Origin of the sequence: Shewanella sp. SM101, from assembly GCF_025654465.1 — a bacterium.
Classification (GTDB): Bacteria; Pseudomonadota; Gammaproteobacteria; order Enterobacterales; family Shewanellaceae; genus Shewanella; species Shewanella oncorhynchi.
Map to the genome: position 1 here is coordinate 1 of NZ_JAKKRH010000020.1, position 92,322 is coordinate 92,322.

General features: G+C 45.0%; 76 protein-coding genes. 42 read left to right on the forward strand and 34 right to left on the reverse strand.

The window, feature by feature from the left end:
• Positions 1-819 precede the first annotated feature (819 nt).
• Positions 820-3,417, reverse strand: a complete 2,598-nt coding sequence (gene acnB / locus L5M38_RS12455; RefSeq protein ID WP_263169648.1) for a bifunctional aconitate hydratase 2/2-methylisocitrate dehydratase — start codon at positions 3,415-3,417, stop codon at positions 820-822.
• Between the two features lie 434 nt (positions 3,418-3,851).
• Here acnB and hxpB point away from each other — a divergent pair, with 434 nt between their 5' ends.
• On the forward strand, positions 3,852-4,511 hold the full coding sequence (hxpB, locus tag L5M38_RS12460; RefSeq protein ID WP_263169644.1) for a hexitol phosphatase HxpB: 660 nt from the start codon (positions 3,852-3,854) through the stop codon (positions 4,509-4,511).
• Positions 4,512-4,606: 95 nt separating this feature from the next.
• On the forward strand, positions 4,607-4,948 hold the full coding sequence (locus L5M38_RS12465; protein WP_028759308.1) for a DUF2845 domain-containing protein: 342 nt from the start codon (positions 4,607-4,609) through the stop codon (positions 4,946-4,948).
• Positions 4,949-5,028: 80 nt separating this feature from the next.
• On the opposite strand, the gene L5M38_RS12470 is transcribed toward L5M38_RS12465, so the two are convergent.
• From L5M38_RS12470 to ampD, 9 genes are all read right to left on the reverse strand, one after another.
• Positions 5,029-7,071: a M13 family metallopeptidase gene (locus L5M38_RS12470; protein WP_263179298.1), complete on the reverse strand. Its 2,043-nt coding sequence runs from the start codon at positions 7,069-7,071 to the stop codon at positions 5,029-5,031.
• 228 nt (positions 7,072-7,299) lie between these two features.
• Complete coding sequence (locus L5M38_RS12475) at positions 7,300-9,516, reverse strand: patatin-like phospholipase family protein (RefSeq protein ID WP_263179299.1); 2,217 nt, start codon at positions 9,514-9,516, stop codon at positions 7,300-7,302.
• 281 nt (positions 9,517-9,797) lie between these two features.
• Positions 9,798-14,291 carry an EAL domain-containing protein gene (locus L5M38_RS12480; protein WP_263179300.1) on the reverse strand — a complete coding sequence of 1,498 codons (4,494 nt, stop codon included), beginning with the start codon at positions 14,289-14,291 and terminating at the stop codon, positions 9,798-9,800.
• 394 nt (positions 14,292-14,685) lie between these two features.
• The gene (lpdA, locus tag L5M38_RS12485; protein WP_105250398.1) at positions 14,686-16,113 is read right to left on the reverse strand and encodes a dihydrolipoyl dehydrogenase; all 1,428 of its coding nucleotides are present in this window, start codon (positions 16,111-16,113) and stop codon (positions 14,686-14,688) included.
• 147 nt (positions 16,114-16,260) lie between these two features.
• Entirely contained in the window at positions 16,261-18,249 is a 1,989-nt protein-coding gene (gene aceF, locus L5M38_RS12490; RefSeq protein ID WP_263179302.1) for a dihydrolipoyllysine-residue acetyltransferase, read from the reverse strand.
• 12 nt (positions 18,250-18,261) lie between these two features.
• The gene (aceE, locus tag L5M38_RS12495; RefSeq protein WP_105250400.1) at positions 18,262-20,928 is read right to left on the reverse strand and encodes a pyruvate dehydrogenase (acetyl-transferring), homodimeric type; all 2,667 of its coding nucleotides are present in this window, start codon (positions 20,926-20,928) and stop codon (positions 18,262-18,264) included.
• 81 nt (positions 20,929-21,009) lie between these two features.
• Entirely contained in the window at positions 21,010-21,762 is a 753-nt protein-coding gene (gene pdhR / locus L5M38_RS12500) for a pyruvate dehydrogenase complex transcriptional repressor PdhR (protein WP_105250401.1), read from the reverse strand.
• A gap of 310 nt (positions 21,763-22,072) precedes the next feature.
• Positions 22,073-22,924 carry a beta-lactamase regulator AmpE gene (gene ampE / locus L5M38_RS12505; protein ID WP_263179303.1) on the reverse strand — a complete coding sequence of 284 codons (852 nt, stop codon included), beginning with the start codon at positions 22,922-22,924 and terminating at the stop codon, positions 22,073-22,075.
• Between the two features lie 81 nt (positions 22,925-23,005).
• Positions 23,006-23,569 (reverse strand): 1,6-anhydro-N-acetylmuramyl-L-alanine amidase AmpD, encoded by a 564-nt coding sequence (gene ampD, locus L5M38_RS12510; protein ID WP_263179305.1) that lies wholly within the window; start codon positions 23,567-23,569, stop codon positions 23,006-23,008.
• A gap of 271 nt (positions 23,570-23,840) precedes the next feature.
• Between ampD and nadC the strand changes: the two genes are divergently transcribed.
• Positions 23,841-24,728 (forward strand): carboxylating nicotinate-nucleotide diphosphorylase, encoded by an 888-nt coding sequence (gene nadC, locus L5M38_RS12515; RefSeq protein ID WP_263179306.1) that lies wholly within the window; start codon positions 23,841-23,843, stop codon positions 24,726-24,728.
• A gap of 678 nt (positions 24,729-25,406) precedes the next feature.
• Positions 25,407-25,841 (forward strand): prepilin-type N-terminal cleavage/methylation domain-containing protein, encoded by a 435-nt coding sequence (locus tag L5M38_RS12520; protein WP_317630245.1) that lies wholly within the window; start codon positions 25,407-25,409, stop codon positions 25,839-25,841.
• A 47-nt stretch (positions 25,842-25,888) separates the two neighbouring features.
• Here L5M38_RS12520 and L5M38_RS12525 read toward each other — a convergent pair whose 3' ends face one another.
• A complete protein-coding gene (locus L5M38_RS12525; protein ID WP_263179307.1) occupies positions 25,889-27,268 on the reverse strand; it encodes an O-antigen ligase family protein in 1,380 nt (459 codons plus the stop codon).
• Positions 27,269-27,646: 378 nt separating this feature from the next.
• On the opposite strand from L5M38_RS12525, the gene pilB reads away from it, so the two are divergent.
• The 8 genes from pilB (at position 27,647) to L5M38_RS12565 (ending at position 34,650) form a co-directional block, all read left to right on the forward strand.
• The gene (gene pilB, locus L5M38_RS12530; RefSeq protein WP_263179309.1) at positions 27,647-29,359 is read left to right on the forward strand and encodes a type IV-A pilus assembly ATPase PilB; all 1,713 of its coding nucleotides are present in this window, start codon (positions 27,647-27,649) and stop codon (positions 29,357-29,359) included.
• Positions 29,360-29,507: 148 nt separating this feature from the next.
• Positions 29,508-30,779, forward strand: a complete 1,272-nt coding sequence (locus tag L5M38_RS12535; RefSeq protein ID WP_263179310.1) for a type II secretion system F family protein — start codon at positions 29,508-29,510, stop codon at positions 30,777-30,779.
• A 39-nt stretch (positions 30,780-30,818) separates the two neighbouring features.
• Entirely contained in the window at positions 30,819-31,745 is a 927-nt protein-coding gene (locus tag L5M38_RS12540) for a prepilin peptidase (protein WP_263179312.1), read from the forward strand.
• 39 nt (positions 31,746-31,784) lie between these two features.
• On the forward strand, positions 31,785-32,402 hold the full coding sequence (gene coaE, locus L5M38_RS12545) for a dephospho-CoA kinase (RefSeq protein WP_263179314.1): 618 nt from the start codon (positions 31,785-31,787) through the stop codon (positions 32,400-32,402).
• The gene (gene zapD, locus L5M38_RS12550; RefSeq protein WP_212601342.1) at positions 32,395-33,129 is read left to right on the forward strand and encodes a cell division protein ZapD; all 735 of its coding nucleotides are present in this window, start codon (positions 32,395-32,397) and stop codon (positions 33,127-33,129) included. The genes coaE and zapD overlap by 8 nt, the downstream gene beginning before the upstream one ends.
• 73 nt (positions 33,130-33,202) lie before the next feature.
• Complete coding sequence (gene yacG / locus L5M38_RS12555; RefSeq protein ID WP_006083355.1) at positions 33,203-33,412, forward strand: DNA gyrase inhibitor YacG; 210 nt, start codon at positions 33,203-33,205, stop codon at positions 33,410-33,412.
• A gap of 78 nt (positions 33,413-33,490) precedes the next feature.
• The gene (gene mutT, locus L5M38_RS12560; protein ID WP_263179315.1) at positions 33,491-33,883 is read left to right on the forward strand and encodes an 8-oxo-dGTP diphosphatase MutT; all 393 of its coding nucleotides are present in this window, start codon (positions 33,491-33,493) and stop codon (positions 33,881-33,883) included.
• A 230-nt stretch (positions 33,884-34,113) separates the two neighbouring features.
• Positions 34,114-34,650, forward strand: coding sequence for a thioredoxin family protein (locus L5M38_RS12565; protein WP_263179316.1), 537 nt, complete (start codon positions 34,114-34,116; stop codon positions 34,648-34,650).
• A gap of 66 nt (positions 34,651-34,716) precedes the next feature.
• On the opposite strand, the gene L5M38_RS12570 is transcribed toward L5M38_RS12565, so the two are convergent.
• Positions 34,717-35,643 carry an exopolyphosphatase gene (locus L5M38_RS12570; RefSeq protein ID WP_113940795.1) on the reverse strand — a complete coding sequence of 309 codons (927 nt, stop codon included), beginning with the start codon at positions 35,641-35,643 and terminating at the stop codon, positions 34,717-34,719.
• Positions 35,644-36,960 (reverse strand): ATP-dependent RNA helicase RhlB, encoded by a 1,317-nt coding sequence (gene rhlB, locus L5M38_RS12575; RefSeq protein WP_063884693.1) that lies wholly within the window; start codon positions 36,958-36,960, stop codon positions 35,644-35,646.
• A gap of 153 nt (positions 36,961-37,113) precedes the next feature.
• On the opposite strand from rhlB, the gene trxA reads away from it, so the two are divergent.
• Both trxA and rho read left to right on the forward strand, forming a co-directional pair.
• On the forward strand, positions 37,114-37,440 hold the full coding sequence (trxA, locus tag L5M38_RS12580) for a thioredoxin TrxA (protein WP_105250415.1): 327 nt from the start codon (positions 37,114-37,116) through the stop codon (positions 37,438-37,440).
• A gap of 209 nt (positions 37,441-37,649) precedes the next feature.
• Positions 37,650-38,915 carry a transcription termination factor Rho gene (rho, locus tag L5M38_RS12585; protein ID WP_011787892.1) on the forward strand — a complete coding sequence of 422 codons (1,266 nt, stop codon included), beginning with the start codon at positions 37,650-37,652 and terminating at the stop codon, positions 38,913-38,915.
• A gap of 100 nt (positions 38,916-39,015) precedes the next feature.
• On the opposite strand, the gene L5M38_RS12590 is transcribed toward rho, so the two are convergent.
• The 4 genes from L5M38_RS12590 to L5M38_RS12605 all read right to left on the reverse strand — a co-directional run bounded on the left by L5M38_RS12590 (position 39,016) and on the right by L5M38_RS12605 (position 45,082).
• On the reverse strand, positions 39,016-42,474 hold the full coding sequence (locus L5M38_RS12590; RefSeq protein ID WP_263179317.1) for a zinc-dependent metalloprotease: 3,459 nt from the start codon (positions 42,472-42,474) through the stop codon (positions 39,016-39,018).
• Between the two features lie 22 nt (positions 42,475-42,496).
• Positions 42,497-43,366, reverse strand: coding sequence for a hypothetical protein (locus L5M38_RS12595; protein ID WP_263169620.1), 870 nt, complete (start codon positions 43,364-43,366; stop codon positions 42,497-42,499).
• Between the two features lie 64 nt (positions 43,367-43,430).
• Positions 43,431-43,850 (reverse strand): hypothetical protein, encoded by a 420-nt coding sequence (locus L5M38_RS12600; protein ID WP_263169619.1) that lies wholly within the window; start codon positions 43,848-43,850, stop codon positions 43,431-43,433.
• A gap of 302 nt (positions 43,851-44,152) precedes the next feature.
• Positions 44,153-45,082 (reverse strand): LysR family transcriptional regulator, encoded by a 930-nt coding sequence (locus tag L5M38_RS12605; protein WP_263179318.1) that lies wholly within the window; start codon positions 45,080-45,082, stop codon positions 44,153-44,155.
• A 134-nt stretch (positions 45,083-45,216) separates the two neighbouring features.
• Between L5M38_RS12605 and L5M38_RS12610 the strand changes: the two genes are divergently transcribed.
• Positions 45,217-46,239, forward strand: coding sequence for a zinc-binding alcohol dehydrogenase family protein (locus L5M38_RS12610; protein WP_263179320.1), 1,023 nt, complete (start codon positions 45,217-45,219; stop codon positions 46,237-46,239).
• Positions 46,236-46,520 (forward strand): putative quinol monooxygenase, encoded by a 285-nt coding sequence (locus L5M38_RS12615; RefSeq protein WP_168825853.1) that lies wholly within the window; start codon positions 46,236-46,238, stop codon positions 46,518-46,520. The genes L5M38_RS12610 and L5M38_RS12615 overlap by 4 nt, the downstream gene beginning before the upstream one ends.
• Positions 46,521-46,570: 50 nt before the next feature.
• On the opposite strand, the gene L5M38_RS12620 is transcribed toward L5M38_RS12615, so the two are convergent.
• The 4 genes from L5M38_RS12620 to L5M38_RS12635 form a co-directional block, all read right to left on the reverse strand.
• Complete coding sequence (locus tag L5M38_RS12620) at positions 46,571-47,302, reverse strand: fumarate reductase iron-sulfur subunit (protein ID WP_263179321.1); 732 nt, start codon at positions 47,300-47,302, stop codon at positions 46,571-46,573.
• Positions 47,302-49,308, reverse strand: coding sequence for a fumarate reductase flavoprotein subunit (locus L5M38_RS12625; protein WP_198573106.1), 2,007 nt, complete (start codon positions 49,306-49,308; stop codon positions 47,302-47,304). The genes L5M38_RS12620 and L5M38_RS12625 overlap by 1 nt, the downstream gene beginning before the upstream one ends.
• A 93-nt stretch (positions 49,309-49,401) precedes the next feature.
• Positions 49,402-50,073: a fumarate reductase cytochrome b subunit gene (locus L5M38_RS12630; RefSeq protein ID WP_131523404.1), complete on the reverse strand. Its 672-nt coding sequence runs from the start codon at positions 50,071-50,073 to the stop codon at positions 49,402-49,404.
• 171 nt (positions 50,074-50,244) lie between these two features.
• Positions 50,245-50,967 (reverse strand): fumarate reductase cytochrome b subunit, encoded by a 723-nt coding sequence (locus L5M38_RS12635; RefSeq protein WP_219255448.1) that lies wholly within the window; start codon positions 50,965-50,967, stop codon positions 50,245-50,247.
• A gap of 454 nt (positions 50,968-51,421) precedes the next feature.
• On the opposite strand from L5M38_RS12635, the gene prmA reads away from it, so the two are divergent.
• The 11 genes from prmA (at position 51,422) to L5M38_RS12685 (ending at position 62,014) form a co-directional block, all read left to right on the forward strand.
• Positions 51,422-52,303 carry a 50S ribosomal protein L11 methyltransferase gene (prmA, locus tag L5M38_RS12640; RefSeq protein WP_105250427.1) on the forward strand — a complete coding sequence of 294 codons (882 nt, stop codon included), beginning with the start codon at positions 51,422-51,424 and terminating at the stop codon, positions 52,301-52,303.
• A gap of 174 nt (positions 52,304-52,477) precedes the next feature.
• Complete coding sequence (gene dusB / locus L5M38_RS12645; protein WP_105250428.1) at positions 52,478-53,446, forward strand: tRNA dihydrouridine synthase DusB; 969 nt, start codon at positions 52,478-52,480, stop codon at positions 53,444-53,446.
• A 16-nt stretch (positions 53,447-53,462) separates the two neighbouring features.
• Positions 53,463-53,768 carry a DNA-binding transcriptional regulator Fis gene (gene fis, locus L5M38_RS12650; RefSeq protein ID WP_006083371.1) on the forward strand — a complete coding sequence of 102 codons (306 nt, stop codon included), beginning with the start codon at positions 53,463-53,465 and terminating at the stop codon, positions 53,766-53,768.
• Between the two features lie 116 nt (positions 53,769-53,884).
• Positions 53,885-54,802, forward strand: coding sequence for a DUF6387 family protein (locus tag L5M38_RS12655; RefSeq protein WP_263179325.1), 918 nt, complete (start codon positions 53,885-53,887; stop codon positions 54,800-54,802).
• Positions 54,803-54,915: 113 nt separating this feature from the next.
• Complete coding sequence (locus tag L5M38_RS12660; RefSeq protein WP_107946370.1) at positions 54,916-55,161, forward strand: AlpA family transcriptional regulator; 246 nt, start codon at positions 54,916-54,918, stop codon at positions 55,159-55,161.
• 40 nt (positions 55,162-55,201) lie between these two features.
• Entirely contained in the window at positions 55,202-55,372 is a 171-nt protein-coding gene (locus L5M38_RS24600; RefSeq protein WP_411357815.1) for a helix-turn-helix transcriptional regulator, read from the forward strand.
• Positions 55,373-55,455: 83 nt separating this feature from the next.
• Complete coding sequence (locus L5M38_RS12665) at positions 55,456-56,151, forward strand: inovirus Gp2 family protein (protein WP_263179328.1); 696 nt, start codon at positions 55,456-55,458, stop codon at positions 56,149-56,151.
• Positions 56,152-56,581: 430 nt separating this feature from the next.
• Positions 56,582-58,339: a type I restriction-modification system subunit M gene (locus L5M38_RS12670; protein ID WP_263179329.1), complete on the forward strand. Its 1,758-nt coding sequence runs from the start codon at positions 56,582-56,584 to the stop codon at positions 58,337-58,339.
• A complete protein-coding gene (locus tag L5M38_RS12675) occupies positions 58,332-59,627 on the forward strand; it encodes a restriction endonuclease subunit S (RefSeq protein WP_263179330.1) in 1,296 nt (431 codons plus the stop codon). The genes L5M38_RS12670 and L5M38_RS12675 overlap by 8 nt, the downstream gene beginning before the upstream one ends.
• Positions 59,628-59,713: 86 nt before the next feature.
• Entirely contained in the window at positions 59,714-60,706 is a 993-nt protein-coding gene (rhuM, locus tag L5M38_RS12680) for a virulence protein RhuM/Fic/DOC family protein (RefSeq protein ID WP_107946365.1), read from the forward strand.
• A gap of 114 nt (positions 60,707-60,820) precedes the next feature.
• Positions 60,821-62,014 (forward strand): hypothetical protein, encoded by a 1,194-nt coding sequence (locus tag L5M38_RS12685; protein WP_107946364.1) that lies wholly within the window; start codon positions 60,821-60,823, stop codon positions 62,012-62,014.
• 116 nt (positions 62,015-62,130) lie between these two features.
• Here the strand turns inward: L5M38_RS12685 and L5M38_RS12690 are convergent, their stop codons facing one another.
• Both L5M38_RS12690 and L5M38_RS12695 read right to left on the reverse strand, forming a co-directional pair.
• A complete protein-coding gene (locus L5M38_RS12690) occupies positions 62,131-62,253 on the reverse strand; it encodes a hypothetical protein (RefSeq protein ID WP_256613011.1) in 123 nt (40 codons plus the stop codon).
• A gap of 2 nt (positions 62,254-62,255) precedes the next feature.
• Entirely contained in the window at positions 62,256-62,414 is a 159-nt protein-coding gene (locus L5M38_RS12695) for a hypothetical protein (RefSeq protein WP_107946363.1), read from the reverse strand.
• 259 nt (positions 62,415-62,673) lie between these two features.
• Between L5M38_RS12695 and L5M38_RS12700 the strand changes: the two genes are divergently transcribed.
• From L5M38_RS12700 to L5M38_RS12720, 5 genes are all read left to right on the forward strand, one after another.
• Positions 62,674-65,775: a type I restriction endonuclease subunit R gene (locus tag L5M38_RS12700; RefSeq protein ID WP_263179333.1), complete on the forward strand. Its 3,102-nt coding sequence runs from the start codon at positions 62,674-62,676 to the stop codon at positions 65,773-65,775.
• Between the two features lie 8 nt (positions 65,776-65,783).
• On the forward strand, positions 65,784-66,491 hold the full coding sequence (locus L5M38_RS12705) for a M48 family metallopeptidase (RefSeq protein WP_263179336.1): 708 nt from the start codon (positions 65,784-65,786) through the stop codon (positions 66,489-66,491).
• A gap of 131 nt (positions 66,492-66,622) precedes the next feature.
• Positions 66,623-66,880, forward strand: coding sequence for a helix-turn-helix domain-containing protein (locus L5M38_RS12710; protein ID WP_263179337.1), 258 nt, complete (start codon positions 66,623-66,625; stop codon positions 66,878-66,880).
• Complete coding sequence (locus tag L5M38_RS12715; protein WP_263179339.1) at positions 66,880-68,112, forward strand: type II toxin-antitoxin system HipA family toxin; 1,233 nt, start codon at positions 66,880-66,882, stop codon at positions 68,110-68,112. Before L5M38_RS12710 ends, L5M38_RS12715 begins: the two co-directional genes overlap by 1 nt.
• Before the next feature lie 183 nt (positions 68,113-68,295).
• On the forward strand, positions 68,296-68,643 hold the full coding sequence (locus L5M38_RS12720; RefSeq protein WP_107946358.1) for a hypothetical protein: 348 nt from the start codon (positions 68,296-68,298) through the stop codon (positions 68,641-68,643).
• Positions 68,644-69,147: 504 nt separating this feature from the next.
• Here L5M38_RS12720 and L5M38_RS12725 read toward each other — a convergent pair.
• From L5M38_RS12725 to L5M38_RS12735, 3 genes are all read right to left on the reverse strand, one after another.
• Positions 69,148-69,402 carry a hypothetical protein gene (locus L5M38_RS12725; protein WP_263179341.1) on the reverse strand — a complete coding sequence of 85 codons (255 nt, stop codon included), beginning with the start codon at positions 69,400-69,402 and terminating at the stop codon, positions 69,148-69,150.
• Between the two features lie 66 nt (positions 69,403-69,468).
• Positions 69,469-69,693, reverse strand: a complete 225-nt coding sequence (locus L5M38_RS12730; protein ID WP_107946355.1) for a type II toxin-antitoxin system Phd/YefM family antitoxin — start codon at positions 69,691-69,693, stop codon at positions 69,469-69,471.
• A 38-nt stretch (positions 69,694-69,731) separates the two neighbouring features.
• A complete protein-coding gene (locus tag L5M38_RS12735) occupies positions 69,732-70,952 on the reverse strand; it encodes a tyrosine-type recombinase/integrase (RefSeq protein ID WP_263179342.1) in 1,221 nt (406 codons plus the stop codon).
• 517 nt (positions 70,953-71,469) lie between these two features.
• Here L5M38_RS12735 and L5M38_RS12740 point away from each other — a divergent pair.
• The 3 genes from L5M38_RS12740 to L5M38_RS12750 all read left to right on the forward strand — a co-directional run bounded on the left by L5M38_RS12740 (position 71,470) and on the right by L5M38_RS12750 (position 76,080).
• Positions 71,470-74,460, forward strand: a complete 2,991-nt coding sequence (locus L5M38_RS12740; protein ID WP_263169612.1) for a UvrD-helicase domain-containing protein — start codon at positions 71,470-71,472, stop codon at positions 74,458-74,460.
• 228 nt (positions 74,461-74,688) lie between these two features.
• Positions 74,689-75,444, forward strand: coding sequence for an iron-sulfur cluster repair di-iron protein (gene ric / locus L5M38_RS12745; RefSeq protein WP_131523376.1), 756 nt, complete (start codon positions 74,689-74,691; stop codon positions 75,442-75,444).
• 132 nt (positions 75,445-75,576) lie between these two features.
• Positions 75,577-76,080 (forward strand): helix-turn-helix domain-containing protein, encoded by a 504-nt coding sequence (locus L5M38_RS12750; RefSeq protein ID WP_263179343.1) that lies wholly within the window; start codon positions 75,577-75,579, stop codon positions 76,078-76,080.
• Positions 76,081-76,109: 29 nt separating this feature from the next.
• Here L5M38_RS12750 and L5M38_RS12755 read toward each other — a convergent pair whose 3' ends face one another.
• The 7 genes from L5M38_RS12755 to lptM form a co-directional block, all read right to left on the reverse strand.
• Positions 76,110-76,688, reverse strand: a complete 579-nt coding sequence (locus L5M38_RS12755; protein WP_113940843.1) for a HupE/UreJ family protein — start codon at positions 76,686-76,688, stop codon at positions 76,110-76,112.
• 113 nt (positions 76,689-76,801) lie between these two features.
• On the reverse strand, positions 76,802-77,533 hold the full coding sequence (locus L5M38_RS12760; protein ID WP_263179344.1) for an HAD-IA family hydrolase: 732 nt from the start codon (positions 77,531-77,533) through the stop codon (positions 76,802-76,804).
• Positions 77,533-78,453 (reverse strand): tyrosine recombinase XerC, encoded by a 921-nt coding sequence (xerC, locus tag L5M38_RS12765; protein WP_263179345.1) that lies wholly within the window; start codon positions 78,451-78,453, stop codon positions 77,533-77,535. The genes L5M38_RS12760 and xerC overlap by 1 nt, the downstream gene beginning before the upstream one ends.
• Positions 78,454-78,510: 57 nt before the next feature.
• Positions 78,511-79,140 carry a DUF484 family protein gene (locus tag L5M38_RS12770; RefSeq protein ID WP_263179347.1) on the reverse strand — a complete coding sequence of 210 codons (630 nt, stop codon included), beginning with the start codon at positions 79,138-79,140 and terminating at the stop codon, positions 78,511-78,513.
• Positions 79,137-79,964 carry a diaminopimelate epimerase gene (dapF, locus tag L5M38_RS12775; protein ID WP_105250436.1) on the reverse strand — a complete coding sequence of 276 codons (828 nt, stop codon included), beginning with the start codon at positions 79,962-79,964 and terminating at the stop codon, positions 79,137-79,139. Before dapF ends, L5M38_RS12770 begins: the two co-directional genes overlap by 4 nt.
• A gap of 76 nt (positions 79,965-80,040) precedes the next feature.
• Entirely contained in the window at positions 80,041-81,285 is a 1,245-nt protein-coding gene (lysA, locus tag L5M38_RS12780; protein WP_263179348.1) for a diaminopimelate decarboxylase, read from the reverse strand.
• 57 nt (positions 81,286-81,342) lie between these two features.
• Positions 81,343-81,534: an LPS translocon maturation chaperone LptM gene (lptM, locus tag L5M38_RS12785; RefSeq protein ID WP_168825920.1), complete on the reverse strand. Its 192-nt coding sequence runs from the start codon at positions 81,532-81,534 to the stop codon at positions 81,343-81,345.
• Positions 81,535-81,613: 79 nt separating this feature from the next.
• Here lptM and cyaY point away from each other — a divergent pair, with 79 nt between their 5' ends.
• The gene (gene cyaY, locus L5M38_RS12790; RefSeq protein WP_105250439.1) at positions 81,614-81,943 is read left to right on the forward strand and encodes an iron donor protein CyaY; all 330 of its coding nucleotides are present in this window, start codon (positions 81,614-81,616) and stop codon (positions 81,941-81,943) included.
• Positions 81,944-82,010: 67 nt separating this feature from the next.
• Here the strand turns inward: cyaY and L5M38_RS12795 are convergent, their stop codons facing one another.
• On the reverse strand, positions 82,011-84,422 hold the full coding sequence (locus L5M38_RS12795; RefSeq protein ID WP_263179349.1) for a class I adenylate cyclase: 2,412 nt from the start codon (positions 84,420-84,422) through the stop codon (positions 82,011-82,013).
• A 202-nt stretch (positions 84,423-84,624) separates the two neighbouring features.
• On the opposite strand from L5M38_RS12795, the gene hemC reads away from it, so the two are divergent.
• The 6 genes from hemC to L5M38_RS12825 all read left to right on the forward strand — a co-directional run.
• Positions 84,625-85,557, forward strand: coding sequence for a hydroxymethylbilane synthase (gene hemC, locus L5M38_RS12800; protein WP_131523367.1), 933 nt, complete (start codon positions 84,625-84,627; stop codon positions 85,555-85,557).
• A 4-nt stretch (positions 85,558-85,561) separates the two neighbouring features.
• Positions 85,562-86,302 carry a uroporphyrinogen-III synthase gene (locus L5M38_RS12805; RefSeq protein ID WP_263179350.1) on the forward strand — a complete coding sequence of 247 codons (741 nt, stop codon included), beginning with the start codon at positions 85,562-85,564 and terminating at the stop codon, positions 86,300-86,302.
• A gap of 60 nt (positions 86,303-86,362) precedes the next feature.
• Entirely contained in the window at positions 86,363-87,544 is a 1,182-nt protein-coding gene (locus tag L5M38_RS12810; RefSeq protein WP_263179351.1) for a uroporphyrinogen-III C-methyltransferase, read from the forward strand.
• Positions 87,541-88,707, forward strand: coding sequence for a heme biosynthesis HemY N-terminal domain-containing protein (locus L5M38_RS12815; protein ID WP_263179353.1), 1,167 nt, complete (start codon positions 87,541-87,543; stop codon positions 88,705-88,707). The genes L5M38_RS12810 and L5M38_RS12815 overlap by 4 nt, the downstream gene beginning before the upstream one ends.
• 433 nt (positions 88,708-89,140) lie before the next feature.
• Positions 89,141-92,002: a retention module-containing protein gene (locus tag L5M38_RS12820; protein ID WP_263179354.1), complete on the forward strand. Its 2,862-nt coding sequence runs from the start codon at positions 89,141-89,143 to the stop codon at positions 92,000-92,002.
• Between the two features lie 20 nt (positions 92,003-92,022).
• Positions 92,023-92,322, forward strand: a 300-nt coding sequence (locus L5M38_RS12825; protein WP_411569308.1) for an Ig-like domain-containing protein, incomplete at its 3' end; no start/stop codon positions are given.

Here is a 92,322-nt window from a genome sequence, read left to right on the forward strand (position 1 = left end):
AATGAATTCTGATTTTTTGTTTCTAACTAAAGAAACAAACTGTACATATTACTATGAACACTCATTGTTACATTGATTTAAATTTTTGACTGCCAACCCGAAGGCTAAGCAGTTTCGATTAACTCAACACCTGTGAGTGTCCACACAGATTTCTTGTTTTATCTTGTTAAAGAGCAACTCAATATTCATAAGAGAACTTGAGTACCAGACTGAGCGTCGAACGCTTCCAGTTGGCTAGGGCTGCGTATTTTACGCATTTCCCGTTTCGCGTCAAGGAGTTTTTGCAAACTTTCTTAACACTCATCAATCACTAAACTCATCGATGAACTGTCACACCAGCCTGCTTAACGCTGTCTGCCGTGTCAGTGGATGCGCATTATAGGGAGATTAAGAAAGTCCGCAACCCCTATTTTAAGGAAATTTGCAGTTAATTCTAATTATCTAATCTAGCCACACCATACCCACCACTTACCCCCAAAGTTATCCACAATTCAGTCAAGACTACGCCTTTGTTTCGCATTATGTATAGCCAAAAGCCATCAGATGATTTGTTAGTAGTTATAAAAATAGAAGACTTTCGTCTTTTAAAATGAAGATTAAACGAGGCTAAGCGTGTGATTGACCTACGGATCGGCTTAAATGGATTTGTTTTAATAGCGACAACGCGTGACCATTAGTAAGTAGCGAGTTTGTGATGTAAGAACTAAAGCATGACTATGATAGGGTTCATTGGTGCATATAGATGTAGAAATAAAACAAACCCACAAAAAAGCCAGCTTACGCTGGCTTTTTACATCAAGTTACCTTAACGGCAATCGATTACACAGCTGTCTGGAAGATCACTTCCGATGCTTTTTTTGTGTAAGACTCGATTTGATCAAAGTTCAAGTAACGGTATGTGTCAGCCGCAGTTGCGTCTAACTCTTTAGCGTATTCTTGATATTCTTCAGGTGACGGCAGACGACCTAACAGCGCAGCAACCGCAGCCAGTTCAGCAGAGGCTAAGTAAACGTTAGCACCTGTACCTAAACGGTTAGGGAAGTTACGGGTAGAAGTCGATACCACAGTTGAACCTTCAGCTACACGTGCTTGGTTACCCATACACAGTGAACAACCTGGGATCTCGATGCGCGCGCCTACACGACCAAAAATCGCGTAGTAGCCTTCTTCAGTCAGCTGATCTCTATCCATCTTAGTCGGTGGTGCAATCCACAGACGTGTTGGCAGGGTTTTAGCAAACTTGTCTAGCATCTTACCGGTTGCGCGGAAGTGACCGATGTTGGTCATACAAGAACCTACGAACACTTCATCAATCTTAGTTTGCGCAACAGATGACAGTAAAACGGCATCATCAGGATCGTTTGGCGCACACAGGATTGGCTCTTTGATGTCATTTAAGTCGATTTCGATTACTGCAGCGTACTCAGCATCTTTATCAGCACTCATCAGCTCAGGATTGGCTAACCACTCTTGCATGCCTTTGATGCGACGTTCAATCGTACGACGATCGCCATAACCTTCAGCGATCATCCACTTGAGCATGATGATGTTTGAGTTCAGGTATTCAATGATAGGTTCTTTGTCTAACTTGATGGTACAACCGGCAGCAGAGCGCTCAGCTGAAGCATCAGACAATTCGAAAGCTTGTTCAACTTTCAAGGTTTCAAGACCTTCGATTTCCAGTACGCGACCAGAGAAGATGTTTACTTTACCTTTCTTCTCAACGGTCAGCATGCCCAGTTCAATGGCTTTTAATGGGATAGCATGAACCAGATCACGCAGTGTGATACCCGGTTGCATTTTGCCCTTGAAGCGCACTAATACGGATTCAGGCATATCGAGTGGCATAACGCCAGTCGCAGCAGCAAACGCTACTAAGCCAGAACCCGCTGGGAATGAAATACCTATTGGGAAACGCGTATGTGAGTCACCACCCGTACCAACGGTATCTGGTAGCAGCATACGGTTTAACCACGAGTGGATAACACCGTCACCTGGACGCAGTGATACACCGCCGCGGTTCATGATGAAATCTGGCAGAGTATGATGTGTGTTCACATCCACTGGCTTTGGATAAGCCGCAGTGTGGCAGAATGACTGCATAGTCAAATCAGCACTAAAACCTAAACAAGCTAAATCTTTCAGCTCATCACGGGTCATAGGACCTGTCGTGTCTTGTGAACCGACAGACGTCATCTTAGGTTCGCAGTATTGACCAGGACGCACACCCGCTACGCCACAAGCTTTACCGACCATCTTCTGCGCAAGCGTATAACCTTTACCGGTATCAGCGACATCTTGAGAACGTACAAAGACGTCAGATAACCCTAAGCCTAATACGTCACGGGCTTTGTCAGTTAAACCACGACCGATGATCAATGGAATACGACCACCAGCACGAACTTCGTCTAACAAGACTTCCGTTTTTAAGCTAAATTCTGAAATTACTTCGTCGCTATCGTGACGCTTAACCACACCGGCGTATGGGTAGATGTCAATCACATCGCCCATTTCCATCTTGTTCACATCAAGCTCGATTGGCAGTGCGCCCGCATCTTCCATAGTGTTGAAGAAAATCGGTGCAATTTTACCGCCAAGGCAGAAACCGCCAGCGCGCTTGTTAGGTACGAATGGAATATCATCGCCCATAAACCACAGTACTGAGTTAGTCGCAGATTTACGTGATGAACCCGTACCCACAACGTCACCCACATATACTAATGGATGACCTTGTGCTTTTAATGCTTCAATTTTTTTCACTGGGCCAACGGCACCAGCAACATCAGGCTCGATACCATCACGGGCGTTTTTCAGCATAGCTAACGCGTGCAATGGGATATCAGGACGTGACCATGCATCTGGTGCAGGTGACAAGTCATCGGTGTTGGTTTCACCAGAAACTTTAAATACTGTCAGAGTGACTTTGTCGGCCAGTTTTGGACGGCTTAAATACCAATCTGCATTCGCCCACGCTTCAACCACTTGCTTAGCAAACTCATTGCCCGCTTCCATCTTCTCAACCACATCGTGGAAAGAATCAAACATCAGCAGAGTGTGAGATAAAGCTTTAACGGCTAAAGGTGCTAACGCTGGATTATCCAGCTGCGCGATCAGAGGTTCGATGTTGTAGCCGCCTTGCATTGTGCCTAACAACTCAGTAGCACGCTCAGCAGACAGAATCGGTGATTTTTCAGCGCCTTTGGCAACCGCATCTAAAAAAGCAGCCTTAACGTAAGCGGCTTCATCAACACCTGGGGGAATTCGATTTTCAAGCAGGTCGAGAACGAAAGCCTCTTCACCTGCGGGTGGGTTTTGAACTAACTTAACCAGTTCAGCCACTTGATGTGCATCTAATGGCTTAGGGACTACGCCCTCTGCAGCACGTTCTGCGACGTGTTTACGATATGCTTCTAGCACGGCAACATTCCTCTTTGTTTGGCGCTCTAACAACGAAACTGCACGTCTTCTTAATTGAAGCTGACAGTCCGACATGATCGACCCGTATTTCCGGCCTGCAGTATACTACAGCTTTGCAAAAGTATGAATCTGGTCACACTCGGCAAAAAGCGAAATAAGGACTAAATCCGGCGGCGAATGCCAACTTACGGGAAGATTAAAACAAGTGAAATTAGACAATAGTTTGAAAACAGACAAAAAACCATACACTACAAATAGTTAACAATGTTTCATTAATTTTAAATCGAACAAGCAATTTTCCGCGCCCCAAAGCAAATAGGTATAAATTTTTCTCATCTTGCTGCATTTTGGCTTTTAAGATGCAGTGCGAGAACTTACACTCAGGCTTAATTTACTGCATATCTCAGTTATTTCCTTAGTCCATCGGAGTACCAATGACATCCCTTAGCATTCAAGCCGTTATTTTTGATATGGATGGCGTTTTAATCGATTCAGAACCTCTATGGCAGCGAGTCGAGTATGAAGTGTTATCCGCACTCGGCGTGCCAGTGACGATAGAAACGATTCAACAAACCACGGGCTTACGCATCGATCAATGCGTCGATTATTGGTACCACAAGGCTCCTTGGCCACACTATGATAATGCCAAGGTCAGCCAAACGATTGTTGATAAAGTTGCAAATGAAATTCTGGTTAGCGGCGAAGCTATGCAGGGCGTCCACGAAGCGATTGATCACTGCCAAGCGCTTGGCCTTAAAATCGGCTTAGCGACTTCATCCCCAAATACCATTATCCAAGCAGTATTAACGAAGTTAGATCTCAGTGAAAAGTTTATGGCGATAGAATCGGCTGAACACCTAATCTATGGCAAACCCCACCCAGAAGTTTATTTGAATTGCGCTAAGGCGTTAGATGTTGATCCCCGTTGTTGTCTTGCCATCGAAGATTCCTTTAACGGCTTAATTGCCGCCAGAGCAGCCAACATGCAAACGGTCGCGATCCCTGCGCCAGAACAAAAAGGCGATGCTAAGTGGATTATCGCCCATCATCAGGCCGAGAGTTTGTTGGCATTAACAACAATTTTGGCAAAATAACGTCACAACACACCGAGTTTCTGCAGGGCGGATAAGCTTAGTCTTTGCCCTACGGATAAATAGCACAATGGTGTATGCATCAGAAGGAATTCAATGTGAAATACCTGTCCTTAATACTGCCCATGGGCTTAATACTCATGTCCACCTGTTTACCCGCTAGCGCAGGTGAGACCATGCACTGCAAACAACAAGTGATCAATACGGGCGATACTTTAACGACTGTGCAGGATAAATGCGGCTCGCCCAGTGATATTCGAGAATACAGTCTGCCAGCGACTTATCTCAACGCTAACGGAGACAGGGTGATCGATCCCAGCAAGTTGCCAACTGAGTATCAAGAATGGACCTATGACTTTGGACCAACACGCTTAATGCGTCGCCTGTATGCCACTGATAATAAAGTCACAAAAATTGAATCCTTAGGTTATGGACATTAATCGGCAGCATCATTGATTATTGTCATCAATAAAAAAGCCAGACATTGTCTGGCTTTTCTTATTTCAATCTACTGAATGTATTACCAAATTTTCACACGTTCATCTGGTGTTAAATACATTTTATCGCCTTCTTTCATCTCGAAGGCCTTATAAAAGGCTTCCACGTTACGTGGTGTACCCATGGCACGATAATGGCTCGGTGAATGCGGATCTGTCAGCAAACGACGGCTCAGCTCTTCATCACGATAATTACGGCGCCATACTTGCGACCAACCCACAAAGAAGCGTTGCTCGCCCGTTAAACCATCGAGCACAGGTGCAGGTTTGCCGTTAAGGCTCATCAAATACGAACGTGCCGCTACAGCTAAACCACCTAAGTCGCCGATGTTTTCCCCTAAGGTCAAATCACCATTAACAAACTTGCCGGGCATTGCCTCATAACCTGAGTATTGGGCAGACAACTGCTTACCGCGCTTTTGGAACTCTTCTCTGTCTTTATCTGACCACCAATCACGCAGGTTGCCATCACCATCGTATTTAGCGCCTTGGTCATCAAAACCATGGCTAATTTCATGGCCGATCACGGCACCGATACCACCGTAGTTAACGGCATCATCGGCATCCATATTAAAGAATGGCGGTTGCAGAATCGCAGCAGGGAACACAATTTCGTTTTTAACTGGACTGTAATAAGCATTCACCGTTTGTGGTGTCATGCCCCATTCGGTACGATCAATTGGCTTGCCTAGCTTGTTGATCATGTCTTGATATTCAAACTGAGCGTAACGCATGTAGTTACCGACTAACTCGTCAGCCTTAATATCTAAACCTGAGTAATCTTTCCATTTATCTGGATAGCCAATTTTGTAGGTAAATTTAGCCAGTTTTTCTTGAGCGGCAATTTTGGTTTCTGGCGTCATCCACTCAAGTTCATTAATGCTGACTTCAAAACCTTTGATCAAGTTTTTGATCATGGTTTCCATGCGTGCTTTAGCTTCTGGCTTGAAGTATTGCTTAACGTACTCTTCACCCACTAACTCACCAATCACTTGGTCGGCGCCATCAACTGCTTTTTTCCAGCGTGGCTGCTGCTCTTCGATACCCATTAAGGTTTTGCTCTTAAAGGCAAAGTTCAAATCAACAAAGTTTTTACTCAGTAACTCGGCGTAGCTATCCACTAAGTGGAAAGCAAGATAATCCTGCCAAGCCGATACTGGGAATGTCTCGAAACTGGCGCCGAGTTTTTCAAAATAAGAGGGCTGACGCACGATCACTTCAGTCACTTTATCGCCTAAGCCCGCACTCGCAGCAAAGGCATTAAAATCGAATTGACCGGTTAACTTTTGCAGTTCAGCACGATCTAACTTGTTGTATGCCTTGTTGGCATCACGGGATTCGACTCGGCTCCACTGACTTTTAGCGATCATCATTTCGATATCAGCGACGTTTTTAGCCGCACGTTTAGCGTCCTTGTAACCTGCTTCGGTAAGTATGTCTGTCACATACTTGGCCATGGCTTGACGATTAGCGGCAAACTTAGGGTCATCTTTTAGGTAATAATCTCGATCCGGTAGCGTAAGGCCCGACTGGCTTAAATACACCGCATACTGGGTTGAGTTTTTGGCGTCATTATTGACGTAAAAACCAAAGGGAATACCAGAACCCGTCGTCAGTAATTTGCCCATAACAGCGGGTAAGTCAGCGTGCGTTTTTGCGGCTGCGATATCAGCCAGCAAAGGGTTTAGTGGTGTAACACCTAAGGTTTCAAGTAAATCGGTATTCATGAAGCTGGCATTGAAATCACCGATTTTCTGCTCATTAGAGCCTGCAGCAGGATTCTTTTTAGCGGCCGCTTCGTCGATAATTTTCTTCAATGCATCTTGGCTTTGGTCGTACAACACAGAAAACGCGCCATAGTTAGATTTGTCAGCAGGAATAGGCGTATTTGCCAACCATTTTCCGTTAACGCTGTAATAGAAATCATCTTGATGGCGAACTGAGGCATCAAAGTTTTGCAATTCAATGCCAGACACCGCGACAGCTTCAGTTTTAGGCTCAGTACTACAAGCCGCTAAACCTAAACTCAAGGCGATACTCAGTGCCAGTGTGCTTATCTTCTTCATTGTTTTCCCCAGCTTCCGTTGAGAGTTATTATTTTTCCCGCAAAACCTTAGCATCTTGACACGCCTCACAGTAGTAAGATTTTGTAAAAGGATATGACACTTTAGCGACACTCTTAGCTATTTCGGCAAGCTAACTTCCATAAGGATGACGCTTATAGTTTTTCCATCGACCAAAAAGTAAGGGCACAACCTCAGTCATGCCCTTAAGTTCTATACACCAATCTCAAACTAGAAGTTTTTACCCACAAATAAATAGAAAGACTTATCGCCAAGATCTGTGATCCCAAAACCAAGTGCCGCGGGTCCCATGGAAGTATCTGTACCGATATAAAGACTCGATGCATAAATCAGATCGGTCAGGGTGACATCAGTGCGCTCGTCCCAGACATTTCCCGCCTCTAAGCTCCAACCTAGGTATAGAGGATAATCAGTCATACCTAGCGCATCACGCCCGAGATCATATTGATAAATAAAGGCCCCAAACACTTTATGTGCGCCCATAATTGAATCTTTATGGTAACCAGACAGGTTTAAGAATCCTCCCAGCTCAGATAAATGCAGCGTATTGACCCCATCATTATTGTTAGTAGCAATTGATGCCTTACCAACAAAAGCGTGGTTACCTACACTCAAGGCACCTTTCCAGTCGGCCTCTATTTGCACACTAAATTGGTTTTGATTATCGTCGATACTGTCATTGAAATCTTCATTGCGCACGTAAACGTTTAAAGTTACGCGATTACCTGATGTTGGAAAGCTAATGCTATCTAAGCTATCGTAACCGAACCTAAAGTAAGCACCATAGGAACTAAAATCTAAGTCCTGCGTTAACCAAACATCATTGACTATCGACCCCTTCTCTGCGACTAAGCCTAACTCAATCATCCCTTGTAAGGTGTAGTTATAACCTATGCCTAATTCAATCGTATGGGTTTTCTTGTCGAAGGTTAAGATACGACTGTTATTATCGTATAAGTCCCAATCACGGGTATCGTATTGATAGCGGGCACGGCTAAAGAACTGTTGGTCCCTGTCTAAAGGCTGATAAAACTCAGTTGCAAACAACTTTTCAATGCCGAGTTTGACCTCATTGCGCCACTCTCCACCATTAAAGGTCAAATCGGTCATGGTATAAGCCATGTCAAAACTGATGGCAGATTCTGAATTAAAGTCATCCTCCCAATTAAAGCCCAGTTGGAAATAATTCGGCCCCCAAGACTTAGCCTTAGTGGTGACTGTGAGTATGCGGCCATCCTCACCTTCTACAAATTCAGCATCGACACGCTCAAATTTATTGAGAGAGTAAATACGCTTTAACGCCTCATTAAGCTCGTCTTTAGATACAGCTTGCCCAGGTTTAATATCCAAGGTTTCCGTCAAGAGATTCAAACTCACCTTAGATTGGTTATCAAATACGATTTCATTAATGGGATGACGTACATCCGCCATTAATAATTTACCTTTGGCTTTTTTAGCCTCGACGTAGGCGGCATATTCCTCGGGGCTCACGCTCATACTGCTCAACTTATAAAGCTGACCATTAGCGGCTTCTTTTCCAAGGGTTAATGCCAGCGGCATAATAGTGAAATCAGTGGTGCTGAGGGCGTCAATCGCGGGTCGGATCAATACATCTTTATCTGTCAGTAATTGTTTTTGTTTTTCAGTGCTGGCATTGGTCAAAAAATTAGAGAGCTGATCAAGCACTGCGATAGTACTGTCTAATTTATCTTTTTTAACCAGAGGCGAGCCAATATCGACGGCGATAATAATATCGGCTCCCATGGCCTTAACCACATCGACGGGCATGTTATTAGCAATACCACCATCTACCAATAACTTGCCTTCAATTTGTGCGGGCTGAAGTGCACCAGGTACAGTTGCAGACGCTTGCATAGCTTTAACCATACTGCCGTGACTAATCACCACAGGTAAGCTAGTTTCTAAGTCGGTTGCAACCGCTCGGTAGGGAATGGCTAAATCATCAAAATGACCAAATTGCTGTACCAGATCTGTCGACTGACGTAAAAGTTGCGACATAGTCTGTCCACGTAGCAGACCACTTGGCGCCCTCACTTGGCCTTCGTTATAGCCAATGTTTAACGGAATATTGTAACGGTCGCGTAACTGTTTATCCCTGTAACTCAAAATATTGCGCGGTATGGTGTCCGAGTAGCCACTGTCCCAGTTGACCCCCATCATGATAGCTTCCACTTCACTCGCACTGTAACCCAGTGAATACATGCCAGCGACATAGGCACCTATGCTGGTGCCCGCGATATAATCGACTGGGATGTTATGTTCTTCTAATATTTTGAGCACGCCCACGTGAGCAGCGCCTTTAGCACCACCACCACTGAGTACGACACCAATTTTAAGGCGCTCTGCAGCCAAAGACGGGGTAACACATAAACACAAAATAATAGAAGCGAGTAGTTGACGCATCATGTGAGGCTACTTTTTATGGGATAAAAATCCGAGTTATATTAACAAACTTATCGATTTAACCGTCAGTCATATTTTATCTGGACCGACTAGTGATAAGTTTGTGTACTCTTTATACAAACAGATGAAGTTTAATTGAATAAACCGCTAAACAAAATATCCATCATCACTGAAGACGATAACGTTTACATCTCAAGCTCACTGGCTTATATCGTGCAGACGATTGCCCATCAGCGGTACAAATATTAAGTATTCGCGAGCCAATAATAGACTATGTTTCTAGCTTAATGATCAATAGAGACGATTTTGTTATCTGTCTCTAAATAGCGCTCAAAATCATCAACGCACATAGGTTTAGCAAAATAATACCCTTGAATAATATAACAGCCACGGCTAAATACTTGCTCTAACTGCTCAACCGTCTCAATCCCTTCAGCAACCACATTTAATTTAAGGTTACGGGCTAATTCAATAATACTGCTCACAATCGCCTGATCTGCGGTATTAGTGGCGATATCAATCAAAAATGAGCGATCAATTTTTAGAGTATTGACCTCAAAATTACGCAAATAAGCCAGTGAAGAATACCCAGTACCAAAGTCATCGATGGCAACCTCGATCCCCAAAGATTTCAATCGAGTCAGATGGTCTTTAGCGACATGCAACTCCTTCATCAATACGCCTTCGGTGATTTCTAATCCTAAAGATGCTGTTGGCATTTGGGTTTCTTGTAAAATTCTTTGGATATCTTCAATAAAATCTGGCTGCCTAAAATGCACCGCCGAAATATTAACCGACAACTTAAAGCCCGAGCCATAGCGCTTAGTCCAATTGGCCCCCTGCACACAGGCTTGTCTTAATACCCAGCGGTCAATATCAACAATTAAACCGCAAGCCTCAGCAACTTTAATGAAAATATCGGGGCGAATAAAGCCGTCTTGCGGATGTTTCCAGCGAATTAATGCCTCCATTCCTATGAGCTTATCATTACGCAAAATATCAATTTGCGGCTGGTAATAAAGCTCGAACTCTTGCCGCTCTATAGCTTTGCGTAAATCGGCTTCAAGCCGTAAATGATAGAGGGCTTGAGCATTACGCTCCGAGGAATAATATTGAAAATTGCCTCGCCCTTCTTCTTTGGCATGGTACATAGCAAGATCGGCATTCTTGATAAAAGCCTCAGGCTGCACCGCATCGTCGGGCCAAATACTGATGCCTATACTGGTAGAAATATAAAATTCCCGACCATACAACTTAAAAGGCGCGACAATTTGCTCCAACAGGCGCTCGGCGACATGGTTAATATCGTCAATGCTGTTTGCATTGCGGAGTAAAATCACAAATTCATCGCCACCAAAACGACAGAGTAAATGCTCGCTGGAAATACAAGATTGCAGTCGACTTGATGCTTCGACCAGCAGTGCATCGCCCATGCTATGACCATAGGAATCATTAACATGCTTAAATCTATCGAGATCTAAAAACAGTAACGCCAGTTTCTCACCTGTTTGCTGCGCAGCTTGAATCGACTGTAATAGACGGCTAGAAAATAAGGAGCGATTTGGCAAACCAGTAAGCACATCGTAATTAGCCAAACGGCGTAAATCGGCTTCAGTACGTTTACGCTCCGTGATATCAGAAAATACCACCACATAGTGGGTTACTTTCCCGTTAATGCTTTGCATCACCGACACGTTTAGCCATACAGGACAGAGTTGCTGATTGGAACGGATTAACTCCCGCTCTCCGGTCCAAGACTGACTATCACGGAGAAGTTGCTTAATCTCCGATGCTAACCCGTCATTCATCTGTACGAATTGTGCAAATGGTTGCCCAACTAAGTCGTCAGAATCTATACCAATAATTTGTTGCGCAGCGTAATTCGCAACGCGAATACCGCCTTCGACATCTAAAATCAACACACCTTCAGAGGTATTGCCAAACGCTTTCGCCAATAAATTAATTTCATCCTCTAGCTGGCGTTGCACAGTAATATCGCTATAAATACCCGCGACCCGTTCAATTTCATTTGAGTGCTTATTGCGAGCAACTGGCCGCCCTCTAACCCTCAGCCATCCCCAATTACCGTCCTTACGCTGATAGCGATATTCGGCCTCGAATCGGTCAATCTCACCCGCCATCATGTTGTCCCACTGAGCGAGAGCTTTCTCCCTATCCTGCGGATGCACAGGCAAATCCTCTAAGCTCACCACAATCTCATTGGCATGCGTACCAAGCACCGAACCGCGATTATCAAGGTGAAATGCCTGAGTATTTTTATGCCACTCCCAGAGATCTGAGTCACTGCCACGCAAAGACTGCCTTAACCTGTCTTCACTCTCCGTTAATGCCAAATTCATCTGCTTAAATGTATTGATCTGTCGTTGCCGATACCAAGCAAGACTTAAAGCAATAATAGAAAATAACAGCAGCAAAATACCTTTAAAACCTTGGGATAACCACCAATGTTGCTCAACATGAAAAGGATAAGAGAACGGCTTATCTGACCATATCCCGTTAACTTGACTCAAAATATCTAGCACATAGCCACCCGCAGCTAATCCTGCGAGGTTGATCTGAGATTCCCCCTGCAACAAGACGTAATGGCTATCTTCATCCTGATAACGTAATCGGTATTTAAATTGAATTGGCGAATCATCGAGATAATCTAAGTTAGTGATTTGAAAACTCACCATATTCGCATCGGGTTTGATGGTCATCAGGTTACGCGGCAACAAGGATACTTCTGTCGTGTTGTTATAGTACACAGAGACAGATTCAAGCATCACATGGTCATCGGTTATACGATTGACCAGCCTATTGACATCGAGTCGCATCACACCTTCAGGTGTTCCTAAGTAAAAGCCTGTTTTTGGCGAATAAAAATAAGCGCCCTCGTTCATTTCATCGGAAATCAAACCATCGAGTTGATTAAACATGGCGATATTGCCCGTTTGAATATCCTGACGAATCAAAGAATCAGCACAACCCACAAGATTTGACTTCGGGGTCTTTTGAATAAAAAACACTGAACTACAATTTAATTGCCATTCGGAAGTCAGTGAAACTAACGATTCCGTCTGCTGCTGATATTCAAACAAACCTTTTTCATAGGAACCAAACCAGATAATTCCCGGGGACATTTCTTCAATATGGCTAATCGTTGGTTGTGCCGCAAAAGCATTAAATAAGTGCCGTTGATCATGAAACTCGTTTTGACTGTCTATGTAACCAAAGACTTTTTTACCGCCAACCCAAAGACGACCGTCAGAGGTACGATAAATTGTGCGGATCACTGGCCGCTTGGGGCCATCAAATTCGTTCGATGACTTATCAATATCAAATGGCTGGGGCTCATAGAGTCCCATTTCCCAAAAATAGAGTCCCGTGGTAGTCGCAATCCAGACACGTCCTTTCAGTTTGGGATCCCGATAAGTTTTATATATGAGCTTATTTTTAAAGTCATCCTGACCGTGAGTCCATTTAGAAAAACTGCTGCCTTGCAAGGTCTCTTTATCAATAACAAAAAGACCACTGGTTGTTGAGATCAGTAAATAATGGTCCTCAAACTCACTAATATCATAAATACTTTCGTGGGGATTAAACCCCTCAATCGGAATGTTAACCGCTTTTTTACTGCCCTTAGCAACAAAATCTAAACTAGAAGAACCGAGCCAAACCCCTTCATCACTGGCATGTACAGACCAAGTCATGGCATCGCTCAGCTGATAGGGTTTATCTGCCGCATAAGTATCAAGAATGAAATCAGGCGGTGACGCTAACAATGCCAATCCATCACCAGAGCCTCCAACCCACATCAAACCTGCATCATCAAACAACATGGCTTTCAGTGTTTCCATGTTGGCCTCAGCCTTCAACTCTTGCTGATAATTCTCAATCAACCGCGTCTGAGGCGACCATTTTAACAAGCCAATACGACTGGCAAACCACAAATCCCCTTTAGCATCTTCAATGATCGCTGTGCTCCAATCGGGTAATTCTGGCACAGGTGTAATTTGATGAGCGATTTGATCTAATTGATAAACGCCACGCCCTGTCGCAATCCAGATCCTATGTTGAGTATCCTCCAACATATCGAGAATACTGCCCATAGATTCGGTCCAAGGGTATTGGAACAGCCGTTCGCCCTTGTTATCGAGGAGCTCTAGTTGCAACTGCCCCGCAACCAACATGTGTCCATTGGGCATAAGCAATAACTTGCGCCAAGGAAGGTCGCGATTAACAGCTAATTGAGTGATAAGGCGAAGTTCTGACTTTGAAGGGGAAAACTCATAGATCTGACCATTATCAATTAATAATCGCCATGTTTTGCTATTCTTGCGGGCTGCCGATATCAGCGCACCACCTGGAAACTGCGGGAATAGATAGGGAGAACCAAATGCGGTAAATTGATTTTGCACTATATCGTAAAGGTAAATCGCGGCATTGGTGCTGACCAATAACTTGTCTCGGTCGATGTTCACCACTGTCGTTAAAAAGTCATCCGCAAGCCGTGATTCCGTGCCAATTTTATCAATACGCCGCACCTTAGAATTACTGACCCGATACAAGCCCTGCTCAGTCGCGGCCCATACAAAACCGTAGTCATCTAAGGCTAAACCTCGGATGCTGGTGACAGCTAAACCGTCTCTATCGGTAAAAACACGCTGCACAAAGCCGCCCGCCCAAGCCGAATGGACGCTAATCAGTGAAAGGATGAAACATGTCAGAATTGTTCTAATTATTTTTGTTTGCATGTGACAACTTACTTCATACATATACCCAAACCACCTCAAAATGCAGAATTCAGCGGGAATTTAACGCACTTTAGGCAAGACGGCTATTTGCAGGCCTAGTGGGCTAAGTCAAAAATAGCCAACACCGCATAAAGTGCGTTACCCCGTGGTTAACATCAGCCACCGGGACGGAGCACCCAGGGCACTCCACTTCCGTGTTGCATCAATTCAAAAGGTGGCCACATTTTTTCACTGATGCGCCTTGAATTGAAGCACCCTGGGCGCTCTGAAACTCGTATTTTGAGGTCGCTTGGGTATAACTGTACTGTAACAGCTCAATCCCTTCAATTCATCCGCTTGTTTACATAAAAGTTACAAAAAAAATACAGGCAATAAAAAAGCGCTCAAGTGAGCGCTTTTTTAATCGACAGCTAAATTACTTTTTCTTTGCCTTTGGGTTTGGCAAATCAGTAATAGAACCTTCGTACATTTCAGCCGCTAAGCCTACTGATTCGTGCAGTGTTGGGTGAGCGTGAATGGTTAATGCTAAATCTTCAGCATCACAACCCATTTCAATCGCTAGACCGATTTCGCCTAACAGCTCGCCGCCGTTAACACCCACAATAGCACCACCGATCACGCGGTGAGTGTCTTTGTCGAAAATCAGCTTAGTCATACCTTCAGAACAATCTGACGCAATCGCACGACCACTTGCAGCCCATGGGAAAGTTGCGGTTTCGTAAGCAATACCTTGCTCTTTCGCTTCTTTCTCAGTCAAACCAACCCAAGCGACTTCAGGGTCAGTGTAAGCAATTGATGGGATGACTTTTGGATCGAAGTAGTGCTTCATGCCAGCGATAACTTCAGCCGCTACATGGCCTTCGTGCACGCCTTTGTGAGCCAACATTGGTTGACCAACGATGTCGCCGATAGCATAAATGTGCGGTACGTTAGTACGCAGTTGCTTATCAACCTTGATAAAGCCACGCTCATCAACGTTAACACCTGCTTTTTCAGCATCTAACGACTTGCCATTAGGTGCACGGCCAATAGCCACTAATACGGCATCGTAACGAACAGCTTCAGTTGGCGCGCTCTTACCTTCCATAGAAACATAAATACCGTCTTCACGGGCTTCGACCGCTGTGACTTTAGTTTCAAGGATCAGGTTGAACTTCTTCTTGATTTGCTTAGTAAATACGCGAACCACATCTTTATCAGCCGCAGGGATCACTTGGTCGAACATCTCAACCACGTCGATTTGGCTACCTAAAGAAGCGTACACAGTACCCATTTCTAGACCGATAATACCGCCACCCATCACTAACAACTTGCCTGGAACTTCTTTCAGTTCTAATGCGTCAGTCGAATCCCAAATACGTGGATCTTCATGCGGAATAAATGGCAGTTTGATTGGACGAGAACCCGCAGCAATGATCGCTTGCTCGAAAGTCACTTTAGTCACAGTGCCATCTTCAGCAGTCACTTCTAGCGTGTTAGGGCCAGTGAATTTACCAAAACCGTTAACCACGTTAACTTTACGCATTTTGGACATGCCGCCCAATCCGCCAGTTAATTGGCCAATGACTTTTTCTTTAAAGCCACGTAACTTATCTAAATCGATAGTTGGCTCGCCGAAGACCACACCGTGAGCGGCAACCGCTTTGGCTTCTTCGATAACTTTAGCAACGTGCAGTAAGGCTTTAGATGGGATACAACCCACGTTAAGACACACGCCACCTAAAGTGCTAAAACGTTCAACTATGATGGTTTCCAGACCTAAGTCAGCAGCACGGAAAGCCGCAGAATAACCTGCAGGACCTGCACCTAATACCACTACCTGAGTTTTGATTTCGTTACTCATGTTTTCCTCTAATTCTCATTCAATCCGTTGGAGGAGCTATCCTGCCAACCGAAAATGCGCCAGCGCGTAAGGTGGGCGCATTTTAACCTGTGTTTGATACTGATCACAATAAACAAAAGGCTGCTCAAGATGAGCAGCCTTATATGCTTACAGAACCAAAGTACGAATATCGGACAGAATTCCTGACAGCGTCACACTAAAACGTGCAGCCATGGCACCATCGATCACGCGGTGATCGTATGACAGTGACAGCGGCAACATCAATTTAGGCTCGAACTCTTTACCATTCCACTTAGGCTTAATTTCAGATTTAGACACACCTAAAATCGCCACGTCAGGGTAGTTCACGATAGGCGTAAACGCCGTACCGCCAATACCACCTAAACTTGAAATGGTGAAACAGCTACCTTGCATATCAGCAGATTTCAGCTTGCCATCACGGGCACGGATAGAGATATCAGCCAGTTCACGAGATAACTCGATAATGCCTTTCTTATCCACGTCACGCACGACTGGCACAACCAAACCGTTTGGCGTATCAACCGCCACACCGATGTGGAAATACTTCTTCTGGATCAGTGATTCGCCATCAGAGCTTAAGCTCGAGTTGAACACAGGGAACTGTTGCAACGTTTTAGCCACAGCTTTCAGCATAAACACTAAAGGCGTGATCTTGTAATCGGCTTTTTTCTTCGCCGCTACATCGTTTTGCTGCTTGCGGAACTCTTCCATTTCAGTGATATCAGCTTCATCGAACTGAGTCACGTGAGGGATAGTCACCCAGTTGCGGTGTAAGTTAGGGCCAGAAATCTTCTGGATACGGCTTAATGGAATCTCTTCCACTTCACCAAACTTACTGAAATCAACTTTAGGTGCTGCAATCACTTGCAGACCGCCGCCATTACCTGAACCAACAGAAGTTGCCGCAGTCGCTTTCGGACGCGACAGTTCGTATTTAACATACGCCTGTACGTCTTCTTTCATAATGCGACCTTTACGGCCAGAACCTGTCACTTGGGTCAAGTCGACACCAAACTCACGGGCTAAACGACGTACAGCAGGAGACGCATGTACCGCACCAGTAGACACAGGTGTACCTGCGCTTGGGTGATGGGGTACTGGTGGACGGCTTGCAGGTGCAGCAACGGGCGCCGCGCTCACTGGAGCAGGAGCCGCCGCTTGTGCAGCAGGTGCTGGAGCACTTGCTGTTGCAACAGAAGTCGTCTCAATCGTCGCAATGACGCTACCTTGAGAAACCTTGTCACCCACTTTAACCGTCAAAGACAGCAGTTTACCGGCGAATGGCGCAGGCACTTCCATGGTGGCTTTGTCAGTTTCAAGCGTAATCAAACCTTGGTCGGCAGTGATTTCATCACCGACAGACACGAGCACTTCGATCACATCGACATTGCTGGCATCGCCAATATCCGGCACTTGAATTTCTTTTACCGCAACCACACTTGCCGCTGGTGCAGTAGCCACTGGCGCTACCGTAGCGGCAGGAGCAGCTTGGGCAGCAACAGTTGGCGCGGCTGCAGGTGCAGCGCCGCCCACTTCAAGCATGATGACTAAAGAGCCTTGCGACACTTTATCGCCAACCGCAACTTTAACGTCTTTAACCACACCCGCGAAAGGTGATGGCACGTCCATCGTCGCTTTGTCTGTTTCTAGGGTAATTAAACCGCTATCAACTTCAATCTTGTCACCGACAGCAACCAGGACTTCGATAACCGATACATCAGTGTCGCCACCGATATCAGGAACAGTCACTTCAACCACTTTGGTTGCGCCCGTCGCAGGAGCAGCAGCCACAGGGGCAGGAGCCGCTTGAACTGGTGCAGATGCTGGTGCCGCCTGAGCGGGTGCAGCAACTGGAGCCGGAGCAGCAGCTGCCGCGCCCGCCGCTTGCATCATAGCAATCAAAGTACCTTCAGATACTTTATCGCCCACAGCCACTTTCAATTCGGCTAAAACACCGGCGAAAGGCGCTGGAATATCCATAGTCGCCTTGTCGCTTTCGACGGTAAGAATCGATTCTTCTGCCGCTAGGGTATCACCCACAGCCACACAAATTTCGATCACTTGCACTTCATCGCCGCCGATATCAGGAACAAAAACTTCTTTTAATTCAGCCATTTTTATTGCCTCTTACGCGTACTGTGGATTGATCTTGTCAGCGTCGATACCATATTCTTTAATGGCTTTTGCTAACACATCGACAGGCAGCTCTTTGCGATCAACCAGTGATTTCAGTGCCGCAATAACGATGAACTTAGCGTCCACTTCAAAGTGGTGACGCAGATTCTCGCGACTGTCTGAACGACCGAAACCGTCAGTACCTAACACTTTGTAATCGGTAGGAATATAAGCACGTAACTGTTCGCCGTAAATCTTCATATAGTCAGTCGCGACGATTGCAGGTGCATCACTTGAAATCACTTGGCTGATATAGGCTTGTTTTGGCGTTTCGGTTGGGTGCAGCATGTTCCAACGTTCAGCGGCTTGACCATCGCGAGTCAATTCGTTGAAGCTAGTGACGCTAAATACGTCGGCAGTAATACCGAAGTCTTTCGCCAGTGCTTGCGCCGCTTTACGGGTTTGTTCAAGGATAGTGCCACAGCTCATTAACTGAACTTTGCCTTTACCTGAGCCCGCAACCGTTTCTAACTTATAGATACCTTTGACTATGCCCACTTCCGCGCCTTCTGGCATGGCTGGTTGCTCATAGTTTTCGTTCATTGTGGTCAAGTAGTAGAAGATATCTTCTTGATTTTCGCCGTACATACGACGGATACCATCTTGTACCACAACGGCGATTTCGTAGCCGTATGTTGGATCGTAAGTAATACAGTTAGGGATAGTGTTCGCCAATACGTGGCTGTGACCGTCTTGATGCTGTAAACCTTCGCCGTTAAGCGTTGTACGACCTGAAGTGCCACCGACTAAGAAACCACGAGCACGCATATCACCCGCAGCCCAAGCCATGTCACCAATACGTTGGAAACCGAACATTGAGTAGTAGATGTAGAACGGGATCATAGGTGTATCATTGACTGAGTAGCTCGTCGCTGCTGATACCCATGAAGACATAGCGCCGAGTTCGTTAATCCCTTCTTGCAATACTTGGCCGGTTTTATCTTCACGGTAGTAAGCAACTTGGTCAGAATCCTGCGGAATATATTTTTGACCTTCGTGAGCATAAATACCCACTTGACGGAACAAACCTTCCATACCGAAAGTACGAGCTTCGTCAGGAATAATTGGCACAATATTTTTGCCAATTTTCTTGTCTTTCAGCAGAGCTGTCAGAACACGAACGAATGCCATAGTCGATGAAATTTCACGGCCGTTAGAGCCCTGTAAAATCGAATCGAAAATCTTCAGTGACGGCACTTCCATCTCTTCGGTGAACTTTTGACGACGTTGTGGCACGCTGCCATGCAGCGCTTCACGACGGCTCATCATGTACTTCACTTCTTCAGAATCTGGACCTGGGTGATAGAAAGGCAGATCTTCTAACTGGTCATCTGGGATCGGAATATTGAAACGATCGCGGAAGTAACGGATAGACTCGATACCCATTTTCTTCACGTTGTGAGCGATGTTTTTACCTTCACCCGCATCACCTAAGCCGTAACCTTTTACAGTCTTAGCTAAAATCACCGTTGGGCGACCTTTGGTTTTTTGCGCGTGATCTAAGGCTGCGTATACTTTCACCGGATCATGACCGCCACGGTTTAAGCGCCAAATGTCATCATCTGACATGTTAGCCACCATTTCGGCCGTTTCAGGATACTTACCAAAGAAGTGTTCGCGAGTATAAGCGCCACCTTTGGCTTTACAGTTTTGGTATTCACCGTCAACGGTTTCTTCCATTAACTGCAGTAACTTACCGCTCGTATCACGGGCTAATAATGGATCCCAGTAACGACCCCAAATCACTTTAACGACTTCCCAGCCTGCGCCGCGGAATTCGCCTTCAAGTTCTTGGATGATCTTACCGTTACCACGTACAGGGCCATCAAGACGCTGTAAGTTACAGTTAACGATGAAGACTAAGTTATCTAATTCTTCACGGGCCGCTAAACCAATCGCACCTAAAGCTTCTGGCTCATCACACTCACCATCACCTAAGAAACAGTAAACGGTTTGTGCTGAACAATCTTTCAGACCACGGTCAGTCAGATATTTCAGGAAACGCGCCTGATAAATCGCTTGGATAGGACCTAAGCCCATAGAAACCGTTGGAAATTGCCAGTAATCCGGCATCAGTTTTGGATGTGGGTATGAAGACAGACCCTTGCCATCCACTTCTTGACGGAAGTTAGCCAGTTGGTCTTCGCTTAAGCGACCTTCTAAGAATGAACGCGCATAAATGCCAGGGGCGATATGGCCTTGGAAATACACTAAATCGCCACCGTCTTTTTCATTTGGTGCGCGGAAGAAGTGGTTAAAACATACGTCATAAATAGTCGCGCTTGAGGCGAAGCTTGAAATATGGCCGCCTAATTCTAAATCTTTCTTAGAACCACGAAGCACCATAGCTAAAGCGTTCCAACGGATGATGGCGCGAATGCGACGTTCCATCTCTTGGTTGCCAGGCATGTGCGGCTCTTGACCCGCAGGGATAGTGTTCAGGTAAGCCGTTGTGGCGTTATAAGGCAAGTGAGTGCCATTACGACGCGCTTTATCGATCAGCTTTTCTAGTAAAAAATGCGCGCGCTCTGGGCCTTCCTGTTCCAACACGGCTTGCAGGGCATCAACCCATTCCTGAGTCTCTAACGGATCTACGTCTTGTAGCATATCTTCAGACATGACACTGTCCTTCTCTATATACATGATAATGAATGGTGTTTGCGGCATATTCCGATTTAGCTGGCAGCTAAATCACAGAACTTAAGCGCCACTCTTTAAACGGCGCAAGCTTCGCTGCAACCGGCTATCTTCTTCCCGCACAGATAACATCACCTCTTCGATGTAACTTAAGTGTTCATTCGAGGCTTCTCTGGCGGCGTCGGGATCACGACGAACGATGGCAGCGAGCAAGGCCCGTCTGTGATCGTTAGCCATAGTAGAAGCTTCTTCGCGGCGGCTTAAAAGCTCCAGGTTTTGCGCCACATTTTGATGCAGCACAGGGGTTAAACTAAGAACGAGGTGTAACATAGCCACGTTATGTGACGCTTCCGCCACAGCACGATAAAAACGCACAATCGCAGCAGCTTTTTGTTCGATATCGGTGGCGGCTTCCACCTCGAGGATCATACGCTTGATATTTTGCATATCGGCGTCGGTACCACGCAGGGCCGCAAAATAGGCCATCATGCCTTCGGTGGCATGGCGGAACTCCAGTAAGTCGTACTGACTCTCTGGATCTGAATTCATCAGTTCAACAATAGGATCGGCAAGGGTCTGCCAGAGTTGTTCTTTGACATAAGTACCACCGCCTTGGCGGCGCATTAACAGTCCTTTTGCCTCAAGCTTTTGAATAGCTTCACGCAAAGAAGGTCGAGACACTTCAAACTGGATCGCCAGTTCGCGTTCAGGCGGTAACTTCTGACCGGGCTGTAAACTCCCCTCTAAGATCATTTGCTCTAATTGCGCCATGATCACGTCAGAAATTTTTGGCTGATTAATTTTACTATAGGCCATCAGGCGCTCAGCTCCGTTGTAAATTGGTCTTACCAATTTTTTTGAGTGAGCGCACTTTATCAAATCAGCGTTTTGATGTCCAGATTGAAGATCACTCCTTAAAAGCGATCTCGATCAAAAGCACTCACGAAGAGAGAGCATAGCGGAAAAAAATGTTTATGGGGTCAGACCATTTGACAAAAGCACGGACTTCGCCCCACTAGGCGCTGCCAAAAGCGCAGCGGATAGATTCTAGGTTCTAGACTAGAAGGAGCACAACGACGCCCTAGCAGCAAAGCGTTCTCGATTCTCGCTGCGAAGCATCCTTCTTTTAACTCACCAATCCGAAAATGGTCAGTAATGAAAGTATTGCAACAATAAGTGTAAAGTTACGTTTACTGAGCACTAATAATGCTAAGGTTGATTGTACACATATAGGTGCACTTGCGACCTCAGGTAAAGGTTGTGCCGCTAATGCCGTTTCAGCAACCACAGTACGAGCGCTCGCATTTAAGGTCAACCCATTACGGCGCCACGCCGCTAAACCTTCACTAAATTGACCACTTAAGGCATAACCAAAGGCGAAAATCCGGCTCGGTAACCAATCCAGTAGCGTAACCACTTCATTGACTAAGGGTAGCTCTAGGGATTTACGGGCATTCTCTTCGGCATAAAAACGTACCGTGCAATACAGTACCGCACCGACTGGACCTAAAAAAATGAAAAACAACGCCACTGCACCATAATAACGATAGTTAATCCAAGCAACACTTTGGCCCACTTTGGCACCAAGGTCTTTCTCGGATACAGCATCCAAACACTCGCTACAATCGAGTTCGGCGGCATAATGGTAACAAGCTTGGACGTCTGAGCGACAAGCGGCTTGCATATATTTTTTGAAAATATCACGCTGTTTCTGATGGTTAAAACAAACCACGGCCACAACAATCCATAGGGCTAAACTTAATAAGCCCCAAAACATTCCCGCCACTAACCAAGATAAAACATATACCAACAAGGCTGGTAGCACTAACGCCAACGCCATCATCACGCTTGTCAGTGACGCTTTATCACCAAAAAATGTTGTCTGATAGGATTGCAGTAAACGATCAAATTGCCATGATGAAGGAAGAAATTTAAGTCGCTCCACTAAAATGGCGACCAAGAGTGAAAATAATGCCATGGGCTGTACCTCTATAATTTGTCCATAAATAGTCTAGGTTTATATGGAATACGTCTAAAATCCAAAAAGTTAAGTGATTAACTAAGAGCGCAACGCCTGAGTATATTCCTTTAACTTGCCTAAATATCCTTCCCAATCAAAACTTTGCCCGGGGTCCGTTTTCCGCATTGGCGCAATATCACAATGACCCACAATCCGTTCAATACTCAGCAATGGATATTCTACCAGTAGGGCTTGTGTTAACTCGATAAGTGACTGATATTGCTCAGGAGTGTAAGACTCAGTATCAGTGCCTTCCAGTTCAATACCAATGGAAAAATCATTACAATTATCTCTCTCACCATAACGAGACACCCCAGCATGCCAAGCCCTGTCATTACAGCTTACATATTGGACACGCTCGCCATTGCGGCGGATCAAAAAGTGCGCCGACACTTGCAAGCCCAGCAACGGTGCAAAGCTGGAATCGGCATTAGTATCTAAACACCCCTGAAATAATTGATCAATGTAAGGTAATCCAAAGCAGCCTGCGGGCAGACTAATATTGTGGATCACTAACAAACTCACTTCATTCAAGGGACGTTGATTAAAATGTGACGACTCACAACGCCTCGCACTATCACACCAACCCGAATCAAACCGCATTATGAGCTTATCCTCTATGCCACATATACTGGCTTACTCTAACAGTATTCCTCCAAGCAAAGAAGAAACCCTGCGCACGGAACTTACTGACTTCCTCATCTTTTTAACATTGAGATTATAAAGCAAACCATTCACTCCCAACATAAATAAGCCAGAGGCTAAGTCCTGCAGCACAATCCTCCACGCTGTTCCGTGAGACCTAAGGCCGTGGTAATCTTAACCTAAGATGCAAGTAGGTCGTCAGTAATTAAAGAACGCAAGGACCCCGCTCATGTTAGAAAACGATATTCGCCAATCAGTAAAATCCGCCCTTTGTGAAGACTTAGGCGGCATCGAAATCAACGAACACACTAAAGCCATAGCCTATGGCGATATCACAGCAATGTTGATCCCCGCTGATAAGTACGCTGAAGCCACTTTAATCACCCGTGAAGAAGGCGTTTTTTGCGGTAAAGCATGGGCAGAGCAGGTTTTTAATCAACTCGGTGGGGAAGTCGCACTGCATTGGCATGTGGATGATGGCGATTTAGTATTACCCAACCAGTTACTGTGTGAACTCTCGGGACCAGCGCGCGCTATTCTCACTGGCGAACGCACGGCAATGAATTTCATCCAAACCCTGTCTGGCGTTGCGACCTTAACTAAGCATTATGTCGATAAACTAGTAGGTACGCACACTCGTCTATTAGATACTCGCAAAACCATTCCAGGTCTGCGCACTGCCCAGAAATATGCCGTCACCTGCGGCGGCGGCAAAAACCACCGCATTGGCTTATATGATGCATTTTTGATTAAAGAAAACCACATTATGGCCTGTGGTGGCATTCGCCAAGCCGTAGATACCGCCCGCAGCTTGTACCCGAACAAACCCGTTGAAGTCGAAGTGGAGTCACTCGAAGAACTCGCCTTAGCACTCGACTCAGGCACAGATATCATCATGTTAGATAACTTTGATATCACTATGATGGTCGAAGCCGTAGAGATGAATAATCAATATCGAGCTAAAGACAAAGCAAAAGGCGCTAAGCTTGAAGTCTCCGGCAATGTCACCTTAGACACTCTAGCCGAATTCGCCAAAACTGGTGTCGACTATATCTCAGTTGGTGCACTCACTAAGCATGTTCGCGCCCTAGACTTATCGCTTAGATTGAAAGCTTAAAACCGACTTAAAGTAAACCGTAACATTTGTTAAATCACAAAACGCTTTGCATGTACCAGACTCAAAAAGCAAAGCGTTTTGCCCTTATGATACAAATATCAGCAATGGCTAAACTCCTTCAAAAATCAATCGAAAATCCGTCATCACCTTGACTCTAGCGCTAATACCAGTCAATCAAACTGACATTGTCAAAATTTTGTTATAACACAATGTGTTTAATCTCCTATTTCTTAGACAAATGAATCATTTTATTAGTACTTTATGAGTAAAAGTTGTTTCATTTTATGCAACTTTGTACTAACTTTTACAAAGGCGAGATGGCCGTTTGGTCAACCTCACCTAAGGTCAGCACTGGAATGTCTGTCAAAATACTCTAATTTGCGTTTCAGGAGCACATTTTGAGGGACATTAGCCTAAGGTGCGGTTACCGAAAGGATTTATTCAAACAGACATTCACTCAGTAAGTGGCGTTGAATAAATCAGCATGAGTCATTACACATGGGTCATTCAAGATCATCGGTGTACTGTTAATGTTACATAGATCATATAAATGATTTTATTGACATAAATGAGTAATAAAGTTTGATGAGATAAAACAATTTATAGGGTAAAACAGCGGTTAGGTTAAACGCTCTATTCAACCACAGTAAGTCACTAAATAGTTAGCTGGAGAGAAAAATGAAGGCCATGCATTTAAACAAAAGATTAAACAAAGCATTAAATAAAAAAGCTCAGGGTTTTACTCTGATCGAACTAATGATCGTAGTTGCCATTATCGGTATTTTGGCTGCGATCGCATTACCAGCGTATAAGGACTACGTAGTAACAGCTGAAGGCGGCGCTGCAATGAAAGGTTTAAGTGCTTTCTCCCAGAAAGTCCAAGCATGCGTTCAAACAGGTATTGCTTGCGATACTATTGATGCAGAAATTACTAAAAATACAAAACTAACGGTTGATGATGCTACAAAGTTAGCTCAAAACGGTGATCCTGTACTTACATGGGCCGATAACAATTGTACAATGACAGCTACCTATGATGCTGATGGTGGGGTGGAGTTTGCTGTAACTGCTGGCGGTGAAAGATGTGAAAAAGGCGCTGGTATCGGCAGCTAATTACACCAATTATTATAAAGCCCCATCTTGGGGCTTTTATATTTGTATCAATTAATTATCCCGGTTAACCATAGTCTTGGATACATTTGCTGATTAAGCGCGGCATCACCAAGGCTAGTGATTAACAGTGCACCACAGATTATCACTATTGCCACCAAAGCAACTTTCAATGGCAGTGTTATTACTCGCAGCTGATATTGGCGGCAATTAAGAGCCAATAACGCCATCAATAATGCTTGGGATAATGGCATCACAATTACCCCATCGAACATGGCATAAACCCATACTGCGCAAAGAGCAAATACCAGCACAATATCGGTTGCGTCTATGCCTGAGTCTGTATCGAAACTTTTGCCGAGGCTTTTGTTAATGCCGCTTTGTGGTTTTGCAGCCAAATGCTCATTCGACTTTGCCCTTAATAATTTAAGCCGCTTTAATATTACCCGTAATTTCATCAGCGACCAACTCGCCAGCAAGATAAACGCAAATACACCAAACTCATATAAAAACTGCAGTAGAGCATTATGGGGATGGGCATTAGGCAAAGGTCTTGCTTCTGCCCATGCAAAACTCATTGGCCCGTGACCTAACCAAACATGTTCGGGGATCGTTTGTAAAATATAAATCCACATGTCAATGCGACCTGAGCTATTGGTCCTTAGCTGCCAAATTTGGCTATCAAAAAGAAACAGTGGCATAATAATGATCAACACTAACCACAAAAGCGTGCCTAAAGTCACAGCCTTCATAATTGGGCGAATAAACGCTTTACGCAGGTCAGCAGATAAAAAGCTATACACAACAAACGCTGCCACCACCATTGCGAGTAATGCCCCGCGAGCCTCTGATTGCAACAAGATTAACCACAACACACTAAAAGCCAACATGGCTGCCCGTTTATATTTTTTAAGTGGTTCAATATAAAAAGATAAGCACAATAGTGGCATCAGCATAACTTGCAACTGATTGAAAAATCTGACATTCATAAAACCAGCAACTAAAGAATGCACATCGGGCCGATTAGCATCGAAGGCATGAAAAAGCAGTAGCAAAAAAAACTTAACTGAAATACAAACCGAAAAAAATAATGCAAACCAAAGAAAATATTGCAGCACAACAGTTTTGCCTATATCTGCAATCAGTACACCGACGATATAAAACAAGCAGAACAACAATAAAAAGTTGGCTAATTCAAGCAATGGCCAAAATGTGTGTTTACTATTTAATGCAGAAATAAAACCCAAAATAAATATTACACAGACAACCCAACATGTGTAAGGAGAAAGTATAGCGATCGGTACAGATTTTCTGCATGAAAGCAACACCATAGCGACCATCACAAATACGATAACTAAAATCCGTTTCAGATCATAAGAGTTACCCAGTCCAGCGAAACCACTGAAATAGCCCGAAAGAAGAGAGCCCATAAAAAAGACGGCAAAAAATAAAAAAAGAATTATTCGAGAAACGACATGAGAGAGTATCAACTTGAACATCCTTATTGACGACTTAGACCATAGCAATGATTATTAAAAATAATATTATTGATTTTAAAAAGTAATTATATGTTTGATAAGGACTTTACTCATATAGAACAATAAAAGTCGATTTTAAAATGCACCCAATAAGAACACTAATAAAGATCCGATAGTAGAAATTAACGGTATCTGCTCGCGACAGCATATACATTAAACTGCATCTCTATGATGAACATCATTTTTCTTCGATTATGGAGCCTTTATTATATATGACAAATGCTTTTTTTGGCGCTATTATGAGCTACTTTATCAAGATAGGAGTGTGTTATGCCATCTACAGGCCTTCACTTAGGGCTGTCGACCCTTTTTATCCGCAAAGGTCTGCTAAATGAAGAGCAGATGGCTAACGCTATCACTAAATCTCGACAAAACAAACACGCCCTTGTAAGCACCTTAGTTCAAAGTAAGCTAATCTCTGCCCGTGCAATAGCCGAGCTTTGCTATCAAGAGTACGGAACGCCACTACTCGATCTCAATGAGTTTGATCTTGCTTCAATCCCTGAAGATTTTCTCAATAAGAAACTCATTGAAAAACACCGTTGTTTACCCTTGTTTAAACGCGGTAATCGCCTCTATATAGGCACATCCGACCCAACTAATATTGCCGCCCTCGAAGATTTCCAGTTTAGTGCAGGCCTGCACGCCGAAGCGATTCTAGTTGAGGAAGATAAGCTCGCTACAGCGCTAGAGAAAATTCTCGAAGAAGATATCAGCGGTCTCGATTTAGGCGGCATGGACGAAGCAGCGCTGGCAGCGATAGAAATTACTGATACAGACAGACGTAGCGAAGAGTCTACTGGTGAGAGTAGTGACGATGCACCCATCGTTATTTATATCAATAAAATTTTAACCGATGCGATTCGCAAAGGTGCGTCAGATTTGCACTTTGAACCCTATGAAAAACGCTACCGTATTCGCTTTCGTATAGATGGTATTCTCCACGAAGTGTCTGAGCCGCCGATTAGTCTGGCTGGTCGTCTTTCTGCACGCTTAAAAGTGATGTCGAAACTCGATATCGCCGAACGGCGCGTGCCACAAGACGGCCGAATCAAGATGAAACTTTCCCGTACTAAGTCTATCGACTTTCGGGTAAGTACCCTACCGACACTCTGGGGTGAAAAGATTGTAATGCGGATTTTAGACTCATCCTCCGCACAATTAGGCATTGAAAAGCTCGGCTACGAGCCAGACCAAGAAAAGCTCTACCTTGAGATGCTAGCAAAACCCCAAGGGATGATTTTAGTGACGGGTCCAACGGGCTCAGGTAAGACCGTCTCCCTTTACACAGGGTTAAATATTCTCAATACCGAAGAGCGTAATATTTCTACCGCTGAAGATCCGGTTGAAATTAACCTTGAAGGTGTGAACCAAGTTCACATTAATTTAAAGGCAGGCCTCACCTTCGCATCCGCTTTACGTTCATTTCTACGCCAAGACCCTGATGTGGTGATGGTAGGTGAAATCCGTGATCTGGAAACAGCCGAAATTGCCATTAAAGCGGCGCAAACAGGACACTTAGTCTTATCGACCTTGCACACAAACTCGGCTGCCGAAACCTTAACCCGTTTAATCAACATGGGTGTACCTGGCTATAACATAGCTAGCTCTGTGAATTTGATTATTGCACAGCGCTTAGCGCGTCGCCTCTGCCCAGAATGTAAACAAGCTGAAGTGATACCCGAGCATGAATTACTGCGCCTAGGTTTTGACCAAACACAAATTACTCAAGGCTTTACCACCTTTAAACCTGTTGGCTGCGAACATTGCTCTGCAGGCTACAAAGGTCGAGTAGGTATTTACGAAGTGATGAAGATGTCTGACGAAATAGCCCGCACTATCATGGAAGGGGGAAACTCTTTACAAATCGCCTCCCAAGCTAAAGCCCAAGGAATGCGAGATTTACGGCAATCAGGCTTATTGAAAGTGATCCACGGTGTTACTAGCATTGCAGAAGTCAATCGCGTAACCAGTTTTGGTTAAATCCAATCTTTATGTCTAAAGTTACGTCTAAAATTCAGGCAATACCGCATTATTACTCGTATATTTGAATCTTAGAGTCCAAACTATTTAGCAAGCACAGCGTTCAGTTAACTAGAAATCTAGAACGATTTATTTACAGGAATCATTTATGGCTACGGCAACGACAACAAGAAAGCCTCGCACCAAGAAAGCCGAGCAAAAGAGCCAACCAAAAATCTATACCTTCGAATGGAAAGGTGTAAATCGCGACGGCAAAAAAACAGCAGGTGAACTCAGGGGAGCAACCGCCGCTGAAATCCGTAGCCAATTGAAATCCCAAGGCGTAAATCCAAAGAACGTACGTAAACAGTCTTCTGCGCTATTTAAACTAGGTGATCCGAAAATCACCCCTATGGATATTGCTATGATGACTCGCCAAGTTGCGACTATGCTAGCGGCGGGCGTACCTTTAGTGACAACTATTGAGCTACTTGGCCGCGGTCACGAAAAAGCTAAAATGCGAGAACTATTAGGAAATATCCTTAGCGAAATTCAATCGGGTATTCCTTTATCCGATGCTATGCGCCCCCATAGGCGCTACTTCGACGAACTTTATGTAGACCTAGTCGCAGCCGGTGAGCATTCTGGTTCACTCGATTTGGTTTTCGATCGCGTAGCTACTTACAGAGAAAAATCAGAAGCACTGAAATCCAAAATAAAGAAGGCCATGTTCTATCCTGCTGCCGTTGTCATGGTAGCCATTTTAGTCACGGCTTTGTTACTCTTATTTGTCGTCCCGCAATTCGAAGATATATTTAAAGGCTTTGGTGCTGAACTGCCCGCCTTTACTCAATTAGTGCTGCATATTTCACGCGGCTTACAATCCTCTTGGTATATCTTTTTAGCCGCCATTGTTGGGGGCGTATTTTTGTTCGTACGGGCGCACCGAAACTCACAAATGGTGCGAGATAGAGTAGACGAAGCTGTGCTTAAAATCCCAGCCATTGGGCCCATTTTACATAAAGGGGCCATGGCTCGATTCGCTCGTACTTTAGCAACCACTTTCGCTGCGGGCGTGCCGTTGATTGATGGTCTAGAATCCGCCGCAGGCGCATCGGGTAATGCAGTCTATCGAAAAGCGATTTTAAAAATTCGTCAAGAAGTGATGGCGGGGATGCAGATGAATGTGGCTATGCAGACCACTGGACTTTTCCCCGACATGTTAGTGCAAATGGTGATGATAGGCGAAGAATCAGGTTCACTAGATAACATGCTCAATAAAGTCTCTACTATCTACGAAATGCAAGTAGACGATGCCGTAGATGGCTTATCAAGCCTGATAGAACCGATTATGATGGTGGTAATCGGTACTGTCGTCGGCGGATTAATTGTTGCTATGTACTTGCCAATCTTCCAGATGGGTAAAGTTGTTAGCGGCTAGTTTAATTTCTCATCCTCAAAATATATATAAGAACATCAAATGTCAGAATTCATCTCCCTTTTAGGCCAGTCTCTAGATCAGAGTCCTTGGCTGTTTATTGCGTTAAGCTTTATTTTTGCCGCCACCATAGGCAGTTTTTTAAACGTAGTGATCCACAGATTTCCTGTAATGATGAAACGGGAATGGCAGCAAGAATGTAATCAGTATTTGCAGGAATACCACGCTGAGATAGTCGCAAAAATCGGTATTGATAAACTCAATACACCGATAGATAGCTTCCCCGAAAAATATAATCTCGTGGTGCCGGGCTCTGCTTGCCCTAAGTGCAGAACGGCGATTAAACCTTGGCATAATTTACCTGTATTGGGCTGGTTAATGCTCAAGGGAAAATGCGCTGCTTGTCACGCCCCCATTTCCGCCCGCTACCCAATAATTGAATTCATCACAGGGCTACTTGTTGCGACTTTAGCGTGGCACTTTGGTCCAAGCTGGCAATTTGTCTTTGCGAGCATACTGACATTTGTACTCGTCGCCCTTACTGGTATCGATCTTGATGAAATGCTGCTCCCCGACCAAATGACGTTACCGTTACTTTGGCTCGGCTTGATCATCAATCTAAATCATACCTTTGCGAGTCCAACCGATGCCATTATCGGTGCGGCAGCTGGCTATTTAAGCTTGTGGTCCATTTTTTGGCTATTTAAGATCCTCACTGGCAAGGAAGGCATGGGCTATGGCGACTTTAAACTGCTCGCCGTTTTCGGTGCTTGGCTCGGCTGGCAAATGCTGCCGCTGGTCATTTTACTTTCGTCCTTAGTCGGAGCAGTTGTCGGCATCACTATGATTGTCAGTAAACGCCTCAAGCAAGGTAATCCCATCCCATTTGGGCCTTATATTGCTGCCGCAGGCTGGATAGCCTTGCTATTTGGACAACAGATTGTTGATTGGTACCTATCAACACTGTAAAAGCTGGCAAACTAGGCACTGAGTTATCCGGAGTATGTTATGTCAAAGTTTATCGTTGGCCTTACTGGCGGCATAGGTAGCGGTAAAACGACTGTTGCCAATTTATTCGCCGCAGAACGCATTACCTTAGTCGACGCCGATATCGTTGCCCGCGACGTTGTCGCTCAGGGTTCAAAAGGACTTGAGGCCATCGTTAGCCATTTTGGCATTGAGATGTTAACGCCTGAGGGTGAACTCGATCGCGCCAAACTGCGGCAACGGATATTTAGCCACCCTGAAGAACGTGAATGGTTAAACCAGCTATTGCACCCCATGATCCGCCAAGAAATGCTAGCACAGGTAGAAAAAGCAACCTCAGTCTATGTAATTATGGTCGTGCCCTTGCTATTTGAGAACGGGTTAGATAGGTTAGTCAATCGGACTTTAGTGGTGGATATTTCGCCTGAGTTGCAAATCAGCCGCACCATAAAAAGGGACAATGTTGATGCATCTCAAGTAAATAACATCATTAACAGCCAATTGAGCCGCAGCGAAAAACTCGCCCGAGCCGACGACATTATTGATAATCAGGGAGAGATATCAACCTTAAAACGAGAGGTGCTAGCATTGCACCAACGCTATTTACAACTATCTGGTACTCATAACGCCCATGACTGAATTAGTTTACGAACAGCCCCTAAACGAGAAAATTCGCAGCTACTTGCGGCTCGAATACCTCGATAAACAGCTGCAAAGTAACCTAAGCAATGACCACCAACATAGATGTTTTTATCCGCTGTTTTCCCTCTGTGAATTGTCCGAACGCTGCGATTATCGCAATGAAGTATTAAAAGATATTGAGCGGCACTTGCTGCAACTGAACAAATGGCAAGAATTAGATCACGTCGACCACCAGCAAATCAATATCTATATCAACGCCCTCACCCAAGCCCGCGAACCGTTACAAAAGCCTGAACGCTTCGGCAGCCAATTAAAACAAGACAAATTTATTTCCGCACTTCGACAACGCTTCGGCATGCCAGGTGCTTGCTGTAACTTCGACCTACCGCAACTGCATTATTGGCTATCTAAACCTTGGGAAGAAAAACAGCACGATTATCGCTCTTGGATAGCGCATTTCGAACCTTTACTTACCCCGATCACGTTACTACTTCAACTTACTCGTAGCACGTCCCATTACGACAATGCCGTTGCCCACGCAGGCTTTTATCAAGGTGACAGTGCCCAAGCACTTGCTTTGGTAAGGGTTAAAGTCGATGCATCCCACGGGTGTTATCCTACGATTAGCGGCCATAAAAACCGTTTCGCTATCCATTTTGTGCAGTTTGAACAACAACGCCACTCCGACCGTTCAATTGATTTCTTACTGGCTACCTGTGCATGAAGCCTTTACACTAATGGCCTGAAAGACATTAGTATTGGCGGCCGCTTTATCGCCGTTAACCAAGAGAACAATTATGCCATTGACCGTTAACTGCCCTATTTGCAAAGCCCCTGTCGAGTGGGTGCCACAATCTGCATTTAAACCTTTTTGCAGCGAGCGCTGTAAGTTGATCGATCTCGGCGATTGGGCGTCAGAAAAACACGTCATCCCAGTCAAAGCCGAATTTGATCCAGAAGCATTTGATGAATTTGATCTCGATGAAGGCGATTTTTTTAAAGAGTAATTTTGGGTTTACACACGAATAACTCAGCTCAAGCCTTTAATGCCCTTACTTTTACCCACTCATTAATCGATAAATATTATGACTAAACGCATCCATGTTGCCGTCGGCATTATTACTAACTCGGCCGGTGAAATTCTGTTGGCAAAACGCCCAGATCATTTACATCAAGGTGGGAAATGGGAATTTCCTGGTGGTAAAGTTGAGACAGGCGAAACTGTCACTCAGGCATTGATCCGTGAACTCAAAGAGGAAGTCGCGCTCAATGTCACTGATAGTCAGCCATTTATGGCGTTGAGTTTCGACTATCCCGATAAACAAGTGCTACTCGATATCCATTCAGTCACAGAATTTAACGGCACAGCTCAAGGCCTTGAAGGTCAGCTTATCGCTTGGGTCACTAAAACCGATTTAATTAATTATGACTTCCCCGAGGCTAACAAGCCTATTTTAGAAAAAATTCTCGCTCAGTAATCGAGCCATGTAACTTATTATTTCAATACGCTCTATCCCCGAATCGCGGTTCGGGGATGTGCTTTTTCAATGTCTTAACTCCAAAAACTATGCAATCCTGTGATCGTTAAGCTTATAGATATTAGCAATGCGTGATCTAGCTTGCAGCAAATCAATGATCCGCTTTAATCGCATCGAGAATAATGTTTGAATCAAGCTTCATTCTTTCTCTTCGATTTTAAGGGCACATCATGCACAATAACGTTAAGGCATTCCTAGCCACTACTGCCTTATTTTTTAGTTGTCAGGCACTAGCCAATGGTGGCTGTGGATTTGAAGAACAACAACAGAGCTTAATTGCGACCTGCAGCGAGGAGAAACAAGAAGTGATTTTAACTGGCATAGTCGAAGCACAACATTTAGTCACAGAACTCAATGAGTTTGCTGAAGGGTATAAAACCTATCAAGTCGATACCACTGCAATCACCCCGCTTAAAAGCATCACTGAACCTACAGAAATTGTAGTGATCATTGGTACTTGGTGCCCAGATTGTCACCGGGAAACGCCGCGCTTTATCCGTATTATGGAAGAAGTCACTAATCCCAATATTAAAGTGACCTATATTGGTGTCGACCGAACGAAAAAAGATCCCGAAGGCTTAGCCGCAAAATACGACTTTACCCGCATTCCAACCTTTATTGTACTGCAGCAAGGTAAAGAAGTTGGCCGCATCGTAGAACGCCCAACGGTTTCCTTAGAAAAAGATCTCGCCGATTTATTGAAATAATCGACACAGTACAAAAACTAAAGGCCGCATCGCGGCCTTTAGTTTTTATCATGTTTTAATAAAATATTAGCTGACTTCGTCAATAATCCGCTGAGCTAACATCACTAAAACACCTTCACGTAATGCGCCGCCAGATAAGGCTAAATGCTCGATCCCCAGCAACTCAAACAAAGCCAATAGAATAGCGACACCCGCAGCAAAAGTCGGTGCTCGCTCACTGCAAAGCCCAACAATCCCCATTAAGCTAATATCTTCTTGGGCGAGGATCTCAGCCTTCAACTGAGTAAGCACATCGAGTGTGATAGTTTCAGATAACCCTCGGTGAAGTAGCACTTCTACCACAGACTGTACAGCGCCGGAGGCACCAACGACACAATGCCAACCAAGATCACGTAGGGTTTGTCTATGCTCTGCTAATGCGATTAGCACTTGCTGCTTAGCATCATCAAAATCTAACTGCTGCAGCGGCAAACTGCTGAAAAATTGGCGATTATAAGTCACACTACCAAAGGGTAAACTGGTTTTGAACAGCACTTGATGCCCATCGCCAATGATAAACTCTGTACTCGCCCCACCGATATCAATAACCAAGCGACGGCCTTGACCACAAGTGGTCGCCACCATACCTTGATAGATGAGCTCTGCTTCACGCATACCAGAGATAATTTCGATCGGATGACCTAAGAGTGGCAATGCACGCTGATTAAACTCATCAGCATTGCTAATACTGCGAAGAGTTGCAGTTGCAATCACAGCAACATGGTTTGCTTCAATCTTATGTTGCACCAACATCTGGGCAAACATACTCAAACAGTCGAGGCCGCGCTGCATGACATCGGGGCTTAATTTGCCATCGTTGCCTATGCCTTCGGCGAGCCTCACCTTGCGTTTATATTTCGCAATAATATGCGGCTGACCACCACGCGTTTTGGCGATCAGCATATTAAAACTATTTGAGCCTAATGTTATAGCGGCATAAGCGGGTGTTGGCATTTACGAATGTCTACGTGTCCTATCATGACGAGGAGGGCGAGCACCACTGCGTTGAGCACCTGGGCGGCTTGCCCCTGAACGATCACGCAAGTTTCGAGTGCCGCTAGGGTGTTTACGGTGAATCTTCGCTGGCGTAGGAATATCGGCCAGTAAAGCTTCACTGTCGTAGTTACTTACTGGAATCGAATGGTTGATGTAGCTTTCGATTGCAGGCAAGTTCAATGCGTACTCTTCACAGGCAAAGCTTATCGACATGCCTTTGTTACCCGCACGACCAGTACGACCGATTCGGTGAACATAGTCTTCGCAATCATCAGGTAAATCATAGTTATACACGTGTGAAACGTCAGAAATATGTAAACCACGAGCCGCTACATCGGTAGCAACCAATATATCTAGTTGACCACTGGTAAATTGCTCAAGGATACGAATACGCTTTTTCTGTGGCACATCACCCGTTAATAAACCCACACGATGTCCGTCACCTTCAAGCCAAGACCAAAGCGTTTCACAACTATGCTTAGTGTTGGAGAAAACGATGGCTTTTTCTGGCCAATCTTCTTCAATCAAGGTCAACAGCAAACGCATCTTCTCTTCTTGGGAAGGATAGAAGATTTCTTCTTTGATGTTTTTGGAGGTTTTTTCTTCGGGGGCGATTTCAACTTTAACGGGCTCATTCATATGATCATAAGCCAGCTCTTGTACTTTCATGGACAAGGTTGCCGAAAATAACATATTAAGACGTTGATTTGCCTCAGGCATACGTCTAAATAAGAAGCGAATATCTTTAATAAAACCAAGATCAAACATACGATCGGCTTCATCAAGTACCACAGCCTGAATTGAATTCAAGCCAATAATACCTTGACGAACGTAGTCGATAATTCGACCCGTTGTACCAATCAAGATATCAACACCTTGATCTAATACTTTACGCTGCACATCGTAACTTTCACCGCCATAAACAATACCCACCTTTAAGTGTGTGTGCTTGGCGAGTAAAATCGCATCTTTGGCAATCTGAATCGCCAGTTCGCGAGTCGGGGCCATAATGATGGCGCGGGGCTGATTAATCAGTCGACCTTCAGGTATGGGAGTCGATAATAAATGATTAAACGTGGCGACCAAAAAGGCCATTGTCTTACCAGTGCCCGTTTGTGCTTGGCCTGCGATATCTTTTGATTGGAGTAATACAGGCAGTGATAACGCCTGGATCGGCGTACAAAATTCGAAGCCGTTCTCGGCAAGGGCCTGTTTAACCTCAGGATGTAGAGGTAGGTCGGCAAACCTTTGGGTAGATAGATGTGTTTCGCTCATAGCGCAAGCTTACCTGTTGAGGTTGCAATAAGATACTCGATCGTTTGAAATAGCCACATTGTAAAAAAGGTAACTTGAAAAGCTATTTTTCAGCCCCAATATACATGGTAAGCCATTAACAAACCAGCAATGGCACCCAAACTGGAGAACATCATGAGCGATAAAATTATATACCTGAGTGACGACAGCTTCGAAAACGACGTATTAAAGTCTGATTTGCCAGTATTGGTAGACTTCTGGGCCGAGTGGTGTGGTCCTTGTAAAATGATCGCTCCAATTTTAGACGATGTGTCTGAAGAATATGCAGGTCGCTTGACTATCGCTAAATTAAACGTTGACCAAAACAATGTTTCTCCAGCGAAATATGGCGTTCGTGGCATCCCAACTTTACTGCTATTCAAGAACGGCGAATTAGCCGCGACTAAAGTTGGCGCACTCTCAAAAACGCAATTGAAAGAGTTTATCGACGCTCAAATCTAATTTGACGTCGTAATGAGTGACCTCCGGCACAAGCTATAAATTAATTGTGCCGGAATTTCCCTAAATTTCTGGACGCCCCGCTTTGTTAGTGCTACTTTAATAACCAGATTCTTTCTAATAACCTCTTCTCGCTCGTCAATCACTATCCTGAATTACATCCTTACTGATTGATCGCGGTAAGCTTTGTCGCGTAACACAAGACCCCCAAAATGAACTTAACTGAATTAAAAGACACGCCGATTTCTGACCTAGTCTCGCTAGCTGAAAATATGAAGCTCGAAAATATGGCCCGCGCTCGCAAGCAGGACATTATTTTCTCAATCCTTAAAGCCCACGCAAAAAGTGGAGAAGACATTTTCGGTGGTGGGGTATTAGAAATACTCCAAGACGGTTTCGGCTTCTTACGCAGCTCAGACGGTTCTTATTTAGCTGGTCCAGATGACATCTATGTCTCACCAAGCCAAATTCGCCGCTTCAACATGCGAACGGGTGATACCATTTTTGGTAAAATTCGCCCACCAAAAGAAGGCGAGCGTTATTTTGCCCTATTGAAAGTCAACGAAGTTAACTTCGATAAACCAGAAAACTCCCGTAATAAAATCCTCTTTGAAAACTTAACCCCACTCCACGCAGAAGAACGTATGCGTATGGAGCGCGGCAACGGCTCAACTGAAGATATTACCGCACGTATTCTGGATTTATGCTCACCGATTGGTAAAGGTCAACGTGGTTTGATCGTTGCACCACCAAAAGCCGGTAAAACGCTATTACTTCAAGGCATTGCTCAAAGCATCAGCTACAACAACCCAGAAGTGGTGTTGATGGTATTACTGATCGACGAACGCCCAGAAGAAGTAACTGAGATGCAGCGCCTCGTTAAAGGCGAAGTTATCGCATCAACCTTCGATGAGCCAGCCAGCCGCCACGTTCAAGTTGCCGAAATGGTGATTGAAAAAGCAAAACGTTTGGTTGAGCACAAGAAAGACGTCGTTATCTTACTCGATTCGATTACCCGTTTAGCCCGTGCCTATAACACTGTTATCCCGTCATCGGGCAAAGTATTAACTGGTGGTGTGGATGCGAACGCCCTGCACCGTCCAAAACGCTTCTTCGGTGCAGCACGTAACATCGAACACGGCGGCAGCTTGACCATTATCGCCACTGCTTTGGTTGATACCGGTTCTAAGATGGACGAAGTGATCTACGAAGAATTTAAAGGTACAGGTAACCAAGAGCTGCATCTGTCACGTAAAGCGGCAGAAAAGCGTGTGTTCCCAGCCATTGACTTCAACCGCAGCGGTACGCGTCGTGAAGAAAAACTCACGACCCAAGAAGAACTGCAAAAAATGTGGATCCTACGTAAGATCTTAAATCCTATGGATGAAGTCAGCGCAATGGAATTCTTAATCGATAAATTGGCGATGACCAAGACTAACGAAGAGTTCTTTACCGCTATGAAACGCACTAAGTCTTAAGCCATACAAGATTGCATGAATAATAAGGCCGCTCACTGAGCGGCCTTTTGTTTATGTATAAAAAAAAGCCGCGAGTGCGGCTAATCTTGATTCAAGTGACTTAATCAAGCACAGGTAAGTAACTGAGCACTAACTGATCTCGACTTAGCTGGCTATCAATGATCTCCCCTACTGTGCCATTGTTTAACTTGATGGCAAGCGTGGCCTCCCCGGCTTGCGCCTTAAAGGTTTCCATCTCTTTAATTCGGTTAATCAGCGCGAGTGCTAAGGTGTTTTCTGCGGTTGCCGCGTACACTCGGCCATTTAACGTCACTTCCGCTTGAGTCGCCAATGCCGGGCCAGCTAAACGAATACCAACATATTCACGCCATACCCTAGCTTTTTGCTCGCCTTGATAATCACTGTCAACGGATGCAAGCACCACTTGGCGTAATATCATCTGCAGTAAATTACTCTTACCTTTTGGCTGCCCGTTAACAGTATCGAATTGGAAGTAACGTGATACCGAACGGTCGTAATTAGGTAATGGCTCAATACTTTGTTGCGAAAAATCAGTGTAATAAGGCAAATAGCTATCGAGCTTATCACTCGCGCCACAGCTTTCGGCAAAGAGTGGCGTATTACCACGAGTCAGCCCAGGACCTTCACCCATGGTCATCTTACACAGCATATCTTGGAACACTGGACCCACATTAGGTAAATCAACCAATGCTTTATAACCAAGACTCGATGTACTACGTGGGGTGGTACGTGATACTAAGGCTCTCACGGCTAACAATTTATCTGGCCACACCCCCAACACGTCGCGCTCATTCACATAGGGATGGTTAGGTGAGGACGCAGGCGTTTTAATACCGTTAAGTAAGCGACCCGAAAAGCTGACATCCGCCGTTAATAAATCCTGAAATTTAGGATTAATTTGCGATTTAATGATCAGCTCTTTCAAGGCTTCAGGAGAATCAGAGAACTGACTTATCACCTCACCTGGCTCAAACTTCGCCTTCATATCGCCGCTTTTAAAACGATATTGTTCAAGCACTTTGCCAAAATTGTACTGCTGTCTTAAGGCCACGCTGCCATCGGCTTGCTTGTATGTCACATCGAGGGTCGCATCATTTTCTCCCACCAGCTTAAGGAAGAAATCTGCCGACTGATTCATCGCCCGCTGATTCGCGCAATACCAAGCCTCGCTACCTGCCGCCGCCAATCGTTCGCATTCACCAGCGAAAAAGTTTTCAGATAGACCAAATAATTGCTCTAAAAAGCTCACATCTTCAATGAATTGACGTATTTCATCAAACTGAGCTTTACGATTAATGGCGTAACTTAGGCTATGATCTTCAAATAAAGATTGACGATTATGGCGTAAGTTCATGGTCTCGTAGCTATCAAAATACTTCTCGATATAGAACTGATTAATATCATCTAAGTTTTTACCTGCATCACCACGATTACAGTTGCTGTTAAGGGACACATGTTCATCAGTGCAGTAAGAATACTGACGTAGGCTATTGTTTTGCTCAATGTTATAGAGCACACCAAATCGAGTATCTCCATTAACAACCCCTTTGGCGAGTTCGTCACGGCGTTTGACATCTTCCGCTTTGAGCGACACAAATTCGTTGGCCTTCGTTTCTACTTCACGGGCATAACCAAAACGTAACGCGGCTAAGTCATAGGGTTCAAACGTGGTCGCAAACCGATTCACGTTGTAATCCATTTGGCTGGAAAACTCGGCATTAACGGTAATTTCTGGGTAACCCGCATCGCTAAAGGCGACTTTTAACTCCGTCAGTTGCGCTTGGTTAAAGGTATTGTCGTGGTCGCGACTCCCAGCAAAGTTATGCCTTAAGCCAAAGGTATGTCCTAACTCATGGGTTAAGGTGCCAGCAAATGCTTGCGCGGCTAGGGCTGTCGTTAAGGAGTCTTGTAAACTTATGGGCAGATCTTCAAATGCCGCTAACTTACCGCCCACTTTGCCATCAACCCACATTTCAGCTTTTTTCCAGTCAATTTCATGACCTTTGATGCCGCGAGGTAATTCACGATCACTACCACCCGTAGCAAACACGGTATCCACATGCATCATTGAGTTTTCAGACCAAAACGCTTGTGTTTTTTCATCAAAATCCGCTAAAGCATCGAAACTATTATCCTTGGGCGTTAATAACATCGATTTGGGTGCAGCGATAAGTTGCTGAGTGGGTTGCTCAAATGCAGCCGCCTCAACTGGCGCGGTGTCTAGGCTGACATCAGGCTTGTCCAAACGAGCAACATATGGCTCGCCCGTTAACGACGTCACTGAATTCGCGTCCAATTTGCCTCTGTTATAATCTAAACGCACTTGGCGATAGTAACGTACTGCGCCTTGTTTTAGATTCGAGCTGTATTGATTGACTCGCGCACTCACAATTTCGCCTGTAAGCGGGTTTGCCGCGGATGGGCCATAACCCGCCAAACCATTATCCAGCGGTTCATCAAATAAAGTGATGTTGCTATAGCGCAGGTCGCCATGGCGTTTATCGTGGGCTTGCTCAAGTTTTATCTGTGGAAAACCCGTTTTATACAACTTGTTTTGAATGTTAATTGCCGTAACAGACTCAATGGCAGCATCCAAAAAGGGTTTATTTTTCGCATCGTAGAAATTATTACTCAGGTAATAAGTAAGTTCTGATTTGGCCGGATTAAAGCGATTCAAGTAGGTACGCACATACCCGTCAACGCCCTCTGAGTCAGTCGCATCACGATAGGTATGGGAGGAGGTAAAGAAGCCAAATGCACCCTTTTCATTTTCGGCATAGGGAATCGCTTGATAGTCTTTACTGGCTAACTGATCCACCGCCACAATAGAAATAAACTCAGTGGTCGTAAAGGATAGGTTGTCGAGGTTGCCACCGTAAAATTGGTTAAAGCAACTTGGTGAAGCTTGATAGGTATGCTCAATTTCAAAGTTAACCACGCCCTTAGCTAAATCCATCTCATAGCCTTTTTGGCCTTGAGTATTTACTAGTCGTGGGGCTTCTGTTTCAGTAACACATTCACCAAAGGTGAAAATGTCATTAATGCTCAACTCGGCAATTTTGGCTTTGGCAAAATCGGGGACAAAGTAGCGCTTATCCTGCCATGTTAAATTAGCATCTGTATTCACTTGCTCAACGTTAACGCACTCACGCCATTTATCTTCGGTACATTTAAAGTCGATATATTCGCCAGGAATGGTTAACACTGGCGCTTGGTTATACTCATTAGGATAACGACTGTCATGGCCTAGTCCGATATTATCTCGGTCAATTTGACGTACTTGGATACCATTCTCAGTTTTATGCAAGGTCACCAACTTAGGATCACCTTGGGTAAAACCTCGCACCTCGGCAGCATAACGCGGAGCCTTACCCACGCTGCGAATGTAGAGATATTGCCGCTCAGTTGCTTTATCGATGTCGGCAGTGGTGACTTGCTTTTCATCTTTCGGGAGTTCTTTATAAGGCTCATCGCCGGCACCACACCCCACAAGGGTCAGTGCGCTGGTGATCGCCAGACATAGCATGGACTTCTTCATAGATTCCTCTTAACTACTGTTTTTATAGATATTTAGTAATTGACAAATAAAAGGTTGAACTCTTTTTGTCATAAATCTCAAATCCCTGAGATGTCCCCACTTCTGGGTTATAGAAACGACCACTATTGTTGTGACCTACAGCCAACACCCAATCAGGCTTAAACGACCAACCGAGTTCTTGGGCAAAGGTAAATTGATCATCGAGTCGACGACCGTAATAGTTTTTGGAAATCCGATAACGACCACTCATATCCAAATACCAATTGGCCGTTATTTGCCAATAAGCATCGAGTAATCCATCGAGTTGCTGTTCAACTAACACGCGCTCACCAGCGGTTTTGTATTGGTAAGCGTTGTAGCGATAGCGCGGTGAAAAATAAAAACTTAGGTTATCTAGCGGGCTCCAAAATAAGTACGCGGCAATGCGCGGCGCATATTGCAACCTATCTAGTTTTGATTCACGTTCTGCGGGTAAATACACACCTAAACTGCCTTTCAATGAGACGGTATCGGTTAAGGCATACAGTGGCGTGCGGTACTCCAGCAAAGGATCATAAAAACTGGACTCTTTGCCATGTAGTGTTTGCTTTTCACCCCCAAGGGTAAACAGCACATTGCCCCAATTTGCCTTGTAATCGATACGGCTATCGATGTTGTAGGCTTGATAGGCGTAATAACTTTCCGAGTCATAAATGTTTCGCGTAAAACCCACATTAACGTAGCCAGACCATTTTGCTGCTTGTGCATCCGTTGCTAGCTCAAATTCATTGACGGCCAATGCTTGACCGACAAAGGAGATACTGGCCAGCATCACCTGCACGCAGAAAAACACAGACCATTTATTTCGTCGACGAGAAATCGACGAATAATATTGATTATTCGTTGGTTGCATAATAAAACCTTGATTTATATTTTTAATGAAAAATCTTGATAGTGAGCATGCGCTCTATTTAACGCTAGGATGTACTTGCTTGAATTGATTTCATCCAATTAAGTAAAACTGAATAATAGTTTTCTATATTAATAATATAACTACGTATAAATATGGTTAAGACGAAATAAATAAAACCCAAAAAAACGAAAAAAGACGCTCCCCAAAATATGCTTTCAAAATCCGTTTGGGCAAACCCAGTCCAAAGGGGAGCGCTATATTCACCAACTATTACTATTGACTGATGGCTAACAGGTTCACAGTAAAACACCCCAACTGAAGCCATTGATAAATAATTATTTTCAATAACACAAGAATCAGACAACGCGACAATATTCACAGGTAATCTCACCCATAATATTCCAAATATCAGCCACTCACCCACAGCGAAAAGAAAACGCTTTGGTATTTTTAGATATTTTTTTATGGCTAATTTCGTTAACATTGCTCGTCAATACGTCATGCTATCAATAATCTCCACTGCGACATCACAGCTAAAGATACAAAAAGATACATCTGTTGCATCATACGCACGAACAAAAAATATTTACAACTCACACAAGAGCTAACTCATATTAAATTAAAATAAATATGAGTTAGATCAGAAAAACCATGCAAAATTAAACATAAAAAAACACAATGAGCAACAACTAAGCCCACCGAGAAAAACAATTTAGAAAACTTTATTTATAAATAAATAACAACATGCAGTGCGCTTATTTACATATACCACCAAAATGCAATTGCTTAAGGGTGTTGTGGGAGAATATGACGAGCCGCCAACTGCATTTGCAGCTCTTTACAGCGCTGGCGTAACATTTCACGAAGCAGTAACACCACGGGAGTGACATGTTCACGTCCTGGGCACACTAAGTATAAATCGACGGGTTCCCCCTTATAATCAGGCAACAAACGTACTAATCGCCCTGAGATTAAGTCATCGGCCAGATCTAGACTCGACTTAAAGACCAACCCTTTGCCAGCCACAGCCCAACGGCGGGCAATCTCGGCATCATTAGCACTACGATTGCCCGTGACACGCACTTTGAATTCTTGACCATCACGCCTAAATAGCCATTGATCGTGGGTGCGATCATCTAACTTATAAAACAAGCAATTATGCTCAACTAATTGTTCTAACGAATCAAGCACACCAAACTTGGCGAGATATTCAGGTGAGGCGCACAAGACACGATCAACACTGCAGATAGGAAAAGCCACTTGGTTAGAATCCTGCGGTTTTCCATAGCGCACAGCAACATCAATTTTATCGTGGTAAAAACTGCTGATATTGTCTCCAAGGTGCAAGCGCACTTGCAGTTGAGGAAAATCGAGCAAAAACTCGTCGAGCCAAGGCACAAACAGATTACGGCCAAAGTCTGAAGAAACCGAAAGGCTTAAGGTGCCAGATATTTTACCTTTATCACTGGCGATAGCTTGTTCGCCAAGCGCTAAATCGCTTAGCGCACGTCGGCAATGAATAAGATAACGTTCACCTTGCACAGTCAAACGTAAGCTGCGTGTCGTGCGGATAAATAAACTAGTATCGAGCTGTTTCTCAAGCCGTTTTATTGCAGCGCTGGCAGAAGCAGCCGAGATATCCATCTCGGCTGCTGCGGCAGATATATTGCCGCAATCAGCGACTCGCACGAACAAAGCTAAATCATTAATTAGCATGATTATCAAAAATCCTTTGAAAAAATTACAAACTTTATCCTGTTTATCTCTTAGCTAATATTCCACACAATGGCTACACGATACAAGTACACTCAAACAAGTAGACTCCAGCAAGTACACCCAGAGGAATAAACATGAAAGCCATTGGTTACCAGACAGCAGGTGCAATCACAGCGCCCAATGCATTAGAAAACATCACGCTAGCCGAGCCAACTGCGACAGGTTTTGACCTTTTAGTGGAAATCAAAGCCATTTCTGTCAATCCGGTTGATACAAAAATCCGTGCATCTAGCTCTGCACCTGCAGGCGAATACAAAATTATCGGCTGGGATGCGGTCGGTGTCGTCAAAGCCGTTGGTGAGAAAGTCAGTCTTTTCAACGTTGGCGATGAAGTGTGGTATGCGGGCGATATCAGTCGCAGCGGAAGTTACGCAGAATATCAATTGGTTGATGAGCGAATTGTCGGCCATAAACCTAAAAGCTTAACCTATACCCAAGCCGCGGCATTACCTTTAACGGGGATTACAGCATGGGAGATTTTATTCGACCGTTTAGCTTTACCCCAAGATGGTTCGGCAACTGACGCCCGTATTTTAATTATCGGTGCGGCCGGCGGTGTGGGTTCAATCATCACTCAGCTTGCAGTAAAACTCACAGGTGCAGAAGTGATAGGCACTGCATCTCGTCCTGAATCCGCCTCTTGGGTGCATGAGCTTGGTGCCGATGCTGTTATCGACCACACCAAGCCACTTTCACAGGAACTTGCCAATATTGGCATTACTGATGTGACCCATGTGATTAGCTTAACCCAAACCGATCAGCATTTTGATGAAATAGTACAAGTGCTTAAGCCACAAGGAAAACTAGCATTAATCGACGATCCTAAGGGGCCATTAGATGTGATGAAACTTAAGCGTAAAAGCTTATCCTTACACTGGGAACTGATGTTTACCCGCAGCCTATATCAGACCGAGGATATGATTGCGCAACACCACTTACTCAACCGCTTAAGCGCCCTTATCGATACAGGCGAGTTACAGAGTACGATCGGTGAGCACTACGGCACCATTAATGCCCAAAACTTAATCAAAGCTCACGCTCAGATAGAGTCTGGCAAAGCGATCGGTAAAATTGTTTTAGAAGGTTTTAACCAATGAAAATAACAGTATTTGCCCAAATCATAGCGAATCAAGGCCAAAGCGATACGCTATTTAAGATACTCAAGCAACTCGTGACAGACACTCATACCGAGGCTGGCTGCATCGAATACAAACTGCATCACTCATTAGATGATGAAAATATCTTCTGGATGTACGAAATTTGGCAATCCCAAGCCGCACTGGATGAACATATGGCGAGTACGCACTTTCAAGCATTCGTCGCTCAAACCGCAGACATAATCAATCGAGCTGACATTCACAAAAGCTACGCCTGCTAATCAACAAAAAAGCGCCAAACACGTTGGCGCTTTTCATCATTTATCACTTATCAAATCAAAGTCATGGCCATCTTGCGGCGTAAATACGCGATTTGCTGCATGTGTGGCAAATCCTTAGGACAGTTGTCTTGGCAGCCGAGTAAAGTCATGCAGCCAAACACGCCATCCTGATTGCCAATCACATGGTAAAAATCCTCGGCAGTACGAGCGTCACGGCTGTCCATCTCAAAACGAGCTATTTTCATCATGCCCACAGCGCCGACAAAAGTTTCACGCATTTGTTTAGTCGCACAGGCAGAAACACACACGCCACATTCAACGCAGCGCTCTAGCTCATATAAACGCGCAGCTTCATCTGGGTCCATAGGATCTTCAAGCCGATGCACGCTTATATCATTGGCCTTAGGGTGTAACCACAGCTTTAAGCGTTCGGCCAGTTCCCGCATAAACTTACCAGTGTTAACCGAGAGATCACCAATCAACTCAAAACCTGGCAGCGGCATTAAGGTGATTTCGCCCTTAGGATATTTGGCCGTTAAGGTGCGGCAAGCTAGCGTCGGGAAACCGTTGATCACCATAGCGCAGCTACCACAGATACCAGCACGACAAACAAAGTCGAACTGCAATGAAGTGTCTTGTTCTTCCCTGAGTTTATTAAGGGCGATAAATACCGTCATCCCCGGCGTTTCGGTGAGATGATAACGCACCATTTTCGGCTTATCGTTTGGGTCCTGCGGATCATAACGAAAGATATTAAAGGTTAACTGGCGACCTTGGCTCATTATGATTTTTCTCCTAACGCATTGGCAGATGGACTTTTTAAAGTATCACTTAAACGTTCATTATTGGGTTGTAAACTCTCGGGTAATTCAAAGGGCATAAGAGCCCGCTGCCTTTGATAACGGTCAGCATCATCACCTAGCTCAGCTAAAATCTCGGCAATTTGCTGTTCACGCTTTTCGGTATCAGGATGCACTATGGCGTTGTTGATGCCATAACCACGATAACCCGGCGGGAGTTCCATCTTCATCACATCGAGTGCTTCGTAGTTAAGCACAGGTTCGAGTGCATCGGGATCCGGCCAGCTGGCCAAGGTGCGATTCAGCCAGTCTCGATCATTTCGCTGCGGATAATCCTCGCGAGCATGGGCACCACGACTCTCTGTTCGCGCGGCGGCGCCGCAGGCTACGGTTAGCGCCACTTTTAGCATACGCTTGACCCGTAGGGCTTCAACTAACTCAGGATTGGCGTGACGCTTTTTACACTTAAGTCCGAGTTTACGCGAACGCTCGAGCAACACTTTTAGCTCGGCAACCGCTTTTTCAAGCTCGGGGCCATTACGGAAAATCCCCACATAATCCATCATGATGCGCTGCATTTCGCGCTTGAGTTCAAAGGCGCTCTCGTGACCATCACCCTCGACCAGCACATCGATTTCACTCTGCACCTGCTGCATAAACCGTTCAGCAAGCTGAGTGTCGATCTCAAGGCTATTGTTCTCACAAAAATCGGCGACATATTTACCAATAATCATGCCGCCAACCACGGTTTCGGCCAACGAATTACCGCCTAAACGGTTAAAGCCGTGCATGTCCCAACAAGCCGCCTCACCTACGCTAAATAAGCCTTTAAGCTGCGGACTTTCACCTGTGGCATTAGTCCGAATACCGCCCATAGAATAATGCTGAGTTGGGCGTACAGGGATCCAATCCTTAGCGGGGTCGATACCGAGGAAGTTCTCACAAATTTCCTGCACTTCCCTTAGGTTAGTTTCAATGTGCTTGCGACCCAGAAGGGTAATATCCAGCCACAAATGCGGCCCATAGGGGCTATCGACGCCCTTACCTTTCCGTATGTGTTCTGTCATGCGGCGCGATACCACATCCCGCGATGCCAACTCTTTTTTATCGGGCTCATAGTCTGGCATAAAGCGATAACCGTCTTTATCGCGCAATAAGCCACCATCACCACGGCAGCCTTCCGTGGTTAAAATGCCCACGGGCACGATAGCAGTCGGATGGAATTGTACCGCTTCCATATTGCCAAGCCTTGCCACGCCCGTTTCCAACGCGAGTGCTTGACCAATGCCTTCGCAGATGATCGCATTGGTCGACACTTCATAAATGCGGCCATATCCGCCAGTGGCAATGGTGGTGGACTTCGCCACATAGGCCCTGAGTTCTCCGGTTATCAAACAGCGGGCGATCACCCCATGGCAACGTTTACCATCGTGAATAAGTGCCAACGCTTCGATACGTTCGTGGACGGGAATATCCATGGAAATCGCTTTGTTATCCATAGCGTATAACAGCGAATGACCTGTACCGTCGGCGGTATAACAAGTGCGCCATTTTTTAGTCCCGCCAAAATCACGGGCGTTGATAAGACCATGGGCTTCTTGGGCCTCATGTAGCGTGACTTTTTGCGCATTGACTATCACTTCTCTCGGGCCAGCAGTCACCCGAGACCAAGGCACGCCCCAATTGGCCAGCTCACGTACTGCCTTAGGTGCACAATGGGCAAACATCCGTGCAACATCTTGATCGCAGCCCCAGTCGGAACCTTTTACCGTATCTTGAAAATGCACATCCTCATCATCGCCCATTCCCTTAACGGCATTGCCTAAACTCGCCTGCATACCCCCTTGAGCGGCAGCAGAGTGGGAACGTTTTGCAGGAATGAGTGACAAAACTAAAGTGTCAAGCCCACGCTCTTTCGAAGCGATAGCGACCCTTAAGCCCGCGAGCCCAGCTCCTACCACCAATGAATCGGTATAAATCAGTTTCACGCCTGCTCCTTAATGGGGTCTATTGTTTTGTGCTGTTTTTTTATGTTCGACATTCTATTCACTGATTAGCTTAATCATTGATTAAAAGCGGAATTAACTCGCATAGGGTAAAAATGCCAGGAGTGAGGCGACGCCAACAGTGACAAATAGCACGCTCACTATGGTCTTGATCTTACGTAATCGATTACGGTTGTTGAGATCCCGCGCCGCGCCCCATTTCAAAGCCACACGGTAAATGCCAATTGCTGCATGTAACTCCACAGTGAACAGTAAAGGCAGATACACCATCCAGACACCTTGATTCCAAATACGATCGGCGCTTCCCTGAGGGCCAATGGTTTCGGGAGCCGAGCCAATAAGCCACAAATGCACAGGCAACAGCAGTAAAATCACTACACCAGTAATGGCTTGCCAGCGCCACAAGCGAGTATCGCTGTGGTTGATCACTTGCATTTGTTGGCGTAGAGCCCTTTGCTGACGCAGACTCATGGGTAATTTTTGCAATGCCACTAACACGTGCACTAACGCCAAAATGGCAATACCAATGGCAATACAAGTCACTACCCAAGGATAACCGTGTCCATCAGCGGACAGAAAACTCAGCTCCATGGTGCGTGCCACCCAACTCATGGCATCCGCACCCAATAAAATCGATGACACTAACACTAAGTGGGTCCACAAAAAGACTGCGAGTATTACCCCTGACAAACTCTGGCTTAAATCCAGCCAAGCACTCCATTTTTTAATATTTAATTTGATCGCCATCCTATCGCCTCACGCCGTTGACCTTATCGAGCCAATCTCATTAAGTCTTATCGCAAACTAATATCGCTCACACATCCACACGAAAACGTGAGCCAGATCAATTGAGTGCTGAATAATTAACCTAATGCTTAATAATAGCAGTGAAACAAAATCCTGCTGCTGGCTTAAAGCCTACTCAGGTACGAAGGGCTGCACAGGAATACCGAGCTCGCTACCGATAAATAGATATGAAACAAGGCTCGCAGTACCAAGGCATAGCAAGTAAATAATCAGCACCTTAGCGATTTTTCGCAGGCCTGAGCGCTGAGTGGTTAAGCCCCACTTTACCGCTACGCGATAGAGACCAATCATGGCGTGTACCACTACAGCGGGAAGTAACAACGCATACAGCAACCAAGCGTTGTCGTGATAAACCCGCTCAGCCGATAAATGCGGGCCAATTTCGGGATTCAAAATCATAGTGAAGAGGTGAACAGGAACGAGGAAAAATAAGATAAAGCCGGTGATCAGTTGCCAAAACCACGCATGGGTATCCTTATGCTTGATATTCCCCATGTGCGAACGCAGGGCTCGCCATTGCCCTAGCTGCGCCGGAAAACGCCGTAGCGCCACCGCGGCATGTACTATCACCACCAATAGCATAAACACTGAAAACACTTTAGTGACTATAGGAAAACCATGTCCTGTGCTGCTAAACATTCCACCTTCAAGCAACTGAACGACCCGATAAAAAGCCTCTTTACCCAGCAAAATACTCGATTCAAAATGCATGTGTAATAGTAAAAAGCTGCCAAGCATAATCCCTGTCGCACTCTGCAGCCTATCAGCCTTAGCCGACCAAGGATGACCTAGCGGTGTACTCACCCTATTGTGAACTCGAGTTATGCTTGTCATCTTGAATTAACCTATGTCGTTTATCGTTGGCACCTCTTGGCAAACTACACCATAGCAGCAACTCAAATCAGGCTTCAGTGTCACAGATTTAAAGCGTGAGCCAACTCACCTGACGGAGTTCAACTCTTAGAAGATGATCACAAAAAACGTATCAAAACCAAACAAAGGTAAAACCAATTAACCAATACTTTTCATAGTGTTATACCAAATAATAAAACTGACAATTCGTTTTTTAACACCAATCCATACCCGACAGCTAACGCCTTGTCTGTATAGACAAAAGCGCAATACCAGAATAGCCAGTCGTCGAACCTAAACCCTAGTGATAACCAAACGACCTTACCTAAAGCGCTTTAAATTCCCGCTACATCCTGCATTTTGGGATAGTTTGGGTATACAATACCGCGATATTTTGAACCCTTAGTTTATGAACACTCAGTCACAGGATGCCCCCATGCCTTGGATCCAACTCCGTATAAACACCAATAGCGATGACGCTGAAACCATCAGCGACTTGCTCATGGAAGAAGGTTCAGTCTCTATCACCTTCGAAGACGGTAAAGATACCCCTATTTTTGAACCTAAATTAGGCGAAACCCCACTGTGGCGCGATACCGTGGTAGTGGCCTTATTCGATGCAGAAACCGATCTGACACCGACCATCGCCATGCTGAAAACCTTGCCTTTCCTCGGTGAGAACTTCAGCCATAAAGTCGAACAAATTGAAGATAAAGACTGGGTACGCGAATGGATGGATAACTTCCACCCCATCCAATTTGGCACACGCTTATGGATCTGCCCAAGCTGGCGCGAAATCCCTGATCCAACCGCAGTCAATGTGATCTTAGATCCGGGTCTTGCCTTCGGTACTGGCACTCATCCCACGACAGCACTGTGTTTAGAGTGGCTAGACAGCTTAGATTTAAGCGATGAAGAAGTGATCGATTTTGGCTGTGGTTCAGGTATCTTAGCCGTAGCCGCACTGAAACTGGGCGCGAAAAAAGTCACAGGTATCGATATCGACTATCAAGCCATCGACGCCTCGCGTGCCAACGCCGAGCGCAATGATGTCGCTGACAAGCTAGCCTTGTACTTGCCAGAAGACCAACCCGCCGATCTCAAAGCCGACGTACTGGTCGCTAACATTCTTGCAGGCCCTCTGCGAGAATTAGCGCCTTTGATCGCAGAACGCGTAAAAACCGGTGGCAAACTTGCCCTTTCCGGTCTCCTCAAAGAACAAGCCCAAGAAATCTCTGACTTTTATAGCCAATGGTTCGATATGGACGCAGCGGCTCACAAAGAAGATTGGAGCCGCTTGACAGGTAAGCGTAAATAGCGCTAAAGGGTGGCGCAACATGCGCCACCGCTGGCTTCCAACAATTTAGTCTCTGACTTCTCGTCAATTAAAAGTCAAGAAAAAAAATTACCTCTAGGTCATTTATTGACCTTTTCACGGCCAACAAAAAGGGCTACTATAGCGCCCCTTTGAAGAGCTAAGGTGAAACATAAAATGCAGATTGGACCCTATCAACTGAACAATCAGCTGATCGTGGCACCAATGGCAGGTGTCACCGATCAAGCCTTCCGCAATCTTTGTCTTCGTTATGGTGCAGCCTTAGCGGTTTCCGAGATGCTTTCATCCAATCCCGAGGTTTGGGATACAGATAAAAGCCGCCAGCGCATGACGCATTCTGGCGAGGAAGGCATCCGCTCAGTGCAAATTGCAGGGGCTGATCCTGATTTAATGGCGCAAGCTGCCTTGTTCAATGTCGAACAAGGTGCTCACATCATTGATATCAATATGGGTTGCCCGGCGAAAAAAGTGAATAAAAAGCTGGCAGGCTCGGCGCTAATGCAAAATCCACCGCTGGTAAAAGAGATTTTACAAGCCGTGGTCGCCGCAGTGAATGTGCCTGTCACGTTAAAGATTCGCACCGGCTGGGAGCCAGAGCACAAGAATGGTGTTCAAATCGCCCAGATTGCAGAGGATTGTGGCATCGCCTCGCTCGCCGTTCACGGCCGCACGAGACAATGTATGTACAGAGGCAACGCCGAGTACGACACGATCAAAGCAATCAAACAGAATGTCTCGATTCCTGTCGTCGCCAATGGGGACATCGACAGTCCGGAGAAAGCCCGCTTTGTGCTGGAATACACCGGTGCCGATGCCTTGATGATAGGACGGGGTGCTCAAGGACGGCCTTGGATTTTCAGAGAAATCCAGCACTACTTGGAAACGGGTAATAAGCTAGCGCCCATTGAGGTTGCCGAACAGCGTCAAGTGATGCTGGAACACCTCACCAAACTGTATGACTTATATGGTGAATACAAGGGTATCCGCTTCGCCAGAAAACATATGGGATGGTACCTAGACCAAGAAGCTCAGCGCCAATTTAGGGCTGACTTTAATCGGCTGGAAACCGCTGCAGAACAGTATTCCCTCGTGGAATGTTATTTTGATGAATTAGTACAGAATTAATAAAGAGCAGAATAGAATGTTTGATCAGACAACTAACACAGAAGTTCACCAGCTTACCGTTGGCAAAATCGAAACCGCAAACGGCACTATCAAGCCCCAGTTATTACGTGACGCCGTCAAGCGTGCCGTAACTAACTTCTTCGCACAGTTGGACGGTCAGGAAGCACAAGAAGTTTATGAAATGGTGCTAAGCGAAGTTGAAGCGCCTCTGCTTGACATCATCATGCAACACACTCGTGGCAACCAAACCCGCGCAGCAAACATGCTAGGTATCAACCGTGGTACTCTGCGTAAAAAATTGAAAAAATACGGCATGAATTAATCCGCAAGGATTAAGTGATTGTTAGGAAAGGGGTTAACCTGTAAGGGTTAGCCCCTTTTCACATTATATGTACCCCCATATGTACCCCGAGAGAATTCCTAGTCGAGCTTTTATCAATGAAAACGCCTATACCTGTCTCAATACGAATTAAAACATCAGACCATCCCAAATGGCCTAAATGGTTTTCAATTAAGAACTATGATTGCCTCGCAGATCTCACAGCTAAGCAATTTCTTAATGAGCTAGAGTTCAGGTTAACCCTGTATAACTCACCGACTTTACCTAATGGTAGAAAGCTGACTAACAGTAAACGGTGGCAAATGATCGAGAAGGGCTATGTCATCATCAATTCGAATCCGATTACGCCGTCAGAGTTTCCAACAGTCATAACATTGAACCATATTGATCTTCTGACGATTACGGAAACGATTAAACTTCGCAGTGGTGAGGATTACTTAAACTTAGAGCCGCAAGTAATGATGCCCCTATTGGGACAAGCACAAGAATTAGCGGTAATAGGGGTAGACTTAAACCAATCCAATGAAACGATATTAGCGGATTTGGGATACTTACTTATTCAACTTCGTGAAAATCTGAAAAACCAAGCCCTAAGAGCTGAGGCTAATCACCAAGCTATTGAGAAAGGCCTTCGAATCCGCGAACTCGAACATCCGGCTGCTCAACAGATAGAAGAGACAAGTCTTACACCTAAAAAACGCCCCCAAAATGCTAATCACACAGATGTGAAAACCTTCAAAAAGCTATTTACCTATAAGTTAATTCCTTATCTGGATCTTATGCTGTACTGCCATAATCATATCCCTCTTCATCAAGAAAACTGGCAAGAGCTATCTTTCTGCCCAACGGCACTTAAGGCATTACTATTTGGAAAAGAACTTGAGAGTGAGCCATTCAAAAAGACCTACGCACCGTTTTATCACAAAATTATCAGTAACGAATCTCATCTAACGCAACTGCTTGCCAATATCAGGAAAAATACTTGGGCGTTAGGCACTAAGATACGGGATATTTAAGAGATTAAATTAGGGGTAAAATCAAATTTTATTTTTCATTTTTACCCCGAAATCACAATTGCAAACAGGCAAGATGATCCTAGGTCAAACAGAGACAATCTTTAGGAGCATTCATGTCTATTTTTAGTATCAATCAATCAGCTATTCAAGACCGTATCGTGCGTGAATCTGAGCGTAAACTCATCACCTCAATCAGCCGTTCGCAAGCTTTTCAATTAGAAAGACTTAACCGTTTCCCTAAACGAATCAAATTGGGAAACCGCTCCGTCGGTTGGCGTCTATCAGAGCTTATGCAATGGGTTCACTCAGGAGGTGGGCTATCCGAGCAATTAGCTCAGGGAGCAGGATATGAAGGCTAATGCAAGAGCCCAATACGCTCAATTGCTCCAGCAACGACCGATGGAGCGAATAATCAGAATCACAGAAATGAGCCAATTACTCGGCATCGATAGAACAACCCTATACCGACGAGTAAAAAGAAAGGCCTTCATTCAACCCATAAAAAGCCACTGTCGAACCATCGGCTGGTCAGAATCGAGTTACATTAACTGGCTAAACAGCACTAAGTAACATCTATCAAAGGCGGCATTTGCCGCCTTATTTTGGCCTGTAAACGCAACAAATTGCGACAAAGTTCAATCGAGTGCGATTAAATGCTGACAAATGCAAACTCAAAACCACGTTTAACCAGCAAAATAAAGCAATCTGAACAGCAGCAATTCGATGGCAATACTGGTCTTACCCCAGATTCCTACTCTAATTACAAGCAGGTTATTTATAATATTTCCGCTCGTCGCTTTACCTTAGGAAGCTTTCTATACCAGAACACCTTGTTTCAAGTTTTGAGCTTTGAGCACGGCATCAACTCCAGCATTATGAATACAATGATCGATCAACTGCTAACAGCGCTAGATCATTATTCTAAAATCCTACTCGTCAGATTCGATCTACATGTCTATACCGAAACACCCAATAACAGCTTAATCAGCAAATACCGAAAAACCTTACTGAGATACCTCGACAAGCACTACCAATCTAAGGTCTGGTTTTTTTGGGTACGGGAGCAAACATCAGAAGATAAAAATACCCATTATCACTGCTTTATTCTGCTCAATGGACATAAAGCGAAATCTGGCTGGGGTGCATTTCAACAAGTGCAAAAAGCCTGCTATATGCATCCAGATACTTCAGCATGGCTGCCTGAATCGGCAAGCTACAAAGTTGAACGTAAAGGACTTAAAGGTTTAGATTCTGCAATTCTGCGGATCAGTTATCTTGCCAAGAACCACAGTAAAGAACTCACCCCAAATAAAGTAAAACGCTTTCAAACGAGTTCAAGCCGAGCATAGAAAAGCCAACAAGTTTAAAACAATTTGGCTTGGACTGAAGTGGATCTCAACCTGAAGCGTGGATCAGCCATGAGTGGATCACAATAACATCAGCTTAAAACAAGGTACTCATTAAAATCCATATAAAACAAAATCATACCCTAGCGAAAGGAGAGCAAGATTCAATGAAAAACAGCTTGAGATCCAAAACAGAGATACGGTTGACATTTTATTAACAACTTATGTTATCAATTTGTACAACCACTTTCGAGGAGTAAAAACTGTAGCAATCAAGCGCCAACGGTACTACTTTGCCGAACAGCGCATATTTCCCCATCATAGCGTTGTACCCTCCCCCCCTTATCAGTACACTTTGGCGCATCAATGCACAGGGGACTTTTATCAGCATCACTTAACCCACAGTGCTAACCAAATTCATTAGAGAAAATCAGTGTCAAATCAAATCACTCTTCAACAGTTAGAATCGTTCCTCTGGGAAACGGCGGATATTCTCCGCGGCAATATGGATGCGTCAGAGTTCAAAGACTACATCTTCGGCATGATGTTCCTTAAGCGTCTATCGGATTCATTTGATGAAGCCCGTGAAAAGGTGATCGAATACTATCTTGCCAAAGGTAAAACCCAAGCACAGGCCGAAGCCTTAGCCAGTGATGAAGATGAATACGACAGTACCTTCTATATTCCTGAAGTTGCCCGCTGGTCAGCGCTTAAAGACTTAAAGCACAACATAGGTGAGGCGCTCAATACCGCCGCTGAAGCCATTGAAGAGCACAACTCAAACCTTGAGGGCGTGTTAGTCACTATCGACTTCAACATTAAAAACAAGCTCTCCGATAATAAGCTGCGCGACCTGCTCAGCCACTTCAGCAAATACCGCCTGCGTAATAGCGATTTCGAACGCCCAGACTTACTTGGCACAGCTTACGAATATTTAATTAAAATGTTTGCCGACAGCGCAGGTAAAAAAGGCGGTGAATTCTATACCCCAAGCGAAGTGGTGCAATTGCTGGTGGCACTGCTCAAACCCCATGCGGGTATGCGAATTTACGACCCTACCGCAGGCTCGGGCGGTATGCTGATCCAAATGCGTAACTACCTTGCGACCCATAATGAAAACGCCGCCAACCTATCGTTATACGGCCAAGAGATGAACCTCAATACATGGGCAATCTGTAAGATGAACATGTTTTTGCATGGGGTACAAAGTGCCGACATTCGCAAGGGCGATACCCTACGCGAACCTAAGCATACTATTGATGGCAGCCTTATGACGTTTGATCGCGTGATTGCCAATCCGCCGTTTTCGTTATCAAAATGGGGCAAAGAAGACTGCGATAACGATAAATTTGGCCGCTTCCCCTATGGCACACCACCAAAAGACTCAGGCGACCTCGCCTTTGTGCAGCACATGATCGCCAGCACTAACGATGATGGCATGGTCGGCGTAGTCATGCCCCATGGCGTGTTATTCCGCGGCTCAAGCGAAAAAGACATTCGTAAAGGCATACTCGAAGACGACTTATTAGAAGCAGTAATCGGCCTGCCCTCTGGCCTATTCTATGGCACAGGTATTCCCGCCAGTTTGCTGATTATCAACAAACAAAAGCCGAGCGAGCGCCAAGGCAAGGTACTGTTTATTAATGCTGAACTCGAATATCAAGAAGGCAAAAACCAAAACAGTTTACGTCCGCAAGATATCAATAAAATCGTCGCAACCTTCGACAACTACAGCGAAATCAAACGCTACTCAGCCATAGTCAAACTAAAAGATATCCGCGATAACGACTACAACCTCAATATTCGCCGCTATGCCGATACCTCGCCACCCGCAGAGATCTTCGATGTGCGCGCTATTCTCCACGGCGGTATTCCACTGCGTGAAGTGCAAGACGATTATATTCAAGAAGAAATCCTTAAAGGCTTTGATGTGAGCTGCGTATTTGAGCCTAAATTCGAAGCAGAGCCGTCAGCGGACCAACAGTACTATCAATTCAGAGCAGAAATCGAAACCAAAGAGCAGATCCGTGAACATGTTAGCCATGCTGATACAGCGGTTTGCGCCAGCATCATCGCGCAACTTGAACGCTGGTGGGATAAATACCATATCTCACTCCACCAGCTAGATGCTGAGGTGGCAGAAGCAGAGCAAGTGATGCAAGGTTATCTGAAGGAGCTGGGTTATGAGTAATTTGGTGCCAGAAGGATGGTCAAAATACCTATTGCAAGATGTTTGTTATTTTCAAGAGGGGCCGGGATTAAGACGCTGGCAATATACAATTAAAGGTTATCCATTCATTAATATACGTTGTATTAAACAAGGGGCCTTGGATCTTAGTAATGTCCAATACATATCTGAAACTGAAGCTTTGGAGAAGTATCAACACTTCTTTTTAAATGAGGGAGACTTAGTTTTATCAAGTTCTGGCACATTAGGCCGAATGGCGAAGGTAAAAAAAAGTGATTTACCTATTATGCTAAATACAAGTGTGATTAGGTTTAAATCAACTAATGAAAAACAGCTTTACCCAACATATTTACCTCATTTACTCCAAAGTAGTGAATTTGTAGATCAGATAACAGAAGAAAGCCAAGGTAGTGCACAAGTAAATTTTGGCCCGACTCATCTAAAATTAGTGTCTTGCTGTTTCCCCCCACTCCCAGAGCAGCAAAAGATTGCTGCGATTTTGACTTCTGTGGATGATGTAATTGAAAAAACACAGGCACAAATCGACAAGCTCAAAGATTTAAAAAGCGGCATGATGCAGGAGCTACTTACCAAGGGTGTTGGTATCAAGCAAGGTGATAAATATGAGCCCCACATCGAATTTAAAGACTCCCCCGTTGGCAGAATCCCAAAGAGCTGGGAAGTACAACCAATCGCAGATCTTTGCTCCCATGTTGTAGACTGTGTGAACAAAACAGCTCCTGTAGTCGATTTTAAAACACCGTATAAGATGATCCGTACAACTAACGTCCGTCACGGGCGAGTTGATACAGAAAATGTTCGCTGTGTATCGAAAGAAACATATGAAAATTGGACTCGTCGTATTAAACCTGAAAATGGTGATTTAATTTTTACCCGAGAAGCACCTGTTGGTGAATGCGGCATTCTTGAAGACTCTAGAGGTATTTTTCTGGGGCAACGCACCATGATGTATCGAGCAAATGAAAAAAAGACCTCGTCTGGATTCTTAATGTACTCTTTGATGAGTGAATATGGGAGAAAGCAGCTTGAGAATTTTAGTGGGGGAAGTACTGTTCCACATATGCGCGTACCTGATTGCGGAAAAATACTAATAAAGACGCCGCCACTTAATGAACAAAATAAAATTCTAGGATCATTAAATAGTGTCGACTTTTCAATTTTACAGAAAGAAAAAAAACTCGCTAAATTACTAAATCTCAAAAAAGCCCTTATGCAGGATCTATTGACGGGTAAAGTACGAGTTAAGGTCGATAACGATTTAATTAGCTAATCCCTAGGGACGGCAAAGCATTGACCGCTACAGCAAAGATACGCAGCATAAGCGCTGTACAGCCCCTTGAGTTAAGAGGATAAACAGTGGATCACCAACTATCACAACATGATATTTTTATCAGTCAAGATGGTCAGCTACAGCTTACTGTGGCTGTCGATACCGAGACAGTTTGGTTAACCCAAGCGGAAATTTGTGTATTGTTCGACCGTGAGCGTTCGGTGATCACTAAGCATATCAACAACGTCTTTAAAGAGGGTGAACTCGAGCGGGATTCAGTATGTGCAATATTTGCACGTACTGCTGATGATGGTAAAACCTACCAAACTCAATACTTTAACCTTGATGTGATTATTTCTGTTGGCTATCGGGTAAAGTCCAAACGCGGCGTGCAGTTCCGCCAGTGGGCAACCAATACCTTAAAGCAGCATTTACTCCAAGGTTACACCCTAAACCAGCAACGCCTTGTACAACGTGGTATTGAGTTTAATCAAGCATTAGCGCTCCTTTCAAAGACCTTAACCAACCAAGCCTTGATCAATCCAGACGGCCAAGCGGTTGTGAACGTGATTGCCGATTACGCCCGCTCTTGGTCGCTGCTACAAGGGTATGATGAGCAAAGCCTGACGGAAATCAACCATAAACAGCAACACATGCAACCTTTGGCGCTTGATGAGGTATTAACTGCGATTGCAGCCTTAAAAACGAATCTGATAGCAAAAGGTGAAGCGACAGACTTGTTTGCTCAACTACGGGGCAATGGCTTAGCGTCCAGCATTGCGACCATTGAACAAGGGTTTGGTGACGAATGGTTTTACCCGAATGTGGCTAGCCGCGCCGCCCATCTATTGTATTTCATCATCAAAAATCATCCCTTTGCCGATGGTAATAAGCGCACAGGTTCATTTCTCTTTTTGTGGTACTTACAGCAAAATCAGCATCTGTTAGCTAAACCCGTGAGCGACCAAATTAATGACACGACCTTAGTGGCTTTAGCTTTGCTGGTGGCCGAAAGTTTGCCAGACCAAAAAGAACTGATGATCCGCTTGATTGAACACTTTATTTTATTGAAAGAGTAAGCCTATCTAGTTCATATTTATCCCTATCACAGGTGACGGTATCATCAAGTAACCTTGCTCATTCACCTTGGGCATAAACCGCTCGTATAACCCGTAATAAGCTAAAGGAAGAGTATGTTTAAGCCAAACAAGGATGGTAAGTATGTGCTTAAATCCATAAAGTTTGAGAGTGTGTTTCTACCTGCGCCAAGTACCGTTACAGAGTTACTTCAGCTACCCAATAACTTTATAAAAGTAATCCCATTCATTGAAAAACAAAGCGGCATACTTTTAAACATTGGCAGAAGCTCACGTTCAAATTTGGCTACTGAAGGCATAGCAAAACCCAGCATTAACAAGCTCACTTCTTGGGTTCAAAAATTACCGATACCATATCAAAAACTTCAATCATTCTCGTTGCTTTTAAAAACAATCAAAGCCAGTAAAGTAAGCTCAAATGCTTGTGTTTGGTGGCCTTTGGTGAATGGTTTTAAACAATCAACCTATGATACAGAACTGAATACCTTGCTTGATTTTCTACAGTTACGGGCAGATGCCGATTACCGTATGATGAAAGCAATAAAGCAACAGATTAAACAAGGGAAAATAGACAAGGACGATAGCAATGCCATTTGGCAAGCCCAGCAAACTACATGGCAACACCAAAGCTTAGTTTCGGTTGAAACACTCAATATTTATAGCGAATTCGCAGCCTCACCCGACAACCCCAAGTATCAACAAGATGAAAATGCGACATTACTCATAGGAGCAGTTTATAACCTGATATTTGACTTTTATCTTAGTGCAATTGCCCACTTTGAAATAGGCATTGCTCTATATGAAAACAGGCACTATGAAAATATTAAACCTGATGATTACAAAGGAATTTTTTCAACAACTTTAGATATTTACTCGCATAACAGCTATGCCTATACCTGTTTCAGTGCCATGCTGGAGGCAATAAAACAGCGGTTAGCTGATCATGGCACGGTTTTAGGCTGGCGCGAAATCGCCACCTTTATTTATATAGAAGATTCGGGAGAAAGTGATGAACTGCTCAACGACCGACAATACAATCGGCTCAAAGATTGGCGAAAAGGCATCAACATGCCATCAAATGAAAAGATGAGACTTTTTATTGAAGCTTTAGTAAAAAAGCTAGGCGACTATAACCCTGAGCCAATCATTGACTATTTTCGTATTGCTAGAGCTGTAGATGATTTTTTAGCATTACAACCAGATAAACGAGTTATTCCGATAATAAAGAGTGTGCTTGCTCACTACCCGACATACTTTAAACACTATCATTCAGCACTTATCAAAAAATAAAAGGCCATTTCATCACCATGGCCTTTTACCTATTACCGCTGGAGACACCATCTTTTGGTTGAACGCTGTAACGCCGTTAACTTTAGTGGTGATTTAGCGCCAACAACTTGTTCCTTTCATTCATCATCAAGTTGTTCTTGCCAATCGTCTGGACGCTCATCTTCACCGCGACTCTGCCAGTAAGCGTCATTGTTGGGATTAAGCTGGTTGCTATGATTATCGTCATCATGTTGAGACATAATTACTTACCTCCCTGTTTACCATTACCAGAATTCTTTGCCGCCGCACTCTGCGCTTTTGCAGCAAAACTGCCCTTAGCTACAGTACCCCCGTTTTGATTTGCAGTTGAGCTTTGAATACGCGCGGCTGCTTGCGGGGTCATTGGTGTTTTATTGCTCATCTTATTTCTCCAATTTAGGGTTACGTTAGCAGGAGCCCCTACCAACGAGAGAGATTGTGCCTGAGCTTTTTGGGCTTGCAGTGGGGGGGAAATCGTCCAAATTGGTATATTTTTGAATTAGCCCCGTATTCCATTGATATTGTTAGCTGCTATTCGTGCCATGCCTCTGTAATATAAGAGCCTGTTAGATTGCATAAAAATCAATCGTATAAAAATCAGATACAAAAGATGTCGTTAATCATCTGGTAAAGGGATGGATATGGATCAGGATGAGCTACATAAGGTCGAGTTACCCGCTATTGCCCAATTATCGCTATTAGGTTGGCAGTACGTGGCGGGAGCTAAACTCACGCCTGAATACCATGAAAGACCCTATCTACGGGATGTCGTGCTAGTGGGACGGCTCGAAGCCGCCATTAAAAGAATTAACCCTTGGATTAACGATGAAAACCTGCGCAAGGTTTGCCGTGATATCACCCATCCAAACTTTGTCGGCTTGATGGAATACAATCAGGCCATCTATCAAACCTTAGTGAATTACCTTTCAGTTGAGCAAGACGTTGGTAAAGGGCGTAAAGGCCAAACCGTTAAATTGATTGATTTTGATAACCTTGAGGCCAATGAGTTTATCTGTACTTCACAGTTTAAAGTGGAAGGCGTAAACCAAAATATCATCCCTGATATTGTTTGCTTTATTAACGGCTTGCCACTCGCGGTCATCGAATGCAAATCACCCTACATTTCAGCGCCGATGAGCGAAGGAATTAACCAATTACGCAGATATGCAAACCTGCGCAATAGCGTCGATGATGAAGGCGCACAGCGGCTTTTTTGGTACAACCAACTGATGGTATCGACCTGCCGCGATCAAGCCAAAGTGGGCACAATTAGTTCCAATGCATCCCACTATGCCGATTGGAAAGATGCCTATCCCTTTACCGATGATACGTTAAGCAAACAGAGCTTACATCAGTCCTTTAGCTGTAGCAGCCTCGAAGATATGCAGGTTAACGATAACCCTGCACTTTATACCGCCACCAGCTCGCACTATGAAGCAATCACAGCTGTGACCGCACAGCAAAGGCTGATTGCAGGCATGTTTAGCCCTGCTAGCTTCCTCGATATCCTGCAAAACTTCATTTTATTTGAGCCAGTTGAAGGCAAGCTTATCAAGAAGGTTGCACGTTACCAGCAATATAGAGCGGTAAATAAAGTCATTGAGCGCCTTAAAACAGGTCAAGACCGCAAAGATAAGTCGGGCGTGGTATGGCATACCCAAGGCAGTGGCAAATCGCTGACCATGGTCATGCTTGCCGTTAAAATGCGCCGTGATCCGGTACTTAAGCAATACAAACTCGTATTTATTACTGACCGTACTCAGTTAGATGAACAGTTATCTAGCACCTTCCGCGCTGCCCAAGGTGAAACCATTTATAACGCTGGCTCAGTGACAGAATTAAAAGCACTACTGAAAAAAGACAGTTCTGATCTTGTGACTGCTATGGTGCAAAAATTCTTAGAGCTCGAGAAGGAACTGAGTACCGACAATGAAAACGGTGGTTTTGCTAACTTAAACCCGAATGACAAAATCATCGTACTTGCCGATGAAGCCCATAGAACTCAGTTTGGTGGCCTTGCCATGACCATCAACGCTGCCCTACCTAACGCTCCTAAAATTGGGTTTACAGGTACACCACTACTGAAAACCCAGAAAATGGATAAAGCTTTTGGGGGCTATATTGATGAATACAAGATCAATCAAGCGGTGGATGATGGCGCAACCGTTCGTATTTTGTATGAAGGCCGCCAAGTAAAGACCGAAGTCGCTGGAGAGTCATTAGACAAACTGTTTGAGGCTTATTTTGGCAGCTATAGCAAAGAAGAGCAGCGAGAGATAAAACAGAAATATGGGGTTGAGCGCGCCGTTCGCGAAGCGCCTGCCCGCATTCGCTGGGTTTGCATAGACTTACTTGAACACTACCGCAAGCACATAAAACCCGACGGTTTTAAAGCCATGATAGTGGTGGGTAGTCGCCATGCGGCCACTGTGTTTAAAAAGACCTTAGATGAGTTAAACGCTCCACCTAGTGAAGTGATTATCTCGGGTGATCACAACGATGAAGCCTATATTGCTGTTCATACCGACAAGACAAAGCAAAAGAAGATTATCCAAGATTTTACTAAGCCGTTATCGGAAAACCCAGTCGCATTCTTAATCGTGAAAGACATGCTACTGACGGGGTTTGACGCGCCGATAGCACAAGTGATGTATATCGATCGTAAGCTGCAAGACCATACGCTGATGCAGGCGATCGCTCGAGTAAACCGCACCTATGAAAAAAAAGAATGCGGCTTTGTAGTCGACTACTTTGGTCTATCGAACTATCTTATCGAAGCCATGGAAATGTTCAGCAGTGATGATGTCGACGGCACTTATCAAAGCCTCAAAGATGAAATCCCCAAGCTAAAAGCAACCCACACACTCGCCATTTCATTTTTTAGACATATCAAGAATAAAGACGTTGATAGCTATGTGCTTGCACTAAAAGATGAAGCCATTCGAGCACAGTTTGATATGGCATTTAAGCGATTTGCAAAGCAAATGAACATCATTCTGCCCGATGTAGCCGCAGCGCCATTTTTAGCGGATATGAAACTGCTAGGTAAAGTCCATAATGCTGCACGAAACCAGTACCGAGATGCAGGTTTGGATATGAAGGACATTGGCGCTAAAGTGCGTAAGCTGGTGGACGAGCATATTTTAAGTACAGGCGTTGATCCCAAAATACCGCCTATTGACCTACTGGCAGCAAATTTTAAAGAAAGTATTCGACCAGAAAAATCGACTGAATCTAAAGCTTCAGAAATTGAAAGCGCGATTAAGCACCATATTACCGTCAAGCTTGAGGAAGACCCAGAGTATTACAAATCCCTCAGCCTAAGACTCAGAGACATTATCGAGAAGACCGCAGGGCAATGGGAACAGCAATTAGAACTGTTATTGTCTATGGTCGACACGATTGAGATTGACCGTCGTAGAGCCGCAAAAGATGCAGGGCTTTCCGAAACTGAGTATGCCTTCTACAACATACTTACCGCTGAAGTGACCAAAACAAGCGACATTGAAGTCATAGACGAGCACCAGTTAATTGAAATAAAGACGATCACTCAAAACCTTGTTGCCATGTTTGATGAAGCGACTCAAATAGTCGACTTTTTCAACAAGGGAGATGAGATAAAACGGTTGAAAAAAGAGATAAAACGCGCCGTTATTGATGCATCATTTAGCAACGTAGAATTGATCTCCAACCTGCAAGATAGATTTATGGAATTAGCAAAACACAAGTTTAACAAGCAATGACCGCCAGCATGAAAACAGCCGAATTGATTCAAGCTAAAGGATATCAAGCACGCGTTATCCGAACCGCGAGAGCCAAAACTGCCTCCATTAAAGTTGAAGAAGGCATGGTTAGCGTGGTCGTGCCCAAGGCATTACCAATAGAACGAATCGAGCGAATATTACGAGAAAAACACCAATGGATTATTGATAAGATTGCCCTACACAAGGTACTAACTACCTCATCAGAAAAGCAGTTTGTCTCTGGTGAGGCAATGTCATACCTTGGACGAAATTATCGTTTAAAAGTACATGCAGGCAGTTTTGAGCCAGTAAAGCTGGTGCAAGGACGGTTAGTCGTTACTGTTCCCGAAGGTTCCGCCCGTTCAAACTTAGTGAGAGAAGCACTCATAGGCTGGTATAAACGCAGTGCATTGCTCAAGCTCAAGGAAAAGGTGCGCCGTTATGCAAAAGTAATGGGAGTCGCGCCTAAATCAGTCAATATCAAAACCTTTAAAAGCCGTTGGGGTAGCTGCAATCCTAAAGGTGATTTAGATTTTAACTGGATTATTGTTATGGCTCCTAACCGCATCGTCGACTACGTGGTTGTCCATGAATTGTGCCATCTAAAGCAACTAGACCACTCCCCACTATTTTGGAAAGAAGTAGAGCGGATAATGCCTGATTACGTAGAATGCAAAGAGTGGCTGAGGGAGAACTCCCAGTTGTTGGTTGTATGAGCGGAATGCCTAACACAGTTATTCTTCTGGGCTCATCACGTTATTCTATACGACCAATGTTAGCCATATAGCTAACCTTTGCTTTTTACACTATGATGTTAGCCATATAGCTAACTTTTGCTGGTGGATATATGTCAAATAGACAAGAGATTGGTGACGCAGTAAGTGAGAGTAGAAAGTCGCTAGGTTATACACAGCAGCGTTTAGCTGAACTCACTGGTATCAATAAAACGACTATTTCTGAGATTGAAAATGGCCACTTCACTGGCTCGTTCGATATATTTGAACGCTTGCTTGATGCCGTTGGTTTGCAGTTTGACGTGATACCAAAGCAACACAAACTGCCAGATTGGGATGAAATTGATAGTTTGTTTTCGGAGGATAAATAATGACCTCTGAATCGAGCTTACCCAATAAAATCAACAACATCACAGTTTGTTCCGACAATACAGAGCTAGGTGTTTTAACCCATGGCTCAGTGCATCATTATCAGCCTACGCAAGATAAGCGTTACGTATCACTTACCATGACCCAAAAAAGTATGGATGGTTATGCTTCTGGCGCATTGCATCCAATATTTGCGCAAAACCTACCTGAAGGCTTTAACCGCCGTTTCATCGCAGAGAAACTAGCGCGATATGCAAAAGTAAACGACATGTATTTACTTGCACTGCAAGGCGAACATAGCGTTGGCATGCTTTCTTATCAAAGTGAGCTAGCCTTGCCTGAGACTGAGTCCGTTTCGCTTAGTGATATCTTGTCATACAACAGCGCAGAACCACTGTTTCCTCAATTATTAGAAAAGTATTACCTCAGAAACTCACTCGCAGGTGTACAGCCGAAGGTTAGCATCCCGAGTGCTGGCACGATTAAAACCAGTCGAACCATTGAGCAAAAAGATTTAATTGTTAAATCATTCGACGCCGAGTTTCCGCTGCTGACTGTTAATGAATTTGTTTGTATGGAAGCTGCGCGCCATTGCGGACTTGAGCCACCTAGAACCTACCTATCAGAAAGTTTAGAGACATTTGTGATAGAGCGCTTTGATAGGGCTGATGATGGCACAAAACTAGGTTATGAGGATTTCACCACCTTACTGAAGAAGTCCAATGACCCAGACGCTAAATACAGTAGTAGCTATGAAACTCTGCTTAAGGCGACACACTTGTATACCAACAGCCAAGCGGAAGTTGAGAAAATATATCAGTACATTGTATTTAACTGCTTAATTGGTAATGGTGATGCGCATTTGAAGAACTTTGCGCTGCAATACACCTCTGACATGTCCCATATTTTTGTATCGCCACCGTTTGATGTCACCCACACTCTTATTTATGACGCTATCGATAACAAAATGGCGCTCAAACTGTCGAATAGTAAGGCTTTTCCTGATGAGTCACATTTGCTGAAATTGGCTGAAGGTGAACGGTTTAGGATCAGAAAGGCAAAAGAAATTATTGAGTCCATCTGCGATGGCATTATGGACTACCTAAAATACTCTAATGAAGTTCAGCTCTTTGGAGGATTACGTGAGTCAATTGAACGCTCAGTATCGAGTGTTCTCACACCAACTTACTCAACTAAAAATTACCGCCATGATAGGAAAAAGAAGTTTGAATAAAACCGTTAATTCAAACCTCAGCTGATACCTACACTATAAAAACAAGGAGCTAGATAGCCGAAAGTCTGCATCAGAATAATCTATTGTCGATCCTATCGATCCACAATCAGTGGCAGCGCCACCAGACAATAAACAACATATCAATGCCGGACAAAAGCATACAACTAACTTAAGGATCTGAAAATGCTATTTATCGTAAATGGTATGGTGGATTTCTTTGATATAAGAACCACCGATTTTGAATCAATATATGAAGCTGTTACTTATGAGATTTCCCCAGTAAGCATGAAGGCGGCAGTAAAATCACTTCTGGTCGGTAAACATGACGGCCTTGGTGGCGCAATAATGGATGACAGCGGCTCTCCATTTGCTATATATCAAGCGCTTATAGCTAGTGGCTACGAAGTTGTTACGTTTGATGATGAGTTTCTGGAGCAACTGCAAGTTCATAACGAATCAATGGACATTATTGATGATGAGCCTGAAGGCGTTGAAGATGGTCGACACCCACTTGACATTACGATGTATTAAAACTGAATCATTCAAGAAATATTTGCCAGAAAAAGTAAAGCGACCCAACACTCATTTGAGCCGCTTTCGTTCTGTTATTTTAAACGTTTACATAGATTTCAATTTTTGCCGAAGTTCCTGAAAACTAGCCCCCCAGTAATCACGTTGATTACCACACATAGGACAAGAACAAATACATGGCGTTTTTAAACATATACCTAAAAACTGTGCAGAGCCTTTAGGGCTACCACCCCAATAGGTAACCCGAGATTTTTTGAGTCGCGCTTTGTGATGGCGACGAATTGCACGTTTTGAAATTTTCACTTTTATACTCCCGAACAGGACTTACTATTCGGGTGGCCACTCCTTCGAATGACCACCACAGCCTGAGCCGAGATTTATCTGAAAATGCCATACTTTACGTCCGTAAATATAATTTTATGTAAGAGGGCTTCCTGCGTATCAATCTGCTACAACATATTGTTATTTATATAGATATAGCAATTCCCGCAACCACAGTACACATCACTTGTACTTTTCTGGAATTATAACTAAAAGAGGGTCTTCTACATCGTCATCATCAAAAAAACTTGTCTCTGAATTAGCATCTTCATAATCAGCACCTCGTTTCAATATAAAATCATCGCCCACTAATTCCGTATTTAGAAAAAAAGATGTCCAATCTTTACTAGTCGCCTGTGCAAGCTCATATGCATGTTCTGTATGCTCGGCAAAACCTTTCAAAGGATCGTCGCTTCCTTTCAACAGTTTTCTATTCACAACCAAACTCCAAATATGATTGACCACTCAAAATAACAGGCGCTAAAAACAAAGGCTTTAATTATTTCACTCATAAAACAGTTTATAAATTTCACTATTATTATAAAAACTATCGCTTATAACTATCTGTCCCTTTAGCAATCCTAGCGGCCGTGGTTGCATCGTTTTCTCATATTGAACCAATTTAGCAACTGGCTCACCAGCCTGAGTGATAATGACTTCTTCACCGTTAGCAGCAAGACCCACCAGCTTAGATAAGCTTGCTTTTGCCTTATTAATGCTTACTTGCATAGGTTACATCCACAGCCCGAACAAAATGTGTTCAAATTTTATGCTATTCGCTTCAATATAGAAACGTTATCCGGCTTATCCGTCAGAAGATCTAAACGCTCTACCCACATATCTAATGCCGCTTTCTTTTCTGGAAGGTATTGGCTGCGGTTGTAAATTGCCATAACTCCACCAAGTGCGTGACCTAAAAGCTGTTCAACCACATATGGCGCAACACCCAAGTCATTCAGTTTAGTCGCAAAACTTCGACGTAAATCATGCAATGTCCAAGATTCTTGATGCTTTAACCAACTACATATTTTCCGACCGGAACCACTTACGGTTTCAGCACTTTTTAGCTCACCTAAAAGATAGCCAGTTTGACCATGACGCCTATATAAAAACTCGATCAAGGGCTTAATTCGCTCGGGTATTGGGCGAGTAATGAGAGTATTAGTCTTACTGTGGCTTTTAGGCACAGTCCAAATTCCTCGATCTAAATCCCACTCGTCAAACTGAGATAATCGTAACTCTTGAGTACGCGCACCGAAAACTATCAATAATTTACATAATTGACGCATGTAGAAAGAAACCTTACGCCCCTCAAGCAAAGTAAGCAGATCAGTCAACTCAATATCTGACAGCACTCTATCCTTTTTATTTTGCTTTTTGCCTACGTCCGTACCGATAAGATCGTCAAGTGCATGAGTGATTGCATAACGCCGCACACGACAAAACCTCAGAGCCTGCTTAGCACTTTGTAATACGTAACCCGCAGCAACAGGTGCAGGTCTTTGTTTGAGACTAGGTACGCCTCGTCTTATACGGTCAAAGCACTCTATCCAATGACGAGTTTCTGTCTCCACAAGCGAATAATTCCCTATATAGGGATAAATATGTTTTGCAAACTGCGCTCTATTCTTATCAACATTGACTCTATTTTCTTCAGCATATTCTTTAAGCCAATACTCTAGGGCTTGCTCAACAGTGACGGGTAGTAATGACTCTTGCCTTGTCATACTTCGCTTTAGCTTTGGATCATGCCCTTGGGCTAACCATGTACGACACTCTTCCATTGCATCTCTGGCTTGCCTGAGAGATAAGTCTGGATAGTCGCCTAAATCTATTCGTTTATTTTGTCCATTAATCTTATAGCGAAACTGAAATCTTAATTTACCAAGTACTGAAACACGAACTCCCAATCCTTTACCGTCTGTTAGGGTAAAAGCTTCAGTCTGTGGCTTCCCGTTATATGAACGTAAAGTGGTCTCATAAATCATAAGTTTTGAGCTCTTTTATGGTGAGATTTGGGCTCTATTCCATGACCCCCATATGTACCCCCATTTAACCATAGCAACCAAAACAAGCCAATACCTACAAGAACAAGAAAACTCACTAACCATTGATAAACAAAGGAATAAATCTACAAATCAATAAGTATAAAAACAACCAAAAACACCGCTTTCGATTGTACGGCATGAATTAATCCGCAAGGATTAAGCTGTTGTATTGAAAAAGAAAAGGCCTGAAGAGATTCAGGCTTTTTTGCTTTCTGATACACGCCTTTCTAATACATAGTTACACACAGTCAAAATCATGCTTGGTTTATCATTCATCTCACTTCAAACTAAGACCTAGTTAACGAATACCTAAGTTTTGCTCCATCTAGCGACCAAAATCAATAAATAATCCATACAGCCCATAGCACAACCTTGACACGAGCCATCGGTTTTTAAGTTATAATGCATTTAAAAATCAGTCTGTTAACTCTAAAACTTTTTAGCCGTAGGTTTTACATTGTCATTGAATCACTCTGAGCAAGATATCAAACACAGTTGGTTTGGCCGTTTCTTTATTGGCAAAGCTGATGCGGTAAAACTCACCACGAGTGGTATTAGCATTAATCGCACTAAAGGCGGCTTTTTTGCTCACCCTCGCAGCACTAACAAAGTAGAAGCTGACGAATGTTTTACCTGGCAACAGCTCGATTCCCCACCATTTTTTACCTTAAGTCCACTAGGTTATTTACTCGGTTTCACGGTATTAGGCAAAGCCTATCAACTGCCGTTTCTCAGCTATTTTGCACAGCATCAATTTAGCAATCAAATCGCACAGTATTGGGCAAATGCCAATGGGCCGCGCGTTGCTGAGTTAATGGCGAAAGTGGATAAGACACTGACACACACTTATTTACGTGAATCACGTTTAGAAATGATACAAGCCAGAGTCGCGCGCGAATACCAGCACTGGTTCCCTTGGTGTGAAAACCTGCCATTGTCTGCACATTTACACACAGTGTTAGCAAGGCTTAAGCAAATCCACCGCTGGACTCGCGCCGATATAAAGCAGTTGCGTGAAGATTACATTCAGTCGCAGCTCATTAAATTTGCTGACTATTTTGAGCATGTAGAATCTAATCCCTTAACCGAAAAACAGTGCCGAGCTTGTATTATCGATGATAACAATAACCTGTTATTGGCAGGCGCGGGCACGGGAAAGACCAGTGTGATGGTTGGTCGAGCAGGATATTTGCTTAAGAGTGGTCAAGCAAAAGCCGATGAAATATTGCTATTAGCCTATGGCCGTAAAGCGGCTGACGAGATGGATGAGCGGATTAAAAACAGGCTCGGTACGGATGATATCAAGGCGAGCACCTTCCACAGTTTAGGCTCAAAAATTATCGCCGACGTTGAGCGAGCGAAACCGAGTTTGTCCCCTTTAGCGGAGGATGACAAAGCCAAAGCGCTGTGGGTGCACAATACCCTTGAGACTTTGATTGGAGATGAGGCTTACCGTAAACAACTTTTCGAATATTTCAGCCGTTTCTATTATGTTGAAAAAAGCCCATTCGAGTTCGATATGGAAGGCGAGTATTTTCAATACTTGAATGATAACGATATTCGCAGTCTTAAGGGTGAGCGAGTCAAAAGCTTTGGTGAGCTCTACATTGCCAACTGGCTATTTAGCAATGGCATCGAATATGTCTATGAAGCTAAGTATGAGCATGATGTGCGCAGTATTGATTTTCGTCAGTATCAACCCGATTTCTATCTGCCTGAATATCAAATTTATCTTGAATACTATGGTATTGATGAACACCAGCATACCGCTCCTTATATCGATAACCAGAAGTACTTGGAATCGATGGCATGGAAACGCCAGCTACATCAACAGCATGGCACTAAATGTGTTGAGCTATTTTATTACCAACATAAAAAAGGGTTGTTAATCAGTAAGCTTGAGCAAGCTTTACAGGTCTTTAAAGTACAATATGCGCCCTTACCCGATGAAGCCATACTAGCAACCCTACATGAACTTGGCCGCGTGACCGAATTGGCAAAAATGTTTAGTCAGCTGATAGGGCTGTATAAAGCGGCTTGCCTTGATGAACATGGGCTTGAGGCTGTATTTGCTCGCGCCGCCGATGCTCGGCAGACCCGCAAGGCATTCGAACTGCTTGAGCCCATACTCACGCGCTATGAGCAGCATTTAGCGATAAATGGCGACATTGATTTTGAGGACATGATTGGCAAAGCGTTGACGTATCTACAACGCGGGCAATTCATTAGCCCGTGGCGTTTTATTATGGTGGATGAGTTCCAAGATATTTCAGAACCGCGTGCCCGCTTAGTCCGCGCCTTGAGAGATTCCTGTGCACCCCATTCTAAAGCGTTGGCGTCTTTATTTTGTGTCGGGGATGACTGGCAGGCAATTTATCGTTTTAGCGGTGCAGATGTGAGTTTAACCACGCAATTTAGCCAATATTTTGGCCCAACAGCCCAAAGCTACTTGGATCTGACTTTTAGGTTTAACAGTAGTATTGGGCAAGTCGCCACTCAGTTTGTCACCCAGAATCCCACGCAATTGAGCAAGGATATTCGCTCCCTCATGCAGGTAGCCTACCCTACAGTCTCAATATTACGCCGCGGAGAAAACGAGCAATCAAGCCTAAATGAACCAAGCCCAAATGCACTGGAACAAGCATTAACGGCCATTAGTGCAAGGATAAGCGCTAGAAGTGACAAACTTAACAGCGTAGCAAGCGTCTATTTACTGGCACGTTTTTGGTTTCAGCTACCCGATAAAACCCAAGTAAACCAACTCGAGGCTAAGTACCCTAACTTGAAAATTGAGTGCCAATCTTTTCATGCTTCGAAAGGGAAAGAAGCCGATTATGTGGTGATCATGGGGATGAAGACGGGAATGCATGGCTTCCCTTCAATGAAAGTCACTCCTCCGATACTAGATGCATTTTTACCAAAAACGGAAGCGTTTGAATTTGCAGAAGAACGTCGACTGTTTTATGTCGCGTTAACGCGGGCAAAACACCGCGCCTATGTGATTGCCGATATGACAGACGTGAGCCCATTCGTCACCGAACTGCTTACAAAAGGCTACGCAATTGAACAAGATGAGTTCAGCACCTCTTTAGTACAAAGGTTATTTGAAGACATAAAATGCGTGCGTTGTAGCACGGGAACGCTTAAGCCTAGAACGGGAAAATTTAAATCGTTTTATTCCTGCTCACATTTTCCCCTTTGCGATCACAAAGAAGAATGTTGTGAGCTCTGTGCTAGCCCAATGACCCGCACACGCTTTGCTGGCTTTAAGGTATGTTTGAATGAGAACTGTGGTCATATAGCACCACTTTGTAGCCTCTGTGGTGGCGATATGCTGTTAAAGGATGGTCGATTCGGCCCCTTTTGGGCTTGTCGCAATTACCGCGGGCAAAACCTACCCAGCTGCATGAATATTCTAAACAAGGCCAAGTTGTCGCTTCCGAATTAAGTGATAAAAAATGAAACGCTTTGGCGTGATCGTCACTCAGTATCTCAACGTTTCGAGAGCCAATTTGCCAGCTACAAATAAGTTGGGTGACCTACTCCTTAAGAGATATTTCGCTCAACTAACTGTGACATCATCGGCAAATTCTGACTATTTTAGTCGGGTTTAGTTGCCACGATTAAAAGCTGCAAATAATATGAATGTAAATTTATTGCTGCTCTGGAGCTACTCATGTCTGCCACTTCTGTCTCAAAAGATGCACAACTCCCACCCCATGGGTTTAATTCTCAACACAATCATTGGCTAGAACGAAAAATAGGTGAACTAGTGGCAGAAGACTTTCGCCGCGCACATGTGTTTAGTCAATTTGGTATCGATTTTTGTTGTGGCGGGGGTAAATCACTGGCGGTCGCCTGTGAGCGTGCAGATGTAGATCCTGCAAAAGTGGTTGCTGCGCTGAATGCCGCAACACTTACCGGTAGCAAAGAAGATGAATTAAATCAATTACCCTTAGATCAACTTATCGAATATATAGAATCAACGCACCATCAATACGTGCGCGAAAAAGCCCCTTTATTAGTCGAATATTCCGAAAAGATGATTCGCGCTCACGGTGAGCACTATGCCGAAATCGTTCCCTTTGCGGGTTGGGTACGAGCCTTAGTTGAAGACTTAATGCCACATTTAATGAAGGAAGAAAAAATACTGTTTCCGGCGATCCGCGCCATGAGTCATGGAGAGCAGGTTGAGGCTTGCTTTGGCCATATTGGCAACCCCATCAATGCGATGCAACATGAGCATGAAGAAGTCGGTTTGATTTTGCAAAAATTACACGAGCTCACTAACGACTTCACACCACCTGAATATGCGTGCACTACATGGCGTGTTTGTTATGCCACTCTGGCGGAATTTGAGGCGGACTTACATCAGCATATTCACTTAGAAAACAATATTCTTTTTCCTAAGGCATTGGGTCTGACTCAATAATTGATTAAATGTTTATCCCGTAGCGGCTCCAAATTACAGATTTTCCGCTTAACTTTGAGGCCAGACCTAAGTCTGGCCTTTCAATTGTTGACGTGCTACAACAAGTCATGTGTCGCTGACGGATAAGCTGCCATGACATTTCAATCATTTGCACTCGATGATATTGCCAATTTGCACGAATCGGCCCAAGTAGAATTTAAACTCGCAGGTGGCCGCGATGGCCAAGGTCAATTACCCGAAGACATTTGGGCTACTTATAGCTCTTTTGCCAACACTTTGGGTGGCGAGATCATCCTAGGGGTACGCGAAGAACGTGGCCATTTCAGCATTGAAGGCATTCCCAATCCGCTTCCTGTTTTACAAGAATTTTGGGAAATCCTCGATGACCCGAGTCGCACTAGTCACAATCTTTTAGCGATCTCGGATGTACAAATTATTGAAATTATGAACAAAAAACTCATTCGTATCCGCGTACCGCTGGCGCCTGAGCAGCTAAAACCTATCTACGTAGGCAGTGATCCTTACACTGGGAGTTATTTTAGGGTGGGAGATGCCGACATGCATGCGAGCCGTCGGCAAGTCAATCTACTGCTACGCCGCGCCCATCTTTGCATGAAGCAATTCAAGGCGCGTTAATCCAGTAAATCTAACGTCCTGTTATTACGTTAAAAACCTGCTAATAGATAGCCGCCCATGGCCGCAATCGCCACGCCAGTAACGCGCATTAAATTGCGTTGCCCTGTCATCCGCTGCATTCCAAGGCCTATCATTACGCCGCCTAAATGGATGACTGCTGTACCAAATAAAAATCCTAGGGCATACAGGACTGGGCTGGCCAATTCCGGCATTTCTGCGCCGTGGGCATGCCCGTGGAAAATCGCGAATACACCCACAAAGGCCATGGCGAATAACAGCGGAATTTGACGATCAAAAGCGATGGCAAGGCCGAGCAACAATACAGAAAGGGCGATACCAATTTCAACGAAGGGAACGGCAATCGCATATAAACCTAAAATCCCGCCCACTAACATAAAGGTGACAAATGCTAAGGGGACAGTCCAAATCGCGCGGCCACCGAGCTGGGTGCTCAACATGCCCACACTCAACATAGCCAGCAAGTGATCGAAGCCCAATACGGGATGATTAAAACCCGACATGAAACCGCCACCTGAATGGATCTCATGAGCCGATACCGGCGCGATCCAACATAAAGAGAGCAGTAATAACAACCCGATACGCGCCATAAAATAGCCTTAGTCAGTGACTTTAGTGATATAAAACTTAACTTTAGTGCAAATTTGGCCGGCAAACCTTGATCTCAATCACCCAAAGATACAGATTAAAAATGTACGCTAAGCTAGTTTGCGTCGATAGCCAATACTTTTGTCAAAGCGTCGAGGGAGGCTATTTCTAAATGGGGCAACAAGGCGGCTATCGGTAAGGAATCGACTCGACCAAAACTGGGATTTAGCCATACAGACTGGCACCCCGCCAGCCGCGCACCACGAACGTCGGCATTCATGCTATCACCAACATGCAGTAAGTGTTGCGGTGCAATCTTTAACCGCGAGCAAGCTAATTCGAACATGTCTTTAGCGGGTTTCATATGCACGCCATTACCTGGATGCAACACAAACTCGAAAGTTTCCCCTAAACCAATCCGCTCTGCGTCCACATTGCCATTGGTGATGCCGACTAATCTAAAATGCTGCGATAAGCGCTTGAGTAATAAGAGCACTTCGTCAGATACTTGAAAATGACTGCGATGAAAATAAAAACACGCCAATCCTTGCTCGGCGCCGCGTTCGGCTTCAGTCGCCGAATACCCTAATTGTATTAGACCTTGGCGAAGCGTAGCTAAACGGGCTGCGCTAGTGTCGTGGGCGAGCTCACGATTTTGCTGCAAAAGTTGCAGTTTTAGCCTGCGCCAATCATGGGGTTGCCACGCCTGCGATAATGGATAAGTCTGCAACAGAAACGTCGCCAGCTCTGCCTCGGCATTTAAAATATGCGGCAGATTGTCGTACAAGGTATCGTCGAGATCGAAACTGATCGCTTGAATATGTTGAGGTCTAAGATAGCAACGCATTATTTATCCTGTGTTTTTTTCGCTCTAGGATGGGCGTTATCATACACCTTAGCTAAGTGTTGGAAATCCAAACTGGTATAAATTTGCGTGGTCGCTAGGTTCGCATGACCCAATAATTCTTGCACCGCCCGCAGATCGGCGCTCGCTTCTAACATGTGAGTGGCAAAGGAATGGCGCAGCTTATGGGGATGTACTCGCACCGATAATGCCTGCTCTTGACCCCATTTAGCCATGCGCGCCTGAATACTGCGATGGGAAAGTCGCTTACCTTTTTCAGTCACAAATAAGGCGTTATCTTCACAGGGGATCTGCTTTCGGCAATTGAGCCAATTCTGCAGCGCAGTAATCGCTAAACGACCGACAGGGACGATACGCTCCTTATTACCTTTACCTAAGACTCGCACTTCTTTCAAATCATATTGCACACTGGATAAATTAAGTGCGGCGAGTTCCGCTAAACGTAAACCACTGGAATAAAACAATTCCATCATGGCTTTATCCCGCAGACTCAGCGGATCTGTACCTTCAATGTCCAGCAAATGACTGATGGCATCGACATCGATATTCTTCGGCAGAGGTTTGGTCTGTTTGGGGGCACTTAAGCCTTTGGCGGGATTAAGTTCAATCACGCCTTCGCGTAGCAAAAATTCACCCCATTGTTTTACCGCTGATAAACACAGAGAAAGCGATCGCGGGCTTAAACCTTTGCGGTGCAATTTGGCTAACACTTGCTGCCAATGCTCGCGGCTCACATTGAGTAAATGCACGCCTTCGGGCAAGAGATCGCTACCGCGATTAAGCTCGTAAAGGTAATTCCGTACTGTATGGGCAGACAACTGTCGCTCGGTACTCAGATAACTTTCAAAGGTTTGTAACCATTGAGTATTTAATGCCGACACTTCGCCTGTTTGCGTACTCATATCGGTTTCCTCGTGGGTTTTGCCAAGCCTTGGGTGAGCAAAATCGCTCTACGGCTGTTACAGCTTAGCAAGCATATGCGCAAGTAAACGCCGCAACTGTTCCAGCAGCATGTTATCCATATCAGGATGAAAATGGGTGACATCTTGGCTAGCAATGGCAAAAATCACTGGGTTGTCTTCCGACAATTTAGTCAGTGCCACCGACCCAACTTCGCTACCAAATAGGCGTTTAGCCTCTTGTTGCGTTAGCCGACCAAAATAGTGACCTTTATGCAGCCTTTGATCCCATATTGCCTTCATATCGGTATCGAGAACGCTGATCAAACGCACATGGCTGAAATTAAACTGTAATTTCAAACTGTCGGCCAACACTTCTTTGAGTGACACTAGATCGGCACAATTTAATAACTGAAAGGATAACTCGGTATTGAATTGGTAAATTTTCTCGTTGCGCGCCGCCATGGTTAACAGACTGGTGATTTCTTCTTCCAACTGGCTGACTCGCTGGCGCAGCATTTCTTGACGACGTTCCACCAAAGAGATGGCGCCGCGCTCTAGGTGGGGCAGACGCATTGCCAGCAATAGCTCAGGATAGCGATTGAAAAAATCAGGATTATCCAGCAGATACTCGCGAATAATCAACTCATCAAAGGGCACATTCGTCTGCGGCATCAAAGGCTCTGTCATAACTGAATTTGTCCATCATAAACGTGCTGCGCTGGGCCCGTCATCCACAAAGGTTTCCCCTCGCCTTCCCAGTTGATGGTTAAAGTACCGCCGGGTAAATCCACCCGCACTTGCTGGCCGAGCTTCCCTTGCACTTGACCTACAACCACGGCCGCACACGCGCCAGTGCCACAGGCCAAAGTTTCGGCCGCACCACGTTCATACACCCGCAGCTTAATGTGGCCCGAATCCACTACTTGCATAAATCCCACATTTACACCACGGGGAAAGCGCTCATGCTTAGTGAGCATGGCACCAATTTCAGCAACAGCGGCGCTCGCCACATCTTCAACGTCGAGCACACAATGGGGATTGCCCATAGAAGCCGCGCCACATAAAAAGGTTTGCAGTGGTGTTTGCAGTAAATAGGTTTTTTCGGCTTTCTTGGCTTTAAAGGGGATCAGACTTGGTTCAAGAATAGGCACGCCCATATTCACGGTAACTGTACCGTCTCGCTCTAAGCGCAGAGTCATCTTGCCAGACGAAGTACTGACACGGATTTTACTCTTGTTAGTCAGGCCTTTATTACGCACAAAACGGGCGAAACAACGGGCGCCATTACCGCATTGTTCGACTTCAGTACCATCGGCATTGAAGATGCGATAATGAAAATCTAAATCGGGATCATAGGGCGGCTCAACCAACAGTAATTGATCGAAACCTATGCCAAAGTTACGGTCGGCTAAACGGCGGATCTGCTCAGGCGAAAAGAACACGTTCTGCGTGACCCCATCGACCACCATAAAATCGTTACCCAGTCCGTGCATCTTAGTGAATTGGATCAAGATACTTATCCTTTAAGCCGAGGCGCCGTTCATTAAGTATGAAACCAAGCGCCTGAATCAATATAATTTTTCTAGTTTACGGCAGGAGTTGCTCACCTTGCCAGAGCTGAGACAATTTTTCTCGCTCACGCACTAAGAAAGCGTGCTCACCATCCACCATGACTTCGGCCGCACGAGGACGCGTGTTGTAGTTAGAGGCCATCGCAAAACCATAGGCACCACTCGAACGCACAGCAAGTAAATCCCCAGCCACTAAAGCCAGCTTGCGATCTTTACCTAAAAAGTCACCGGTTTCGCACACTGGACCAACAATATCAAACTCATAGGCCTCAGAGTCCCTTGGCACGACTGGGATAATATTTTGCCATGCGCTGTAAAGTGCTGGGCGAATTAAGTCATTCATCGCGCCATCGACAATCGCAAAACGCTTGTCGCTGTTTTCTTTCAGATACAGCACCTGAGTAACAAAAATCCCCGCATTAGCGGCAATCGCACGGCCCGGTTCGAAGATCAGCTTCAGTTGACGGTCGCCCATACGCGCTAATATGGCGGCGGCATACACATCAGGATGCGGCGGAGTTTCAGCATCATAGGTCACACCTAAACCGCCACCCACATCAAAATGCTCAATGACGATACCTTGTTCAGCCAGACGATCGATCAACGCTAGCATACGATCCATTGCATCGAGGAAAGGTTGAATTTCGGTCAATTGCGAACCGATATGACAATCGACACCTTTCACTTTTAAATGTGGTAAAGCATGGGCACGGGCGAAGACGGTTTCGGCCTCATCCATAGCGATACCGAATTTATTTTCTTTAAGGCCAGTCGAAATATAGGGATGAGTACCCGCATCCACATCGGGATTGACTCGCAAGGAAACTGGCGCCACTTTACCTAAACGACCTGCGACCAAATTTAACTGCTCAAGCTCGGCGCTCGACTCGACGTTAAAGCAATAAATGCCCAGATTAAGTGCCTGTTCCATTTCGGTCGCAGTTTTACCCACGCCAGAGAACACCACTTTAGCGGGATCGCCGCCCGCTTCAATCACTCTTGCTAACTCACCACCCGAAACGATATCAAAACCACTGCCTAAACGTGCCAGCACATTCAGTACGGCCAAGTTCGAATTAGCTTTAACCGCGTAACAAATCAAATGTGGATGATCTGCCACGGCGTTATTAAAGGCATGCCAATGGCGCTCTAGCGTGGCGCGGGAATAGATATACAGCGGCGTACCATAGGTTTGAGCTAAGTCGGCGACCTGGCAGCCTTCGGCGTGCAGGGCATTTTGTTGGTAGAAAAAGTGATCCAATGTCTGATTCCTTACTGCGCTTTATCGCTGCGATAGTGATGATAGTTATAGCTGCTATTATTGTTGTGTTTTTTGTACTTCGATGGCTCGAATTTCGGTTTTAATCTCTTCTACTTCAGGCTCAGGTTTAGACGCCTCAACCTTTTTAGGCTGATTCACCTCTGTGGCCGGAGATCGATAGAGGGGGCCCTTCTGGCCGCATGCAGTAATGAATAGGCTACCAAGCAATAACAATAAAAACAGTCTCATTTTTCTCAACATCTGTGCATCTGGTGACTAATGGCCTTATAATCGCACCCATCTTGACGAAAGCAAAGGACAGAAATGCATGGCCATGACAGATACAGAATTTCACCAGCTCGCCGATGACATGTTCCAAGCCATAGAAAATGCGATTGAAACTGCGATTGATGAGCAAGATGCCGATCTTGATATCGATGCCAGTGGCAACGTATTGCAATTAGAATTTGTTGATGGCTCTAAGATAGTGATCAACAAGCAAGAACCTTTGCATGAGATTTGGGTCGCCACACGCTTTGGCGGATATCACTTTGGTTTTGTTGAAGGTAAATGGATGGACGGACGAAATGGCGGCGAGTTTATGCCATTCGTGCAAGAGTCTATCGAGCGCCAAGGCGGCATTAAGCTTAGCTTCTAATCTAAGCCTGTCGTAGTGCAAAACAATAATGGGAGCCTTGGCTCCCATTATTTATGTTAAAAACCAGCTAAAACTCAGTGTCTTGATCGCTAACATCGATACCGAAAGGCGCCACCGTTAACTCTCCGGCTACCCGCACTAAATGGAAAAATTGCGGAATATTAAACCGCGCCCGTGAAGCATAATGCTCATCGAACACATAGTGATGGCTCACTTTATTTACCAACTCGGCCATGTTTGATCCCGCCTGCACGTAATGGCTTAGTTGATTTTCCTCATCGAGGATAAATACATCCAAGTTATCGACCCGTTGGCGTAGAAAATACTGAATCGCGCCTTTAGCCGCATAGTTCTGCACCACTTTCGGCATACTCGAAAAGGGATCGTCACCTAATTCAGGCCGCGGCAATAGTACAAGATGACTGCGGGATAACTGTTGATAAAATGACTTGGCATCGCTTAAGTCCTGATAGGCCATGCCTAAGGGATTAAAAAAGATCCCATAGCGAGTACGACTTATCTGCAGTGGCTGCACTAAGGTGCTGGATTGCTGCACTTGTTGGCACAAACGCATGGTTTGTTTTAGTAGATTTTTCACTGCTAATTTAAGCTGTGGGCGTAACTTCTGTGAACAGCTGATCACATCCATATCCACAGGTAAACTGGCTCGTCTTAGCCCCGGCGTCACAAAGGCTAAGGCTTGCAATACCGCGGTATCGCCTTCGAAGCGATGACACTGCCATTCACCCCAACTATTCAAGCAAATCGCATCTAACGCACCAAGCATATTGGCTTTTTTACGCCCGAGTGAGAACACGTTCGCATTCATCACATCGACCATCATTTCCTGTCCTTGCCATTCAATGGTGGGATCGCAATCCAGATTGAGCACGAAAATCAGCTTACGAAAATGCCATGGCTGGCATAAGTCACGTTTAGATACACGCCAATCGTGGTCGATAAAATTCAGTAACCGCTTAGAAGCTTCGGTAAGCCGTTTCGACTTTGCCTTACTCTGACCATATTCATGCCATTGAGTACTCGGCGTGGAGATCCCATTTAAACATGCCCAAATCATTAAAGCTGAAGGGGTTTTTCCCTTACATATTGCCGACTCGCCTAACAAATTTTGTGGCTGAGGCCCTTGTCGATACAGATAATATTGACGCTCGCGGGAGCTTGAGACCATAGTCACTTCGGACTCAGCGACTGAAGCACTCCACAGCAGATTCAGCTTAGCGATTTGGTCTTCATCTTGACTAAAATAGGTATGCAACTTGCGAGTCAGCATTCCCAAATCTTCGATCCGCAAACCTTCATTTAACTCATGTGTCGATGCGAAACGTAGTAAAGTTTGGTAGCTCGCTAATAACAGTTCATTAAGTTGCTCGTTAAACCAATTGAGCTGGCCACTATGCCAATGTTCACAATTGTCTAAAGTGCTAATCAGACTATCTGGCCATTGCCAATCCTGCACCAGCTTTTGCAATTTAGGATAACGCCAATCTTTGCCCTCTTGGGTTCGACTCAAGTGCACGCCACATTTTAAATAGAAGCAGCGCCGCACTATCTCTAGTCGGCGAGTATCATTCTGCTTAAGTAAATAGGTTTCGATAATCTCATAGATAGAGTAATAGGCATCATTCGACGTCGAAAAATCACCGGCGAGCGTTTTCTGCCATAAGTGATCACAAAGCAGAGTTGAATGGGGATAATCACTGGCATAAGCCTCGAGTAGCAATACTTTAATCAGCGCCTTATGGGGCTTTTCTAAGCCCTTGTAGAGCTGCCATAACGAAGCACCAAAGTACTCACTCGCAGGTAATTCATGTACATCGCCTAAGGACAAGAGCGCAGGATTGAGTTTAGCGTCTGGCCACCATGCAATCGTTTTACCCGCCAAACGAATTTGACTGCGATAAAACTCTTCAAGTAATAACCAATGTTGCATACTACCGCTATGCTCATGGGCCATTGCTGATTGACATCCGCGAACGGCTTTACCGCCACAAAACTGCTGCGGATGAACTAAGTAAAAATTCACCTCAAACTGATACTCGGCAAACCAAGCAGTCAATCGAGTCGCTTTAATCTTGATTAGCGCCAAATCCTCAGAACACAGATCAGCCCTATGTACTAACCAAACATCGACATCGCTCTTGGCATTTTGGCCAAAACTGCCAGTACTCCCCATCGCATAAACACCTTCAAAGGCATTGATATCCGCTTCTTGAGTAGTAAAAGGCAGCGAGAACACATCGCAGGCCTGGGACTCAGTCTCACCAACCTGATACTCGTTGATTCCACAGGGCGTATTGGCGGCATGATAGCCAGGATACTGAACACCGTTCTGGTGAATTAAAAAGGGGATCAAATAGAATAAGTGTTTTTGTAACGGCGATAGCAAAGCTAGGGCGCGTGCAATACGTACCTTATTAAGTCTTTCTGCTATATCAGGAAACTGTATTTGCCGATCCATTCAAAAACACAACACTTAAGCACTTATGGGAAATGTGCTCATGTTAACACTTTTACAAACTCGAGCAACTAAACGTGAAGCCCGTCTCACTTTCACGGTATCTAGAACATCGCCAACTTCAAAGAATCGATACGGCTTCCTTACATAAACGATTTGCCAATGTTAGCATTGGCGCAACTAAGATCTTTGATGGAAACTAGGCATGTCTGAGAACCGCATACGTATCGCAACCCGCAAGAGTCCGCTGGCCATGTGGCAAGCTGAATTTGTTAAAGCCGAATTAGAACGCATTCACCCCGGTATTGTGGTGGAATTGCTGCCAATGAGCACTAAAGGCGACGTTATCTTAGATACGCCGCTAGCCAAAGTGGGCGGTAAAGGTTTGTTCGTCAAAGAGCTTGAAGTCGCCATGTTAGACGATCTTGCCGATATCGCGGTGCACTCAATGAAAGACGTGCCCGTCGACTTCCCTGAAGGCTTGGGCCTTGAAGTTATTTGCGAGCGCGAAGATCCACGCGATGCCTTTGTATCGAATTTATATAAATCGATCAGCGAATTACCATTAGGCGCAACTGTGGGCACCTCGAGCCTACGTCGTCAATGCCAACTGCGCGCATCACGCCCTGACCTTATCATCAAAGATTTACGCGGTAACGTAGGCACTCGTTTAGCTAAACTTGATAACGGCGAATACGATGCCATTATTCTTGCCGCTGCAGGCTTAATTCGCCTGAAATTATCTGAGCGGATTGCTAGCTTTATCTCTGCCGAAGAATCCTTGCCCGCCAACGGCCAAGGCGCTGTGGGTATCGAATGTCGCACCAACGACGCACGCGTTAAGGCCCTACTGGCACCATTAGAACATTTAGAAACGCGCTACCGTGTGATTGCCGAGCGCGCGATGAACACACGCCTAGAAGGTGGATGCCAAGTGCCGATTGGCGCATTTGCCGAAATCAATGGTGATGAGATGACATTACGCGGCCTAGTCGGTAACCCTGATGGTAGTGAAATCATCGAAGGCGTGATCACAGGTCCAAAAACCGACGCCACGCAATTAGGGGTTGCCCTTGCAGAAGAGCTATTGAGCAAAGGCGCAAAAAGCATACTCGACGCTGTTTACGCTAAAGCCTAAGTCGATGAAAGTCTTACTGACGCGCCCTGAAGGGCGCAATCAGTCCATGATCGATGCCTTGAATGAACGAGGCATTGCTCACTGGGTCACACCTCTGCTGTGTGTCGAAGCAACGCCGCCCATCACAACGAATAACTCGCACCCACTGGCACACGCAGATATGATTATCTGTATCAGCGCCAATGCAGTCAGCTTTGCCGACTATGCCTTAACAACCGCTCATTCTCGAATAAAAGGCTGGCCTCAAGCTCAATATTTCGCCGTTGGTCATGCGACTTGGGAAGCATTAAATCAGCTCGGCATTGAAGCCCTCGAAGCCCCAGATGATTGTCAACAGACCGAAGGTCTACTCACGCTCGCGCCTTTGCAAGATATTAAAGGTAAACAGATTACGATCATACGTGGCGTTGGCGGCCGTGAAGCCTTAGCTGAACGACTGGCTGAGCGCGGTGCAACAGTGCGCTATTGGGAAGTATATCAACGGGCTTGTCCACCACTCGATGGACAACAGATCGCACAACAATGGCAAGAGTTTGGCATCGACACTATTGTTGTCACCAGCGGTGAAGTACTGGATAACCTGATTAATCTAGTGCCAAAAGAGTTATTTGCATGGCTGCGCTCATGTCATATCATAGTCCCAAGTAACCGAGTAGAAGCTCAAGCTCACGCCTTTGGTATAACCCAAGTCACCAATGCCAATGCCGCCAACAGCAAAGCCGTGCTAAACGCCCTTAAACTCTAAGCGCTATTTAGCCCGATTTAACTCGAATTTCGGCAGTAGCATGTTTTCAAGGACTGTTAAATGGATAACAACAAGCACGACGCAAAGAGCCCTGAATCACAGGCTACCTCTATTATTGAACCATCAATAACGACTGATGACACGCCCATAACTTCAGCGCCATCAACTGAATCCCAAACAGCCAAAGCCACACCTTCAAGCACGCCGAGTCAAACGCCAGTACCCAATAGAAGTTCATGGGCGATTCGCTTTGGGGTGTTATTAGCGCTGGGTTTAACCGCTTGCACCCTTGGCGGCGGTTTTATGTTATACCAACAGATGCAACAGCAACTGCTGGCGCAGGATGCGAAAAATATCGCCCTGCAGGACCAATTACAGCAAGCCCTGCTACAACCCAATCAACGTATTGGCCAGCTTGAACAGCAACAACTGAATGATGCTAAGACCTATCAAGAATTAACAAAATTGGCAGAAGACCAAAATCAACTGCAGGACAGGATCAATAAACTCGCCCAACGCAGCCCAACGCATTGGATGGCGTCAGAAGCCGAATATCTAGTAAACATGGCGGGCCGTAAACTTTGGTTAGAAAAAGATCCCCGCACCGCCACCGATCTATTAAAGTCGGCGGATGAAACCATCGCCGCCATGAACAATCCCGCTTTGCTACCTATTCGTAAAGCTCTGGCAAAAGATATCGCCGCGACTGCAAGTATTAAAACCACAGATATTGATGGTAGTGTATTAGCACTCGATGCCTTAATTGAGCAACTCGATAAACTACCCCTTAATCGCACCGATGCAGAAACCGATGCCCCTGAAGATACAAACATTACTGGCGATTTAAATGACTGGCAGAGCAACTTAGGGAAGACGTGGAAAGCGTTAACCCAAGACTTTATCACCATACGCCATAGAACAGCCGATGCACCCGCTTTACTCGCTCCTGAGCAACAGTGGTATCTGGTTGAAAACATTCGTCATAAACTGCTGCAATCTCAACTTGCGTTATACCGCTACGACAGGGCTGCTTATCACCAATCACTAATGATGGTGCGTAAGTGGATTCAAACCTATTTTGATACGCAAGATCACAAGACGGCTGAAGCCATCGCCAAAATCGATACATTGGCGACATTAGAACTTGATCCTATTACTCTGAAATCCTTTGCCGCAAAACCTCTGCTATTACAGCTGACAAGCTATGGTGAACTGACCTCATCAGAGGATGTGCCATTATGATCAAGATATTAATTTTCTTAGGGATAATACTGATAGGGCTCTGCATTAGCCCTTGGTTGGTGGGCAACACAGGTTATGTATACATTGTGGCAGGTGACTACCAGATTGAGACCAGTTTAGTCTTTGGGATCATTGCCTTAATTGTATTTTATGCCATGTTCCAAGTACTAGAATGGTTGGTGATTAGCGCTATTAATCTCATGCTGCGTAGCCGTTTTATTCCTCGCCACTGGCGCCGTCGCTCCGCGAAAAAGCATACCTTAATGGGTGCACTGGCTCTGGCAGAAGAAGATTGGCCAGCAGCGGAACGCGCTATGATAAAAGGCGCCGATAATGGCGAACTCCCTGCACTTAATTTACTTGCAGCAGCTCGTGCTGCCCAATATCAACAGAAAATAGCAGAGCGTGATCAATATCTTGACCGTGCTGCAACACAACCGCTGGCCGCGAATGCCGTCGCAACCACGCGTACTCGATATCTGTTAAAACAAGGAGAGTTAGCTTTAGCCCGCGCCGAGCTCGATAAATTAGCCCCCACAAGTAAGAGCAAAGCACCGGTACTCAAACTCGCCCTCGAGTTATATCGAGCACAAGAGGATTGGGATGCGCTCAAGCTATTGTTACCTATTTTGAAGAAGCGCCAGATCCTAGATGACACCCAGCTAAATGAACTCAATGTAATCACTCACTGCGCTTTACTCAAAGCCGCAACCATTAAAGGCGAAGCAGCCTTAGAACAATGCTGGCAGTGGTTATCTCGCAGTGAGCGCAATCAGTCTGAGTTTTTGGCGATTTATGCTGTGGGTTTATGCCGCTTTAATCGCAAAGAGCAAGCGCTGAAGCTACTCTCGAAAAAATTACGCACTGCTCCTGAATCAGCGCTTTTAGAAGTCATTCCAGAAATAACGACAGCCCAAGATACAGAAATCCGTAAGCAGTTACTCAAGCATGAAATCACCCATGAGAATAATGCCGACTACCAGATGTGCTTAGCTAAACTTTATCAGCAAACACGGGATATGAAAGAAGCCAGAACCTGCTGGCAAAATGTTTGCCGACTCGAACCCACAAAAGCCTCTTGGTTGGCGCTTGCGCGGATTCAAGAACAGTTAGGCGAACAAGGTAACGCAAATCAAAGTTATCGTCAGGCGGTTAATCTGTAGTTCTACAATGCCTGCAACCTAGTCGCCGTGATTTGAGTAACGAAAGATCACGGCACTTGCCAATGCTGGCATATTAAAACCCACTTCACTTGCCAAAAATGTTAAAAACTAGATCGTGTCGCTTCTTTTCCGTAAAAACCACTCTCCCAATCCAGATTAATTTCTTATAACTATGCTTAATCTTAGAGTTAAAAAGTACTAAATACGGCCCTTTTTATAGATATAGCTACTACATCTAGTTACAGGTCTAAAAATTGTCACTTTTGCGTATTAAGATCCGTAAAACCGCATAAGAACAGGCGACACAAGCGCGTCAAAAAATTGACTTAAGTCGTTTCGTTAGCTAAAATTCCACCACTTGTATCACAGTGCGACATATTTGTTGGACTTGTGCGTCTATGGATTAACACACTTTGGCTGTTGGGAGCTTACTATGGGATCGGTAATTACATCAAAGAAAGGTTTGCTTAAGTTAGTAAAAGGGCAAATCAATGTCGAAGTTGATGGTTCAAATCAACCCGCTAAGGATGGCGAACAACTCCCTAAAGGTGCTGTGCTCCATATTGGCGAAAACGCAACCTATGAAATTACCTTCGATGATGGCACTAAGCTATCAAATGAAGTCGCGCCCAGCGAAACTACTGCAGCAGCCTCTGGCACGGCTAACGAAGCAGCCCTAGATGAAATTCAAGCATTACAAGATCTTATTGCATCCGGTGAAGACCCAACTCAGAACCTACCAGAAACCGCAGCAGGTAATACACCAGGCAGTGATGGTAACTCGGGTTATGTCACTCTAGCCCGTAGCGGCACAGAAACCATTGCAGCTTCAGGCTACTCAACAAGCGGCCAAGCACTGACTGGAACGACGGTTAATATTCCACAATTCACCATTGCAGCAGACTCACCTTCAGCACTTGCTAATGACAGCAACACTTCCAATGAAGATACTGTAGCGACTGGCAATGTGCTCGATAACGACACTGATGTGGATTCCACTCTAAGTGTTGTGAGCTTCGAAATCAGCGGTACCACCTACGCAGCAGGCACAGAAGTGACTCTCGAAGGTGGTGTTTTAGTTTTAAATACCGACGGCTCTTACACCTTCACGCCGAATGAAAACTGGAATGGCCAAGTACCTGTCATCACCTATACGACCAACACGGGCTCAACAGCAACGCTAACTATTAATATCAGCCCAGTCGATGATCCTTCCATCCTTGCAAATGACAGCGCCACAGTTGCAGAAGACACTGCAGCAACTGGCAATGTGCTTGATAATGATTCCGATATCGACAGCACCCTGTCCGTTGTCAGCTTCACTGTGAATGGCGATACCGTTACCGCAGGCACCACTGTTTCCCTAGAAGGCGGCAGCTTAGTCATCAATGCCGATGGCTCTTACACCTTCACGCCAAATGCAAACTGGAATGGCCAAGTACCAGTCATCACCTACACCACTAACACGGGTTCAACGGCCACATTAACCATTAATGTGACCCCTGTTGATGATGCCTCTGCGTTAGCCAACGATACTAATACCGTTGATGAAGATACCGTTGCCACCGGTAACGTGCTCACCAATGACAGCGATGTGGATAACACCTTATCGGTCGTTAGCTTCACCGTGAATGGCGATACAGTGGCCGCAGGCACCACAGTTGAACTTGAAGGCGGCGACTTAGTCATCAATGCCGATGGCTCTTACACCTTCACACCCAATGCCAACTGGAATGGCCAAGTACCAGTCATCACCTACACCACTAACACTGGCTCAACAGCAACGCTAACTATTAATGTTAACCCTGTCGACGATCCTTCCATCCTTGCAAATGACAGCGCCACAGTTGCAGAAGATACTGTAGCTACAGGCAATGTGCTTGATAATGATTCCGATATCGACAGCACCCTGTCCGTTGTCAGCTTCACCGTGAACGGCGATACTGTTACCGTGGGCACCACTGTTTCCCTAGAAGGCGGCAGCTTAGTCATCAATACCGATGGCTCTTACACCTTCACGCCTAATGCAAACTGGAATGGCCAAGTTCCTGTCATTACCTACACGACCAACACGGGCTCAACAGCAACGCTAACCATTAATATCAGCCCTGTCGATGATACTTCCATCCTTGCAAATGACAGCGCCACAGTTGCAGAAGACACTGCAGCAACAGGCAATGTGCTTGATAATGATTCCGATATCGACAGCCCCCTTTCCGTTGTCAGCTTCACTGTGAATGGCGATACCGTTACCGCAGGCACCACTGTTTCCCTAGAAGGCGGCAGCTTAGTCATCAATGCCGATGGTTCTTACACCTTCACGCCGAATGCAAACTGGAATGGCCAAGTACCTGTCATTACCTACACGACTAACACTGGTTCAACAGCCACATTAACCATTAATGTGACCCCTGTTGATGATGCCTCTGCGTTAGCCAACGATACTAATACCGTTGATGAAGACTCGATTGCCACAGGCAACGTGCTCACCAATGACAGCGATGTGGATAATGAACTATCTGTGGTCAGCTTTACCGTAAACAACGATACCGTGACCGCGGGCACCACAGTTACTTTAGAGGATGGCAGCTTAGTCATCAATGCCGATGGCTCTTACACCTTCACGCCGAATGCAAACTGGAACGGCACAGTGCCGGTCATCACCTACACGACTAACACTGGTTCGACCGCCACATTAACGATTAAAGTAACGCCAGTCGATGATCCGACCACGGTCACTGGCGGCACCTCAGGCAATGGCGCTGAAGATGCCGCGGCCATCACTGGCACCTTAACCGCGACTGATGCCGATGGCCTGACGGACGGCACAGTGTTTACCGTCAGCGGCAATCCCGCCAACGGCACCGCCACCATTGACCCRGCAACGGGCCTGTGGAGCTATGTCCCTGTCGCAGACTACTACGGCAACGACAGCTTCACCGTTACCATCACCGATGATGATGGCAACAGTGTCACCCAAGTGATTAGCGTCACCGTGACCCCGGTCGCGGATATCGTGGCCGACACCGCCCTCACCAACGAAGACACCGCCGTTATCATTGATGTGCTCGACAACGACACCTTTGAAAACAGCGATGCCGCCGTCACCGGCGTCACCAATGGCGCCAACGGCACCGTGACCATCAATGCCGATGGCACCGTGACTTACACCCCAAGCGCGAACTTCCATGGTACTGACAGCTTCACTTACACCGTGACGTCGGGCGGCGTGACTGAAACCACCACCGTCAATGTCACCGTTCTGAAGATGCCGCGGCCATCACTGGCACCTTAACCGCGACTGATGCCGATGGCCTGACGGACGGCACAGTGTTTACCGTCAGCGGCAATCCCGCCAACGGCACCGCCACCATTGACCCRGCAACGGGCCTGTGGAGCTATGTCCCTGTCGCAGACTACTACGGCAACGACAGCTTCACCGTTACCATCACCGATGATGATGGCAACAGTGTCACCCAAGTGATTAGCGTCACCGTGACCCCGGTCGCGGATATCGTGGCCGACACCGCCCTCACCAACGAAGACACCGCCGTTATCATTGATGTGCTCGACAACGACACCTTTGAAAACAGCGATGCCGCCGTCACCGGCGTC

Excerpts from the sequence above, each read along its gene's own strand:
- hxpB (WP_263169644.1), top strand. The coding sequence starts at position 3,852 with ATGACATCCCTTAGCATTCAAGCCGTTATTTTTGATATGGATGGCGTT.
- L5M38_RS12470 (WP_263179298.1), bottom strand. The coding sequence starts at position 7,071 with ATGAAGAAGATAAGCACACTGGCACTGAGTATCGCCTTGAGTTTAGGT.
- L5M38_RS12475 (WP_263179299.1), bottom strand. The coding sequence starts at position 9,516 with ATGATGCGTCAACTACTCGCTTCTATTATTTTGTGTTTATGTGTTACC.
- L5M38_RS12480 (WP_263179300.1), bottom strand. The coding sequence starts at position 14,291 with ATGTATGAAGTAAGTTGTCACATGCAAACAAAAATAATTAGAACAATT.
- lpdA (WP_105250398.1), bottom strand. The coding sequence starts at position 16,113 with ATGAGTAACGAAATCAAAACTCAGGTAGTGGTATTAGGTGCAGGTCCT.
- aceF (WP_263179302.1), bottom strand. The coding sequence starts at position 18,249 with ATGGCTGAATTAAAAGAAGTTTTTGTTCCTGATATCGGCGGCGATGAA.
- aceE (WP_105250400.1), bottom strand. The coding sequence starts at position 20,928 with ATGTCTGAAGATATGCTACAAGACGTAGATCCGTTAGAGACTCAGGAA.
- pdhR (WP_105250401.1), bottom strand. The coding sequence starts at position 21,762 with ATGGCCTATAGTAAAATTAATCAGCCAAAAATTTCTGACGTGATCATG.
- ampE (WP_263179303.1), bottom strand. The coding sequence starts at position 22,924 with ATGGCATTATTTTCACTCTTGGTCGCCATTTTAGTGGAGCGACTTAAA.
- ampD (WP_263179305.1), bottom strand. The coding sequence starts at position 23,569 with ATGCGGTTTGATTCGGGTTGGTGTGATAGTGCGAGGCGTTGTGAGTCG.
- nadC (WP_263179306.1), top strand. The coding sequence starts at position 23,841 with ATGTTAGAAAACGATATTCGCCAATCAGTAAAATCCGCCCTTTGTGAA.
- L5M38_RS12520 (WP_317630245.1), top strand. The coding sequence starts at position 25,407 with ATGAAGGCCATGCATTTAAACAAAAGATTAAACAAAGCATTAAATAAA.
- L5M38_RS12525 (WP_263179307.1), bottom strand. The coding sequence starts at position 27,268 with ATGGGCTCTCTTCTTTCGGGCTATTTCAGTGGTTTCGCTGGACTGGGT.
- pilB (WP_263179309.1), top strand. The coding sequence starts at position 27,647 with ATGCCATCTACAGGCCTTCACTTAGGGCTGTCGACCCTTTTTATCCGC.
- L5M38_RS12535 (WP_263179310.1), top strand. The coding sequence starts at position 29,508 with ATGGCTACGGCAACGACAACAAGAAAGCCTCGCACCAAGAAAGCCGAG.
- L5M38_RS12540 (WP_263179312.1), top strand. The coding sequence starts at position 30,819 with ATGTCAGAATTCATCTCCCTTTTAGGCCAGTCTCTAGATCAGAGTCCT.
- coaE (WP_263179314.1), top strand. The coding sequence starts at position 31,785 with ATGTCAAAGTTTATCGTTGGCCTTACTGGCGGCATAGGTAGCGGTAAA.
- zapD (WP_212601342.1), top strand. The coding sequence starts at position 32,395 with ATGACTGAATTAGTTTACGAACAGCCCCTAAACGAGAAAATTCGCAGC.
- yacG (WP_006083355.1), top strand. The coding sequence starts at position 33,203 with ATGCCATTGACCGTTAACTGCCCTATTTGCAAAGCCCCTGTCGAGTGG.
- mutT (WP_263179315.1), top strand. The coding sequence starts at position 33,491 with ATGACTAAACGCATCCATGTTGCCGTCGGCATTATTACTAACTCGGCC.
- L5M38_RS12565 (WP_263179316.1), top strand. The coding sequence starts at position 34,114 with ATGCACAATAACGTTAAGGCATTCCTAGCCACTACTGCCTTATTTTTT.
- L5M38_RS12570 (WP_113940795.1), bottom strand. The coding sequence starts at position 35,643 with ATGCCAACACCCGCTTATGCCGCTATAACATTAGGCTCAAATAGTTTT.
- rhlB (WP_063884693.1), bottom strand. The coding sequence starts at position 36,960 with ATGAGCGAAACACATCTATCTACCCAAAGGTTTGCCGACCTACCTCTA.
- trxA (WP_105250415.1), top strand. The coding sequence starts at position 37,114 with ATGAGCGATAAAATTATATACCTGAGTGACGACAGCTTCGAAAACGAC.
- rho (WP_011787892.1), top strand. The coding sequence starts at position 37,650 with ATGAACTTAACTGAATTAAAAGACACGCCGATTTCTGACCTAGTCTCG.
- L5M38_RS12590 (WP_263179317.1), bottom strand. The coding sequence starts at position 42,474 with ATGAAGAAGTCCATGCTATGTCTGGCGATCACCAGCGCACTGACCCTT.
- L5M38_RS12595 (WP_263169620.1), bottom strand. The coding sequence starts at position 43,366 with ATGCAACCAACGAATAATCAATATTATTCGTCGATTTCTCGTCGACGA.
- L5M38_RS12600 (WP_263169619.1), bottom strand. The coding sequence starts at position 43,850 with ATGTTAACGAAATTAGCCATAAAAAAATATCTAAAAATACCAAAGCGT.
- L5M38_RS12605 (WP_263179318.1), bottom strand. The coding sequence starts at position 45,082 with ATGCTAATTAATGATTTAGCTTTGTTCGTGCGAGTCGCTGATTGCGGC.
- L5M38_RS12610 (WP_263179320.1), top strand. The coding sequence starts at position 45,217 with ATGAAAGCCATTGGTTACCAGACAGCAGGTGCAATCACAGCGCCCAAT.
- L5M38_RS12615 (WP_168825853.1), top strand. The coding sequence starts at position 46,236 with ATGAAAATAACAGTATTTGCCCAAATCATAGCGAATCAAGGCCAAAGC.
- L5M38_RS12620 (WP_263179321.1), bottom strand. The coding sequence starts at position 47,302 with ATGAGCCAAGGTCGCCAGTTAACCTTTAATATCTTTCGTTATGATCCG.
- L5M38_RS12630 (WP_131523404.1), bottom strand. The coding sequence starts at position 50,073 with ATGGCGATCAAATTAAATATTAAAAAATGGAGTGCTTGGCTGGATTTA.
- L5M38_RS12635 (WP_219255448.1), bottom strand. The coding sequence starts at position 50,967 with ATGACAAGCATAACTCGAGTTCACAATAGGGTGAGTACACCGCTAGGT.
- prmA (WP_105250427.1), top strand. The coding sequence starts at position 51,422 with ATGCCTTGGATCCAACTCCGTATAAACACCAATAGCGATGACGCTGAA.
- dusB (WP_105250428.1), top strand. The coding sequence starts at position 52,478 with ATGCAGATTGGACCCTATCAACTGAACAATCAGCTGATCGTGGCACCA.
- fis (WP_006083371.1), top strand. The coding sequence starts at position 53,463 with ATGTTTGATCAGACAACTAACACAGAAGTTCACCAGCTTACCGTTGGC.
- L5M38_RS12655 (WP_263179325.1), top strand. The coding sequence starts at position 53,885 with ATGAAAACGCCTATACCTGTCTCAATACGAATTAAAACATCAGACCAT.
- L5M38_RS12660 (WP_107946370.1), top strand. The coding sequence starts at position 54,916 with ATGTCTATTTTTAGTATCAATCAATCAGCTATTCAAGACCGTATCGTG.
- L5M38_RS24600 (WP_411357815.1), top strand. The coding sequence starts at position 55,202 with ATGGAGCGAATAATCAGAATCACAGAAATGAGCCAATTACTCGGCATC.
- L5M38_RS12665 (WP_263179328.1), top strand. The coding sequence starts at position 55,456 with ATGCTGACAAATGCAAACTCAAAACCACGTTTAACCAGCAAAATAAAG.
- L5M38_RS12675 (WP_263179330.1), top strand. The coding sequence starts at position 58,332 with ATGAGTAATTTGGTGCCAGAAGGATGGTCAAAATACCTATTGCAAGAT.
- L5M38_RS12685 (WP_107946364.1), top strand. The coding sequence starts at position 60,821 with ATGTTTAAGCCAAACAAGGATGGTAAGTATGTGCTTAAATCCATAAAG.
- L5M38_RS12690 (WP_256613011.1), bottom strand. The coding sequence starts at position 62,253 with ATGTCTCAACATGATGACGATAATCATAGCAACCAGCTTAATCCCAAC.
- L5M38_RS12695 (WP_107946363.1), bottom strand. The coding sequence starts at position 62,414 with ATGAGCAATAAAACACCAATGACCCCGCAAGCAGCCGCGCGTATTCAA.
- L5M38_RS12700 (WP_263179333.1), top strand. The coding sequence starts at position 62,674 with ATGGATCAGGATGAGCTACATAAGGTCGAGTTACCCGCTATTGCCCAA.
- L5M38_RS12705 (WP_263179336.1), top strand. The coding sequence starts at position 65,784 with ATGAAAACAGCCGAATTGATTCAAGCTAAAGGATATCAAGCACGCGTT.
- L5M38_RS12710 (WP_263179337.1), top strand. The coding sequence starts at position 66,623 with ATGTCAAATAGACAAGAGATTGGTGACGCAGTAAGTGAGAGTAGAAAG.
- L5M38_RS12715 (WP_263179339.1), top strand. The coding sequence starts at position 66,880 with ATGACCTCTGAATCGAGCTTACCCAATAAAATCAACAACATCACAGTT.
- L5M38_RS12720 (WP_107946358.1), top strand. The coding sequence starts at position 68,296 with ATGCTATTTATCGTAAATGGTATGGTGGATTTCTTTGATATAAGAACC.
- L5M38_RS12730 (WP_107946355.1), bottom strand. The coding sequence starts at position 69,693 with ATGCAAGTAAGCATTAATAAGGCAAAAGCAAGCTTATCTAAGCTGGTG.
- L5M38_RS12735 (WP_263179342.1), bottom strand. The coding sequence starts at position 70,952 with ATGATTTATGAGACCACTTTACGTTCATATAACGGGAAGCCACAGACT.
- ric (WP_131523376.1), top strand. The coding sequence starts at position 74,689 with ATGTCTGCCACTTCTGTCTCAAAAGATGCACAACTCCCACCCCATGGG.
- L5M38_RS12750 (WP_263179343.1), top strand. The coding sequence starts at position 75,577 with ATGACATTTCAATCATTTGCACTCGATGATATTGCCAATTTGCACGAA.
- L5M38_RS12755 (WP_113940843.1), bottom strand. The coding sequence starts at position 76,688 with ATGGCGCGTATCGGGTTGTTATTACTGCTCTCTTTATGTTGGATCGCG.
- L5M38_RS12760 (WP_263179344.1), bottom strand. The coding sequence starts at position 77,533 with ATGCGTTGCTATCTTAGACCTCAACATATTCAAGCGATCAGTTTCGAT.
- xerC (WP_263179345.1), bottom strand. The coding sequence starts at position 78,453 with ATGAGTACGCAAACAGGCGAAGTGTCGGCATTAAATACTCAATGGTTA.
- L5M38_RS12770 (WP_263179347.1), bottom strand. The coding sequence starts at position 79,140 with ATGACAGAGCCTTTGATGCCGCAGACGAATGTGCCCTTTGATGAGTTG.
- lptM (WP_168825920.1), bottom strand. The coding sequence starts at position 81,534 with ATGAGACTGTTTTTATTGTTATTGCTTGGTAGCCTATTCATTACTGCA.
- cyaY (WP_105250439.1), top strand. The coding sequence starts at position 81,614 with ATGGCCATGACAGATACAGAATTTCACCAGCTCGCCGATGACATGTTC.
- L5M38_RS12795 (WP_263179349.1), bottom strand. The coding sequence starts at position 84,422 with ATGGATCGGCAAATACAGTTTCCTGATATAGCAGAAAGACTTAATAAG.
- hemC (WP_131523367.1), top strand. The coding sequence starts at position 84,625 with ATGTCTGAGAACCGCATACGTATCGCAACCCGCAAGAGTCCGCTGGCC.
- L5M38_RS12805 (WP_263179350.1), top strand. The coding sequence starts at position 85,562 with ATGAAAGTCTTACTGACGCGCCCTGAAGGGCGCAATCAGTCCATGATC.
- L5M38_RS12810 (WP_263179351.1), top strand. The coding sequence starts at position 86,363 with ATGGATAACAACAAGCACGACGCAAAGAGCCCTGAATCACAGGCTACC.
- L5M38_RS12815 (WP_263179353.1), top strand. The coding sequence starts at position 87,541 with ATGATCAAGATATTAATTTTCTTAGGGATAATACTGATAGGGCTCTGC.